Source organism: Hymenobacter sp. B81, from assembly GCF_044628455.1.
Taxonomy (GTDB): Bacteria; Bacteroidota; Bacteroidia; order Cytophagales; family Hymenobacteraceae; genus Solirubrum.
In genome coordinates this window covers 284,425-399,767 of the sequence record NZ_JBIYZW010000001.1, presented here as the reverse complement: position 1 = coordinate 399,767, position 115,343 = coordinate 284,425, and the positions used below count along the sequence as shown (strand labels likewise).

Below are 115,343 nucleotides of genomic sequence, written 5' to 3'. Positions count from 1 at the left end.
GCCTGGTGCTCCCCCAGCCGCTGGCTCAGGCTGCCCACTATCTCGTCGACCACCGGCTGCAGGGCTACTTCCTCGGTGGGCAGCTCCTCCAGCTGCCTTTGCTGCTGCACCACCTGCGTGAGCCCGTCAATGGTGCTCAGAATCTGCAGCAGCGCCTTCTCAAACATGGCCACCATGCCCTGCGCTTCGGGGTCGTGAAAGGTAGCCGAGCGCTTCAGCTCCTCAAAGATGCCCGCCATGTTGGTCACCGGCTGCTTCAAATCGTGCGAGGCCGTGTACACAAAGCTGTCCAGATCGGCATTGATGCGGGTGAGCTGCTCGTTGCGGGTAGTCAGCAGGGCGTTGGCGCGGCCCAGCTGCTCGCGCTGCTCTTCGGCCTGGGCACGGGCGCGCAGCAACTCCTGCTCGTACTTGCGCCGCTCGGTAATGTCAAACAAGGTCGCGCGCAGCAGCAGCGGCTGCCCGTCGGCGTCGCGCCGCAGCGTCGCGTTCAGCAGCACCGGCAGCGAGCTGCCGTCCCTGCGCCGCAGCAGGTAGCTTAGCTCACGCACCTCCCCGTGCAGCAGCAGCCGCGGCACGCAGTGCATTTCGTAGTGCAGGCGCCCGCCCATGGTCAGCAGCTGCTGCAGGCCCTGCCGCGCCACCAGTTCCTCGCGGGTATAGCCCAGCCAGTTCAGCAGGGTCTGGTTCAGCTTCACCAGCGTGCCGTCGGGCAGGCACGAGCAGTAGCCACAGGGCGCGCGCTCGTAGAGGTCCTCCAGGCTCTCTTCCGTCAGGCGCAGATCCAGCGCGGGCAGCTCTTCCGGCTCATCACTCATACCGCCACGGGTTCCAGCTCGGCCAGAAACGCCTCGATGGCCGCCGTGGTAGGCTGCGGCGCGCTCAGGTGCGGGCAGTGGCCCGAGGTGTCGAGCACCACCAGGCGGCTGCCCGGCAGCTGCCGGTGCAGGTACTGGCCCACCACGGGCGGCGCAATCACGTCCTGGGCGCACTGCAGAATCAGCGTGGGCGTGCGCACCGCCGCCAGGTCGCGGCGGTTGTCCGACAGAAAGGTGACCCGCGCGAAGTGCCGGGCAATCTTCGGGTCGGTACGGCAGAAGCTCTCGTTCAGCTCCTGGGCCAGCTCGGGCCGGTCGGGGTGCCCCATAATTACCGGCGCGATGTAGCCCGACCAGCCCTGGTAGTTGTCGTCCAGCGCCGCCAGCAGCTCCTCGATGTCGCCGGCCTCGAAGCCGCCGGTGTAGCCCTCGTCGTTGAGGTAGCGCGGTGAGGGACCCACCAGCACCAGCCCCGAAAAGCGCGCCGGCTCGCGCCCGGCGGCCAGCACGGCAATCATGCTGCTCACCGAGTGGCCCACCAGCACCACGTCCTGCAAGTTCATTGCCCGCAGCACCGCCAGCACGTCGTCGGCGTGGGCGGCCAGCGTGGCGTAGCGCGCGGGGTCGTAGGCCGTCAGGTCCGAGCCGCCGGCGCCCACCAAATCCAGCAGCACCACCCGGTAGCGGTCGGCAAAGGCGGGGGCCACCAGCCGCCACATGCGCTGGTCGCAGCCGAAGCCGTGCACAAACACCAGGGCCCGCTCGCCCTCCCCGTACACGGTCACGTTGTTGCGCGTCAAAGCATCCATAGGCGTAGTAAGCGAAGGGTGCCCGGCGGCCGGGCAGTCAGGAAAAAGCGGGCGGCTGGCTTACGACATGTGCTGCCCGCCGTTGATGGCGAAGTTCGAGCCGGTGATGAAGCCGCTTTTGTCGGAAATGAGGAAGGCCACGGCCTCGGCAATTTCCACCGGTCCTCCCAGGCGGCCCACCGGAATCTGGGCCACGATTTTCTCCCGGATGTTTTCGGGCACGGCCATCACCATGTCGGTGGCAATGTAACCCGGCGAGATGGTGTTCACCGTGATGCCGTAGCGGGCCACTTCCAGGGCCAGCGACTTGGTGAAGCCGTGCATACCGGCCTTGGCCGTGGAGTAGTTGGTTTGCCCGTACTGGCCCTTCTGCGCGTTAATCGACGAGATGTTGATGATGCGCCCGTAGCGCCGCTCCACCATGCCGTTGATGACGTGGCGGGTGCAGTTGAACACGCTGTTCAGGTTGGTGTTGAGCACCGCGTCCCAGTCGGCCTTGCTCATCTTCACAAACGAAGTGTCACGCGTGATGCCGGCGTTGTTGATCAGGATGTCAATCGGCCCGATGTGCTCCTCCACGTCGCGCACCATGGCCCCCACCGCCTCGAAGTCGGCCACGTCGCCGTGGGCCAGCTCAATGTCGTGGCCGTCGGCGGCCAGCTCGGCCTGCAGCTGCTGGGCTTTCTGCTGGTTGCGGAAGTTGCCCACCACGCGGTAGCCTTCTTCGCTGAGTTTGCGGCACAAGGCCGTGCCGATACCGCCCGTGCTGCCCGTGATGAGTGCAACCCGCTTGCTGTCCTGGTTCATTCAAGTAAAAAAGTATGGCGAAAAACGACGGCGCGTGGGGCAACTGCGGCGCCCCGGGAGCCGGGCCCCGGCCTGGTGTCCCTTGCGGCCCGGCCGACTACCGGCTGCGGGCAAATATAACCGCCCGGGGTTAGCGTCGCCGGGCCACGGCCCTCAGGCGGCTTCGTCGTGCCGCGCGGCCAGCCGGGCGGGCAGGGCCTCGGCGCGCGGGGCGTAGGTGAGCACGTGGGCGGGCGGCAGGTTCAGCAGCACGTGCGCGTGGCCCCGGGGCTGAAACAGCCGCTCGAACACGCGCTGGTTGCGCAGCGAGTACTGAAACAGAATCAGCTGGCCCTGGGGCCGCAGCAGCTGCCGGGTGTGCTCCAGAATGCGCCAGCCCAGCCGCCGCGGCAGCGACGAGAACGGCAGCCCGCACACCACGTAGTCCACCGTGCCCGTCAGCCCCAGCCGGGCGAGGTAGTCGGCGGTTTGGTCGGCCGAGCCGTGAATGACGTGCACCCGGGGCTGCCCGGCGTAGCGCTGCTGCAGCTGCCGGCAGAAGCGCCGGTTCACTTCAACGAGCACCAGCGCCGTGTCGGCCCGCCGGCGCTGCAGCAGCACGTCGGTGAAAACGCCCGTGCCCGGGCCGTACTCCACAATGCAGCGGGCGCGCGCGAAATCGATGGGCGCCATCACCTGCTCGGTCAGCTCGCGCGAGCTGGGCACCAACGACCCCACGACGCCGGGGTTGCGCAAAAACTCCTCGAGAAACGACGACATAGCTTGGTTGCGGGTGAACAAACAGCCCTGCGGCAGCAAGCCGACGGCCGCCCCTTCTACGGCCCGGCCCGGGCCGGGATGCCCGCCAGCTGGCCGCCGCACCCCGCCACTCACGGCAACGCCCGGCCTCGGCAAATGCCGAAGCCGGGCGCGGAACGCTTGCGGTGAGGTAGCCGGCTTAGTCGAGGCGCAGGCCCTGGGCGCTGGCGTAGTGCTCGTCGATGGCGCGCGTCATGGCTTCCTGGAAGCTGACCAGCAGCTTGTTGCGCTCCACGTCGGGCATGCTCTGCAGCGCCTGCTCCAGGGTTTGCCGGTACACGTGCGCCATGAAGCCCGAGCCGTAGGTGGCCATAAAGCCGTCGTGAATTTTATCAAAAGCCACCTTCTCGGCCGAGGAAATGGAAAGCGAAAGGGCCAGCCATTCTTTGGCGTTGTTGGCCAGGCTGGCCTGCAAATCTTGGTTCATGGAAACAGGAAACAGAGTGAGCGGAAATAGCGGCCCGCCGCCTAGCGGGCCCGGCGGTACGGGCGGAACACGTAGGGCTCGAACACCGGCAGCAGCTCGCCCGGGCCGCCGTGGGCGGCATAGAAAGCTTCGATAGCCGACTCCAGGCCCGGCCGGTCGTGCAGCGCCAGGTTGGCAAACACGTCGGGGGCGGCCAGCGGGGCCGGCAGGGCGCTCAGCCGGCAGCGGTCGACGCCCAGCGGGTGCTCAATAAACAGCGGCGTGCCGTCGTGGGCCGCGCGCTCGTGCTGGTAGCGCCAGGCCAGGTCGAAGGTGGGCTGGCTGGCGCTGTGCGCGGGGTGAGTCGAGGCAAAGCCCAGGCTTCGCAGGTATGCATCATTCATGACCGTAGGCAAAAAGAGGGAAGGAAATTCAGCGGGCAGCCAGCACTTCGGCGGGCCAGTTCACCTGCCGCAGCAGCACCCGAAACTCGGCCTCGGAAGCCACCCGGCCCTGAAAGCTGTAGAGCAGCTGCCCGTCGATGGCCTCCAGCAATGTCAGCTCGCCGTCGTCGTAGAGCACCAGGGTTTCCAGGCCGCACTCACTGGGGCGGCTGAAGCGGGTTTGGCCCGCGGGCGAGGCAAACCGGGCAAAGCCAAAGGCCAGCAGCAGCTCGGCCGATGGCTGGTAGTAGAACGCCATGGAGAAGGCCAGGGGAAAGCGCGCCCAGCGGGCCGCGCGTGGTAGGTAGGACAGGCCACGCGGGCGCGGCCCCAGTCACCAGTGTCGCTACCACTACTGCCGGTCATACAGGTCAAGCCTTCCCCGGCCGCTTAGGTTCATAGTTAGTTCACTATATTTTCCCGGGCGCGCCATGTAGCTCAGCAGCTGCGGGAAAACTTTCCGTTTCAGGGTCGTTGGCCGGGCTGAAACGCAAAACGCCCCAGCGGCCGTCTGCCGACTGGGGCGTTGCAACGTGGGCCGGTCGCCACGGATGGTCCCACACCTGAAACCATCCTAGTTGCCGCATCCGGCGCCGGACCCTGCTGGCTTAAACGAAGCTGCCCGCCCCCGGGAGGCGCCATAACTACGGGATTTAACCTGCGCGATACGCGGATTTTGTTTTGCGTAACCCGGCGGCGGCCCGGGATTAACCGCTGACAACGACCACCGCACCCAGGATTTATACCCACCAGCCGCTGCCGGGGGCCAGCCCCAGACGCACGGCGTCGCCGGCCACCAGCCCGGGCGCCGCGTGGCGCGCCACCACCTTCGTTGCGCGCAGGGCTACTTCCACCTCCGAGTAGGGCCCGAAAAAGCGCACCCGCGTCACCTGGCCGGGCAAGCCACCCGCGGCCGGGTTCAGCACCAGCTGCTCGGGGCGCACGAGCAGCTGACTGTCCTTGCCCGGTGCCGGGCCGGCCAGGGCGCGGGCCGCGGCTCCCGTCAACAGGCTGTAGCCGCCGAAGAGCGCCGCGACGTAGGCACTCACCGGCTGGCGGTACACCTGCTCGGGCGGCCCCTGCTGCACCAGGCGCCCGCGCTGCAGCACCAGGATTTCGTCGGCCCAGGACAGCGTGTCGAGCGGGTCGTGCGAGACCAGCAGGCAGGTGATGCCCAGCTGCTGGCCCAGGTCGTCGAGCACGGCTTTCAGCTCCGCCTTGTGCGTCATGTCCAGGTTGGAGAACGGCTCGTCGAGCAGCAGCAGCCGGGGCGCGCCCAGCAGCAGCCGGGCCAGGGCAATGCGCTGCCGCTCGCCGCCCGACAGCTCGTTGGTGGGGCGCGTGAGCAGGTGGTCGATGCGGCAGAGACGAAACAGCGCGGCGGCTTCGGCGGCCGACCGGCGGTTGGCGTAGCGCAGCACCTGCTCGACGCGCAAAAACTTGGGCAGCTCGAACTGCTGCGACAGGTAGGCAATGCCCGCGTGGCCCGGCACCAGCTTGTCGGCCGGCCCAATCACCTTGCGGCCATCGAAGCGCACCTCGCCGGCGGTGGGTTGAATCAGCCCGGCAACGGTTTGGAGCAGGCTGCTTTTGCCGGCCCCGGTTTCGCCGGCCAAGGCCAGCCGGCGGCCTGCCTGCTGGGTAAACGACACCTCGTGCAAAGCCAGGCTGCCGCGCTCCTGCAGGCTGATGCCCACCACTTCTAACAAGCTCATATCGGTCGGCGGCCCGCGGTATGCGCCGGGCCGGCTGGCAAAGGTCGGCAACCCGGGCCACCGACGAGCACCTGCCTTCGCAGGCTTCGAAGCGCGACAGGAGTTGCCGGCCTGGGGCGCTACTCTACCAGTTGGGCGTAGAGGCGGTTGAGGGTGGTTTCGGCGTCGGCGCAGAGGCCGGGGTGCACGGGCGAGGTTTGCACCACGGTGCTGCGCGTGGCCGTGAGCCAGCGAAACCGCTCGGCTAAGCCCAGCTGCCCGATGGGGCCGCCCTCACGCCGCCCCGCGCAGATGCGCTCGAAGGCCCGCAGCCGCGCCCGCAGCTCGTCGGCAGCAAGGCCCGCGCCGCCGAAGGCCCGCAGCCGGGCTTCGTCGACGGTGAAGCGGCACTGCAGAAAGCCCTGGTCGCGGCAGTACAGCACCACGCCCACGTTCAGGAACTCCTCCCGCTCGACGCGCGGTACTACCCGCAGCACGGCGTACTCAAACAAGTGCTTGTCGGGCATGGTCGGCTTCCTGAACAAAGGTTTCGGATGCGGCCAGGCGGGCCGTAAGGAACTGCACGTAGGCCTGGCGCTGCTCAGCGGCGGGCACTTCGGGCTCGGTCAGCCACGCATCGGGCACCAGGGCCACAATGGCGCGCAGCAGCTCGGGCGTGAGGCGCGCCCGGCTCTCGGCGTCGACGGCCGCCAACTCCGTGGCGCGCGGCAGCAGCACGTGGTCCTTGATCTGCGGAAACGGTCGCGGCCGGGGGGCGGCCCAGCCCGCCCCGGCGTGGTGCGCATACAGCGCCGCGCCGTGGTCGATCAGCCACAGCTCGCGGTGCCAGAGCAGCATGTTGGTGTTGCGGGCGGTGCGGTCCACGTTCAAGGTCAGCGCGTCGAGCCAGACGACCTGCGAGGCCAGGCGCGCGTCTACCACGCTCACCAGCGGGTCGTAGGTGCTGGCGCCCGAGAGGTAGTGCAGAGCCAGGTTCAGCCCCTCACTGGCCCGCAGCAAGTCCTGGATTTCCTCGTCGGGCTCGGTGCGGCCGAAGGCTTCGTCGAGCTGCACGAACACCAGCTCGGGCACGCGCAGCCCCAGGGCGCGGGCCAGCTCGCCCACCACCAGCTCGGCAATCAGGGCCTTGGCGCCCTGGCCCGCGCCGCGAAACTTGACCACGTACAGGAAGTCATCGTCGGCCTCAACCAGGGCCGGCAGGGAGCCGCCTTCGCGCAGCGGCGTGACGTAGCGCGTCACGTTGACGGTTCTCAGGGCGGGGACATCGGGCGGCATAGGCGCGCAGCTGGGTGGAAAACGGGCCCGCAAAGGACGCACAAAGCCGGCAGTTTCCATTATTGCTCCAGCTTGCCCGGAACCGGGCCCCTGCCTTACCGCCTAATCCCGCCTCCCCCATCCGCCGTAAAAGTCGGGTCGCCTTCACCCGGCACCTTTCCCCACGCTTTGGTTATGCATCGTCCTCAACGCCCGCCGCGGCTGGTGCCGCCCACCAAATCCAAATACGTCATCCTGACTTTGCTGGCCGCGCTGCTGCTGATCTGGCTGGCCGAAAAGTTTCTGTAGGCCGCCCGCCAAAGCAAAGCGTCCGGCCGAGCAGCAAGCCCGGCCGGACGCCTTGCGTGGCAAATGGCGGCGCGGCTAGCGCGTAACCACCAGCCGCTGCGTGGCCACGGCCGCGCCCGACTGAATGCGCACGAAGTAAGTGCCGCGCGCCCAGCGGCTGGTGTCGAGCAGGTGCCGGCGGCCGGCGAAGCGGGTGGTTTGCACCAGCCGGCCCTGCAGGTCGTACACGCGCAGCTCGCTGCGGGCTGCGCCGGTTTCCTGGGTCAGCTCCACGCTCACCTGGTCGGCGGCCGGGTTGGGGTACAGGTTCAGGGCCAGCAGCGGCTGACCGGGCCTGGTGGCCGTGGGGGCCTGGGGCGCCAGGCGCAGCAGCCAGGTTTCATCGGCGCCCAGGGCCGGCAGCGCCACGCTCCAGGCGCTGAATCCGCCCTGGCCGTTGAGGGTAACGGTGCCCGCAGCCTGGCCCGAGTACAGCTCCGTAACCTGGTACACGCCCGCCGGCAGCGACGACACGCTCAGCGTGAGGGCCGGGTTGCTCGCGGCGCCGGCCCCGAAGTTCGACACCATCACCACGGCTTCCTGCTGGTACACGCGGGCGTAGCTCAGCAGCGCGGCGTTCGAGGCCGTCACGGGCAGATAATAGCCCTTGCGCAGCGCCTCGTGGGTAGTGCGCAGGCGGATCAGCTGCTTGTAGTGGTTGAGCAGCGAGGCCGGGTCGGCCTGCATGGTAGCCACGTTGAACTGCGCGTAGTTGCCGTTGACGCCGCGCCAGGGCGTGCCGCTGGTAAAGCCGGCCTGGCTGCCCGCCGTCCACTGCATGGGCTTGCGCTTGTCTTCGTCGGGGCCGGTGCCGAGCATGCCCACTTCCTCGCCGTAGTACAGGAAGGGCACGCCGGGCAAGGTCAGGTACAGCGCCGCAGCCTGCTTCATCTGGGCCAGGTTGCCGCCCAACTCGCCCAGCACGCGGTTCTGGTCGTGGTTGGTGAGGAAGGTGGCGTACTGCAGCTTGGGGTAGCTTTGCTCCACCGTGTTGAGCTGGTTGCGCAGGCCCGTGGGGTTGCCCGAGCGCACGCCGTTGATGATAGCCGCGGCCAGGTCGAACTCAAAGCACACGTCGAGCCGATCGTTGAGCACGTAGGGCACCACAGCGGCGGTGTTCGACCAGGCCTCGCCCACGGTAAAGGCGTTGGGGTTCACAGCCTTCACCGAGTCGTGAAATTCTTCGAGCAGGGCAAAGGTCTCGGGCGTGTCTTCCAGGCGGGTGCCGTCCTCGTCGAGGTACTTGATGGCATCGAGGCGGTAGCCGTCGACGCCCTTCTGCAGCCAGAAGCGGCTCACGTCCCACATGGCGGCCTTCACGCTGGGGTTGCTCCAGTTCAAATCGGGCATGCCGTCGAAGAAGATGCCGTAGTAGTAGCTGCTGCTGCGGCGGTGCCACACCGTCTGGCCCCAGGGTCCCTGGAAGCCGGGGTTGGTGGCCGACCACACGTACCAGTTGCGGAAGGGGCTGGTCGAGCTGGTGGACTGCGTAAACCAGGGGTGCTGGCTGGAGGTGTGGTTGAGCACCAAATCCACAATCACCTTGATGCCGCGGGCGTGGGCGGCGGCCAGCAGGGCCTCGAAGTCGGCCATCGAGCCGTAGTCGGGCTCGGTGGCCTTGTAGTTGGTCACGTCGTAGCCGTGGTAGCTGGGCGACTCCATCATGGGCATCAGCCACAGGGCCGTCACGCCCAGGTCGGTGCTGGTGGTGGGGTTGCCGTCGTTGAGGTAGTCGAGCTTCTGCATCAGCCCGGCGAAGTCGCCGCGGCCGTCGCCGTTGCTGTCGTAGAAGCTGCGCACGAACACCTCGTAGAACACCGCGTCGTTCCACCAGTGGGTGGCGTAGTTGGTGAGCGAGGGGCCGCAGGGCGTGCAGGTGGCAAAGCACACCGCCGGCGGCGCGTTTACCGCGGCCGTGGCGTCGAGCACGCGCTGCCGGGTGCCGGTGCCGTCGTCGGTGCCGCAGGCGGCGGGCACCGGCTCGGCCCCGGCCAGGGTGTTGCCGTTCACGAAGCGGTACTGGAACACGGCCCCGGCGGGCAGCGAAATCTGTACTTCGTAGATCTGGTCGCCGTTGGCGTCGCTGAGCGGAATGGCCGTGGGGTTCCAGTTGCTGCCGTAGCCGGCCAGGGTCTGGAAGCTGCCTACCACGTGCACCCCGGCGCGCGAAACCGTCTGCCCGCGCATGTTCACGGCAAAGCGCACCTGGGGCGTGCAGCCGTTGAACACCGGGGCGGGCAGGCGCAGGTCGGTGGCGCCCAGGGTTACCTGCCGGTTCACGTTGCCCCCGCCGTCGGCCACGCCGCAGTCGGCCGGGGGCAGCTCGGCGCCGGGCCAGCCGTTGCCGTTCACAAACTTGTAGAGGTACGTGCCCGCCGGCACGGTCACCGTCACTTCGTAAATGCCGTCGTTGTCGGGGTCGGTCAGGGCCGTGGTGGCCGGGTTCCAGTCGGCCGGAAAGCCCGCCTCCGACTGAAAGCTGCCCGCCACGTGCACGCCGGCGGGACTCACCGTCTGCTGGCGCATGTCGACGCGAAAGGTGAGCTGGGCGGCGTGGCTGCGGAGCCCGCAGCCGATCAGCAGCAAGAGTAATAGTTGTTTCATGTTGAAGCCCTTGGGGCTGAAAGCCAAGGTTCAAAGGTAACTCGCGGCCGGCGCGCTTGTTGGTTGCCCGCCGAAAAAAACCAGGACCGGCGGGCCGGGCGCCGCCGGGGGCCGCGCCGAAATTTTCGCGGCCGGCAGGACACTACAGGGCGCTCCGGGCGCGGGGGAAGGCTAAGTTGCCGCGGCCTTCACGCCTTTTTCTTTCTTCTGCCCATGGCTGCTTCTGCTTTCCGCTGGCTGCTGGTCTGGCTGCTGGTGCAGGCGGCCGCGGCCGCCGCCCAGCCCCCCGCTCCCACCAAACAGGTGCAGTACCTCTCGGGCCGCGACAGCCGCCACCCCGCCACCTGGGACTTCTTCTGCACCGGGGGCCGCCGCAGCGGGGCCTGGACCACCATTCAGGTGCCCTCATGCTGGGAGCAGCAGGGCTTTGGCGCCTACAACTACGGCCGCGACTACAAAACCTACGGCAAGAACTTCCGCTTCGCCGACGAGCAGGGCCGCTACCGCCACGAGTTTCGCGTGCCCGCCGACTGGCGGGACCGGCGGGTGTTTATCGTCTTCGAAGGCTCGATGACCGATACCGAGGTCCGCATCAACGGGCAGTCGGCCGGAGCCATTCACCAGGGCGCCTTCTACCAGTTTCAGTACGACATCACCGACAAGCTCAAGCCCGCCGGGCAGGCCAACCTGCTCGAAGTCACGGTCAGCAAGATGTCGGCCGATGCCTCGGTAAACAACGCCGAGCGGCTGGCCGACTACTGGGTGTTCGGCGGCATCTTCCGGCCGGTGTATTTGGCGGCCTACCCGCGGCAGTTCAGCCCGCGCACCAGCATCGACGCCCGCGCCGACGGCTCGTTTGCTATGAACGTATTCGTGCAGGGCCTGCAGCAATCCACCCAGGTGCAGGCCGATATCGTGGACGCAGTCGGGCAGGTGGTGGGCACGGCCCGCGGCACCGCCCAGCCCGGCGACTCGCTGGTGCGGGTGCACACCACCGTGCGCCAGCCCCGGCTGTGGACCGCCGAAACCCCGCAGCTGTACCGCGTGCGCGTGCGCCTGCTGGCCGGCGGCCAGCCGCTGTACCAGACCACCGAGCGGTTTGGCTTCCGCACCATCGAAATCCGCCGCGGCCGGGGAATCTTCGTCAACGGCACCCAGGTCAAGCTCAAGGGCATCAACCGCCACAGCTGGTGGCCCGAAACCGGCCGCACCCTCAACGACTCCGTTCACCTGGCCGACGTGCGCCTCATCAAGGAGATGAACCTGAACGCGGTGCGCATGGCCCACTACCCGCCCGACCAACGCTTCCTGGAGCTGTGCGACTCGCTGGGCCTGTACGTGCTCGACGAGCTAGCCGGCTGGCAGAAGGCCTACTCGACCCGGGCCGGGGCGCCGCTGGTGCGCGAGATGGTGCGCCGCGACGCCAACCACCCCAGCATTTTGTTCTGGAGCAACGGTAATGAGGGCGGCACCAACCAGGAGCTGGACGCACACTTTCACCGCTACGATTTGTCGCGGCGGCCCGTGATTCACGCCCACCACCGGCCCGGCAAGCAGCACAATGGCATCGACACCAACCACTACGAGGACTACTACAGCACCCAGAAGCTGCTGGCCGACTCGCTGATTTACATGCCCACCGAGTTTCTGCACTGCCAGGACGATGGCGGCGGGGGCGCGGGCCTGGCCGACCTCTGGGAGCTGCACTGGCAAGCCCCGCGCTCGGGCGGCGGCTTTCTGTGGGCCCTGGTCGACGAGGGCCTGGTGCGCACCGACCAGCGCGGCATCATCGACGTGAACGGCGTGAACGCGCCCGACGGCGTGCTGGGGCCGCACCGCGAAAAAGAAGGCAGCTTCTACGCCATCCGGGAAATCTTCTCCCCCATCCGCATTGTCCAAGCTTTGCTGCCGGCCGGCTTCAAGGGAGTGCTCGAAGTCGAGAACCGCTACCACTTCACCAACCTCAGCCAGTGCTTTTTTCAGTGGGAGCTGGTGGATTTCCGCCGGCCCGGCGAGACGCTGAGCGGCTACGTGACCCGGCAGAAAAGCCGGGTGGCCAGTCCCCGCGTGGCCCCGCTGGCCACCGGCCGCCTGCAGCTCGGACTGCCCAAGGACTGGCAGCGCTACGACGCGCTGCTGCTCTCGGCCTACGACCCGCAGAAAAACCTGGTGTACAAGTGGAGCTGGCCAACGCGAGGCGCGGGGCTGCCGGCCGGCCTGGTCGACCTGCAGCCGGCGGGGGCCGTCACCACAACCGAAACCGACTCTACGCTGACGCTGCTGGCGGCCAACATCACGGTCACCTTCAGCAAGACTACCGGCCAGATCAGCGCGCTCAAGGGCAACAACGGCGACCGGCTCTCGTTTGGGCAGGGGCCGGTGCTGGTGGGCGCTGAGGCCCGCTTCAGCCAGCTCACCCACCGCTCGGAGCCCGACGGGGAAGTGGTGGAAGTGAGTTACCGGGGCGCGCTACAGCGGCTGCGCTGGAAGATGTACGGCTCGGGCTGGCTGCAGCTCGACTACGCCTACGCCATCGACGGCGACGTACCCTTCGCGGGGCTGAGCTTCACCTACCCTGAGAACTACGTGCTGGGCGCCAAGTGGCTGGGCAAAGGGCCGTACCGCGTCTGGAAAAACCGCCTGCAGGGCGTGACGACCAACGTGTGGGAAAACGCCTACAACAACACCCAGACCGGCGCCGCGCCCTGGATTTACCCCGAGTTCAAGGGTTACTTCGCCGACATTGGCTGGCTGGAGCTCAACACCGTGGAGGGTAAGTTGCTGGTGGCCACGCCCAACCCCGGCCTCTACGTGCGCCTGCTCGACTTCTACGGATTGTCGGGCGTGAAACCTTCGCCGGCCCTGCCCGCGGGCAACCTCTCGTTTCTCGACGCCATTCCCCCGCTGGGCACCAAGCTGGCCCTCAACATCGACCCCAATCCCCAGAACCTGGGGCCGACCAGCGAGCCGAACCACCTGCGCGGCTCCCGCACCCGCACGCTCTACTTTTTCTTCGGCCTGCCCAAAACCACCGCCCAGCCCCAGCCCTATACCGCCCCGCTTAAGGACGACCTGTTCTGATCAGCCAAGCCGGGACCTGCCGTCAGCAGGCCGCCCCGCCCGAGCCCGGCTTCCGTAGGGAAACCAGGCCCCGGCGGGGCGGCAGGCAATCGACCGGCAGCGGGCGTTAGCGCTTCAGGATGCGGTAGCCGTAGGCCGGCAGCGCCACTTGGCTGCCCAGCGTAACCGCGCCGCCCTGCAGGGCATCGGTCCAGGTGCTGCCATCCAGGGCCGGGGGCACGGTGTACTGCAGGGCGTTGCCGCGCACGTTCACCAGCACCAGGGCCTGCTCGGCGCCGGCGGTTTTGGTGAAGGCGCACACGTCGGCGCTGCTGTACGAGGTAGGCGCGCCGCGGCGCAGGGCCGTGCTACCGGCCCGGGCCGCCAGAATCTGCTTGTAGGCCTGCGTGACCAGGGGGCGCGTGTCCCAGCTGACTTTTACCGTGGTGAAGGGAAACGGAATGGCCGCCGTCATGCCGGCTTCCTGCCCGTTGTAAATCATGGGTACGCCCTTGTAGCAGGCGGCAATGACGAAGGCCGACAAGGCGCCCTGCTGCCCGCCGAACAGCGCCACCGGGGTGCCGTCGGAGCTGTTCACGTCGTGGTTGGTGGTGTAGCGCACCACCATCTGGGTGCCCGTGGCGCCGCTGTATTCGCTGGTATTGCGCGCGTCGAAGGCCGTGGCCGCGACGCCGCTGCGGTACACGTTTTTGAGCTGGTCGTAGAAGCCGAAGCCGAAGTTGTAGTCAAAGCCCGCGCCGAAATTGGCGCTGCGGCTGCCTTCGGAGAGCAGCAGCAGCTTGTGGGTGCGGATGCGCCGCAGCGTGTCCACGGCCTGCCGCCAGAAGTCCACGGGCGGGGCGTCGCTGTAGTCGAAGCGGAAACCGTCGACGTTGGCCTGAAACACCCACGACTTCATGGCCGCAATCATTTCCGCCCGCATGGGCGCGCTGCTGAAGTTCAGTTGAGCTACGTCGGTGTAGTTGGTGCCGGGCGGGCTCAGAATGGTGCCGCCCGCGTCGCGCAGGTACCACTCGGGGTGGGCCGTAATCCAGGCGTGGTCCCAGCTGGTGTGGTTGGCCACCCAGTCCAGCATCACGGCCATGCCGCGCGCGTGGGCCCCGTCGACCAGGGTGCGCAGGTCCTGCAGCGTGCCAAACTCGGGGTTCACGGCGCGGTAATCCTTCACGGCGTAGGGCGAGTTGACCCCGCGCAGCTGCCCAATGGGATTAATCGGCATCAGGTACACCACGTTCGCGCCCAGGGCCTTGATGGAGTCGAGCCGGGCCGTGACGCCGGCAAAGTTGCCCGGCTGGCTGAAGGCGCGCATATTGACCTGGTAAATGGTCGCGTCCTGGCGGTCGGGCACCCCGGCGAAGGGCGTGCCGTACTGGGCCGGGTCGGGCGTGGTAGTGGTGGGCGGCAAGGTGGGGGCCACCGGCCGCTCTTTTTCGCAGGAAGCCAGCAGCGCGGCCAGCAGCACCCAGCACAGGCTGGTTAGGCGCACAGTACCCAAAAAAGACATAGCAAACAGAAAAGAACTGGTTATTCGAAAAGGACAGTGGCGCGAACGGCTGGTGGCCGGGCAGTTGCTAAAGGCTGGCGGCGGCCAATGGGTTCAGTGCCCGGGCCGCGGCGCCGGAAATGAGGCGCGGCGGCCGGTTCAGCGCGCGGAAATGGGTTTGATGCTTATGGCCGCCCCGCCGCCGGGCGCCAGCTGCAGGTTCAGCACCGAGCGGTGGTCGACCTTCTGCTGCCGGATGCGGTAGCTTTCGGGGTTCTGCTGCCAGTGGGCATCCTTGCCGTCGGCGTAGATGGTGGCCAGGTACTGGGTGCCGGGCGAGAGGAAATCCAGCTTCAGCGGCTGGCGGCGGGCCTGCTCGTCGGTAATGGCGCCCACAAACCACTCGTTGCGGCCCTTGGCGCGGCGGGCAATGGTAACGTAGTCGCCGGGCTCGGCGGCCACGATGCGCGTCTCGTCCCAGTCCACGGCCACGTCCTTGATGAACTGGAAGGCGTCGAGGTGCTTTTCGTAGGCTTCGGGCAGGTCGGCGGCCATCTGCAGGGGCGAGTACAGCGTCACGTACAAAGCCAGCTGCTTGGCCAGGGTGGTGTGCACCTGCTTGCCCTGGTTGCGCGCCGGGTTCCAGCTTTCGAGCTTGATCCGGAAAATGCCGGGCGTGTAGTCCATGGGGCCGCCCATCAGGCGGGTGAAGGGCAGAATGGTTTCGTGCTCGGGCGGGTTGCCCTCGCTCCAGGCGTTGAACTCGTTGCCGCGGGCCGCCTCCGAGGCCAGCCAGTTGGGGTAGGTGCGGTGCAGGCCGGTGGGGCGCACGGCCTCGTGCATGTCCACCATGATGCGGCGCCGGGCCATCTGCTCGGCCGTGCGGGTGTAGTGGTTCACCATCCACTGCCCGTCGTGAAACTCGCCGCGGGGAATGATGCGGCCCACGTAGCCGGTTTTCACCGCCGCGTAGCCGTGCTGCTGCATGAAGCCCAGGGCCTGGTCGAGGCGGCGCTCGTAGTTGGTCACCGCCCCCGAAGTTTCGTGGTGCATGATGAGCTGGACGTTCCGGGCGGCCGCGTACTGCTGCAGCTCCGTCACGCTGAAATCCGGGTAGGGCGTCACGAAGTCGAACACCTCTTCCTTCCAGTTGCCGGCCCAGTCTTCCCAGCCCACGTTCCAGCCCTCCACCAGCACGCCCTCGATGCCGTGGCGGGCGGCAAAGTCGATGTAGCGCTTCACGTTCCGGGTATTGGCGCCGTGGCGGCCGTTGGGCTTCAGGCCCTGCCAGTTGGTGCCGGCCAGCTTGAGGTTGCTCGAGTCGGCGTAGTTCCAGGAGGCGCGGTTCACGTGCATTTCCCACCACACGCCCACAAACTTGTGCGGCTTGATCCAACTGGGGTCGGCGATTTTGCTGGGCTCGTTCAAATTCAGAATCAGCCGCGAGGCCAGCAGCTCGGGGGCTTTGTCGCTGACCACGATGGTGCGCCAGGGCGTGTGCTCGGGGGCCTGCAGGTAGGCTTTGTTGCCCACGGCGTCGGGCACCAGGTGGGCGCTCAGGCCGAAGGTCTGCGGGTTCACCTGCAGCATCAGGGCCGGGTAGTTGAGCAGGGCCGCCTCGTGCAAACTCACGTACAGGCCGTCGTCGGACTTGAGCAGCAGCGGCGTTTGCACGGTGGTGGGCGCGGCCTTGCGCTGAATGGGCGTAATGGCCGTGGTGTTCACCGCGCTCAGCCGCGTGGTCTGGTAGACGTACTCGTTGGAGTCGTAGTCGCCGGGAATCCAGAAGGCTTGGTGGTTGGCCGGCAGGTTGAACTCGGTCAGCTCGTCGGTCACGGTGAAGTACTGCAGCCGGGGTTGGGCGGGCCACTCGTAGCGGAAGCCCACGCCGTCGGCAAACACGCGGAACACCACGTCGAGCCGGCGGCCGTGGGCGGCGGGCTGGCGCAGGCGCACGGTGAGCTGCTGGTAGTGGTTGCGAATCTGCTTTTCCTCGCCCCACACCGGCTGCCAGGTTTCGTCCACGTTCTTGATTTCGCTGTCCACCAGCTCCAGCGGGCCGTCGAAGCCCTGCCCGTCGGCCAGCGCCACGCCCAGGCGCGAGGTATTGACCACCGGGCGCGTGCCGTGCTGCACGCGGTAGTTGGGCCGGCCGTCGGGCCCCAGGGCAAAGGTCAAACTCACGGCCCCGAGCCGGGCCGTCAGGGCCGGGGCCTGCTGCGCCCCCGCGCGCCAGCTGCCGAGCAGCAGCACAAGCAACATCAACTGTTTCATCAAGCGAAGTAAGGGCTGGCTTTGCAAACGGGCGCGCCTACCGGAAAGGTTATTGGCCGGCTGCTCCCGGCTGGTGGTGCAGAATCAGGTACTGGTAGGGCTGCAGCGTGAGCTGGCCCGGCAAGGCCGCGGGCTGGCCACTAAAGGCGTCGCGCCAGGCCGTGGCCGCGAGGGCCGCGGGCACCGGGTAGGTTACGGGTTGGTTGCGCAGGTTCACCAGCGTGAGCACCTGCTCGCGGCCCCGCACGTTGGTAAAGGCGCACACGTCGGCGCTGCTGTAGGTACGGAGCTGGCCCCGGCGCAGGGCCGCGCTGCGGTTGCGCAGCCCGATCAGCCGCTGGTACTCCGCGGTCAGCGCCGGGTTGGGCGTCCAGTCGATGGGCCGGCGCGGCCCCATAAACGGCACGCGCTCGGCGTGGCCCACTTCCTGGCCGTTGTAAATCAAAGGCACGGCGCGCATGTAGGCGGCCACCACGAAGGCGGCCATGGCGCCGCGCTGGTTGCCAAACAGCGTTTGCGGCACGCCCTCCCAGGCGTTGACGTCGTGGTTGGAGGTGTAGCGCAGCATGCGGGCCGCGGGCGGGGCGTCGCGGTACACGGCGGCGTTGAGCGAGTCGAGCAGCTGCACGCTTTTGCCGCCGGCAAAAATGTCGTGCTTGAGCAGGTTGATAAAGCCGAAGTCGTAGCAAAGCGGGAAGCCGGCCCGGAAGTAGTGCTTTTTCTTGTCGCCCTCGGCCAGCAGCAGCAATTTGTGCGTGCGGATGGACTTGAGGCTGCCCAGGGCTTCGGTGAAGAACTCGTAGCTGGGGCCGTCGGCGTAGTCGAAGCGGTAGCCGTCGATGTTGGCCTGAAACACCCAGTAGCGCATGGCCGCAATCATTTCCGCCCGCATGGGCGCACTCGCAAAGTTGAGCTGGGCAATGTCCTTCCACTCCGGAATGGGATTCACAATCTGGCCCTGGGCGTCGCGCACGTACCAGTCGGGGTGCTGCTTGATCCAGGGGTGGTCCCAGCTGGTGTGGTTGCCCACCCAGTCCAGCATCACGGCCAGGCCCCGCGCGTGCGCGGCGTCGACCAGGGTGCGCAGGTCCTGCAGGGTACCGAACTCGGGGTTTACGGCCGTGTAGTCGCGCACGGCAAAGGGCGAATCCACGGCTTTTTCCCGGCCAATGGGGTAAATCGGCATCAGGTACAGCACGTTCACGCCCAGGGCCCGGATGGAGTCGAGCCGGGCCGTGACGGCGGCGAAGGTACCCTGCTGGCTGAAGCCGCGCAGGTTGACCTGGTAAATGGCCGCGTCGGGCGCGTCGGGCACGCCCGCAAACGGCTTACCGTACTGCTGCGGGTCGGGGTAGGCCGGTGAGCGGGCCGACTTCTGGGCCCGTGCGAGCTGGAAAAAGCCGGTCAGCAGCGCCAGCAGCAGCGCGGCGGGAAAAAATCGGTTCATCGGTGGAAAGTGAGCACGGCAACCGCCATCAGGCGTGGGGCGCAGGCCGACCGGCTGCACCAGGCCGGGGTTAGTACCCGGGGTTCTGCACCAGCGTGGGGTTGGCCACGATGTCGCTGGAGGGCAGGGGAAACAGGTTGAAGTGGCTGCCCACGCCCTGCCCGGTTGCTACGCCGCCCTTCCAGGGCCAGCGGTAGGTGGCGCTGGTGAACTTGCCGAAGCGGATCAGGTCGGTGCGGCGGGTGGCTTCCCAGTACAGCTCGCGGCCGCGCTCGTCGAGGATGAAGTCGGGGGCGGTCAGTTCGGCCAGGGTGATGCGGCCATCGGTGCGGCCGCCGGTGTTGCCGAAGGCCCGGTCGCGCAGGGCATTCACGTAGGTGAGAGCCTGCCCCTCGCTGCCGCCCTGCCCGCCGCGCAGCACGGCCTCGGCGTACATCAGGTACACATCGGCCAGGCGGAACATCGGGAAGTCGGTATCGACGAAGGTGCCCGTGGGGTCGGAGCCGTTGCCCCCGGTGGATTTCTTGTTCGACCACTTCAGCACGCCGTAGCCCTGGGTGAACACGGTCAGGTCACTGATTTCCAGCGTTTGCCCCGCCGTGAAGAACATCGACCGGCTGTCGGTGCCGCTGGGCTGGGTGGGAAACAGCAGCGGCAGATTTTTGCGGGTGCGGTTGCCGGCCCAGCCGTTGGTAATGCCCAGGGCGCTGCCCAGCATGCGCCCGCCCACGGCCGCGTGCACCAGGTAGGTGGTGCCGCCGTAGGTCTGACTCACCAGCCCGTCGTTGAGGATGGGGAAGATGATTTCGGCGGCGGCCGTCACGTGGTTGTCGGCCATGAACAGCTGGGCGTACTGCGGGGCCAGGCCGTAGCCGGCGCCCAAAATCTTGTTGCAGTAAGTCAGGCAGTCGGTGTAGCGCGCCGTGCCGGTGTACACCTCGGCGTTGAGGTAGAGGCGGGCCAGCAGCGCCCAGGCCGCACCCTGGTCGGCCCGGCCGTAGGGCCCCTGGCGCGGGGCGGCCAGCAGCGGCTCAATGGCCTTCAGCTCCGACTCGAGGTAGGCGAACAGCGCGGGCCGCGAGGTTTGCCGGGGCAGGAACTTGCCGGGAATGTCGGTTTCCACCACAAAGGGCACGTTGCCGTACAGATCGAGGGCGTGGAAGTAGGCCAGAGCCCGCAGAAAGCGCGCCTCGGCCCGAAACCGGCGGGCGTTGTCGGCGTGGATGCCGCTGATGTTGCGGCTGCTGAGCTTCTCGTCGGTGGTTTCGCGGATAAAGTCGTTGCAGGCCGACACCTCGTAGAAAATGCGGGTGTAGCTGTTGCGGACCAAATCATTGCTCGACGACCAGGTAATCTTGTTCAGCTCCTGCAGCGGGCCGCTGCTCCAGGCCACGGCGGCCTGGTCGGTGGGCAGCTCCTGCAAATACCAGTAGGCCCGCATGTAGGAGGTTTCGCCCTCGTCGAGGCCCGAGCCGGCAAACACGTCGGGCGAGCCGGTGGTGCCCTGGCCCGAGAGGTTGAAGCCCGCGTAGAGCTTGGCCAGCACCATGATGTAGTTGGCCGGGTCGCGGTACACCGACTCCGTGTTCAGGTCGTAGAACGGGTAGCGGTCCAGGTCCTTGGTGCAGGAAGTCAGTCCGCCCGCGAGCAGGGTAGCGGCTACGGCCAGGGCGGCGGCGCCGCGGCGCAGGTGCTTATTCATGTCAGTTGTCGGTTGCTGGTGGTCAGTTGCGAGTTGCCAGTTATGAGTTGTCAGTTGCCAGAACGACCTGACAACTCACAACTGATGACTGTCTAGAATCCCACGTTCAGGCCCAGCGTGAAAGTGCGGGGCAGCGGGTAAAAGTTGTTGTCGATGCCGTTGCCGCGCTCGGGGTCGAGGCCGGTGTACTTGGTAAGCACCAGCACGTTCTGGGCGGCCAGGGTCAGGCGCAGGGTGGTGGCCTGCTTAATCAGGCTGCCCAGGTCGTAGCCCAGGGTGATGTTCTGCAGGCGCACGAAGGAGGCGTCCTGCAGGTAGTAGTCGCTGAAGGGCTGCGGCACCCGGAAGCCGGTGGCGTACACGTCGGGCACGGTGTTCATTACGAAGGGCAGGCCGGGGTTCAGGGCGGCGTAGTTGCCGCGGTCCGCGTCCACGTTGTTGTACACGTAGTTGCCCACGTTGGCGCGCACCGTAAAGTCGAGGCTAGCTTTGCCGTAGGTCAGGTTCGAGCTCAGGCCCAGTATGGCCTTGGGCGCGGGCGTCTTGCTGCGCACCAAGTCCCGCTCGTTGATCTGCCCGTCGCCGTTCTGGTCCACGTACTGGCCTTCCAGGGGCTTTCCGTTCTCGTACTTCTGCTGGTAGAGGAAGAAGGTGTTGGGCGCGTAGCCCACGGTGTTGATCTGCACGTTGCGGAAGTTGCCGATGCTGCCCACCGCCGTGCCCAGGTAAGTGGGGTCTTCCACCAGCAGCAGCTTGGTAATCTTGCTGCGGTTCACGGTGGTGTTGACGTTCAGCAGCCAGTTGAGCCGCTCGCCGCGCAGCACCTGGTAGTTCAGGTTCAGCTCCACGCCGCGGTTTTCCAGGCTGCCGATGTTGGTCAGCAGGTTGGGCGTGATGTTGCTGCCGATGGGCACGGGAATGACGGCCAGCAGGTCCCGGGTTTTGCGCAAATACACGTCGGCCGAGCCGCTGAGGCGGTTGTCGAAGAAGCCGAAGTCCAGGCCCACGTCGTAGGTAGCGGTCTGCTCCCACTTCAGGTTGGGGTCCTGTCCGCCCACGCGCAGGGTGCGGATGGTGTCGGTGCCGAAAATCTGCCGCACCGAGCCGCCGCCAATGCTGTAGGAGCGCAGGTAGGGGTAGTCGCCGGCCACGCCGGCCACGTCCTGCTGCCCCGTCAGGCCGTAGCTCAGGCGCAGCTTCAGGTCCGATACGGTGGAGTTGTCCACCAGAAAGCGTTCCTGGTTGATGCGCCAGGCCACCGAGGCCGCCGGGAAGTAGCCCCAGCGGTTGTCGGGGCTGAAGCGCGAGGAGGCATCGGCGCGCAGCGTGCCGGTGAGCAGGTAGCGGTCCTTGAAGGAATAGTTGAGGCGGCCGTAGAACGAGAGCAGGGTGTACTGGCTCTTGCCGGGGTTCTGGGGCAGGGTGTTGGGGTCGAGCAGGGTGCCGGCCGCCGTGCGCTCGAAGTAAAACGGGCTGTAGGTGTAGAAGTCCTGGTACGAGTGGCCGGCCAGGGCCTCGGCGCGGTGGTCGCCCAGCTCCTTGGTGTAGCGCAGGTAGGCCTCCAGCAGCTTGTTGTTTTTCTCCTGCCGGTAGCGCCGGCTCTGCCCCCGAATGTTATAGGCCAGCGACGATTCGGCGGGAATGAACACCGTGCCGGCGCTACGACTGATGTCGTAGCCTAGGTTCACGTTGGCGTGCAGATCGGGCAAAAAGTGCAGCTGGTAGTCGAGCTGCAGGTTGCCGATGCTGCGCTGCACCGTGCTCCGGTCGCGCTTGTCATTGAGCAGGGCCACGGGGTTGCGGTCGGTGAGCGAGTACGGGGTCACGCCGTCGGCCGGGTCCAGCCACTCGTAGTAGCCCCCGAACTTGTCGCCGCCGCTCTTGATGGGCACCGTGGGGTTGAAGCGGATGGCGCCGCCGATGGCGCCCTGGTCGGCAAAGCGCCAGTCGGCCCAGGTGCCCTTCACGTTCAGGTCGAGGCGAAGGTGGTTGTCGAGCAGCCGGGGCGAGAGGCCAATGGAGGCCGAGTTGCGCTTGAGGTTGCCGGTGCGCAGCGTGCCGTCCTGGTCGAGGTAGCCCACCGACACGCGGTAGGGCAGGCGGCCGGCGCTGCCGGTCACGCTCAGGTTGTTGTCGGTGGTCCAGGCCGTTTGGTAGATGGCGTCCTGCCAGTCGGTGCTGGCCGAGCCCACAAACGCGGCGCGGTCGTCCGGCACCAGGCCCTGGGCAATGGCGTAGCTCATCAGGTGGCGGTACTCATCGGCGCTCAGCACGTCGACCTTGCCGTAGTTCTGGGCGCGCGAGAGCTGCGAGCTGAAATTCACCCGCAGCTTCTCCCCTTCCACGCCTTTCTTGGTAGTGATGATGATGACCCCGTTGGAGGCCCGCGAGCCGTAAATAGCCGTGGCCGAGGCGTCCTTGAGCACCGTGAAGGTTTCGATGTCGTTGGGGTTGACCAGCGCAAGGGGGTTGCCGGCCCCGTTGATGCCGCTGTTTTCCACCGGCACGCCGTCGATGACGATGAGCGGGTCGTTGCTGGCGTTCAGCGACGAGCCGCCGCGCACGCGGATGGTGCTGACCTCGCCGGGGGCGCCGCCACCGGTGGTAATCTGCACGCCGGCCACCTTGCCCTGAATCAGCTGCTCGGGCGAGGTTACCTGGCCTTTCACAAACTCGCGCGCCGACACCGTGGCCACGGCGCCGGTCAGATCTTCGCGCCGGGTAGTGCCGTAGCCCACCACCACGGCCTCACCCAGCAGCGTGGTGTTTTCCTGCAGGGTGGCGTTCAGCGTAATGGCCTGGCCCGCGCCGGCCGTGAAGGGCAGGCGCACGGTCTGGTAGCCCACGAACGACACCACCAGCACCTGTGGGCCGTCGGGCACGCCGCCGATGCTGAACGCGCCGTCGGGTCCGGTGGAGCTGCCCAGCGAAGTGCCTTCCACCCGCACCGTCACGCCGGGCAGGCCCTGCCCCCGGGCGTCGACCACGCGGCCGGTGACGGTTGCGGCCATCAGCCGATGGGAAGCGGTCAGCAACTCAGCAGCCACCGGGGCCGCGGCCCGCGCCGGGCCGGCGCAGAGGCTGCCGAGGGCGGCCACCAGCAAGGCCCGGCGGCAGTTGGGGAGCTGGGAAAAGAAAGGTAGAGGTGCCGGCATATGCGGAGGGAAATAACGGGGCGGATGCAGGATGCGGAAGCTTCCGGTACTGGGGCAGGCGCCCCCGGCCAACTAGCCTGGCTCCGGAATCAAAGCAAATGAATCGCCTTCCACCCGCATGCCGAACTTATCAAGTCCCGATCAAGAAAATATTAACACCGCCACCAGCCAATGCATTAATTAACAATATCTTAATTCCCGAAACAGCAAATAAAATATAGATCCGATATGGCCGGTTTTAAGCTCATTTAGCCGTCCGGCCGGCCCACTTCCGGTGCTTAGCCCCCCGGTTTGCCGGTCCGGCGCCGCCGCTGAGTAACGACTCACTTTAGCTGGTGGCTTTGGCGACCAATGAGGACTCCGGCCCGGCCTAAGAAAGAGGCAGCAGCGTTCGGCAGCAAAGGAAGCCGGGCGGCCGGCTCACACGGCTTCGATGGCCTGGATGCGGGCTTCGAACTCGTCGTTGGGCACGAGTGAGCGGTTTTTGACGCGGGTCTTGTAGGTGTAAATCGTGTTGATGGAGTAGCCCAGCATGCGGCTGATCTGCTCGCTGTCGGCGATGCCCAGGCGGATGAGGGCGAAGATGCGCAGCTCGGTGGTCATGAGCTGGTCTTCGGGCAGCTGCACGTGGTCTTCGGGCCGGAACAGGGCGTTGAACTGGCTGATGAAGTGGGGAAACAGCCGCAGGAACACGGTGTCGAAGCCCTTGAACAGCTCGTTGCGCTCCTTCTTGATGTTGATGCCGTCGACCAGCCGCTGCACACCCGCCTGGTTTTTGCCGGCCAGCTGCGCGTCGAGGGCCTTTTTCAGCGCCTCGATCTTGTCGATGTACTGGGAGTTGTTGTGGAAGTAGTAGCCGATGTACTCCTCCTTGATGCGGTTGGCTTCGTTGAGGCCGCTGTTGAGCTGGTGCAGCTCCTCGTTTCGCTCGCGCAGCTCCTGGTTGGTGGCCGAAATCAGCCGGTCGGCCTTCTGCAGGCGGCGCAGCTGCTGAAAGATGATGACGGCGAAGGCCACCACGAACACCGCCAGCAGCGTCACCACGATGGCGTAGGTGCGCAGCGACTTGCGCTGCTGCTCGATGATGTTGATTTTCTGCCCCTCGATCAGGGAAGAAATGTGGCTCAGCTCGATCTGCCGCTGCCGGGCCTTGTAGAAGTCGGCCTGCTCGCGGGCTTCCCGGATGAAGACGTAGGCGTTTTCCAGGTCGCCGCGGCGGTAGCAGTAGTCGGAAAGCTGGAAGATGGCCACCGTTTCCTTGGTGGCCGACTGCACGTCGGCCGTGGCCGAGGTCAGCAGCAGCTCGTAGGCCCGGTCGTCCTGCCCGAGCAGGGAATAGATGTAGGCCGTGGTGCTGGCGCTGACGGCCAGCTGGTGCAGGGTGAGGCCGGGCAGGCGCCGGATCTGCTCGTAGAGCGCGGCTCCCTCGCGCACCCGGCCGGTTTTGATGGCCCGGAACTGCTGCATGGAAAGTTGCTCGTAGGAGCCGGGCCGGCTGAAGCGCAGGGCCGTATCGGCGTAGGCCAGGGCCTGGGCGTAGTAGCGGGGGCGGTACACCTGGTCGTGGTTGAAGTCGCCCAGGTCGTGGTAGGCCCGCGCCTGCAGAAAGTAGAAATCCAGCTGGTCGGCATCCGACAGCCGGGCCGGGTCGATCTGGTCGAGGGTTTCGAAGGTTTCCTTGAACATGCCCGACGAGAGCAGGATGAAGGCCAGCTTCAGCTCGGCCACTTCCAGCTTGGCGGGGCTGCCGAGCTGCCGGGCCACGCCGATCAGCTTCTGGCTGTACACGAAGGCCGAGTCGTACTTAAACGACTTGTACTCGTCGTAAATGCGCAGGCCCAGGTCGAAGCGCGCGTTGGCGTCCTGCTGGCTGGCAAAGGCGGCCGTGAGCACGGCAATGCGGTTCCAGCGCTGCTGGTCGTAGCGCTTCTTCTGCGCCAGCGCCTCGTTCAGCCGGGCCAGCAGGCTGTCGGCCCGGCTGGGGGCGGCCAGCCCCGGCAAGGCCAGCAGCAGCCCGCCAGCCAGCAGCAGGAGCTTCACCCAGGCCGGAGTAAGTCGCAGAAGCAGAGTAGTCAAAAGCAGGGCGTAAATGGGGCGGCAAGTTAGCCGGCAGCCGGCAAGATAAGCGCAGAAAATACCGCTTGCCGGCCCCGCGCCCGCGGGCCGCCAGTTGGCGGGCTTCCGCGCGCGGGGCTACCTTGCAGAATGAACTGGTTTGTCCGCCTGGGGCTGCTGCTCGCCTGCGTCTTACTGCTCCCCGATTCCGGGGCTGCCCGGCCCCTATCGGGCCTGGACAGCCTGCGGCAGCTGAGCCAGTGGCCGGTGCCGACGCAGCTGCGGCTGGCCCGCGCCCGCGTGACGCCGGCCTCCGCCCCCACCGTGCGGCAGCAGCTGCAGCGCCCCAACCTGCCGCGCACGGTGCGGGCCGAGCTGCTGGCCAACCTGGCGGGCCACTACCTGCACGAAAATCAGCCCAGCCTGGCCGTCATTCAGATGCTGCAAACCCGCCGCATGGCCCTCGACGACGGCGACTCGCTGCGCGCAGCCATTGCCTGCGAGTGGCTGTGCTACTCCTACTACCTGCTGCGCCAGCCCCAGCCCGGCATTGCCTACGGCCGCGAGGCCCTGCGCCTGGTGCCGCGCCGCACCGCCGCCGGCCGCCGGGAGCTGAGCGGCATCTACACCAACCTGGCCGACTGCGCCTCCCTGGCCCCCGACTACCGCCTGGCCACCGCCTGCTATGCCCAGGCCCTGCAGCTGGCGCGCGCCGACCGCGACACGGCTAACGTGGCGGTGCAGCTGGCCAACCTGGCGGCCATCAGCTTCCGGCAGCAGCAGGCCGCCCGCGCCAGCCAGCTGCTCGACTCGGCATACGCCGCCTATCCCCCGCCCCGCTACCCCAGCGTGCAGGTCCTGCTCGACGAGCTGCGGGGCCGGCTGGCGTACGCGCGGGGTCAGCACGCCGAGGCCGCCCGCATCCTCGAAGCCACCCGCCGCCGCAGCCACGCCGACCGCAACCTGCACGTGGAAATGAGCGCCACCGAAACCCTGGTGCCCGCCCTGGAAAAGCTCGGCCGCTACCGCAAGGCCCTGCGCCACCAGCGGCGCTATGCCGTGCTGCGCGACAGTTTGTTTGAGGAGTCGAGTGGCCGGCACGCCCGCGAGCTGCAGACGCTCTACCGCACCCAGCAGCAGGAGCAGCAGCTGGCCCGGCAGCGCCAGCACATTGCCGACCTGCAGGGGCGCACCCGCCTGCGCGAGGCCGAGCTCACGCGGCGCACCACGGTGTTTCTGGCCGTGCTGGCCGGGGCCGGACTTATGCTCGTGGTGGTGGTGGCGCGGCAGCGGGCCAAGCACCTGCTGGAACGCTCGGCCGCCGCCCTGCGCATGCGCAACCGCATTGCCGCCGACCTGCACGACGAAGTGGGCACGCTACTCACCCGCGTAAACCTGCAGGCCGAACTGCTGCGCCAGGGTCAGCCCGACCCGGCCCTCGACCGGCTGCTGACCAACAGCCGCGCTGCCGCCAGCACCATGCGCGACATCGTGTGGAGCATTGACGCGCAGGCCGACACAGTGGGCGCCCTGCTCGACCGCATGCGCGACCACCTCGACCAGACCGCGGCCGCCGCCGGCCTCGACACGGAGCTGACTACCAGCGGGCTGGCCGACCACGAGCCGCTGAGCCCGGAGCAGCGCCAGCACCTGTACCTGGTGTTCAAGGAAGCCGTAACCAACGCCGTGCGCCACGCCCGCCACGCCACCCGCCTGCACGTGACGCTGGCGCGCCAGCACGGCGAGCTATGCCTCACGGTGCAGGACAACGGCCGCCCCGGCGCCAGCACTACGCGCAGCGGCATGGGCCTGCGCAACATGCACCAGCGGGCCGCCGCCCTGCGCGGGCAGCTGGCCGCCGAGCCCCTGGCCGACCAGGGCTTCCGGGTGCAACTGACGGTGCCAGCCGGATAGAGCCAGAAAGGCCTGAATCTCAGAGCCGTCCCCGGGCGTGGCGGCTTACCAGCTCGGTGCGGCTGCCTACCTGCAGCTTTTTGTAGACGCGCTTGACGTAGGTGCGCACGGTTTCCACCGACAGCCCCAGCCGCGCCGCCACCTGCTTGTCGCCCAGCCCATCCACAATGGCTTCGACCACCTCCCGCTCGCGCTCCGAGAGTAGGTCGGGCTGCAGCGAGGGCGTGGGCTTGAAGTGGGCCAGCACCTTGCGCGCCACGGCCCGGCTCATGGGCGCCCCGCCGCGGTGTACTTCCAGCACGGCGGCCTTGTATTCTTCCAGCGGCATGTTCTTGAGCACGTAGCCGCTGGCCCCGGCGCACAGCGCCCGGTAAATGCGGTCGGCGTCGTCGAACACGGTTTGCATCACCACTTCGGTATCGGGCAGGCGCTGCTTGAGCAGGGGCAGCGCCTCCAGCCCGCTCATGCCGGGCAGGTGAATATCGAGCAGCAGCACCTGCGGCGGCTGCAGCAGGTCGGGCAGCTGCGCCAGAAAGCTTTCCACCGAATCGGCCACCAGCACGCACACCAGCTCGGGCTGCCGGCACAGGTAGCCCTCGAGCAGGGCCCGCACTTCGGCGTCGTCTTCTACCAGGGCCAGTCGAATCGGGGTCATGGCGCAAAGGACGCTTTCCTGCCCCCCGCAACCAAGCCCGGCCATACCCCCAAATGCGGTACACGCCCGGGTTGGAATAGGATTATGGGGGCGGCAAGTTTGTACCGGCAAACCTGCGCGGCGTCCGGTCGGACCAGCTGCGGGCCTGCCTTCCGCCTTTCCCGCTGATATGCACAAAGTTATACGGTACTCGCTGGCACTGGCCGCCGCGCTGGCTACGCAGATTCCCTCCCAGGCCCAGACCCCCGGCTCGGTGGGCATCGGCACGCCCGCGCCCGATGCCTCGGCCCTGCTCGATTTGACTTCCATCACCAAGGGCCTGCTCACCCCGCGCATGACGGCTCACCAGCGCGCAGCCATTCAGAACCCGGCCAAGGGGTTGATGGTGTTCCAGACCGATGCCTCGGTTGGCCTGTACTTCTTCGATGGAGTTAACTGGATTCAGCTGCCCAGTGGCCGGGTGCCCAATGCCCTTGGCATGGTGCCCCTGAGCGCGCCGCCGCAGTACGACAACAACGCCGTGGTGAGCACGGTGGCGGGTGCGCCGGCGGCGGGCTTCCAGGAGGGCACCGGGGCCGCGGCGCGCTTCAACCGCCCCCGGCACGTGGCCGTGGATGCGGCCGGCGTCGTGTACGTGGCCGATCAGGACAACCGGCGCATCCGCAAGATTCTGCCCAACGGCACCGTCAGCACCCTGGCCGGCTCGGGAGCCAACGGCAGCCAGGACGGCCCCGCGGCTTCGGCGGCGTTCAGCATTCCCTATGGGGTGGCCGTGGACGCCAACGGCGTGGTGTACGTGGCCGACATGGGCAACAGCAACATCCGCAAGATTTTGCCCAACGGCACCGTCAGCACCCTGGCCGGCTCCCTCAACCAGCCCATGGCCGTGGCCGTGGACGCCAACGGGGTAGTGTACGCGGCTACCAGTCATCAAATCGTGAAAATCCAGCCCAACGGCACCGCCAGCACCCTGGCCGGCTCGGGAACGGCCGGCTACCAAGACGGCACTGGCAGCGCCGCCCGGTTTGACACCCCCGTCGGCGTTGCCGTGGACGCGGCCGGCACCGTGTTCGTGGCCGACCTGCGCAACGAGCGCATCCGCAAGATTTTGCCCAACGGCACCGTCAGCACCCTGGCTGGCTCGGGCACGGCCGGCTACCAGGACGGCCCCGGCAGCACCGCCCGGTTCGATGCGCCCATGGGCGTGACGGTCGATGCATTCGGTGTCGTGTACGTGGGTGATGCCTCCAGCGGCCGCATCCGCAAAATCCAGCCCGACGGTACCGTAGGCACCCTAGCGGGGGCCGGTTACGGCTACCAGAATGGGCCCGCGGCTTCGGCGCAGTTCGGGTACGTATCGGGCGTGGCGGTGGCCTCCGATGGAGGAGTGCTTTACCTGAGCGACACGTACTCGTACGTTATCCGGAAGGTCGCCCGCGGGATGCTGGCCAACGCGGTGCCGGTTATCGGCAACCAGCAGCTGAGCTTAACGGGCCAGCAGCTAAGCCTGAGCGGCGCCAACTCCGTGACGCTGCCGTCCGGCGCCGACAACCTGGGCAACCACACCGCTACCCAGAACCTGAACCTGGCCGACAAGCAGCTGGTGGGCAACGGCGGCAGCACGGGCCTAAGCATCGGCAGCACGGGTAACGTGGGCATCGGCATCAGCGCGCCGACGCTCAAGCTTGACCTGGCCGGCTCCTTATCCTCGACCACTATCGGCACTGAGGGGCTGCTGCGCCTGACGCGGCCCACCGCCTCGGGTGTGAAGTACGCCAGCAGCGCCGAGTGGCGACTGGGCTCCTACGCCACCAACATCAGCGCCGCCTCGCGCCTCGACCTGGTGCTGGGCAACGGCAACACCAACGCCCCGGACGTGACGGTTCTCTCGGCACTGGGCAACGGCTCGGTGGGCATTGGCACCACGGCCCCCAACGCCAAGGCAGCCCTGGACGTGAGCAGCAGCACCCAGGGCTTTCTGCCCCCGCGCCTGAGCACCACCCAGCGCGACGCCCTGCAGCCCGCGGCCACCGAAAAGGGTCTGCTGGTGTACAACACCGACACCAACGTCCTGAACCTGTGGAACGGCGTGAACTGGAGCAATTACCTGCTCGACTCGACACCGGCCGGCGCTACCACACCTTCGCTGGCTCCCGTAACTTATACCAATGCCAACGCCGCTCATACCTACACGGTACCACCCGGCGTCAACCAGCTGGCGGTGGACATGACCGGCGGCAAGGGCGGTGGGGCTGATGGCGGCAACGGCGGCCGCGTGCAGGCCACGCTGACGGTAGTCCCGGGCCAGGTTCTGACCATTTACGTGGGCTCGGCGGGCAGCCTGCCCAGCCCCGGCTACAACATGGGCGACGCCGGCGGCGGCTTCAGCTTTGGCGGCAACGGGGCCCCGGTTGTCGATCAGGGTGGCGGCGGCGGGGCCAGCAGCGACATCCGCATCGGCGGCACCGCGCTCAGCAACCGTGTGCTGGTGGCTGGTGGCGGGGGCGGCCGCGGCTGGAGCAGTTCCCGCACGGCCGGCGGCGGCGCGGGCGGCGGCCTGACGGGCGGCGCCGGCGCGACCAACTGGTTTTACAGCGGCGGAGGCGGTGGCACCCAATCGGGCGGCGGGGCGACGCCTGCGGGGTCGAACGGCACAGCGGGCGTGCTGGGCGCAGGGGGTGCGGCGGGCAGCCGCGCCGGTGGCGGTGGCGGCGGCTACTACGGCGGCGGTGGCAGCGGCGGCGACGGGACCAACTTCAACGGCGGCGGCGGCGGCGGCGGCTCCTCGTACGCGGCGCCGGGCCTTACTTCCAACGTGGTGCACACCCAAGGCTTCCAGGCAGGCAACGGCTACGTAACCATCACGCCCCGGCTCGTGGCGCCCGTGCTCGACGGCTCAAACTTCGTGAATGTACCCGGCGACAACTTAGGCAACCACACCGCCACCCAGAACCTGAACCTGGGCACCAACGCGTTGGTGGGCAACGGCAGCAGCCAGGGGCTGGGCATCAGCAGCGGCGGCGGCGTGCTGCTGCCCGCGGGCGTGATTCAGCGCGGCGGCGCGGCCATTACCGGCACCACCGACCTGGGTTTGTACTCGCGGGTGAGCGGCAACTATATGCGCCTGGTGACCAACGCGGCTCCCATTCGCTTCTACTCCGACGACAACACCGGCACCACGCCCAACGTGAGCTTTGAAAGCAACGGCAACGTGGGCATTGGCACCGGCAACAACGCGCCCGACAACCGCCTCGACGTGCAGAGTGTGGGCCGCAGCGGCAGCCACGCCACCAGCCGCACGCTGTACGTCACCGGCGACTTCAACGAAGCCGGTGGCGGCCCGGAATTCCGCCACTCCAACGGCACCCAGGGCATCGGCCTCGGCTACAACTCGCTGTACGGCGCCGGCTCCAACCCCAATCAACACCTGAACCTGCTGCCCAAGGGCAACGGCGGCGTGGGCATCGGCACCACCACACCGGAGGCGCTGCTCGACGTGAACGGCAACCAGCGGGTGCGCGGCGCGCTGAGCTTCGGCAGCAGCACCCGGCAGATGCTCAACCTGTGGAACGAAGTCTATGGCATCGGGGTGCAGGACGGCACCCAGTACTTCCGCTCGGGCGAGTCCTTTGCCTGGTACGCAGGCGGCGGGCACAGCAACGCCCAGTTTGACGCCGGCGGCGGCACCCAGCAGATGGTGCTGACCAACGGCCGGCTGGGCATCGGCACGGGCTTCAGCAACGCGGCCCTGCCCAACGGCCCGTTGGAAATCCGCCAGCACAGCCCCTACCTGGTGCTGCACTCGCCCAACAATGCCTGGGCCGCCTTCGGCCTGGATGTCAACGACAGCTACAAGCTCAAACTCTCGGATGGCCCCAACGTCGGCGGCACCAACTACCTCACGTTTGGCCAAACCAGCACCAGCACCAACACCGGTGGTACCATCGGCTTGGTCGGCATCGGCACCACCAACCCCGCCTTCCCGCTCGACGTGCAGACGTCCGTTACGCCCGGCAACTTCGCCTACGGCTTTATCAACGGCAGCGGCTCGACGGGCTACACCGGCAGCAACACCGGCCCGGTGAGCATCCGGGCCGCGGGCCGGGTAGTGGCGACCGAGTTCAACGCCAACTCGGATGCGCGACTGAAAACCGTGGTTGGTCTTTCCGACCGCGCCGCCGACCTAAGCCTGCTGCGCCGCCTGCGCATCACCGACTACACCATGCGCGACCGGGTGCAGTACGGCACCCGCACCTTTAAGAAGGTTATTGCCCAGGAGGTCGAGCAGGTGTTTCCGCAGGCCGTGAGCCAGCAGGCCGGCTTCCTGCCCGACGTGTACGCCGTGGCCAGCGGCGTGGAAGCCCAGGGCGACTCGCTGCTGCGCCTGACCTTGCCAGCGCCCTCGCAGGCCCGGGCCGGGCAGCGCATCAAGCTCATCGGCCCGGCCGGTGAGGTCATTGGGGCCGTAAAGGCCGCCAGCGGCGCGACGCTGCTGGTACGGGGCGCCGCCAAGCTGGCCGGCCAGCAGGTGTTCGTATTCGGCCTGGAGCACCCCGACGTGCGCTCGGTCGACTACGAGGCGCTGGCCATGCTGGGCGTGTCGGCCACCCAGGAGCTGGCCCGGCAGCTGGAGCAGCTGCAGCAACAGAATGCCCTCCTGAAGCAGCAGGTCGGTGCGCTGCAGAACGCAGCTGCCGCCCAGCAGACGCAGACCAGTCAGCAGCTGCAGGTCCAAGCCGCCCAAACGGCCGAGCTGGCCCAGCGCCTGAAAGTGCTGGAAAGCCTGCTCACCACCCAGGCTTCGCTGAAATAATAAAGCAGCCTGCGGCCGCGGTTTCAAACCGGCGGAAATGAACAGTCCCAACCGAAACGGTGCCGCGGCCCTAGGTCACGGCACCGTTTCGATTCAGGGGCCGGGCATTCAACTCCCCGACAGCGGCGGCTAGTGCCAGGTTGCGGGGATTCGCCCCTTATTCCCCGCCCGTCAGAAACCGTTTCAGGTAGGGCGCGGTGCGGCTGGCGCGGCTGCGCGCTACTTCGGCGGGCGGACCGGCGGCCACTACCGCCCCGCCCTCGTCGCCCGCGCCGGGGCCCATGTCGATAACCCAGTCGCTGCCGGCCACCACGCGCATGTCGTGCTCCACCACGATGACGGTGTTGCCGGCATCCACCAGCCCGTCGAGCTGCACCAGCAGGCGCTCCACGTCGGCGGGGTGCAGGCCGGTGGTGGGCTCGTCGAGCACGTAGAGCGAGTGGCCCCGGCCCTGGCGCTGCAGCTCGGTGGCCAGCTTGATGCGCTGGGCCTCGCCCCCGCTCAGCTCGGTAGCGGGCTGGCCCAGGCGCAGGTAGCCCAAACCCACCTCGCGCAGCACCGTAAGGGCGCGGTGCACGGCGGGCTCGTCGGCAAAGAACTCCCAGGCCGCGTCCACCGTGAGGCCCAGCACCTCGGCGATATTCTTGCCCTGGTAGGTTATTTCCAGGGTTTTGGTGTTGTAGCGGGCGCCCTGGCACACCGGGCAGGGTGCGTACACCGAGGGCAGAAACAGCAGCTCCACCATCACGAACCCCTCGCCCTGGCAGTTTTCGCAGCGCCCCTTGGCCACGTTGAAGGAAAAGCGGCCCGCGTCGTAGCGGCGCTGCCGGGCCTGGGGCGTGGCCGCAAACAGCTTGCGCACGTGGTCGAACAGCCCGGTGTAGGTGGCCATGTTGGAGCGCGGCGTGCGCCCGATAGGCTTCTGATCGACCCGTACCAGGCGGCGGATGGTTTCCAGGCCGGCCACGATGCGCCCCCCGGTTTCGGCGGGCGCGGCCTGCTCCAGCGGGTCGGTTTCTTCTTCCTCGGCCGGCAGCGCGTGGCCCAGCTGGGCCGCCACCAGCTCCACCAGCACCTGGCTCACCAGGCTCGACTTGCCCGAGCCCGACACGCCGGTGACGGTGGTGAGCACGCCCAGCGGAAAGGCCACGTCGAGGCCCGTGAGGTTGTTGCGCCTGACGCCCGCCAACTTCAGCCAGCCGGCCGGCTCGCGCGGGGTGCGGGCCTCCTGCAGCGTCGGGTCGAACAGGTAGCGGCGCGTCTGCGAGGGCCCCACATCGGCCAGGCCGGCGGGCGGGCCGCTGTAGAGCACCTCGCCGCCCTGCTCGCCGGCGGCGGGCCCCACGTCCACCAGCCAGTCGGCGCGGCGCACCACGTCGAGGTTGTGCTCGACCACGAACAGGGAGTTGCCGGCGGCTTTCAGGCCCGCCAGAGCGTTGAGCAGGGCCTCGGTATCGGAGGGGTGCAGGCCCGCCGAGGGCTCGTCGAGCACGTACACCACCCCGAACAGGTGCGAGTACAGCTGGGTGGCCAGGCGCAGGCGCTGCAGCTCGCCGGGCGAGAGCGTGGGCGTGCTGCGCTCCAGCGAGAGGTAGCCCAAACCCAGGTCGAGCAGCACGGCCAGGCGGGCGCACAAGTCGGCCGCAATCCGCTGGGCCACTATCGCCTGCTCGGGGTGGGCCGCGTCGTGCCGCTGGCGCTTGGCGGTGCCCGCGGCGAAGGGGCGCAGCCGCTCGGCCACGCGCTTGAGCGGCAGGTGCCCCAGGTCGGCAATATCGAGCCCGGCGAAGGTGACCGAGAGGGACTCGGGCCGCAGGCGCTTGCCGTGGCACAGCGGGCACTCGGTGCTGAGCATGTACTGCAAAGCCCGCTTTTTCATCAGGGGGCTTTGGGTGTTGGCGAAGGTGTGCAGCACGTGGCGCCGCACGCTGGTGAAGGTGCCCATGTAGTTGGGCGGCTCCTTGCGCTTGAGGGCCCGCTGCGTTTCGGCGGGCGAGTAGCCCGGGTACACCGGCACCACCGGCTGCTCGTCGGTAAACAGAATCCAGTCGCGCTGCTTTTGGGGCAGGTCCTGCCAGGGAACGTCCACGTCGTAGCCCAGGGTCACCAGGATGTCGCGCTGGTTCTGCCCGCCCCAGGCCGGCGGCCAGGCGGCAATGGCCCGCTCGCGGATGGTGAGCGTGGGGTCGGGCACCATGCTCTGCTCGGTGACTTCGTAGATGCGGCCCAGGCCGTGGCAGCTGGGGCAGGCGCCCTCGGGGGTGTTGGGCGAAAACGCCTCGGCGTAGATGATGCCCTGCCCCGCGGGGTAGTCGCCGGCGCGCGAGTACAGCATGCGCACCAGGTTGGAAAGCGTGGTAACCGAGCCCACCGACGAGCGCGTGGTGGGCGTGCCGCGCTGCTGCTGCAAAGCCACGGCCGGCGGCAGCCCGTCGATGCTGTCGACCTCGGGCACGGCCATCTGGTGAAACAGGCGCCGCGCGTAGGGCGACACCGACTCGAGGTAGCGGCGCTGGGCCTCGGCGTAGAGCGTGCCGAAGGCCAGGCTGGACTTACCCGAGCCCGATACGCCGGTGAACACCACCAGCGCGTCGCGCGGAATCTGCAGGTCGACGTTCTTGAGGTTGTGCTCCCGGGCCCCGCGCACGCGCACGAAGCCGGTGAAATCGGAAGCGGGGGACGAAGCAGCGGGTTGCGCCATAATGCCGGGCCGGGAGGTTGATGAGGACGCGAAATAAACCGGCGTACGCAAGCCCGGCTTGCTTGGTCGGGCAAAAAGGCGGCAAGCTACCGCGCCTACGTCCCGAAGGCCGCGGCAGACTCATTCCTATCTTCGTCAAAGTCCAATACCCAGCTCCCTCTTTGTCGCCCTTGTCGTGTCTGATATCACCACCCGAGAACAACTGCTGCAGGCTTACCGCAGCGGCCAACGCTATTTCGAGGGCCTGGAACTAGAAATTACCGAAACCTTAACCGACGCGGTGCTCAGCGGAGCCGTATTCCGGCACTGTTGGCTGAACGTTGATTTTATCCGCGCCGACCTGACCAGCTGTCAATTCCTGGAGTGCAGCCTGAAAACGGCGGATTTCAGCCACTCCAACCTTACCAATGCCACCATCCAGGGCTGCACCGTCGAAGACACCCGATTTAGTCAGGCAATTGTAACGGGCTTCGTCTTTGAGCAAAACTCCGCTTACGGGCAGGATACCGGGCAGCAGGACTTCGACGACTTCATCTATTTTTTCTGAGCCGCACCAAACCCGGCAACACCCATCCTTGGCGGCCCCCTCCACTACCAACGCTGATTACACTTATGGCAACGCACATCACGGTTTATGAACTGGAAATCCTGTTCCGACAGGCTCTCACTTACCTCCGAGCCAACAGCCTTGACAGTCAGTTCAGCCTCGATACGGACTATTATGCCCTCTTGCCTACTGATAAGTGGGAGGACATGGAGAATCTGGCAAAGCCGGAAGTCGTTATCGGCTCCTTGGTGGATGATGTCACCGAATTGCAGCGAGTAGCAACGCAAACGATACCCTTCACCTCCGTCGATTTGGACCGGCTTGCTTCGGTTCTGCGGGCACTGAGTCAATCCATCAGCCCCATCTGATTACCACTCCGCCCGCTTCCCGCGGGTTCAACCGGCACCCAAGGAAACCGCCCGGCAACAGTTTCGTGGCTTAGCCCTCTCCTACCGCCTTTTCCAGCACCAGCAGCGTGAGCGTCTGCCGGGGCTGGCCGGCGCCGTGGTCGGCGTGCAGGGGGCGCACTTCGCCGGTGGGCTGGTAGCCGCGCCGGGCGTACCAGGCCAGCAGGTCGGGGCGCTCGGCCAGCACGGTCATCACCACGCTCCGGAGCCCTTGCTGCCGGGCGTGGTCCTCGGCCGCGGCCAGCAGCTGCCGCCCCAGGCCGCCGGCCTGCCGCTCGGGGTCCACGGCCAGCAAACCCAGATACAATTGCGGGGGCTGAGCGGCCAGATACACGCAGCCCAGCAGCCGGCGCTGCGCGTCGCGGGCGGTCAGGATGAGAGCCGCGGGCGTACTCAGCAGCTCCCGCAGGTCGGCGGTGCTGGCGCGCGGGCCGCTGAGCAGGTGGGCTTCGTGGGTCCAGCCCGGGGCCGCGTCGGTGCCGCGGTAGGCGCGGTTGACGAGTATTTCCAGCGCGGGTAGGTCGGCCGCGGTGGCCGGCTCCCAATGAGCAACAGGGTTCATAGCGCAAACGTACTGCCGCCGGACTACGAGCTGCACGAGAGCGTAGCGCTGCCGGGCTTGTCGCGGGCCCAGTCGGGGCGCTTGGCGGCCAGCTCGTCGTGCTCGGGCTGCTCGTCGTAGGGGTTCCTGAGCACCTCCATCAGCCGGTTCAGCTTCGACAGGTCGCCCACCTCGGCCGCCTCAATGGCCAGCTGGGCCAGGTAGTTGCGCAGCACGTACTTGGGGTTGGCGGCCAGCATGTCGGTGCGAATGGCCTCGGGCGCCCGGGTTTCGCGGCGCAGGCGCGGGGCGTACTGCGCCAGCCACTGCAACAGCACTGCTTCCTCGTCGGCCGTCATGGAATAGGCGGCCGCCGTGAGCACCTCCCGGAAACGGGCTTCCTGCTCGGCCGGGGCCGTGAGCAGCGCGGGCGCGGCCTGCGAGAGGTGGCGAAAGAACAACGTCATGTCGATTTCGGAGGCGGCCAGTGCTTCGTGCAGACTGTCAATCAGGGCCTGGTCTTCCTCGTCGGGGGCCAGGGCCGAGAGGCCGAGCTTGCGGCGCGTGAGCTGCAGCTGCTCGGCGGCCAGCATGCTGGTGTACAGGTCGAGGCCGGCGCGCAACTCCTGGGGGTCGGGCACCAGTGGCACCAGGGCGCGGGCCAGCTGCAGCAGGTTCCAGAGCGCCACCTGCGGCTGCTGCCCGTAGGCGTAGCGGCGGGTGCCGAAATCGGTGGTGTTGGGCGTCCAGTCGGGGTCGTAGGGCTCCAGCCAGCCGTAGGGACCGTAATCGATGGTGAGGCCCAGCACCGACATGTTGTCGGTGTTCATCACTCCGTGCACGAAGCCTACGGCCATCCAGCGGGCAATCATGCGGGCGGTGCGGCGGCTTACTTCCTCAAACCAGCGCACATATACTGCCGGCCCCGGCTCGCCCAGCTCGGCGAAGTGGTGGCGAATCACGTAGTCGGCCAGGGCGCGCAGGTTATCGATTTCGCCGCTAGCGGCCAGGATCTGGAAGTTGCCGAAGCGCACGAAAGTGGGCGCCACCCGCGCCACGATGGCCCCGGGCTCGGGCTGCGGATTGCCGTTGTAGAACATGTCGCGCACCACCACGTCGCCGGTGGCGACCAAGCTCAGGGCCCGGGTGGTGGGCACGCCCAGGTAGTGCATGGCCTCGCTGCACAGAAATTCCCGCAGCGAGGAGCGCAGCACGGCCCGGCCGTCGGCGCGGCGCGAGTAGGGCGTGGGGCCTGCGCCCTTAAGCTGAATTTCCCAGCTCGTGCCGTCGCGGGCCGTCAGCTCGCCCAGCGACATGGCGCGGCCGTCGCCGAGCTGCCCGGCCCAGTTGCCGAACTGGTGCCCGCCGTAGCGCGCCGCGAAGGGCTTCATGGTGTCGGTAACGCGGTTGCCGGCCAGCGCCTCCACGGCCGGACCCTGCTCGTCGGGGCGGGCCAGCCCCAGGAAATCGGCCAGCTCCTCGGACCAGGCCAGCAGCCGGGGCTGGCGCACGGGCGTGGGCTGCACGCGCGAGTAGTGCACGCCGGCCACCTGCCGGGGACGCAGGTCGAGGGAGTCTTCACCGCGCAGCTCGTCCACGAAGGAGTTGTGAAAGGCGGCCTGGTCGAATTGGGGAGGGTGCGTGTTCATCGGCTCAAAAGTAGAGTAGCTGCCGCCGGCTGCAGCGCGGTGGCGCTTCATTCAACCCGATTGGGGCGCGCAAGGTTGGCCCCGGCGGCGCCGCGCCCCGGGGCGGGCGTGTCTTTGCCCGGTGTTCCTGTCCTTTCCCGGTGCGCGGCAGGCGCTGGCCGGGAAAGGATTATTGGCACTATCCGGCCAGCACCTGCCGAGCAGCCAGCGGCTCCGTTCGACGCGGACGAGTAGGTACCGGCCTGAACGGCGCAGCATCGGCACAGGTGTGCTCCGACTGGCAGCCGAGCCGCATCCCGGGCGGGGCTGTCGGCGTAGAGGCAGCTCAACGGGAGCGGTGCCGACTGGGTCGGCGGCGGCTTCCGGCCTTCCTCCTCCCCTTTCTATGCAAAGCATTCCCCTGCCCCGCGTCAACGCCCTGCTGCTGCTGGCCCTGCTCACGGTAGCCCTGCTGCATTTCGGCCGGCTGTTTCTGGTGCCGCTGGCGTTTGCGGCGGTGCTGGCCATGCTGCTGGCGCCCCTGGGCAACCGCCTCGAACGCTGGGGCCTGGGTCGGGCCCTGGCGGCGCTGCTGTGTTTGGTGGTGGTGCTGCTGTTTGTGGGCGGCATGGGCTGGGCCATTGGGGCGCAGGTGGCCAACATCTCCGAACAGCTGCCCCAGATTCAGGAAAAATTCACCCAGCTGCTGGGCCAGGCCCAGCACTGGATTCAGCAGCAGTTTGGCGTGGCCCCGCAGCAGCAGATTCGCTTCGTGCAGGAGCAGATCGGCAAGCTGGCGCAGTCGGCCAACAAGTATTTCACGTCCTCGCTCAAGGGCGTGGCGGGCCTGCTCGGCGGCTTTGCCCTCACCCTGCTCTACCTATTTTTCCTGCTCTGGCAGCGCGGCAAGTTCCGCGAGTTTTTCCTGAAGCTGAGCGCCCCCGCCAACCGCGCCGAAACCGAGCGCATGCTGAACCAGATAACCAAGGTGGCGGGCCAGTACCTGGTGGGCCGGCTGCTGTCGGTGCTGTTTCTGACGGCTTTTTACGCGGTGGGCTTTTCCGTCATCGGCCTGAAGAATGCCCTGCTGCTAAGCCTTATTGCCGCCCTGCCCACGCTGGTACCCTACGTGGGCGCGTTCGTGGGCGGCTTTTTTCCGGTGGTCATGGCCATGGTGAGCGGCTCCACGGGTATGGTGCTGCCCACGGCGAGCGTCATCGTGGCGGCCCAGGTTATCGACAACAACCTCATCGAGCCGCTGGTCATGGGCGCGCAGCTCAACCTGAGTCCCTTCTTCACCATCGTGGCCGTGGTGCTGGGCGAGCTGCTGTGGGGCGTGCCGGGCATGATTCTGTTTGAGCCCCTGTTCGCTATCGTGCGCATCGTGTGCAGCCACATGCCCGTGCTGCACCCCTACGCCTTCCTGCTCGAAGACGAGGTGCGGGAGCCCGGCTGGCTGCGCAAGCTCAAGCGCCGCTTCGGCCGCTAAGGCCGTGTCCTACGCCAGCTGCAACGGCGCCAGGGCCAGCAGATGCGCCTCTACCGCCGTCGCGAACAGGGCCGCACCCCGGCTGTTGAGGTGCCCGCCGTCGATGGTCAGGTGCAGCCCGCGCTGCCGGCTCAGGGCATCGGCGCGCCCGAAAAAGCACTGCACCCGGTCGGCCCAGGCGGTGTTGAAAAAGCTGTTCATCAGGTAGTCGCGCCCGGGCGGCAGCTGAGCCAGCTCCTGGTCGAAGGCCGCGCCGGCGTCGGCTACCGCGCAGTTCAGCTCGGCCCCGGTGCGGCGGATGATGTCGTTGTAGCGGTTGCGCTGCCCGTTCAGGGGCGTAGCGAGTTGCTCGCCGAGGCAGCCCAGCGTCAGCAGCACTACCTGGGCGGAGCTGTGGCGGCGCAGGGAAGCCACTGTTTCGCGGTAGTGCCGGGCGAAGTCGACTTCGTCGGGCAGGGGCTGGTAGCCCTGGCGCCGGAGCTGCTGCCAGGCCTGCCGCCACCAGAAGCCGCGTGCCGGAAAGGTGGGCAGCAGCAGGTCGTTGGCCCCGGCCTCAAACACCACCGCGTCGTAGGCGGCGCCCGCCCGCAGGCGCTGGTGCAGGCGCCGGGCAATGCTCAGCAGCGGCTCGCCGTTGACGCCCGCGTTTTCGATCTGCCAGTGGGGGTGGCGCCGGGCCAGCTGGCGCACAAAGCTCACGCCTACCGTGCCGCGAATCAGGCTGTCGCCGATAAACAAGATCTTCATGATGAACCGGGCCTGCGACCTTTCCGGAGCTGCTTAAGCAGCAGTATGTCCCGAGTCGCAAACCGCGGCAATATCCGCCGTGGGCGGCGGCCGGCAAGGCCTATCACATGCTTATGCGAGGGCTGATGCGGCGTGACTTATGCTGGCAGCAGCCCACCGCCGGGCCATCATCACTATTCCAAGCTCGGCAATAACATTTCGGCTGAGCCTGCAGTAAATCCTTGCCTAAACCACAACCTAAACCTCATTTCCCGCCATGGCCAACTACAATCAGCACCCCGACGAAGACCGCGACTACCGCAGCCGCAACCAGAATTCCGACTACCAGAGCCGCAGCCGCAACCGCTACGGCGACGATGATGACCAGGATTACCGCCGCAGCCAGAATCAGTACGGCGGCCGCTACGACGACAGCTCCCGCTCCGAAAGCACCCGCGGCGTGAGCGGCAACGATGGCTACAGCCGCTCCTCCTCGTCCGACCAGGATAGCTACGGCCGCTCCTCGGGCATGGGCCGATCGGGCAGCATGGGCAGCTATGGTATGAGTGGCTCGCAGGGCATGAACCGCGGCCGCTCGTCGTACGAGCAGGACGACTACGGCCGCTCCGGCAGCTTGGGCCGCAGCGGGATGAGCAACTCGGGCATGAGCGGCTACGGCAGCTCGGGCCGTGGCAGCTACGAGCAGCGCGGCATGGGCAGCCAGCACGACCAGGACCGCTGGGGCGTCGACAGCAGCTCCAACTACAGTTCGCGTAACCAGGGCAGCTACGGCAGCTCGGGCATGGACCGCGGCTACGGCAACCAGGACCGCTATGGTTCCCAGGGCATGGGCCGCTCGTCGTACGAGCAGGACGACTACGGCCGCTCGGGTAGCATGGGTCGGGGCAACTGGGGCTCGTCGGGCAACTCGGGCATGAGCAACTACGGCAGCCAGAGCAACATGGACCGCGGCTACGGCAGCGGCCGCTCGGGCTACGGCAGCACCCCCGACTACGACGAAAACAGCCGCTACCGCCAGAGCCGCCGTTCCGAAGACCGCGACGATGACCGCCACGAAAACCGCGGCTTCTTCGACCGCATGGGTGAGCGAATCTCCAACTGGTTCGACGACGACGATGACCGCAACGACCGCGGCGGCCGCTGGCGCTAAGCCCCGGCACCCCATTGAGTAAGGCCAAGGCCCGGGCAATTGTCCGGGCCTTGGTGTTTTCGGGCGGGTTGGTGTAGGTGAAATATCACGCGGTTGAGTTGCTTAATCTTCGCCGCGGCATACTAAATAGTCATAAAATATATTTATATTATCAAATAAAATTCTGTTTTGGGCGCCTTCTGCTGTACTGCCATGAAAAACATCCTGGTTCCTACCGACTTCTCGCCGCAGGCCCACAATGCCTTCGAAGTGGCCCTGCAGCTGGCCCGCCGCACCGGCGGCCGCGTCACGCTGCTGCACGTGCTGGATTTGCCGCACGGTTCCCGCCTCTCCTCCACTGGTGGGCCGGTGGGCGGCAGCGGCCTCAACGACGTGTTCACCATCAAGCTGTTGCAGGTCACCAAGCAGCGCATGCACGCCCTCATGGCCGAAGCGGCCCACCTGGCCGAGGGCGTACCGGTAGAGGACATCGTGCAGGACGGCGCCATTGAAACCGCCATCCTGGAGGAAATCCGCGCCCGCAACATCGACCTGATGGTGCTCGGCTCGCACGAGCACGGCCCCGAAACGCACTTCTTTTCCGACTCCGACACCGAGCGGCTGGTGCGGCTGGCTTCCTGCCCGGTGCTCACCGTGAAGCACCCCACGCCCAATTTCGACGTGCACCACATCGTGTTTGCCTCCGATTTTTCGGCCGAGGCCGACCGGGTGGTGCCCGCCCTGCGCCAGATTCAGGCCACCTTTCCCGCCGCCCGGCTGCACCTGCTCGACGTGGTGACCAGCAGCAGCCAGCACGCGGCGGCCCTGGAGCGCATCCACGCCTTTGCCTACCGCCACCAGCTGGCCCACTACGAGCCCGACGTGTTTGCCGCGCCCAAAGCCAGCACCGGCATTCCGCGCTTTGCCGAGCAGGCCCACGCCGACCTGGTGGTGATGCTCACCCACGGCCGCACCGGCCTGAGCCACCTGCTGCAGGGCAGCGTGGCCGAAACGGTAGTGACCCACACGGCCTCACCGGTACTCACGGTGCACATCTAGCGCCGCTTAGCCAGCCTATCCTATCAGCGCAGCCCCGGCCCTCAGCCGGGGCTTTCCGTTTGCAGCACCCTTGGCTCCTGGGCCTGGGCGCCCGGCAGCAGCGGCAGACACCGCTCATTCCACAGCTGCAGGTGGTGGGCTTCGTGGCCAGACAGCATGTAGCTCAGGGCCCGCACGCTCACGGGCATGCCGCTGGCCGTACCCTGCCGCGCCAGTGCCTCGGGGCCGAATGAGTCGAGCAGGGCCAGGGTAGCGGCGCGCACGGCCTGGTACTCGCGCAGGATGTCGGCCAGCGGCCGGGCATCGGCTCCGGAATGCGCGGTAAACTGGTCCTGGTCGAAGCCGGGCAGGGGCTGAACTTCGCCGCGGGCAATACAGAAGGCGCGGTAGGCAAACACGCGCTCGGTATCGATGATGTGCACCAGGGTTTCCTTGATGCTCCACTTGCCGGGCGCGTAGCGGAACAGGGCCTGCTCGTTGCTAAGCCCGGCAATGGTGGCCTGCAGCGCGGCGGCCTGCGCGCGCAGCTGCTGGCGCGGGTCGTGGCCGGCGGGAATCTGCCGGATGTAACCTTCGTAGTAGGTGCCGTACTCGGCGGCGGTGGGGCGAATGGTGAAGTGGTTCATAGCGCCGCGAAGCTACGCGCGCCGGCCGATTTGACGCCGAACGCCGGGTTGTCGGCAACGACTGAACGGCGCAGCGCACTTTCCGCGCTACTCTGGGGTAGTCTCCTGCTTTGGCCCGCCCGAAGCGGCCAGGGCCGGGAATAGCCAAACATCGGCTGGCGGCCACAGCCCCGGATAACAGGCGTTGTGCGCCGGCGCGGCGCCCATTTCTTGCTCTGGCTCAGGACGGTGCAGGAGAGCTACGCCTGGTTCAGCAAATATCCTTGTCGGGTTACCGCACCGCTTATGCTGCCGGCTGCCGCCCGCGGTGGCCGGCGCCGCTTTGCTATTCTCTTAGCCTGCCCTTTCCCCGCGCTTCCATCAACCCCCGATTGCCATATGAAAACAACTACCCTTTTGATGAAGCACAGTCTGGCCCTGGGGGCCGCGCTGGCGCTGCACCTGCTGCCGCCCCCGCGGGCCGAGGCCCAGACCCTGGCCTTTCCCGGGGCCGGCGGCTTCGGCCGCTTTGCCACCGGGGCGCGCGGCGTGGCCAGTCCGCAGGTGTACGTGGTGCGCAACCTCAACGACAGCGGCCCCGGCTCGTTCCGCGACGCGGTGAGCCAGCCCGGCCGGGTGGTGGTGTTTGCCGTGGGCGGCGTCATCAACCTGCAAAGCAACGTGCAGGTGGCACCCAACGTGACCGTGGCCGGCCAGACGGCCCCCGGCGACGGTATCGTGCTCTTCAACAAGCGCGTCACGTTTACGGGCGCCAGCAACACCATCTGCCGCTACCTGCGCCTGCGCCTGGGCGCCACCGGCAACTCGGGCAACGACGCCTCGGGCCTGGCCAACGGCGCCAACATCATCCTCGACCACATGTCGTTTTCCTGGGGCATGGACGAGGTGTTCAGCATCAACTGGGACGGCAAGGGCACCGCGCCCGACAACATTACGGTGCAGAACTCCATCATCGGGCAGGGCCTGCACCGGGCCAACCACTCGGCGGGCGGGTTGATTCAGACGCCCGACGGCGGCAAGGTGAGTTTGGTGGGCAACCTCTACCTCAGCAACAAAACCCGCAACCCCAAAGTCAAGGGCGTCAACGAGTTCGTCAACAACGTGGTTTACAACTGGGGCAACGGCAACCGCCTGGGCGAGCAGCTGAACTACGGCTGGTCGGGTGACGCCTACATCATGGGTGGCTCGTCGGGCGTGTCGGAGGTGAATGTCATCAACAACTACTTCGTGGGCGGCCCGCTCACGCCGCCGAGCAAGACCACGCCCTTCTCGCGCGGCACCGGCACGTTCAACATTTACGGCGCCGGCAACTACTTCGACAACAACCGCAACGGCGTGCTCGACGGCGCGCTGGTGCCCTTCGACACGGTGGGCTACCCCGGCATTTCGGGCGCGGCGTTTCAGGCCCAGGCCTTTGCCTACCCCCACGCGGCCCCAGCCCTGAGCGCCGCGCAGGCCTACCAGCGCGTCATCGACAGTGTGGGAGCCAACTACCCGCGCCGCGACCAGGTCGACGAGCTGATGGTGGAGGAAGTTCGCTCGCGCGGCACCCGCGGCCACTACGTGTACACCGAGGCCGACCTGCCCCTCGGTAACGGCGGTTTGGGCGAGGTCTTCAACGCCCCGGCTCCGGCCGATGCCGACGCCGACGGCCTGCCCGACGCCTGGGAAGACGCTCACGGCCTGAACAAGCACAACCCGGCCGATGCCGTGGCCTACAGCCGCGCGCAGCCCGCCTACCTCAACATCGAGGCGTACGTGAACGCGCTGGTGAAAACGCCCGCGCCGGCCTTCGTGAAGCCGCCCTCGGGACTGGTGCTGAACGCCACTTCCGCTGAGCTGCCGGCCCCCGCCAGCCAGGTGGTACTGAGCTGGATCGACAACTCCGCCGCCGAAACCCACTTCGTGCTGGAGCGCTCGGCCGACGGCGTGACCTTCGCCGACATTGCCCACCCCGCCGCCGGCGCCACCAGCTACACCGACGCCGGCCTGCTGCCCAACAAAACCTACTACTACCGCCTCCAGGCCGTGGCCAGCGGGGCCGAGTCGTCGTTTAGCCCGGCCGCGGCAGTGAAAACCCCGGCCCTGCCCTCGGCCCCGGCCGGTGCCAGCAGCCCCTCGCCCGCCGACGGCTTTCAGTACGCCGACCTGAGCAACGGCGCCCTCACGCTGCGCTGGAGCGGCAGCGCCAACACCACGACCTACAGCGTGTACGCCGGCCCCAGCCCCGCAAGCCTGAGCAAGCGGGCCGACCTGCCCGCCAGCGCCGCGCCCACCTACCAGCTCAGCGGCCTGGCCGACAACACCACCTACTACTGGCGCATCGACGCCCACAACGACAAGGGCACGGCCGACGGCCCGCTGTGGTCGTTCCGCACGGCCAGCACCCTGCCGCCGCAGTTGGTGGGCCACTGGGGCTTCGACGAAACCGCGGCCGACGGCACCCAGATTACCGACCAGTCGGCCTACGCCAACCACGGCGTGTTGGGCCTCGACGATGATAACCAGAGCATTCGGGTGGCGGGCCGCGTGAACAACGCCCTGGACTTTGCCACCGCCGACCCCGCGATGTACGTGGTGAGCATTCCCCACCAGGACCAGCTCTACCTCGACCGCAGCTCGTTTGCGCTGGCTTTCTGGATGAAGGCCGACCCGGCCACGCTGCCGCAGACCAACAACCAGAGCGCCTACCTGCTCTGCAAGGGCTCCATCACCCGCAACGCCGCTACCGGTGCCACCGGCAAGCGCTTCGACATCGAGTTCAAGAACCGTCAGCTGCGCTTTGCCATCGACGACGACGCGAACAAGGATGAGCTGCAGGCCGACGGCACGCTGTTTTACACCGGCAGCTGGGTGCACGTGGTGGCCATGCGCGACGTGCCCGGCAAGAAGCTGCTGCTGTACCTAAACGGCACGCTGGTGAAGGAAATTACCACCAAAGCCAACGGCATCGGCGAAAACAGCGCCCTGATTGTGGGCAACATCGGCGAGCTGGAATTCCTGACCTCGGCCAACGCCCCGGCCCCCTACACCGGCGCCCTCGACGAGCTTAAGGTGTTTAACCACCTGCTCACGCCCCAGCAGATTGTGGAGCTGCGCCATTCCGGCCCGCTGCCCATGCAGGCCTACGCGCCCTCGGTGCCCAACGGCACGCTGCTGGAGGGCTACGGCGCGGTGAACCTGAGCTGGCAGGGCGGCTACCAGACCGAGGGCTACAAGCTCTACGCCGGCCCGAGCAGCAGCCAGCTGGCCTTCGTGGCCGACGTGCCGCTGCAAAGCCCGGCCTACTCGTTTCCGAATCTGCCCGCCAACGCCGCCTGGTTTTGGCGCGTCGACGCGGTGAGCAGCCTGGGCACCACACCCGGCGAAGTGTGGACGCTGCAAACCGGCAATCCGCGGGGGCTGGTGGCGCACTACCAGCTAAATGAAATCTCGGGCACCCAGGCCACCGACCGCAGCAACTACCGCCACCCGGCCACGCTCACGGGCCTGGCCACCAGCAGCTGGTCGGCCACCGACGGCCGCTTCGGGGGCAGCCTGCTGTTTGGCACGCCCGCCAGCACCGGCGCGGTGGTGGCCGCCGATGCGCCCCAGCTGCGCTTCGACCAGAACGCCTTTACCCTGTCGCTGTGGGTGAACATTCCGGCCAACACCTATACCTCGTCGGGCAGCAAGGATACCTACCTGCTGCACAAGGGCAGCTTCGAGGCCGGCACCGGCAAGTGGTACGGTCTGCAGCTGCGCGACGGGGCCCTGACCTTTTCCATCGACGACGGCTCGATTAAAACCGACGTGGCCGTGCGCGTGAACACCGCGCCCTACAACATCTTCGGTGGGCAGTGGCAGCACCTGGTGGCCGTGCGCGACGTGGATGCCAAGCAGCTGCGCCTGTACCTGAACGGCGCGCTGGTTTCCACCAAAGCCTACACCACCGGCAGCATCGGCAAGGCCGCCGCGCTGACCATTGGCAACTCGGCCGAGAACAAGCCCTACCGCGACCGGCTGGACGACGTGCGTCTGTACAACTACGCTTTGTCGGCCGCCGAAATCGGCGCCTTGCACGCCGGCTCGCCGCTGGTAGCCCAGGCCGCCAACCCCAGCCCGGCCCAGGGCACCGCCAATGTGGGTTACGGCCCGGTGCAATTGGGCTGGACTGGCGACGCGCAGACCTACAACGTGCTGCTGGGCCCCGACGCGGCCAGCCTGGTGCCCGTGGCCCAGGGCCTGACCGCGCCCGCCTTCCGGACCACCGACCTCACCGAGCTGCGTTCCTACTTCTGGCGCGTCGATGCCGTGCGCGACGGCGAAACCGCCGTGGGGGAAGTCTGGTCGTTTGCCGTGGTCGACACCGTGCGCCCGGTGGTGCGCACCCGCAACCTGACCCTCACGCTGGCAGGCGGCACCGCCACCCTCAGTCCCGCCGACGTGGACGCGGGCAGCACCGACGCCTACGGCCTGGCCTCGCGCACGCTGAGCCGCAGCAGCTTCGACTGCGCCGACCTGGGCCCGCAGGAAGTGGTGCTGACCGTAACCGACCCCAGCGGCAACCAGGCCTCGGCCCGGGCTACGGTAACGGTGGTGGGCGCCGTGCCGGCCCCGGCTATTGCCCTCAGCCGCCCCGACCAAACCCCCACCGGCGCCGATGCGGCAACGCTGTTCCTGGGCTACGGGGCGCAGTCGCTCACGCTGACGGCCACCAACCCGGGCGCCGATGGACCCAGCACCTTCCGCTGGAACTCCGCCCCCGGCCTGAGTGCCGCTGCCGGCGCGCAGGCAACGTTTACGCCCACCGCTGCGGGCCGCTACCTCCTCGAAGTAACGGCTACCAACCGCTTCGGGTGCGCGGCTACCACTTCGGTTACCATCACGGTGGTTGACGTGCGCAGCGGCCCCCACGGCGACAAGGTGACGCTCTGCCACCAAGGCCACGCGCTGAGTGTTGCGCGCAACGCCGTGCCGGCGCACCTGGCCCACGGCTGCACCCTGGGCGCCTGCGAGCAAGCCAGCCGCAGCGCCTCGGCCAGCGTAGCCGCCGAAAACGCCGCGACGGAAAGCCAGGCTTCGTTCCGCATCTACCCCACCGCCGTAGCCGACGGCCAGCTGCGCTACCAGGCTGCCACCCAGGAAGGCGGGCAGCTAGAGCTGCACACGCTGGCGGGTAAACCCCTGGGACGCTACGTGGTAGCGGGCGGCGCGGGCGTCGTGTCGGTAGCGCACCTGCGGCCGGGCACCTATCTGGCGCACTTCACCACTGCCCAAGGCCGCCTGGTTACCCGCTTCGTGATACCGTAAGCCGAAACCGGGCTCAATACCCCAACCGGGCTTCCGCAACTGGCGGGAGCCCGGTTTTTTTTGCGGTGGTTTTGACCGGGTTGCTTACTCGCTCAGAAAGGAAATGCCAGCTGCCGGCCCGCGGCTTCCTCGCCCGAGTCGAGGCTGGACAGGGCCACGCCCAGCAGGCGCACGCCCTTGGGCACGGGCAGCAGGCTGGTCAGCAGCTCGTGGCTGACGCGGGCAAGCAGCTCCCTGCTGGGCACCAGGCCCAGGAGCGTGCGGCTGCGGGTGAGCTGCTGAAAGTCGGCGTACTTCACCTTAACCGTCACGGTGCGGCCCAGCACGCCGGTGCGCTGGCAATGGTCCCACACGTCGTCGAGGCAGGGCTGCAGGCCGGCCAGCAGCTCTTCCTCCGTGCTCAGGTCGCGCTCGAAGGTGGTTTCCGAGCCCACCGACTTGCGCACCCGGTCGGCCTCCACGGGGCGGTGGTCGATGGCGCGGGCAATGGCGTGGTAGTAGCCACCGGCCTTGCCGAAGTGCTGGCGCAGCCAGGCCTCGGACTGCTCGCGCAGGTCGGCGCCGGTGAAGATGCCCAGCTCGTTCATTTTCGCGGCTGTTACCGGGCCAATGCCGTGAAAGTCGCCCACCCGCAGCCCGGCCACGAAGGCCGGGCCCTCGTGGGGCTGAATCACGAACAGGCCGTTGGGCTTGCGGTAATCGGAGGCCAGCTTGGCCAGGAACTTGTTGTACGACACGCCCGCCGAGGCCGTGAGCTGGGTTTGAGCCAGGATTTTCGCCCGGATTTCGCGGGCAATGCGCGTGGCCGAGCTGATTTGCGGCAGGTTGTGGGTCACGTCGAGGTAGGCCTCGTCGAGCGACACGGGCTCAATCAGCGGGGTGTACTCGGCAAAGATGGCCCGCACCTGCCGCGACACGTCCTTGTACACCTCGAAGCGGGGCTTGACGAACACCAGCTCGGGGCACTTGCGCAGGGCCGTAACCGAGGGCATGGCCGAGCGCACCCCGAACTGCCGGGCCTCGTAGCTGGCCGCGGCCACCACGCCCCGCTCCCGCGCGCCGCCTACCGCCACGGGCCGGCCGCGCAGTTCGGGATGGTCGCGCTGCTCTACCGAGGCGTAGAACGCGTCCATGTCGAGGTGTATGATTTTTCGTTGTGCTGCCTGCTCCACGCCGCGCCATTCGTTGGGCCTGCGAAGATAGTTTAGGCTTTAGGTATTAGGGCTTAGGTATCAGGTCGTGGAGCCGGTGCGCTGCCCTGCCCAGACGCCTGTCCGCTTACCCCGAACCACCAGCAGCGAACAACCAACAACCAGTAGCAAGCCACGAAAAACCAATACCGAAAAACGCTCTACGCCTCGTCGGCCAGCTCGCGCAGCACGGTTTCCAGGCGAATCAGGTGCCGGCCGTAGGAATGGTGCAGGTGCCAGCGCAGCAGGAAATGCGTAAGTACCACGCTCACCAGCGCCGTGCCGCCCAGCCACAGCCAGAATCGGCCGCTGGCCAGGGCGGGCCCGATCGCCTGCACGTGGCCGGCCACGCCCCAGAGCGTGAGGCCGATTACCACCAAGCCCAGCAGCAGGTTCAGGCGGTAGTAGGTATTCACCAGTCGGCGCAGCTCTCCCAGGGTGCGGGCGGCCTGCCCGCGCAGTGCGGCGTTCGGGTCGCTTGGGCCGGCCAGGGCGCGCAGCAGGCGCAGCTTGCGGAAGTAGTAGTAGCCCGAGGCGCCGGCAACGAGCAGCACGGCGGCCGTGAGCCAGGGCGAGGGCAGCCAGCCGAAGGCCAGCGCCGCCCCGGTAATGGGGCCGCCGATGAGCAGCCCCCCCAGCAGATCGGTCCAGGCATTGCGGCGCATCTGGGCTACGGGGCTGTGGTCGGGGCCGGCAAGCAGGGTTTGCAGCTCGGCGGCCGCGGTGGGGGCCGAAGAAACCGCGGTGGCTTGCTGCTGCCAGCGGCGGCTGAGGTCGTCGAAGTTCATGGCGCAATTCAGGTTAGGAGTTGACGGAGCTTGTGTTGGGCGCGGTGCATTTTCACCCGCACGTTGCCGATGCTGATGCCCAGGATGTCGGCTATTTCCTCGTCGGGGCGCTCTTCCAGGCGCAGCAGCACCAGGGCCTTTTCCACGTCGGAAAGGCGGGCAATGGCGGCGTAGAGCTGGCCGAGGTCGTCGGCGTCGGGCCCGGCGGGCGGCGGGGCGGGCACGTCCAGCGTGGCAGCCGACAGGCGGGCGGCAGGCGGGCGGCGGGTGTGGCGGCGCAGCGACGAAATGGCCACGTTCAGCGCCACGCGGTAAAGCCAGGTGCTGAGTTGGGCGCGGGCCTCGTAGCGCGGCCAGGCCTGCCAGAGCTGCAGCACGATTTCCTGGTAAAGGTCCTGCTGCTCGTCGGGCCCGGGGGCGTAGAGCCGGCACAGGCGCCGCAGCAAAGGATGGTACTGCGTGAGCGTTTCCAGGAAGTCGGGGGCGGCAACGAGCGGCATCGGCGGGAAGGTTTGGGCTATTAGTCGCCGCTGCGGCTTCAAGATTACAGGCTCCCGCAAAAAAAACCGGCCGGGCCGGAGCAGCAACTCCGGCCCGGCCTGCGGTTCCGTATCGGCGGCGGTAGCGGCTACTCGCCCGCGCAGGCTAGCCCCCGGGCTGAGCCCACTTGATGCGGGTGTAGGCAATGCGGAAGCCGTGCTTCTCGGCGTTGCGCTGCGACTGACTGCCCGGCCAGGCACCCATCATGGCCAGGGTAGCGCCCTGCCCGGCGGCGTAGCGCAGCCGCGCGGCCAGCAGGGCCTGCTGGCCGCCCCGGCGCCGGGCCGCGGGCACGGTGCTGGCCCCGGCCAGCAGGGCCGTGCCGTCGTGCACGAACAGCCCGCCGGCGGCAATGGCCTCCCCTTCCAGCTCGGCCAGAAACGGGCTCGTTCCCGCGCTCTGGGCGCTGATGCGGCCGAAGCCGAACACGAAGTCGGACAGCTCGGCCGACTCGGAGCTCCAGCCCGCGGCGCTGGTGCGCGCCCACAGCTCGGCTTCGTGGGGCTCAATCCGGCGGGTGCGCAGGGCCGGGTCGGCGGCGGGGGCGGCGGGTAAATCGGCCTCGCTCAGGGGCAGGTATAGCACGCTGGTGTACTCGATGGGCTGGTAGCCGCGGGCGGGCAGCAAAGCCAGCAGCTCGGGGTCGGCCAGGGGGCTGACCTCGTGCAGCACGGGCGCCTGCCGCGCGGCGAAGAAGGCTTCGATTTCCTCCAGTTCGGCCTTGCCCACCGGCCCGAACAAGCCCAGCCCGAACGTCTGCGTCAGCGGGGAGTCGGGGCCGTCGAACAGGGCGTAGGCGCCGGCAACTTCCGTCCAGGTCGCCCCGCTTTCGGGGTGCAAACGCGCCCGCGCTTCCACGAATCGGGCGTTGCTGGTGGCCTCGGTGCGTTCGAGGCGGCGGGCCAGTTCCAGGTCGACGTAGATCATAACGAAGCAAAGGTTGGAGCCGCCAAATGTAGAAAAACCAGGATATTCGCCCGGCCGGCGACTTTCCGCTCCGGCCCACCTGCTGCCCCACCCTGCCATGAACCGCTTCGACCGCATTACCGCGCTGCTGGTGCAGTTGCAGGCCAAGCGCGTGGTGCGCGGCCCCGAGCTGGCCGCCCGCTACGGGGTGAGTTTGCGCACCATCTACCGCGACCTGCGCACCCTCGAAGAAGCGGGCGTGCCCCTCTGCGGCGAGGCGGGCGTGGGCTACTCGCTGGCCGAGGGCTACCGCCTGCCGCCGGTGATGTTTACCCGCGACGAAGCCACGGCCTTGTTAATGGCCGAGCAGTTGGTGGCCCAGCTCACCGACCCGCACACGGCCCAGCTCAGCCGCGGGGCCATGGACAAGCTGCGGGCCGTGCTGCGCCGCGCCGACCGCGACTACGTGGAAGAGCTGGCTCCCCGCATTGCCGTACTGCCGCCCCGGCACCGCCGCGCCCCGGCCCAGCCCCCGGCTTCCAACACCCACCAGCTGCTGCTCGCCGCCATTGCCCGCCGGCAGGTGGTGGCCCTGGACTACCGCGCCGGCTACGCGGGCACGGCCAGCCAGCGCGACGTGGAGCCCATCGGCGTGTACTTCGGCCAGTACTGGCACCTGGTGGCGTATTGCCGCCTGCGCCGGGAGTTCCGCGACTTTCGCCTCGACCGCATTGCCGCCCTGCACCTGCGCGACGAGGAGTTTGCCCCCCGCCCCGATACCCTGCATACGTACTGGCAGGAGCAGGCCCGGCGGCGCCAGACCCACGCCGTGGTGGTGCGCTTTGCCCCGGCCGCGCTGCCGCACGTGCACGAAAACAAGCACCATTTCGGCTGGACCCACGAGCAGGCGGCCCCCGACGGATACGCCGAAATGACGTTCCTCACCGCCAACCTCGAGTACTTTGCCCGCTGGCTGCTGTTGTTCGCGGGGCTGGTACGCGTGGCCTCGCCGCCCGCGCTGCAGGAGCGGGTGGGCGAGCTGGCCCGCGAGGCCCAGCGTTTTTTTTGCGAGCAGGCACCGGGCTGCTGACATAGGGCTGTCACTACCCCCCGCGAGTTTTGGGCTATCATTCACCCTAAACCCCGCTGGTCATGGAAACCACGCTTGCCCGCCCCCTTGCCCAAACCCTGCTGCCCGAGCTGGCCCACGAAGTAAGCCTCACCCGCCGCATGCTCGAGCGCGTGCCCGAAACCCGGTTTGGCTGGCAGCCCCACGCCAAGTCGATGCCGCTGGGGCTGCTGGCGGCCCACACCGCCGATTTGATCGGGGGCATTGCCCACACCATGCAGTCCACTGAAATCGACCTGGCGGCCGGGAACAGCCTGCGGCCCACGGCGCCCGAGTCGACGGCCGAACTGCTGCGCCGCCTCGAAGCCAACGGCGAGGCCGCCGCCGACGCCCTGGCCCGGGCCGAGGCCGAGGACTTCGCCCAGACGTGGACGCTGCGCGCCGGCGAGCAAGTGTTTATGCGGCAAACCCGGGCCGAAGTGGTGCGCCACCTCATCAGCCACACGGTGCACCACCGGGCCCAGCTTGCGGTGTACCTGCGCCTGCTCGACGTGCCCGTGCCCAGCATCTACGGCCCCTCCGCCGACGAAGCCGCCCACTAGCTCCTAGCCATAGACCTCAAAGGAGTGTAGCAGGCGTCATACGCCGTTACAGCACATCCAAGTCGGTCATGGAGAAGCGGTAGAGTCCATCGAGTGTTTGATTGGTGTGAAAGGCGCATTGTAGGGTCAGGTCGCTTTCCTGCCCATCAAACCAAAGACGGACATCCACGAAGAGTATATGCTTGATGTCCGCATGCCTTATCACATCGATGCGGTAGGCTGTAGGGTCAGGGGCTACGGTTACCTCGCCACCGTATTCCCTTACTGCCTGCTTGATGTATCCGGAAGGTATTCTTACATACCCGGATGGCATGTCTTGGCCAAAATCAAGCTTTTCCAGCAAGCAGTAATTCCGGGCGGCCAAACAATCAACAATAAAAGATGCGGTGGCTCTGATTCTATTCTTTTTCATTCGAGTAAAAAACTGCATCCCGAAAACGTACCATTTGACTTCGCCACGGAACGGCAGAGAGGCTTCGGCTGCGCTCAGCAGGATGTTTTATCCAGCCAGTCTCCAGCCCAGCCCGTTGCCTACCCAGGAATACCCGAATAAAGCTTTGTTATTGCCCGGGCAGGTCCGTTGCAAGACATAGTATCGTCTGGGGCAAGACATACCGTTGTCTTACCTCAGACGATACTATGTCTTGTGGGTGGCGTACCGATGTAGAGCCCGTGACATCGGTACGCCACCCACAAGACATAGTATCGTCTGAGGTAAGACAACGGTATGTCTGGCCCCAGACGATACTATGTCTTGTGGGTGGCGTACCGATGTAGAGCCCGTGACATCGGTACGCCACCCACAAGGGCCGGTAGTCGGCGCGGCCGGCTCAGGCCTCGCGCCGGGAGTGCCGCTCCGGGAGGGCCAGGCGCTGCACGGTGTCTTTCTCGAAGTCGAACTCGATGAGCACGGCCGGCTCCGCGCCCACTACCCAGCCGTCGTGGCCGGGTTCGATGGCCACGGCCTGGGGGGCGCGGAACTCCTCTACGTCGCCGTTGGCGTACTGAATGTGAAATTCGCCCTGGGCCAGGAAGCCCACGTGCGCGTGCTGGCACAGCTCGGTGCCCACCACCGGCCGCAGGTGCTGCGACCAGCGGAAGCCGGGCGGGTACACCACCCGCTTGACGCGGGCCTCGCCCGTGCGGACGACATCGACCTGCACGCCGCCGATTTCGCGGCGCTCGGCGCCGGGTATGGGGCCTAATAGGGTAGCTGCTTGGTTCATGGTGCTGGGGTTGGGGGAAGATGAGGGGAACCCCGGCCGGGTCTCTCAGCTCGCGGCCGGGCTGGCTAAAGATAGCCGGCTTTGGCACTTGCCCAGACCTTTGGTCAGCGGGGCCGGCCCCGGCGGCCAGGCCCCGGGCAGGCTGGCCGGGAAGCCGCCCGCGCGCGGGGACCAGCCCGGTTAGGAGCCGCCTCAAACTTCATCACATAATGATGTGAACAGTAAGTGGTAGCCTGGCGGCGGCCGATATATTTGCCCTTACCGCGCCCGGGCTTTCGGCCCTTGGTTTGGCGGCGGTGCCCTCCCCCGTGCCATCCTTCACACCTAATCTCCCGCCCATGGGTACTATTTACCGCTTATGGCTGCTGTCGGCGCTGGCGCTGGTAGCCGTCGTTGCCCCGCCGGTTCAGGCCCAAACCCAGGCGCCCATCCGGCCGCGCACCATCAACCCGGCCGACACCGACCCGCAGTACGCGGCCCGCAAGCGGCGGCTGATTCGGGCCACGCCGCCGCAGCGCCCGGTGCAGCGCGCCCCGCAGCGTGGTGAGCAGCCCACCGGCGGCCGCTCGGCCCTGGCCCTGCCCGCCTGCTGGGTGCCGCTCGACACCACCGCCGGCAGCGGCTGGACCCAGCTGGCGCGCATCGACGACTCGTCGGAGGGTCCCATTCCCCTGGGCTTCGACTTCTCGCTCTACGGCACGGTGTACAACGAGGTATTCGTGAACACCAACGGCAACATCACCTTCGGCTCGGGCTTCACCAACTTCACCGCCTCGGGCTTTCCCATTGCCGTGCCCATGATTGCCCCCTTCTGGTCCGACGTGGATGCCGAACTCACTGACCCGCTCGTCGTCAACAGCGGCAACGTGTGGTACAAGGTATTCCCCGACCGGCTGGTGGTGACCTGGTACCGCGTGGGTTACTTCCAGCGGCGGGTCGATAAGAAAAACACCTTCCAGCTGGTCATCCGCGCCAACACCGCCCCCGGCTTCACCGGCGACGACGTGTTCTTCAACTACGGCGACATGCAGTGGACCACCGGCGAGGCCGACAACGGCGTGGGCGGTTTCGGCGGCGTGGAAGCTACCGTGGGCGTGAACCGCGGCACCAACGACGACTACATCCAGGTCGGCCGCTTCAACCTCGACGATGCTTCGCACCCCAACAACGTAACGGCCAGCGGCGTGCACTGGCTCGACAACCAGTGCCTCTCGTTCCGCGTGGGCCCCACCGGCAACGTGCCCCCGGCCGTGGCCCAGCTGCCCACCAGCATCAGCCTGCGGCCGGGCGAGACGATGACCGTGACGCCCCAGTTCTCGGGCCCCGAAGTCGACCAGACCGTGGTAGCTTCGGTGAACACCGGCGGGCTGTGCAACACCAACGTCGTGAATACCGGCGGCGCCAATCCCACCATCAGTTTGACCATCAGTGGGGCGGCCTGCAACGTGGGCACCCACACCGTCACCTTCACCGCTACCGACAACGGCACCCCGGTGGGCACGCAGACCTTCTCGATGACGGTGAACGTGCTGGCCGAGCGGCAGTGGACCGGCGCGGTAAGCACGGCCTACGAGAACCCGGCCAACTGGAGCGGCAACGCGGTGCCCACCGCCACCGAAGACGTGGTGATTCCGGCCGGCGTGCCGCGCATGCCGGTGCTGAGCACGGCTGCCACCGTGGCCAACCTCTCGATTGCGGCCGGCGCCAACCTTACCATTGCCGGCGCGGGGGCCTACACCCTCACCGGCGACCTGACCAACAACGGCCTGCTGCTGGGTTCGGGCCTGCTGCTGACCGCCGGCCCCGCCCCGCAAACCTTCGCCGGCAGCGGCGAGGTGAGCGTGTACTCGGCTACCATCGGCGCGGCCGGCGTGGTGCTCAACCAGCCCCTATTCCTCGACCGCCTGCTCACGCTCAATGGCAACCTGGCTTCCAACGGCAACCTCACGCTGCACTCCCGCTTCGACGGCTCGGAATCGGCCATGGTGGTGAACAACGGCGCCGCGGTGGTAAGCGGCCCGGCTACGGTGGAGCGCTCCATCGGCCCCGGCAGCGGCTACCGCCACCTGGCGGCCCCGGTCAGCAACACCACCTTCGCCGACCTGGCCACGGCCAGCTTTGCGCCCGTGGTGAACCCGGGCTACAACACCCAGGGCAATACCGTGACGCCCTTCCCCAACATCTTCGGCTACGACCAGACCCGGGCCACCAATGCGCCCGGCACCGCGGGCTTCGACGCGGGCTGGGTGTCGCCCGCCAGCCTGGCCGCGGCCCTGCGCCCCGGCGCGGGCTACACCGTGAACTTGACCGGCCGGCAGGTGCTCGATTTCGTGGGTACGCTGGGCAACGGCGACCTGACCATGAGCAACCTGGGCCACAACGGTAGCTTCCTTTGGGGCGGCTGGCACCTGCTGGGCAACCCCTACCCCGCGCCCATCGACTGGAACCAGCTCACCCGCTCGGGCCTGCACAATGCCCTGTACGTGTTCAAGCCCAGCGGCCAGTACTCGGGCTCCTACGCCGGCTACGTGAACGGGGTCAGCGTCAACGGGGGCAGCAACGTCATTCCCCTGGGCCAGGCCTTTTTCGTGCGCACCGCCGACTCGCTGACCACCGGCAGTCTGACCTTCCGCAACGCCGCCCGCCTGACCAGCTACCAGAACCCGACCATGAACCGCACCGCGGCCGATCTGCGCCCGCGCCTGCAGCTGGAGCTGCGCCGCGCCGACGGCGCCGCCGACCAGGCCGCCGTGTACTTTGAGGCCGGCGCCACCCCGGGCTTCGACCCGGCCTTCGACGCCTTCCGCCTCGGCAACGGCAACCCCGTGCAGCTGGGCTTGCCGGCCGGCGCGCAGGAGTTGGCCATCAGCGGCCTGCCCGCCCTGGCCGCCGCGCCGGTAACCGTGCCGCTGCGCGTGCGCGTGGCCCAGGCGGGCAGCTACACCCTGCGCGCCACCGAGCTGCTGAATTTGCCCGCCGGCTGGTCGGCCACCCTGCGCGACGCCCTCACCGGCCGCACCACCAACCTGCAGCAGACGCCCGAGTACGCCTGCACCCTGAGCCCGAGCCAGGCCACCGGCCGCTTTACCCTGGAGCTGACGCCGGCCCGGGTGCTGGCCAACGCCCCGGCCCAGCTGGCTGCCCAGGTTGCCCTGTTCCCCAACCCGGCCCGCAACCAGGTCTGGCTCAGCCTGCCCGCTACCAAACAGGTCGTGGCGGTAACCGTGCTGAACGCGCTGGGTCAGCCGGTAATGCAGGAAACCCTACCCGCCGGTCGCGGGGCCGAGGCCGCCGCGCTGCGCCTGCCCAAGCTGGCCAAGGGCGTGTACAGCGTCCGCCTCGCTTTGCCCGAAGGCATGGTTACCAAGCGGCTGGTCATCGAATAGCGTCTTTTTCTTTCCCCAACCGGGCCGCCGACGCAAAAGGCGGGCGGCCCGGGTACTTGTCTTTCTTATGGCTTTCTTCCTGAAAACGCTGCGCTTTGGTCTGTCCCTCGCGGCGGTATGCTTTATCGGCTTCTACGCTCCGCCTGCCCGGGCCCAGGGCAACCCCGGATCGGGCGGCCCGCAGCCCGGCCAGCCCACGGCCGTGCCCATCGACGGCGGCGCCTCGCTGCTGCTGGCGGCCGGCGCCACCTACGGCCTCAAGAAGCTGCGCGACGCCCGCCGCCGCTAGCTTGCCCAACTCTTTGCTGCCCCGCAACGGCCCGGCTGGTAACGGCTGGGCCGTTGTGTGAGCGGCCGGTAAACCGGCTGGGCAAGGCTCCACGGGCTTTTCCCCGACGGGCTTTGGCCGCAACGGCAAAAGCCCGGACCTTTGCAGCCTTGCTTTCACTTCATTTCCCTTCAGCCATGCTGAAACTTTCTCGCCGCGGCCTGCTGGCGGCGGCCCTGCTGCTCATCACTCCCTCGCTGCTGATGGCCTGGGGCACCTGGGGCCACCAGCGCATCAACCGCGCCGCCGTGCTGGCGCTGCCGGCCCCCATGCGCACCTTCTTCTACAACCACATCGACTTCATGGTGCAGGAGTCGGTAGTGCCCGACCTGCGCAAGTACACCCTCAACGACAAGGCCGAGGGCCCGCGCCACTTCCTCGATATGGAGCACTACGGCACCCGCAACGTGGCCGAGCTGCCACAGACGCCCGCCGAGGCCTACGCCAAGTACGATGCCGCGATGCTCGACAAGAGCGGCCGCCTGCCCTGGTACATCCAGGAAATGCTGGGCAAACTCACCCAGGCCATGAAAAACGGCCGTAAGGACGACATCCTGTTCATTGCCGCCGACCTGGGCCACTACCTCGGCGACGCCCACCAGCCCCTGCACACCTCGGCCAACCACGACGGGCAGCTCACCGGGCAGAAGGGCATTCACGCCTTCTACGAGGCCCAGCTGCCCGAGCAGTTCGGCCAGAACTATAACTTCAAGCTGGCCGAGCCGCGCCTGATTCAGGACCCCGCCGCGGAAACCTGGCGCATCATTGCCCAGAGCCACGCGGCCGCCGACACTTTGCTGGCCATCGAGAAAAAGCTGGCTGACGCGACTCCGCCGGCCAACATCTACGTGGTGGAGGCCGACGGGCAGGTCAAGAAAAACGTGTTCCGCAACCCGGTACATACTCCAGCCTACGCCGCCGCCTACCACCAGGCCCTCAACCACATGATCGAGCGGCAGCTGCGCGGGGCGGCCCAGGCTTCGGCCAACTTCTGGTACACGGCCTGGGTAAACGCCGGCAAGCCCGACCTGACCAAGCTCGACTCGGAGTACACCACCCGCAGCAACGCCAAAAACCTGAAGGCCGAACTCAAAGCCCTGCAGAAAGGCCGGCTCATCGACTTTTCCTCGTTCAGGGAGTTCTAGGTTGCTGAGACTCCGCTCCGGAAAAGAGCCCGTCGAACCGCTGGTTTGACGGGCTCTTCTGCTGCTAAACCACTGGCTCAGAAGAGCATTTACGGGTGACACAAAAATTATTACGAATAAATTCGTAGACAGGTGCAACGGCGGCTTGGCGGCGGCTGTCCCTTGGCGGTCAATTACCTCAAGCGTCACCTTTATCGTCGGCCCCATGAAGCCCGCCCCTACCCTGCTGCGCCGCCCCGGCTGCCTTCTGTTATTAGCTACTGCCCTGGCGGCGCGGCCCGCGCTGGCCCAGCAGTCGACGGCCCCGGCGGCGACAGTGAAGGGCAGCGGACGGCTGAGCGGCACCATCACCAACGCCAAGACCGGGCAGCCGGTGGAGTTTGCCAACGTGGGCTTGCTCGACGCGGCGGGCAAAATCGTCAACGGCGGGGCCTGCGACGATAAGGGGCAGTTTACGCTGGGCAACATCGGGGCCGGCAGCTACAAGCTGAGCGTGAGCTTCGTGGGCTTCCAGACCCGGGTGGTGGAGCCGGTGGTGTTTGCCGGCCCCGACGCCACGGTGAACCTGGGCGCGGTGGCCCTCACGCCCACGGCCCAGCAGCTGGGCGAAGTGAAGGTGGTGGGCGAGCGGGAGCTGGTGGAAAGCAAGGTCGACCGCCTGGTGTACAACGCCGACAAGGACCTGACCAACGCCGGCGGCTCGGCCGCCGACGTGCTGCAGAAAGTGCCGCTGCTGAGCGTGGACCTCGACGGCAACCTGCAGATGCGCGGCTCGGGCAACATCCGGGTGCTGGTGAACGGCAAGCCCTCGACGCTGCTGGCCAGCAACCTGGCCGAAGCCCTCAAGCAGATTCCGGCCGACCAGATCAAGAGCGTGGAGGTGATTACCTCGCCCTCGGCCAAGTACGACGCCGAGGGCACGGCCGGGGTGGTGAACATCATCCTGAAGAAAAACAACCTGGAAGGCTTCAACGGCTCCACCAACGCGGGCATCAGCAACCGCAACGCCTTCGTGAGCGGGTCGTTCAACCAGCGCCGCGACAAGCTGGGGCTGAACTTCAACCTGGGCACCAACCCCTTCTACAACCTGGCCCGCACCGTCAGCCGCCGCAGCGAGTTTCTCTCCGATACCACCCAGAGCCAGCTGCTGCAGCAGGGTCGCTTCACCAACCTGGGCATCGGCTTTTTTGCCCAGGCCGGTCTCGATTACGACCTCACGCCCAAGGATGCGCTGACGCTGGGCGTGCAGGGCAACGTGCGGGGCTTCAGCAACGACCGCACCCAGGCCACGTCCTACGACATCTTCGGCCAAAGCGCGGGCAGTTCGCGCCTGCTGCTGCGCGACGCCTTCGACCGCGACATTCTGACCAAAGACCGCAACCAGAACTTGGACGTGAACTTCGGCTACACCCGCACCCTGGGCAAGCCCAAGCAGGAGCTGAGCGTGCTGGCCCTCTACAGCGGCTTTCAGGGCAACAGCAACTACCGCCTCGACCAGCAGCGCGCCGAGCGGCTGGACTACCGCGAAGCCAGCTTCAACGACAACCATAACCGCGAGATTACGCTGCAGACCGACTACGTGCACCCCATCGACAGCACCCGCACGCTGGAAGCCGGCCTGAAAAGCATTCTGCGCTACGTCGACAGCGACTACCGCATCAGCGCCGACAGCCTCGACGGGCGCGGGCTGGTGACCGTGCCCGAGCGCTCCAACCGCTTCGGCTACGACCAGTACGTGTACGCCGGCTACGCCTCCTACGGCTTTCAAGTGGGCAAGAAGCTGAGCTTTAAGACCGGCGCGCGCCTGGAGCACACCCGCATCAACGGCAACTTCATCAGTACCGGCAGCAGCCTCGAAACCGACTACACCAACCTGGTGCCCAACCTGCAGGCCGCCTGGGACGTGACGCCCGACCACAAGCTCAAGCTCAGCTACACCCGGCGGGTGCAGCGGCCGGGCATCTTTTTCCTGAATCCCTACATCAACACCAGCGACCGGCGCAACATTTCCTCGGGCAACCCCGGCCTCGACCCCGAGCTGACCGACTCCTACGAACTGGGCTACAACACCTTCATCAAGAAAAGCTCGGTGACGGTATCGGCCTACTGGCGGCAAACCAACAACGCCATCGAGAGCCTGGCGCGGCTGGTGCCCGGCAACCAGCTGCTGCCCACCGACGACACCACGCGGGTGCTCTACACCACCTACCTAAACCTGGCCCGCAACGCCGTCTACGGCCTGAGTGCCTTCGGCTCGACCAAGCTCACGCCCAAGTGGAGCCTGAACGGCAACGTGAACTTCTACTACCGCTCGGTGCGCAGCGCGGCGCTGGACCTGGCCAACGGCGGCGGCATGTTCAACATGAACCTGAACTCGTCGTGGCAGTTCGAGAAGGGTTGGAGCGCGCAGTTTTTCGGCTTCTTCAACTCGCGCCGGGTGGAACTGCAGGGCCGCTCGTCGGGCTACCGCATCTACAGCCTGGGCGTGAAAAAAGACCTCATGGACAAGAAAGCCAGCCTCACGTTGATGGCCGTGAATCCCTTCAACGGGCAGCTGGCCTTCCGCAACGAGCTGGAAACCGAGCGGTTTGCCTACACCAACAACTCGTTCTTCTACAACCGCCAGCTGCGCCTGACCTTCAACTACCGCTTCGGCAAGCTCGACAACGGCCCGGCCCGCCCCAAAAAGAGCATCCGCAACGACGACCAGAAGCAGGGCGACGGCGGCGGCAACGGCTAAGCAACGCCCAACCCGGCTACTGCCCAGGCACAACAGCCCGACCCCGCCACGCAGCGGAGCCGGGCTGTTGCCCATTCTGGTAGCTGATGAAGCTTTTAAAGAAGCTCCACGCCCGCCGCGGCCAGCTCCTGGCGCACGGCCTCGGGCCAGATGCTCACCTGCACTTCGCCGATGTGGGCTTTGCGCAGCATGAACATGCACAGGCGCGACTGGCCGATGCCCCCGCCCACGCTCTGCGGCAGCTGATCGGTGAGCAGCAGCTGATGGAAGGCCAGCTGCGCCCGCTCGGGGCAGCCGCGCAGCGCCAGCTGCCGCCGCAGCGCCGCCTGGTCGACCCGAATGCCCATGGACGACACTTCGAAGGCCGCTTGCAGCACCGGGTGCCAGAGCACGATGTCGCCGTTGAGGCCGTAGCGGCCGGGCGCGGTTTCGCTGCTCCAGTCGTCGTAGTCGGGGGCGCGGCCGTCGTGGATTTCGCCGTGGCTCAGCGCCCCGCCAATACCGATGATAAACACCGCCCCGTACTCGCGGGCCGCCGCCGTTTCGCGCTCCTTCACCGTGAGCGAGGGGTAGCGCTGCAGCAGTTCCTCGGCGTGAATAAAAGTGATTTGCTCGGGCAGCACCGGCACGATGTCGGCGTACTCTTCGGCCACGCGCAGCTCGGTGGTGCGCAGCGCCTCGTAGATTTTTTCCACCGTCTGCTGCAGAAACGCCGGAGTGCGCTGCTCGGGCCCGATGTGCTGCTCCCAGTCCCACTGGTCGACGTAGATGGAATGAATGGGCGAATAGTCTTCGTCGGGGCGCAGGGCGCGCATATCCGTCAAAATGCCGCGGCCGGCCGGAATGCCCAGTTCGGCCAGGCGCAGGCGCTTCCACTTGGCCAGTGAATGCACCACCACGGCGCGGCGCTCGGCCAGGGCCTTGATGGGAAAGGCCACCGGCCGCTCGGTACCGTTCAGGTCGTCGTTGATGCCGGTGCCGTCGAGCACGGCAATGGGGGCCGACACCCGGGTCAGGTGCAGCTGCCGGGCCAGCTCGCGGGCAAAGGTGTCTTTCACGAAGCCCAGGGCTTCTTCGGTTTGTAGCAGCGCAGTGGTGCTCGGGGCAGGGGCCGTTTCCATGATTTGAGGGGTTGGAAGTGAAAAAGATGGTGCTGACTAGTGCGTTTCAGAAATTGTGGGCAAGGCTTCGCCCGGCCGAAAAAACGCGGTGTTTTTTCGGCAATTGCAGTGCGGGAAATGGCCTCTTAGGGGCGAAAAAAAAGCCTTCCGAAAAACGGAAGGCTTGGCAAATCAATTAATGATTTTGAGTCTGTCAATCAGACCAATAGCCTTCCAGCGTCGGAATAGATTATTCCGATTTTGATTATTAAGGCTGTTGGCGAAACGCAGCATTTGCGACGGATTTTGGCGTTGGTAACGCAACATAATCACCTCGAAATCGGCATCAAACAAAATTCCGAAAAATATTTATTCGGTGTCGCCGCAGCGGCGCCCCGAAATCGTTTGCGGTTTATTCGTTTGCGGCCGGCTCGTCTTCCTGCTCGGGCGGGGTGTGCCCCAGTTCCAGTACTACTTCGCGCACCGTCGGGCTGAGATACTCCGGTATCTTTTTGGGGTCGAGCAGGTGCAGCAGGCGCAGGTACTTGGCCCGCCCTTCTTCCAGCATTGCCGGCGGCACCTCAAACACGAACAGGTGGTAGGGCTCGACCTTCTGCACGCCCACCAGCAGAAACCGCTCGGCCCGCAGCGCGTCGGTGTAGAAGGCGGCCTGCCGGTCGTAGTCGTAGCCCGAGCACTGGCTCACGAAGTGGTGGTAGTCGCGGGCCACGGTGGTCTTGAAGTCGATGATGGTGTAAGGCTGGCCGGGCACGTCCACCACCAGGTCGGCGCGCAGCTTGCACATGGTGCCGGTGGTGGGCTCGGTAAACACGCAGCTGGGCTCGGCCACGCCCTGCTCGATCATGCCCCGCAAATCGTCGCGGATGCGCACGCCCTCCACCAGCCACCATACCAGCGTGTCGTTCACGGCCGGGTAGCTGGGCACGTACTGCTCGGGCTCGAGCAGGGCGGTGTGAAACGCGGTGCCGAAGCTCATGGCCGACGAGCCGCCGGTTTCGCGCCGCGGTCGGCCGTTGAGGGCGTCGCGCAGCTTCGAGAGGTCGGAGTTGGCAATGGCGGGCAGGGCGCGGTAGTCGTCGTAGGACAGGCGCAGCAGGTCGGGGCGGCGGAACGGGGCTGTAGACATAAGGCAACTGCAATGTACTGCTCCAAACCCCGGCAGGTTGTGCCCCGGCGGCGCAATCCCGGGTCGGCGCGCCCGCGCAGCTTAGTCTTCGGCGCCCCGGCAGGTACCGCCGTAGGGCGGGCCGCGGTTCGGGCCGTACTTTTGGGGCCGTATGATTCACCTGATAGGCCTGGCCGGCAAGCGCGGCAGCGGCAAAAACACCGTCGCCGAACTCATTCAGCAGTTGCAACCCGAGCGGCACTGGCAGGTGCGCGCCTACGGCGACGCCATCAAGGCCGTGGCCGCGGCGCTGGCCGCCGAGCCAGCCGCCCCATACTACTCGCAGACGGGCAAAACCGAACTGCTGTCCCACTTCGGGCTGACCCGGGGCGAAATGTTGCAGCAGGTGGGCGCCGCGCTGCGCGCCTGGAAGCCCGAGGTCTGGATTCAGGCCCTGCTGGCCAGCCTGGTGCCGGGCCAGCCCACCATCGTGGCCGATCTGCGCTTCCCCGACGAGGCCCAGGTGCTGCTGGAGCGCGGCGGCATTGTGCTGCGCGTGGAAGGCGACCCGCTGCGGCAGCGCGGTGACGGCACCCGCGACGACGCCCACCCCAGCGAAACCGCCCTCGACGACTATCCGCACTACGCGGCCGTGCTGCGCAACACCGGTTCACTCGCCGAATTGCAGGCGCAGGTAGCGCAGGTGCTGGCGCGCTGGTAAACCCGGCCGGTAACGCAACGCGCCCGGTCATCAGCCGCGTCGCCCGCAGGCGGCTTGAGGCTCCAGGCAGCTCCGCATGTTCGAGGTGAACATCACCGCCCCAGTGGCGCCGGGGTTGGCGAGGGGGTTGGATGCGGGGCTGAACCCCATACTTTGTTTTTTCCGCGGCCCCTATCCCCACCGAATTTTCCCATGGAGTTATTGATTATCCTGTTGCTGGTTCTGCTCAACGGCGTGTTTTCCATGTCGGAAATCGCGCTGATTTCCTCGCGCAAGTCCAAGCTGGAAACCCAGGCCCAACAGGGCAGCCGCACTGCCCAGGCCGCGCTGCAGCTGGCTCAGGAGCCCACCCGCTTCCTTTCCACCGTGCAGATCGGCATTACCCTGATCAGCATCCTGACCGGCGTGTTCAGCGGCGCGGGCCTGACCGCCCAGCTGCAGGCGTTCATTGCCCGCGTGCCCGGACTGGCCCAATTTGCCGACAGCATTGCCGTGGTGCTGATGGTCGTTTTCATTACCTACCTCTCGGTGGTGCTGGGCGAGCTGCTGCCCAAGCGCATTGGCCTGACCAACCCCGAGGCCATCATCAAGTTCATGGCCGCCCCCATGGCCCTGCTCTCGCGCCTGACGTCGCCCTTCATCTGGCTGCTGACCGTCTCGAGTGATGCCCTCATCCAGCTGCTGGGCATCAAAAACCAGGACAGCCCGGTGACGGAGGAGGAAATCAAGGCCATGGTGCGGGAGGGCGCCTCGGAAGGAACCATCCAGGAAATCGAGCACGACATTGTTAAGAACGTTTTCAGCCTGGGCGACCGGCGCGTGGGCTCGCTCATGACCAGCCGCCAGGACATTGTGTGGCTGGACCTCGACGACGACCTGGCCGCGCTCAAGCGCACCGTGCTCACGCGCAAGCAGTCGGCCTATCCCCTCTGCCGGGGCAGCCTCGACCAGGTGCAGGGCATGGTGTACCTAAAAGACCTGATCGACGACCACATTGACCAGCAGCTCGAACGCCTGGAAGCGCTGCAGCGCGAGCCGCTGTTTCTGCCCGCCTCCAGCAAGGCCTACCACGCCCTGGAGCTGTTCCGGCAGCGGCGCGTGCACCAGGGCATTGTGGTCGACGAGTTCGGCGGCGTGGTGGGCCTGGTCTCGATTGACGACATCCTCGACGCGCTGGTGGGCGACGTCTCCCCCGATTCCGACGAGTACCCGGCCATCGTGGAGCGCGGCGACGGCTCGTTCCTGATTGACGCGCAGTTGCCCTTTGCCGAGTTTGCCGAACGCTTCCACATTCCCGCGGAACAGCGCCGCGGCCTGGGCGGCTTCCACAGCCTGGGGGGCTTTGCCCTGCACATCCTGAGCGTGCTGCCGCGCGCCGGGGAGCATTTTACCTGGGAAGGGCACTACTTCGAAATCGTGGACGTGGACCGCAGTCACATCGATAAAATTCTGTTCCGCCCCAAAGCCAGCTAACGGCGGCTTTCCGGCCCTAGGCAACCCGGCGGCGCGGGCTCGCAGTCCGGCCTGGGCCGGAGCGGCGGCTACGCCCTGGCATAGGCCGGCTCCGGTCGGGCGGCGGGCACGGGTGCCCCGCCTTTGCCGTGCCCGCGGTAGGCCCGCTCAAAAATCAGCGGGAAGATGAACAGCGTGAGCAGGGTGCCGGTGATGAGCCCCCCGATGACCACGATGGCCAGGGGTTTGGAGGTTTCGGAGCCGATGCCGGTGCTGAGGGCAGCCGGCAGCAGCCCGATGGTAGCCATCATGGCCGTCATCACGACCGGGCGCACCCGGGTGCGGACGCCGTCGAGGAGGCTGTCATCCAGGCTCATGCGGCGCTGCATGTTCTGCTTGAAGACCGAGATAAGAATCACGCCGTTCTGAATGCAGATGCCGAACAGGGCGATAAAGCCGATGCCGGCCGAAATGGAGAAGTTGGTGTGGGTGATGAGCAGCGCCGCAATGCCGCCCACGATGGCGAACGGCACGTTGAGCAGCACCAGACCGGCATCCTTCAGGTTGCCGAAGAGAATGAACAGGATGAAGAAAATCAGCCCGAGCGACACCGGCACCACCTGGGCAAGGCGCTGGGTGGCGCGCCGCTGGTTTTCGAAGTCGCCGGTCCACTTCAGGGAGTAGCCGGCGGGCAGCTTTACCGCCTGGTTTACCTGCTGCTGGGCTTCCTCGATGGTCGAGCCCATGTCGCGGCCACGGATGCTGAACTTGACGGCTGCAAACCGCTTGCTGTCGTCGCGGTAGATGAGTGAGGGGCCGGTTACGGGGTAGATGCGCGCAATTTCCGCCATGGGAAGCATGCCGCCCGCCTGGGTGGGCACCATGAGGCGACTGATGTCGGCGGGCGTCTGGCGGTAGGGCTTTTCGTAGCGCACGCGCACCGGAAATTTCCGCTCGCCCTCGTAGAGCTGGGTGGCCTGCTTGCCGCCCACGGCCATTTCCAGCACGGCGTTGGCGTCGGCCTTGCTCACGCCGTGGCTGGCCATCAGCCGCTCGTCGAGTTCTACGTGCAGCTCGGGCTGGCCGATGTTGCGCAGCAAACCCAGGTCGTCGATGCCGGGAATGGTTTTCAGCACGGCGTAGACCTCACCCGCCTTGCTTTCCATCAGGGGTAGGTCGGTGCCGTAAATCTTCACCGCAATGGAGCCTTTCACGCCCGAGGCGGCTTCCTCCACGTTGTCCATGATGGGCTGCGAGAAGTTGAAGTTCACGCCGGGAAAGCGCGCCAGCTCCCGCTTCATGTCGGCAATGAGCTGCTCGCGGTAGGCGGCGTGCTTCATCCGGTTCTGCACTTCCTTGGTGTGCTTGATCTGCACCAGGAACTCGTTGTTGTAGAAGCCCGTCGGATCGGTGCCGTCGTTGGGGCGGCCGGTCTGGCTCACCACGTCCGACACTTCGGGGTAGGCCAGAAACACCCGCCGCATCTCGTTGCTGAGCTTGTTCGACTCGTCGAGCCCGATGCTCAGCGGCAGCTGGGCCCGCACGTAAATCGAGCCCTCGTTCAGCTCGGGCAGAAACTCCGAGCCCAGCAGCCGGAAGGCGCCCAGGCCGCCAACGACCACCACCGTTGCCACCAGCAGGCTCAGCGTCTTGTGGCCGTAGGTCAGGCGGAAAAACCGCTGGGCACCGCGGTTGACGGCGCGCACGAAGAAGTTTTCCTTTTCCACCACGTTGCGGCGCAGCAGGATGCTGGTGAGCACCGGCACCAGCGTGAGGGTGAAAATCAGGGCGCCGAGCAAGGCAAAGCCCAGCGTCCAGGCCAGGGGCGAAAACATCTTGCCCTCCACCTTCTCGAAAGCGAAAATGGGCAGCAGCGCGGTGATGATGATGGCCTTGGAAAAGAAAATGGCCTTGCCCATGTCGCGGCCGGTGCGCTTGATCAGTCCCAGCTTGGCCAGGCGGTTGAAGCGGGGCATGCCCACCTTGTGGGCTTTGTGGTCGAGGGCCACGAACAGCCCTTCCACCATCACCACGGCCCCGTCGATGATGATGCCGAAGTCGATGGCGCCCATGCTCAGCAGGTTGGCCGACATGCCCTTCAGGCGCAGGCAGATAAAGGCAAACAGCAGCGCCAGCGGAATAATGACCGACACGATAACGGTGGTGCGCCAGTCGGCCATGAACAGGAACACGATGACGGTGACGAATACCATGCCTTCGAGCAGGTTGTGAATCACCGTGTCGGTGGAGAAGTCGATGAGCTGCTGCCGGTCGTAGAACGTTTTGATGTGCACACCCCGGGGCAGCACCTGCTCGTTGAGCTCCTGCACTTTCTGCTGCAGGCGGGCAATAACTACCGAGGGGTTTTCGCCCTTGCGCATCACCACGATGCCCTCCACCTTGTCGTCGTCCAGCCCGCGGCCCACCTTGCCCAGCCGCGACAGGGCCGACTCCTGCACCTGGGCCACGCTGCTGACCAGAATCGGCACGCCGTTCACGTTCTTGATGACCGTGCGGCGGATGTCGTCGATGCTGTTGAGCAGGCCCAGGCCGCGCACCACGAAGTTTTGCTGGCCCTGGTTAATCACGTCGCCGCCCACGTTGATGTTGGAGTGCTGCACGGCCTCGTACACGTCGAGCGGCGTGAGGCCGTAGCTCTGGAGCTTGGCCGGGTCCACGCTGATTTCGTAGCTCTTGACCTCGCCGCCGAAGGAGTTCACGTCGGCCACGCCGGGCACGGCCTTGAGGTTGCGCTCCACCACCCAGTCCTGAATAGTTTTCAGCTCGCGCACCGACTGGCCCTTGCCCTCCAGCGTGTAGCGGTAGATTTCGCCGGTGGGGCCGTAAGGTGGCTGTACTTCCGGGTCGATGCCGTCGGGCAAATCCACGCCGGCCAGCAGGTTGTTGACCTGCTGCCGGGCGTAGAAGTCCTCCACGCCGTCGTCGAAAATCACCTTAACCACCGACAGCCCGAACAAGGACGTGGAGCGCACGTCCGTTTTCTGCTGCACCGGGTTCAGCCCGATTTCAATCGGGGCCGTCACGAACTTCTCAATCTCCTCGGCCGAGCGGCCGGGCCACTGGGTGATGATGGTAATTTCCGTGTTGGTGACGTCGGGAAACGCCTCGATGGGCGTGTTGCGGTAGCTTATTATCCCGGCCACAACGGTCAGCGCGGTCAGCAGGAAAACGAAGCCCCGGTTGTGCAGGGAAAACCCGATAATGCCTTGGATGAACTTGTTCATGTCTGGGAGTTGATAGAAGCCCGGAGTTAGAATGGAGTGGCCCGGAGCGGTGTGGGCAAAGCCGGGAAGCAACAGGGTTCAACTGCCCTTCCAGCTTTTTGCCCCTGGCTGCCAACTCCTTGCTAGCAGGTGCTTATCAATTATTTAGCTGATTGTAAATCAGCAGGTGGTTGGTGGCGATGATGACCTCACCCGCCTGCACGCCGGTGGCCAGGAAGCTTTGCTCGCCCACGGTCTGGGCCACCTGCACCTGGCGCGTTTCCACCTGGGTGGGGCCCTTGTACACCATCACGTAGCTGCGGTCCTTGTCGAAGATGACGGCCTGCGCGGGCACAGCCGGCAGGGCGTGGCTCCCGACGGCCCGCACCTTGATTTGGGCGTGCATCTGGGGCTTGAGGCGGTAGCCGGGGTTGGGCAGGCGGATGCGCACTTTCAGCACCCGGCTTTCGGGGTCGAGCACGTTGAAGACCTTGTCGATTTTGCCGGTGAAGTGCTCATTGGGGTACGAGAGCGTGGTCACGTCGGCTGCGTAGCCCTCCTTCACCCGGGCAATGTCCGACTCGAATACGTTGGCCATAATCCACACGTCGTCCAGGTCGGCGATGGTAAAGAAGTGGGCCACGTTGGAGTCGTTGTACTGCATGTTCTCGGTCACGTTCTTTTCCGTGATAAAGCCCGAAACGGGCGCCCGCAGGGCGTATTTGCCATCGGCCGTGACGCCGTACACGCCCAGCTGCTGGCGGCTTTTGCCGGCGTTGCTCACCGCTTTTTCCAGCTCTTTGCGGGCCAGCACCAAGTCGCGCTCCGAGGCCAGGCCCGCGGTAAACTGGTCTTCGAGCACCTGCAGGTTTTTGCGGGCAATGGCCAGGTCGGTGTCGGCGGTGGCGTGCTCGTTTTGCAGGCTGGCTATTTCGCCGCTGCGAATCACGGCCAGCACCTGCCCCTTGGTGACCCGGTCGCCGAGCTCCACGCGCAGGTCCTCCACCAAGCCGCCCACCAGCGGAAACACCCGGGCCGTGCGGTCGTTGTTTGAGGTTACCAGCCCCGACAGGGTTAGTTCGCTGCGCACCGGCACGCTGCGCACGGTATCCAACCGCAGCTGGCGCAACATGGCCGCGGAAAGGCGGAAGGTCTGGGGCGCAGGCGCGTCCTCGGCTTGGTCGCGGGAACAGCCGCCAAGCAGCAGTGCCAGCGGAAGCAGCCAGCGAAGGGAAATCAGGTTCATAAAGCGAAGGGAAAGGCTGCAGGCAGCCGTCAGAAAATGCATCGAAAAGCCCGGTACAGGACGACTTATTCGGCCTGGAACAAGGGCTGCCCTACGGCCAGGTTGAGTTGCTCAAACGCCCGCACGCGGGTGGCCCGCAGCTGGTTGAGCTGCACCACGTTGTTCTTGTAGCTCTCGTAGAAATCCAGGAACTCCACCACCGTGAGGTTGCGCCGGGCGAAGCTCTGCTCGATGCCGGCCCGCAGGCGCTCCAGGGCTTCCGTGTCGCGGTCGGTGCGCTGGTAGAGGCGGTCGGCCTGGGAGGCCACTTCGTAGGCCTGGGCTACCTCGCTGCGCACCAGCAGCCGCTGCTGCTCGAACTGGGCCTGGCTGCCCTGGGCCTGGGCGCGGGCCGTGCGAATGTTGCCCTGGTTGCGGTTGAACAGCGGCAGGGCCACGCCCAGCGTAACGGCGTTGTAATTCTGGATGTAGTTGCCGGCGCGGTCGAACGAATAGCCCAGGGCCAGGTCGGGGGTGGCCAAGGCGCGCTGCAGCCGGATGTTCTGGGCCTGCTGCTCTACCTGCGCCTGCTGCGCCTTCAGATCGGCGCGCCGCACCACGGCCGAGTCGGCGAGCTGCGCGGCGGTATAGGAGCCTAGCGAAAGGGTGCGCAGGGCGGCCTCGCTCACCTCGGGCTGGTACACCGGGGCCGCCTCGTCGCCCAGCAGCACCCGCAAATCGGCCTGCGCGGCCGCCAGCTCCGCCCGCAGGCCCTGGCGCTCATTCTCGAGCTGAAACAGAAAGGCGTTCAGGCGAATCACCTCTTTCAGCGCCAGGTTGCCCTTGGCGTGCTGCTGCTGAAACTGCTCCACGGTGCGCTGCAACGACCCGATTTCCTCGTCGTAGAGCTGCAGGGTGCGCTGCTGGTAGTAGAGGCCGTAGAAGGTGGCGCGCAACTGGTAGCGCAGCGTGCGCAGCAGGTCTTCGAAGGTAAACTGCTCCACCAGCGTCTGTTGCCGGGCCACATCAGCCGCCGCCCGGCGACGCCCGGCCAGGGCAAACAGCTGCTGCACCTGCACGATGGAGTTGCCCGAGGCCGTCACGTCGAGCACCCGGCCGGTGTGCGGGTTGTAGGCGTTCTGCTCGAGAAACACCGTGGGATTGTCCCACAGCCGGGCCTGCAGGATCTGGGCCTCGGCGGCCGATACCTGGTAGCGCTGGGCCAGCAGGCTCAGGTTGCGCTCCAGGAAGCGTTGCTCGGCCTCCGGCAGGCGCAGGCGCAGCGTGTCGGCCGCCGCGCGGGCCAGCCCGCTTTGAAGAACGAGTAAGAAACCAAGCCAAAAAATCCGTCTCATGTTGGGGTAGTAGCGAAATCAGACGCAAGACTACCCGCCGGGCATTAGAACCAGATTAGAAACGCATGAGAGCGGGATTAGAAGGCCAAATGCTGCCTGCTTTAGGCCGTAGGCAACACTACTACGGCCTCGGTGCCGCGGCCCAGCGCCGAGGCCAGGTGCAGCTCGCCGCCGTGCTGCTCGATGATCTTGCGGGCCAGCGGCAGGCCCACCCCGTGTCCGGTTACGCCCCGGGCGTTGTCGGCGCGGTAGAAGGGCTGAAACACGCGCGCCAGCTCTTCTTCGGGAATGCCCGTTCCCTGGTCGCAGATGCGGATGCGGACCTGCCCGGGCTCGTAGGCCAGGTCGACCGCCACGGGATGCGGGGCCGAATACTTCAGGGCGTTTTCGAGCAGGTTGCCCAGGGCCCGCCGCAACAGGGCCCGGTTGCCGCTCAGCTCCAGCTGCTCCGGCTCGTGGGGCAGCGGCCCCGTCTGCAGCTTCAGGCGCGCCTGTAATTCCGGCGGCACGCCCGCGCACGCCTCGCTCAGCAGCTCGTCTACCCGCAGGCCCTCCTCCTGCTCGGGCAGGCGCACTTCCGCCTGGGCCAGCTCCAGCAGGTGGGTAATCAGGGTGCTGAACTGGCTGAGGTCGGCCAGCAACTCGCGGAACGCCGCCCGGTAGGCCGCCGGCTCCCGCTCGCGGGCCAGGGCCAGCTGCACTTCCCCGATGCAGGCGGCCAGGGGCGTCCGCAGCTCATGCGAGGCGTTGCTCACGAACGCCCGCTGCGCGGCGAAGCTGCTTTCCAAGCGGTCGAGCAGGCGGTTGAAGGTGCGGGCCAGGCGCGCAATTTCGTCCTGCTGGCTGCCCGACAGGCCGGGGTCTACCCGGCGGTGCAGGTCGTTGGCGCTGATGCGCTCCATCTCGTCGCTGAGGGCGGCAATGGGGGCCAGAGCGCGACCCGCGAACAGGCGCCCCACCCCGTAAATCACCAGCAGGCTCCCGACAAACAACGCGGTCAGAATCGTGGCCAAGTACCGTACCCGCGCCTGGCCCGATACGTTTTCGGCGCCGGCCACTACCACAAACGTGCCCTGGTTGTCGCGGTTAAGTATGCCCACGGCCAGGCGCAGGCCGTCTTCAAAGTACACTTCCTCGCCCTTGAGGATGCGAACCAGTACCCCGGGGGGAACCTCCAGGCGCCGGTCTTTGCGCAGAAAGCGGGGCCGTCCCTGGGAATCATAAATCTGGATGATTTCCTCCGTCAAGGTCCGTTGATACCGCTTCTGAAACTCGCGGAAGGTGTCGGTGCGCAGTTCGTCCCTCTCCAGAAAGATAAAGCCGGCTACCTCGGCCCGGTCGCGCAGGCGCTGGCGAAATTCGCGCTGGCCGTAGCGATACTGCAACAGAAAGGAAGTGCTCAGCACCGTGAGCAGAATAAGGGCCACCACGCCCACGAAAAGCCAGGTTAGGCGGTTGCGAATGGTCATGGGCAGGAACTACGGAAGCCGATTCGGGACAAAAAGCGCGGGCGGGGTGGGCAGCTTGAAAACCCCAGACGACAGGGTGGGCAACCGGGTACTAGGGCTCCAAGCTGCTTGCTATTGCTGCTCCCGCAGCACGTAGCCCGCCCCTACCACGGTATGAATCAACTTGGTGGGAAAGTCTTTGTCGATCTTTTTGCGCAGGTAATTCACGTAGACGTCGATGACGTTGGAGCCGGCCTCAAATGCCTCCTCCCAGGCACGTTCGGCAATTTCGCTGCGGGTAAGCACGCGACCGGGATGCCGCAGCAGCATTTCCAGCAAAGCAAACTCGCGGGTGGTCAGGCGTATGGGCCGGCCGGCGCGTGTTACCTCGCGCGCCTCCACGTCCAGCGTCAGGTCGGCGAAGCTCAGCCGGGTGCCTTTGGCCTGGGCGCTGCCCCTGCGGGTGAGGGCGCGCACCCGCGCCACGAGCTCGGCAAAGTCGAAGGGCTTCACCAAGTAGTCGTCGGCGCCGCCCCCGAAGCCCAGCAGCTTGTCGGTGGTGGTGCCCAGGGCCGTGAGCAGCAGCACTGGCACCTGCGCATCCTGCGCCCGAATGGCCGCCAGCACTTCCAGCCCGCTGCGGTACGGCAGGATCACGTCCAGAATAATCAGGTCGTAGGCCTCCGCCAGGGCCAGTTGCTGCCCGAAGCGCCCGTCGTAAGCGACGGTCACCGTCATCTGCTCTTCTTCCAGCCCCCTGCGGATGAGGGCTGAGAGCCGGGGGTCGTCTTCGACCAGTAAAATATTCATAGCCAACAGAAAAGAAGCACGGGCCTGCTACCGTGGGTGGGGTATGCGGACGGCGGCTGCGGGGCCGCCCCTCACGCGAGCCGCCGCGGCCGCGCCTGCAAGAAACGATACGCAGCTTGCTTACGGGCCATTGGGGCCGCCCGGCCGTGGCCGGGCTGGCCGGCCTTCAGGCGGGTGCCCTTTTCCCTCACTTATGTTACCACCTGCTTCGCGGGCTGGCCTGGGGTGTCGTTGCTTGGGCGTATTGCCGCGCCGAAAAGGACCAGGGGCTAACTTTTTTTGGCAGGGCGCCGAGTTCTTGCCATAGGGCTGTCGCAGGACGACGCTAGGTTTGGCCGTTCACCAATCCATTCACCCTGCTTCTGCTCAAAATCCATGACCCACCCCCTGCAAAACAAAGTAGCCTTGGTAGCCGGCGCCACGCGCGGCGCCGGCCGCGGCATTGCCCTCGAACTAGCCGCCGCCGGCGCCACGGTGTACGTGACCGGGCGCAGCACCCAAGGCCGCCGTTCGGAGTACAACCGCCCCGAAACCATTGAGGAAACCGCCGCGCTGATAGAATCGGCGGGGGGCCGGGCTGTGCCCGTAGTCGTCGACCATCTGGAGGCGGAACAGGTGCGGGCCCTGGTCGGGCGCATTGAGCGCGAAGCCGGCCGGCTCGATGTGCTGGTCAACGACATCTGGGGCGGCGAGCACCTGACCGAATGGAACAAGCCCATCTGGGAGCATTCCCTGGAGAAAGGGCTGCGGTTGCTGCGCCTGGCCCTCGACACGCACCTCATTACCAGCCACTACGCCCTGCCGCTGCTCATCCGCCAACCCGGCGGACTGCTGGTGGAAATGACCGACGGCACTGCCGAATACAACGCCACGCACTACCGCCTGTCAGCCTTCTACGACCTGGCCAAAAATGCCGTAACCCGCCTGGCTTGGGCCCAATCGCAGGAGCTGCACCCCCACCGCGCCACAGCCGTGGCTATGACGCCGGGCTGGCTGCGTTCGGAAATGATGCTGGACTTGTTTGGGGTGCAGGAGGCCAATTGGCGCGACGCCACCGCCCGGGAGCCGCACTTCGTTATATCGGAAACGCCACGCTTCGTAGGCCGGGCCGTGGCTGCGCTAGCGGCCGACCCCGATCGGGCCCGCTGGAACGGTCAGTCCTTGTCGAGCGTGCAATTAGCCCAGTTCTATGGATTTACCGACCTCGACGGTTCCTGCCCCGACGCCTGGCGCTACCTGCGCGAGGTAGAAGAGCCTGGCAAGCCCGCCGATGCAACTGGCTACCGATAGGTTCAAGCGACGTGCGCGGCCGGGTTTGGATCAGTTCCCGACCCGGTTGCCGTCGGCCCGGCATGGTGGCGCCAGGCGGTGGCAGCCATGTCGCACACCAATTCCCGCAGTTCGGCTGGCTCAACAACGCTCACCTGCGCCCCGAAGTACAGCAGCCAGTGGGCCAGCGGGCGGAGTGCGGGCAACAACAGCGTCATTTCTACTCCTTCGGGTCGGGCCTGCTCTTCCACCCAGCCAAAGTAGTACTTGTCGTCGCGCACCAGCGGCCAGCCCGCGGCGCTGAAGCGCAGGACCACCCGGTGCCGGAACTGTTGCTGCTGCTCCCAGTAGCTCTGCAGGGTTTCGGGGCGGGGGGCAAACGTCTCCGAAAGCAAACGAGCGTCGGCAATGCGGTCGAGGCGGAAGTTGCGCAGGGCCCGACGCAGGCGGCAGTAAGCCACCACGTGCCAGTGCAAGTCGAAGTACAGACCGATGGGCTCTATCACGCGTTGGCTGGGGGTTGCTCCGAAGCCGGCCCGGTAGTCGAGGGCCACAGCCTGCTGACTGGATACGCCGCCGAGCAGCACTTGCCGCACATCCGCTTCCGAACCTACCCCAACGCCGGGCGCTACTTCGAGGCCGCGGTGGCGCACGGCAATGTGGGGGCTCAGATCCTGCGCGTAGTCGCGGTCGGCATGGCGCAGCACGGCGCGCACCTTGTCCATGGCTGCGCGCATGCGCTGGGCGGTAGGCACGTCGGTGAACTGTTCGGCAAGCTTTTCCGCCGTAATCAGCGCCGTGACTTCCTCCCGGCTAAACATCACCGGCGGGAGTCGGTAGCCCTCGGCCAGCGAAAATCCCACTCCTGGGGTGCCCAGCAAAGGCACCCCCGCTTCCTCCAGGGTGCGCAGGTCGCGGTAGATGGTGCGGGCGCTGACCTCGTAGCGTTTGGCCAGGTCTCCTGCTCGCACCGAGCGGCGCGTCTGCAGCTGCAGGAGAAGAGCGGTGAGGCGGTCGAGGCGGTTCATGGTAACAGCGGCTTTGCGACAACAAATATGGCCCTACTGCCCGGCCCACAAGACTCCGGGATTGAAAGTGTTTCTGACGACAGCTAAGTGGGCAATGCCTGCCTCAAGCCGACCGCGGACCAGTTCGAGGTAGAGCGGCTCGATGCCGTCTTAATCAAGCTCATTACCGGGTATGCGTACACGACCAACTGCCAGGCGCCCAGCGTCCGCACTGCATTCGGCCACCGTCCCGGATACGGTGCCGGCCAATCCCCCGGCCCGAAAAAGGGAAGGCGTGAAAGTGCTACCCCAATCCGACCTTCGATGTCCTGCACGTGGAACTGAAAAGCAGAATTAGGGAGCTGTTTATCACCGATGTGACCGGCAAACTCGTGCTTCGGTCCACGCCCGCACACCGTAAGGTTACTCTCCAGTTGGGGCACATTCCCACGGGTATCTACTTTCTGACCTTCTATACCGGGCAAAAATGAGAGAAAGCCCGGTTCCTCATCAGCAGGTAGCCGCCTGGGGTGGAAACGCAGAATGCGGGGTATTTACCGGGTAAACGGCCGGCACCAGCTGGCAGCCCCAGGCGTCGTGGGAAACCTGGAATCGATCCGCCGCTCAACGGCGGGGAATGTTCCGCACACTCGCCGCTGCTGGAGCAGCAAAGGGTTGTACCTTTGAGGCTTTGCATTACAAACCAAGGAATAACTGCACTACCCCTGTAAGCCAGGTTTATAACGACAGGGCGCCTGCTGTTTTTGGACCTGGTTTTCAGCCTCGGTTCTCTGGCAATAACAGAGGCCGCCTTCCAGCAGATGGGCTCCGAATCTCATCATGTTCTGTTGGCTACGTTAGGCCGGGTAGGCCGTTCAGGGGCGCACTCGGACGACCAAACGGCAGTTGTGCGCCGTACCTTGTCTGCCCACGCCGCTTACTCACCTGCCCGCTTGAACATTCCGCCTTCCTCCGCCCACGATCCGTGTGCCCGCATGCCGGAGCCGGAAATGCTCCATCAGGTGTTCGAGCAAACGCCCGCGGCCATTTGCCTGCTGCACGGGCCGGAGCACCGCTTGGTCTACTACAACCAGGCCTATCAAGCCCTGTTTGCAGGGCGCGACATGCTCGGACGCCCGCTTGCCGAGGTGCAGCCGGAGGCGGCAGACCAAGGCTTTGTCGCGCTGCTTGACCACGTGTTCCGCACCGGAGAAACCCACGTTGGAGAGCAAATGCGCCTGGTTATTGATGCGCGGGAAGGCCAGGTGCCCCAGGAGAAATTCTTCGATTTTACGTACCAGGCCTACCGCGAACACGGTCGCATTACCGGCGTTTCCGTCTTTGCGTACGACGTGACCGAGCAGGTAAACAGCCGGCAAGAAGCCGAGCACCAGGGCCAGTTGTTGCAGCAGCTCTACCAGGAAGTGCCGGCCGCCATCTGCATCGTCGGAGGGCCGGATCACGTGTACGAGCTCGTCAATCCCAGCTACCAGCAGATGTTTCCCGGCCGCGCTCTGCTGGGCAAGCCCTTGCGCGAAGCACTGCCGGAACTGATGCACCTGGACGCTTACCACACCTTGCGCCGGGTGTACGAAACAGGGCGGGCGCACCGCGAGCTGGGCATGCGCATTCCGCTGCCCCGCACTGTGGGCGGGGCCGTGGAAGACCGGTACTTCGACTACGTGCAGCACCCGCGCCGCGACGCCCGCGGCCAAGTCGACGGCGTGCTGGTGTTCTGCTTCGACGTCACGGAGCAGGTGCGCGCCCGGCAGCAAGCGGAGCAAAGCGAGGCGCGCTTCCGTCGCCTGGCAGAGGCCACTCCCCTGGTCGTGTGGGAAGCCGACGCGCAGGGCAACACAACCTACCTGAGTCCGCACTGGGCGCAGTTTGATTCTGGCGGGGTTGGCCTAGGGGCGAGTTGGCTGCAGGCCGTGCACCCCGACGACCAGCAGCCGACCCTGCAGGCCTGGCGGGCGGCCGTGCAGAGCGGGGAGCCGTTCCAGGTCGAGCTGCGCCTGCGCGTGGCGGCCACCAGCGCGTACCGCTGGCACCAGGGCCGGGCCGTAGCCATGCGCGACGCGGCCGGGCAGGTGCAGTGGGTGGGCGCCGCCAGCGACATCCACGAACTCAAGCGCCTGCAGCACAGCTTGCTTGAAAGCGAGCAGTACTTCCGTAGCATGGCCGACCACGTGCCGGCCATCCTATGGGTCACCAATCCGGCCGGCGACTGCACCTACCTGAACCGGCCCTGGTACGACTACACCGGCCAAACCGAAGCCGACGCCCTGGGCTTTGGCTGGCTGGACGCGGTGCACCCGGACGAAGCGCCCGCCGCCGGAGCTGCCTTCCGCAATGCCAACGCCCGACAGGGGCCGTTCCGGGTCGTATACCGGCTGCGGCGCGCCGACGGGCAGTACCGCTGGGCCATCGACGCAGCCACGCCGCGCTTCGACGCCGCGGGCAGCTACGCCGGCTTGGTAGGCGTGGTACTCGACGTGCACGAGCAGCAGGTAGCCGAGCAGGCTTTGCAGCAGCTCACCTCGCAGCTGCAGGCCACCAACCAACAGCTCGTGCGCACCAACCTGGACCTGGACAATTTCGTATACGCCGCCTCGCACGACTTGAAGCAGCCCGTGCAGAACTTGGGCGGGCTGCTCGACGAGCTGTTGCGCAGCGTTCCTGGGGTTGACTCCGGGGAGGAGCAGGTGTTGTTGCCCCACATTCGGCACGCGCTGCAGCAGCTCAACGGCACCATCGACGACCTGGCGGCCCTGGGCCACGCCCAGCAAGCCGGCTCCGCGCCGGCCGAAACCGTGGCCCTGGCCGAGCTGACGGCCGAGGTGCTCCGCACCTTGGGACCACAGGCGCACGCGACCCGGGCCCGCATCACCACCGATTTCGCCGCCCGGCCCACGTTGTCCTTTCCCCGCGCCAACTTGCGGACCGTGCTGCTGAACCTGGTGAGCAACGCCCTGAAGTACGCCGATCCGAACCGCCCCGCGCGCATCCACCTGGCCGTACACGTGGCCGACGACCAAGTCGTCCTGGCGGTGCAAGACAACGGCTTGGGCTTCGACGCGCAGAAATACGGACAGGAATTGTTTCACCTGTTCCGCCGTCTGCACGGGCACACGCCCGGGTCAGGCGTGGGGCTCTACCTGGTCAACCGCATCGTGCAAGCCAACGGGGGCCGCATTGAGGTGGAAAGTCGGGAAGGCGCAGGGGCGACCTTTCGGGTCTGGCTGGGGCGGGTGTAGAATCGGACCACGGCCTCCCGAGCCAAGCGGGGTAGTGCTGAATAAGCCGACGGTTTAGAGCAGCTATACCGCATAAATTGAAGTGGGCAGCACCGGAAAGGCGTACCCGTGCCCGTAACCGATGCAGCTCTGCCGGTTATGGACTAGACGCTGCGCCGTTTCCTGCAGCGTCATAGGGGCGTCCATCGGTTTTCGGGCGCCGCTGATCGATAAAACGCCGGTTGTGATGGACGGGCACTGGTTCCTGCACAATGGCCCCTTACTATTGTAGCTACATCCACCGCTAACTGGACTCCGTGCAGATGCAGGTTCCCTTTTCTCGTTTGAGGTCCCAAGCGGTGCCGCTGCTGGGCGCGCTGCTGCTGGCCAGTCTGCCGGTGCTGCCGCCCCTGCTCGACGGCCTGGAACCCCTGGCCAACGTGCTCCCGCGCCTGGCAGTCCTGCTGGCGTGCTTGGTAATAGCGTATTACTTCAACACCGGATGGGGCGCACCGCGGCTGCTGTTGCGCGGCCGGCGCCTGGGCTACGGGCTATTTGTGGGGGCCTTGCTGCTCGCCACAACGGGGGCGGCCGCATTGCTGTGCCCGCCGCCCCGGGCCGGTGGGCCAGGTTTCCGCCCGCCGCGGCGCCCCTCCGCAGGGGCAATGTTTCCTCATCCGCCGGGCTTTGCCTTGGTCATCTTCATCTCCGCCGTGCTGGTGGTAGGCATGGGTACCCAACTGACCGTGGCGCGGCACGGACAGCAGCAGCAACTGCGGAGCCAGCGCCTGGAGCAGGAAAAGCAGCAGGTCGAACTCTCGTACCTCCAGCAGCAACTCAGCCCGCACTTCTTCTTCAACACGCTCAACAACATCTACGCCCTGACGGAGGTGGACGTGCCCCAGGCGCAACGGGCGCTCTATCAACTCTCCCGCCTGATGCGCTACGTGCTCTACCAAGCGCAGGCGCCCACCGTGCTACTCAGTCAGGAAGTGACCTTTTTGCAGGATTACGCCAGCCTGATGCAGCTGCGCCTGATGGCCAACATGCGGCTCGACCTGCGCGTACCGGCCAACCTCGACGACCGTACTATGGCGCCGCTGCTCTTGCTGCCTTTCCTGGAAAACGCATTCAAGTACGGGGTGAGCACGGCCGAGCCCGCCACCATCTTTCTGGCCCTGACCCAGGCCGGGTCGGAGCTGACGCTGGAAGTGCGCAACTGCGTGTTTGCCCCCCACCGCACCGTGCTGGCGGAGGGCAGCGGCATCGGGCTGGCCAACACGCGCCGCCGCTTGGCGCTGCTCTACCCCGGCCGGCACACGCTGCACATCACGGAACGCACGCCCGCGGGCGAATTTGCCGTGCACCTGACCCTGCAACTAGCTGCCTGATGGAGTTAACCTGCGTGGCCGTCGACGACGAGCCGCTGGCTTTGAACCGGGTGTGCGCCCACATCGAGCAAACGCCCTTCCTGCGCCTGGTGGGCCGCTACGCCAACGCCCTGGACGCGCTGCGCGCCATCGGGCAGCAGCGCGTGGACCTGCTGTTTCTCGACATTGAAATGCCCGAGCTCAACGGCTTGGAGCTGGCCCGCCTGCTGCACCGCACGGGAGGAGCCGGGCCGCGCGTGGTGTTTACCACGGCCTATACCCAGTTCGCGCTGGAAAGCTACCGGGTCGATGCGCTCGACTACCTGCTTAAGCCGTTTGTCTACGACGACTTCCTGCAGGTCGCCCGCAAGGCCCTGGCGTACTACGAACGCACGCAGGCCCCGCCCGCTCCTCCGGCCGAACCCGAGAGCATGGTCTTCAAGGTGGATTACCAGTACGTCAAGGTGCCGTTGGCCGACATCCTTTACATCGAAGGCCTGAAGGATTACGTGCAGGTGCAGCGGGTGGGGCCGCTGAAGCCCTTGCTGGTGCTCACCAGCCTGCGGGCCCTGGAGGACAAGCTGCCCGCGAGCCAGTTTCTGCGCCTGCACCGCTCCTACATCGTGAACCTGGCGCGCGTCGAGGCCGTCACGCGTACGGCTGTGCAGGTGGGCGGGCTGCAGGTGCCGGTGAGCCCGCAGTACAAGGAGGCCTTTGCTGCTTTTCTGCAACGCTGGCTTGGCTCCTGAACTGGACAACGCCCTGGTCCGGCCGGGGAAGGAAGCAAGCGCCCACGCGAAAAAGAGGCTAGAACGGTCGGTTTTGGGCTGCTTTTCATCGATTCCGAAGCTCAGCAGCTGGCTTGAACTCTATATTGCAGGAGCCATAGTACCAGGTTGATGCTATGGGTTTTCTTTTCTCTGCATGCAACACTTCTCCTGTGCTCTGGCGCGAACGGTCCGGCACGTGGCCTTCCTCGGCCTGCTGCTGACCCAGCCGGCTCTGGCCCAAACGCCCGCCATCACCAGTTTCAGCCCGGCCAGCGGGACGCCGGGCAGCACCGTAGCCGTGACGGGCACGGACCTCACCGGCGTCACCGGCGTGCGCTTCGGCGAGGTGCCCGCGGCTTTCAGCGTCGCCTCGGCCACGCAGTTGAACGTGACCGTACCGCGCGGGGCCAGCACCCACCAGTTGCTGGTGACCACGGGCGGGGGCACGGCCCTGAGCACGGTGGCCTTCGGGGTCGACAGGGCCGATAGCTACATTTTTCCCGAGGTAACGGATTACTTCAACGCCATTGATGTGCACCAAGGATCGGCCCCGGCCTTCACGGACCTGGACGGAGACGGGCTGCTCGATCTGATCATCGGCAATGCCCAAGGCTATCTGCACCACTACGAGCAAACGGTGGCCAACGCCACCGCTTTTGCCCTGGTCACCACCCGTTTCAACGGTATCGACGTCGGGAACTATGCCATGCCGACCTTCACGGATCTGGACGCGGATGGGCTGCTGGATATGATCGTGGGCGAGGGTTCCGGCAACCTGAACCACTACGAGCAGGCAGCGGCTCGCTCAGCTACCTTTGCTATGGTCACCTCCAGCTTTAGTGGCATCAGCGTAGGCTCCGATTCGGCCCCGGCCTTCACGGACCTGGACGGGGACGGGCTGCTCGATCTGGTCGTAGGAATGATCGGCGGTACGCTGCGGCACTACGAACAGGCAGCGCCGAACGCGGCCAGCTTTCCGCTGGTCACCACCAGCTTCAACGGCCTGGACGTGGGCGCTTACGCAACCCCGGCCTTTGTGGACCTGGACGGGGATGGCCTATTGGACCTGCTCGTCGGCGAGCAGGACGGCAACCTGAACCACTACGAGCAGGCGGCAGCCAACGCGGGTACGTTTACCCTGGTCGCCGACCGATTCAACGGCATTTACTTCTTCTACCAATACACCTGCCCCGCTTTCACGGACCTGAACGGGGACGGGCTGCTGGATGCCTTTACGGGCAGGCAGGGCGGCACCTTGAACCATTTCGAGCAGGCGCCGGTGCCCACCCTCGCGGCGCTCGGCTCCGACGCCGAGCTGCCGGGCATGCCGGTCGTGCTTACCGGCGCGGGTTTCACGCATGGCAGCACGGTCACTTTCGGCGGGGTGGGCGCCGACGGCGTGACCTACGCCTCCTCGACCCGATTGACGGCCGTCGTGCCGGTGGGTGCCCCGGCCGGCGCTAGTGTCGTGGCCGTTACGACCCCTGGCGGCACGGCCACCTTATCGTCGAGTGCATTTGAGGTGCTGCAGGTATATCGTGGCACGGCCGCCAGCGGCTGCCTGAGCACGGCCCCTGTGGTTCTGAGCGGTAGTGGCGGGGCCGACAGCTGGCGCTACCTGCGCCTGCCCGCCGCCCAAGGCGGGGCCGTGGTGGCCGCCATCGAAGACACGCGTAACCTGGGGACCGTCACAGCCGGCATCCAAGCCCTGGGCACGGCTACCCGTGCCGCCGTGCGCCGGGACGGCGGCCACTACCTGGACCGCAACTTCTACCTGGATGCAACCAACGCTGCCTTCCCGGGCCAGAGCGTACGGGTGCGCTTCTTTGGCCTGAGCAGCGAACTGACCCGCCTGCAGGCCGTGGACGCCAACGCCACGCTACACGGGTTGAGCGTGTCGCAGTACCAGGGGGCCAACGAGAACTGCGAGCTGAGCGACAACAGCCAAACGGGCGAACGACGTCTATTAGCCGCTCCGGCCGCGGTGCTTCCCGGCGCCGACTGGTTCACAGCCGAATGCACCGTCACCGACCACTTCTCCGAGTTTTACCTGACCGGAACCCGCCAACCGCTGCCGGTGGAGTTGACGCAATTTTCGGCCGTGTCCCAGGGCCCGGCGGCCGTGCGCTTGGACTGGGCCACGGCCAGCGAACGGAACAGCCAGTCCTTCGAAGTCGAACGCAGCCTAGACGGCCGCGCGTTTGCGGCCATCGGCTCGGTGACGGCGGCGGGCAGCAGCACGGCTGTGCGCAGCTATAGCCTGGTGGATACCCGGGTGCCTACTGGCGCCCGCCTGCTGTACTACCGGCTGCGGCAGGGGGACAAAGACGGCACGTTCAGCCACTCGCCCGTGCGGGTGGTGGCGCAGAGCCAAGCGGCCGGGCTGACGCTCGCGCCTAACCCGGCGCGCGCAGCGGCGGTGCTGACAGGTACCGGGCCGGGCGCAACGGTGCAGGTGCACGACACCCAAGGCCGTCTCGTGCTTACAACTATGGCCGACACGGCGGGCACAGCCTGGCTTGCGCTGCCACCCCGCTTGCCCATGGGTATGTACCTAGTCCTAAGCGGAGGGCGCTGGGTGCGCTTGTTGGTGGAGTAGCGGTACATAAGGCCACGCCTACTCGACCGGTTCCTGATTACTCACGCCATCACCACACCCGCACCCTAAGCGCGCTATCCACGCTCGACGATATGCGTCAACTGTACTTCGCACTCTTCTCAGCAGCGGCCCCGTGCTGGCTGCTGCCCAAACGACCGGCTCGGTGGGCATTGGCACCGCCACGCCCAATGACTCGGCTTTGCTGGAGCTAAGCGCTACCAACAAGGGCTTACTGCTGCCCCGCCTTACCAACGCGCAGATGCAGGCCGTTCCCAGTCCGGAGCCTGCTGGTGTGCAACACCACCCATAAGCAGTGTGGGTGTTGCAAAAGGCAACCACTAACGGGTGTTGGGGTTGTTAGCTCATGCTAGGCTTTCACCCGATTCAGCCGGCGCTGGTGAAGCTGGAGCCGGCGCCCCACTTTTACCAACACCTGCTGCAGGCAGTTGATTTCAGCTTTGTTCGGCCGCTGCTCGCGCCATTCTACAGCCTCACGGGCCGTCCTTCGCTCGACCCGGTGGTGTTCCTGAAGCTGCTGTTGGTCGGGCACCTGGAGAACATCACCTCCGAGCGGAAGCTGCTGGAGCTGGCGCAGCTGCACCTAAGCATCCGCGCCTTCCTGGGGTATGCCCTGGAGGAGCCCCTACCTTGGCACAGCGCCCTCTCGCGCACGCGACAGCGCATCCCGGTGGCGACTTTCGAGGCCTGCTTCACTCACCTAGTGGGCTTGTGCATCAAGCAGGGCTTGATGAGCGGGCACACCCAGGTGATCAACTCGGCCTACATCAAAGCCAACGCCTCCATGAGCCGGCTGCAGCCCGAACTTCCCACAGGACCGGCCGCTCCGGCGAACCCCTTCCGCCCGGCCAGCGCCTCGCGCATCACCGCCTCCCCGCAGCGCTTGCGCCACATCCAGCGCTTCCACGAAGTCATCGATCAGGCCCGGCACCAAAAAACCGGCCAGCTCGTCAGCAACCTGACCCACTACAGCCCGGCCGACCCCGAGGCGCGGATCACCTATAAAACGGGCAAGCCCCGCCGCTGGTGTACACGGTCAGCGTGAGCGTGAACGCGGCCCGGCACATGATCACCCACATCCAGGCCGACCTGGCCGACTGGCGCGACAGCCGCTACCTGCTGGGCATCGTCGACGCGACCCGGCACCGCCTGCTCGGGTGGCGCCTGGTCCTGCAGAACGTCGTGGCCGACGCGGGCTACGGCTCCGGCGAGAACTACGCGCAGCTGGAACCCCGGGGCCTGACCGGCTACATTCCGTCCCACGGCAAGTACCAAGCAGAGCGGGCCGGCTTCACCTACGACGCCGGCAGCGACAGCTACGTCTGTCGCCAGGGCAAACGCTTGGCCTTCGACCGGGTGGTGGTCGACGCGCAAGGCAACGCTAAGAAGCGGTACATGGGCAAGACCTCAGATTGCCGGACCTGCCCGCTCGCGGCGCAGTGCAAGGGACAGCAGTCGAAGTAAAAGAAGCTGCATCACACCGTGTACAAGGCCCACTACGAACGCATGACCGCCCGTTTAACTGCCCGTCTGGGCAAGCACATGCGGCGGCTGCGGGCGGCCACGGTCGAGCCCGTATTAGGCAGCTTAGTCAACTACTACGGCTTGCGCCACATGAGCAAGAAAGGCCGGGAAGAGGCTGCGAAGGTGATGTACGTAGCGGCCATGGCCTACAACCTGAAGAAGTACCTGCACCAGCACCCACTCCAATCAGCAGGAATGGTACTAGCGCATCCCAACCAGCTTTGCTTGATCTTTATTCGTTTTGCAACAGCCACCCTTACTATGTAAAGTGCGGTCATCTGCGCAAACCACCCACTACTATTTCTTCAAAACGGTGATTGCTCTTAGGCAGGGGCGCACGACCATAGTCGGTTTGCGGACAGTCCAGGAGTCAGGGGGCCAGCGGCCAAGAAAAGGAGCGCGTCACAAGGGCGCGAGTGGGTCGGTCCCAGGCCAAAATTTCAGGATGCCTCACTCTGGGTTTTCCCGCCGCTCCCGTCCCTGACCCGCCACAATTGGGGTGAAGTTACCCTCTGGTTTCCGCTCTCCTGTTGCCCCCGTTCCAGCATAGGAATTTGCGGGGCGTGAATCTTTGCCAGAGTATAGCCGTAGGGCGGGAAACGTATGAGCGACATTACTCTAGTCTCCGAGACCTACGGGGCCGTTTATTTGGCCCCGGAGGTGCCGTGCATCATCATTCAGTGGACTGGCTTCGCCAACAGCGCCCAGCTGCGCTACCTCATGAGCCAAGCCCAAGCCCACTACATCGCTGAGGCTCCGCGTCACCCCGGCCCGCTGGGCTGGATCGCCGATTCACGCGGGCTGGGCGCCATCCGCTCCGCCGATCAGGAATGGCTGCACACCGACTGGAATCCGCGCACCTATCAGGCGGGGGTGCGCTATATCGCTATCGTCGAAGCCGAAACCGTCTTCGGCAAGATTGCGGCGCAGCAGTACGTGACCAACGTCACGCGCAGCGAGCACTACACTTTTCACACCCGCACCCTGCCTACGCTGGATGCCGCCAAGCAGTGGCTGCAGCAAGTATTGCCCCTTACCCCCGAGCAGTAGGCCATGCGACAGGAATTGAAAAGCGCGCTTGGACGCACCTATCTCATCGTCGAACCCAATCCGATCGACCGCTGGATTGATGTGGTCTGGATGGGCTACCTAACCGGCGACAACATCCGGACCGGCGCGGCGGCCTATACTGCCGCCCTGGCCGCGTCTGGGTACCACGCCGTGCTCAACGACACGCGCGCCGTGCTGGGCCCGTGGGAGCATTCACTTGACTGGGTGGTCAACACCTGGGCTCCCCAGGCGGCGGCCGCGGGCCTAACGCATTTTGCCATGGTTACCACCCGCGAGACGATGGCCGACGCCACAGCCGTAAGCTTTTACCAGCAGCTCACCGCTTTTCAAGCCGAATTGTTTGCCGACCCAGAAGAAGCCCGGCGGTGGCTGCGGCAGTTCTCCCTGGTCCGCCCCAAAGAACAGTAGAAACTTTGGGAATGGCACTTAGGTCAGGAACGCGTACGCATCCGGGTCCTGGTGACGGAATGCGAAGGAATGGAACGGGTAGATGCCGCTTATTCAAGCGACGTTTTAAAACACATCGTCTTGAAAAGCAATTACCTCCAAACAACCATTACCTGTGACGGTTGGGTTTTACGCTGTTCGGTAGCTTAAGCACCGCTTTCAGAGCTGCGCACGCTTGCGGTCAGGCAGCGGGGCGGTGCTCCAAGTGCTGTAGCCAGGCGTCAATTTCGGCCGCATACGCGTCAATCTGCTCCAGTCCGGCTCGGGCGTCTTCAATTTGCCCTCGTTGATACATGGTCACCAGTTCCTGACCGTAACGCAGCATCAGCTGCAACACGCGCTCGATGCTGCGCACTTCGGCGGTACGGCCAAAGCGCGGCGCTAGCGTCGAGGCTATCCACTGGCCTAACGGGTTCTCGCGGACCAAAAACAGGAACGGGTCGGGCTCCCGCACGCCCGCCGGGCCCGAAAATGCGACGCTGGTAGTAATACGGCTGGCCGGTGGCCGCGGCCTCGTCGAGCACCTGCCGGACCACGGGAACGTCGTCGGGGTGGGAGCGGGCGTCAATAAAGGCCAGGCTCGGCGCAAACGACTGCGGCGCTTCTCCGAACAAACGAAACAGCCCGTCGGAAAAACGAAAGGTCATGGTCACTAGGTCGCATTCGTAGCTACCGGTGCGGGCCACGTCCTCCAGGGCACACAACAGGTCGGGGCTCGGGCCGGACCGACCGTGGAACGGGAAGCCAAAGGAGGTGGCAGGGTCGTGCGGAGCTGCTGTATGCGCGTCAGGGATAGACATGGAAGCCGAGAAATGAGACTCGCCGAGGCAGGTGGAGCCTTCAGCAAAGAAGAGTCAAGGGACAGTGGCAAGCCTGTCTCCCAAGAGTGCGGCAACATTACCGTAAAGTTAAGCGGCCGCCGCCTCTCAGCAGGTGGAGCGGCCCACCCGCTCAGGCAGCAGCGAATCGGGCGCTGGGGCGCGTAGCTGTATCAAAAGAAGGCCGCTGCGCTACAAAAGCACCCATGAAAATACCGGGCCGACTCTTGCGGGTTCCAGCCAATGGCCGGGCCGGATGCCCCAAGGCAATCGAATAGAGGCGCCGCCTACGTAGCCGGCAGTTCCCGGTGAAAGTGCGTACGCAGCAGCTCGCCGACCTTCTCCGGGCTCAACGGCTTGTTCAGGAAGCCATGTACGCCCAGCTCCTGGACCTGTTCCACGTCGCGCGGGTGCAGGGAGGTGGTCAGCATCACGGTCGCATGTCGTTGCGCGGCAGGTAGCAGCCGGTAGTGTTGCAGAAATTCAATGCCGTTCATGCCCGGCATGTTCACGTCCATCAGGATGAGCGCCGGACAATCGGGCGTCGGGGCAGTGCGGTCCTGCTGCACCAACTCCAGCGCCTGCTGCCCGTCAAGGGCCACGTGGATGCGCTCGGCTACGCCTAGTCGTGCGAGCAAGGCTTGGTTGAGAAAGTTGGTGGTTTTATCGTCATCCACCAGCAGCACACTGGTCAGCTTTTCCATGCAGATTCGGGGAAGGCCGCACCCGTTTTCCGGGCGAGTTGCCGAGCCTATACGAACGTACTCGGCCGTGGTACACGCAAGGGCAGATTTTCGCATTGAGCCGAGCAAGCATGCAACTGACCGCGAACGAGCCTTAACCCTCGTTTGTAGCTTCCCCCCTTCATCATTTTCCGCGAAGCTTCCATAAAACGCCCTGTTTTTTATACTTTATCTATCAATGGATAGAATACTAGCCAAGGATCGTGTTGCCCGATGGACGTCGGCGGGAAGTCCGCGGGGCCAGGCCGTGCACACCACCCACGATTCGTTCGGCGCGGTGGTGGCCGACTACACGTTTTTTCCCGGCCCGCAGGTGCTCTACGTCCGCTGGCACGGCCACGTGACGGGCGACGAGCTGGTGCGCGCGGCGCACACTGGGCTGCTACTCAACCAACACTGGCAACCCCGGGGCCTATTCCACGACTTGCGCGATTCGAGTGGGGAGTGGGGCGAGGCCGGGCCCTGGCTGGAGCACGAGTGGGTGCCGGGCATCCATGCCCAATGCCCGCAGCTGCGTAGCCTGGCGGTGCTGCTTGCCCCAGCCACGCCCCTGCCGTATCTCAACACCCAGGTGCTGGCCCGCTTAAACGAGCACTTCGACTTCCAGGTCTTCTACTCTCTACTGGCCGCGTGGCGGTGGCTGAACCAGCGTACAGTGCCCCTGGAACAACAGCAGGATCGGTAGCGGACGTTGCGGCACGGCCGGAGCGGGTACCGACGCGAGGACGGACATTTTGTGCGGCAGGTCGGCAGCTTGTGGATGGGCGGCCTTGGCCAGCACCCCCACTGCACGGAAGCATAATAAGCGCAAATTGGATCTTCCAATGGCCTGCGGGCAGCATCATCTCTGCTACCGACTGACAACACATGACCAACACCTCATCGGGGTGGCGTCCTGAGGAGGTGGGCGGGCGCCTGCCGGCGACGGGCTACGCCTGCTCGCGCTGGAGGCGTCGGCGGATGCGGCTCAACGATTCGGGTTGGATGCCCAGGTAGCTGGCCAGGTGGTACTGGGGCACGCGCCGCACCAGCTCGGGGCGGGTTTGCAGCAGCTGCAGGTAGCGCTGCTGCGGCGACAGGTTCCGGTAGCTGTCCAGCGTGGTTTGCGTCTCGGCCAGCAGCGCGCTGCTGATCAACCGGCCCAGGGTCTCCAACCGGGGGTAGCGCTCGAACAGCGCCTGGTTGCCTGCGGGGCTGCCGCTCAGCAGCCAGCAGTCCTCTGCGCAGACCAGGTAGTGCGCCGCGGGCTGCTGCGTGGTGTAGCTCACCGTCAGCAGGGGCTGGCCTTCCGTGTAAAACGCCGCGGTTTTCTCTTGGCCCTCCAGCAGAAAATAGCTCCGCACGCAGCCCTGCAGCACCAGGTAGCACGCCCGGGCGACGGCGCCCTCGCGCAGCAGCACGGTGCCTGCGGGCATGTGCTGGATCAGCCCGTGCGCCACCACGGCGTCCGCCTCCGCGGCCGTGAGCGGCAGGTACTGGGCGAGCAGGTGCAGGACGTGGTCGGTCATGGGCGCGAGCGGCAGGTGGGTGGCGGGGGCCGTCGCCCTGCCGGCAGGGGCCAGGGCCCGCTCCGGGGGCGCGGCCAAAGGTAACGCTTGCCGCCGGCTCGCCCGGCGGTCGTTTCTTAACCCAAGTCAACGAACGCGGGCGGGGGCGCCCCGAGCTTTGGCCCTCTCCCGAAGCCCACGCCCCGCCCGATGAACGCAGTCATCTGCCCCCGATACGGCCCGCCGGACGTCCTGCAGCTGACGCAGGTGCCCCGTCCCACGCCCCGGCCCGACGAACTCCTGATCCGCATCCGCGCCACCACCGTCACGGCGGCCGATTGCCGGGTCCGCGGCTTCCGCGTCCCGCGGGCCTACTGGCTGCCCGCCCGCCTGGCGCTGGGCTGGCGCAAGCCGCGCCAGCCCATTCTGGGCGTGGAGCTGGCGGGCGAAATCGAGGCCGTCGGTGCCGAGGTGCGCGGGTTCCGGCCGGGCGAGCGGGTCTTCGCGGCGGCGTTGCGCAGTTTCGGCGCCTACGCCGACTACATCTGCTTGCCGGCGCACGCGGCCATCAGCCCCATGCCGGTCGGCAGCACGTTCGAAGAGGCCGCGGCCCTGCCGATCGGTGCCCGAACCGCCCTGCACTACTTGCGCCGGGCAGCGGTCGGCCCGGGGCAGCGGGTGCTGGTTTGCGGGGCCGCGGGCAGCGTGGGCTCGTACGCGGTGCAGCTCGCCCGCTATTTCGGGGCGCAGGTCACGGCCCTGTGCCGCGGCGCCGACGCGGCGTGGGTGCGCGCCTTGGGGGCCGCCACCATCGTCGATTACACCGCGGCCGGGTACGCCCAGCAGCTGCAGACCTACGACGTGGTCTTCGTGGCGGTCGAGGGCTACTCGTTCGCCTTCGGCGCCCGGCTGCTGCGCCCCAGGGGCGCGTACGTCGACGTGACGGCGCCGCTCAAAAGCCTGCCGATGCACTGGGCCCGGCTGCGGGGCCGGCTCCGCCTGGTGGTGGGGGAGCCGGTGCCCGAATCCGCCCCGGATTTGCGCTGGGTGAAAGAGTTGGTGGAAGCCGGGGCGCTCCGGCCGGTGCTGGACCGGTGCTACCCGTTGGCGGACATCGTCGCGGCGCATCGGTACGTGGAGCAGGGGCACAAGAAGGGCAACGTCGCCATTGCCATCGGGTAGCGGGGCCCGGCCGTGTCCCGCCACGAGGCCCCTGGCCCACCGACAACCCGTGTGTTGAGTGGATAACCGGCACCGGTGCCGGTGGGCGCCTGTCCATCGGCACCCCACCTTAGTCCGTAAACGAAAACCACCGTGTTCTGGAACTGGTATAGTGCCGTTGAACTCGTACGCAAAACAGCAGTATGGATGGCGGTATCCGAATTCCATCTGGAAATTGACCTGCCCGATGGTCGGTCGGTTTATCGTTAGACCACACTGTTAGCCAAGGCCGCGAGTGGGTAATGCGGCAAGCTGTTTGTAAAACCCTCTCACGCGCAGTATATCCGTGGGATTACCAGATCAACAATGACTGTGTTCACCTTTCATCTTGCAAAACTTGCCGTTACATCTTCCATTAAAGCCTTATGGAGTCCTCCCAAGCCTGAAAATGTTCCGGGGCTGATCCATGCTGAATGCATGACGTCGATGACGCTGGGTTCGGCTATTTTCTCGCCCTCCCGAATGCTCATCCGGCACATGGCCGTGTTTGCCCAATGGGTGGATGAAGCAGCGGTTGACCGGTTTTTGCAACAAGATGACTTCGGTAAAACGCTGGCCAAAGGATGGCATACCCGATTGGGGTACTTGCGGCAGTGGGGAGCCATTGATGGGTTTGTCGTTCCCAAACACAGCAATGAGGTGGACGAACCGACTGCACCGGTGGTTGCCGTCACGATTGCCAGGATGAGGCTTTTTCAGGTGCCCAGGTTTATTCGTTGGGGAAGACCCGTTGAAACGTTGGTTCGCGACCATCCGGGTGCGTCTTTTGCCTTGGCTGCAATAAGGCTTCCCCGAACCGTGTCAACGTTCTCCGTCTGGAAGTCTCAAAAGGAAATGGTCGCCATGGTTCACGGCCACAGTGCGGTTCCGCAGCCCAAGCGCCATGCCCACGCGATGAAAGAAAGGGAAAGAAAAGATTTTCACTTTCAGTTTACCACGCTACGCTTCAAACCAATTGCGGAATACGGTGCATGGGAAGGCCGAACCAACATGATTCCGGGCTTGGCACAAGACCACTAAAATGAGCTTCGCTTCTCCCAGGCAGAAATTTCAGGATTGGTTTACGCAGCAATGGGCCATTTTCTGGGGCAGACGAATCGAACCCCTGGCCGTGCCGTGGTTGACGGGGCCTTTGGGAAGCGTCGGGGTTATAGCCGATAGTTTTGTTGATAAGCTTGCCGAACAAGAAGGGTTGGTGGTCGAAAGAAACGCTGCTGGCCGGGGTCTACTTCCTTCCATAATGGAGTTGCAGCTGTCGGAGGCCGAAGTAGCCCGCCTTTCGCCGGCAATCATCGATTTTTACGAAAAAACCAGCCGTTACCGCTTGACATTTCTGGTGCAGTGGAATCCATGGTTTAAGATTTTGGGGAAACTGGTTAACTCCTTGTTCAGCCACCGAATCGGGCAATTAAACATCCCGTCAAATCGGGTAGAAGATTCGGAGCGGATAAACAGTGAACTCATCACGCTTACCGACCCTGGAACCGGGAAGGTGAAATATACCGTCTGGTACCGGACCGTTAAATCCACCGGACAGGTGCTGTATTCCGGCGTGTATTCGACCTGTACACTGCCATCCGGGCAGGTATGCGTGAAAGCGGTGTTTCCGCTGCCAAATGGAAATGCAACGGTTCTATTGTCGCCGAGTATAGGGCCCGATGGCGGGCTTCGCCTGGCTTCTTCGGGAAGGCAATTTGGTGACCCGGGGTTCTATTTCGTGCTTCAAGACGCCCACGGGACGCTTTGGTCCCAGTACCTACGCTCGTTTCGTGACCAGTTGGACGTCCGCTGCCACGAAGGCAACCTGATGGCGGACCAAACCCTAACGCTATGGCACTGGCGCATTCTTCGGTTTCAGTATACAATACACATGCTTAGACAAGAGGCGGCCGGTAGTACTTCCCCAAAGGCGGACCGTTAAGGCCGTGGATAAAAACCGTAAGACCAGGCCGGGAGGTTGACTCCTCCAACGGGGTGTCCTCCGACCTGCGGCAAGGCAACCATCTACCCACCCAAAGCCCGGATTTCCTTGAACATCAGTTCAAACAAACGGCCTTTTAACTGAACACCATAAGGCACGACGGTAAACTCGTCCGTACATCTGTCCCTACGCCATGTGAGGTGGTCCAGGTAAGCCGGACACTATTCGGACGTTGTTTGGAGATGGGTTTCGAAGTGGTTGGGTGAGTGATAAGCGAGGGCAGAGTGGGGTCTGGAGCGGTGGGGCGCGGCTGGCCCAGCAAGCGGTTGGGCGCCACGCGCCGGCCGTGGGCCGAGTCGGTGGTGCGCGGCACAAACGAGCGCGGCTGCTGGGCCTGCAAGCCGTGCGCCTGCAGCACGCGCCGGATGCGCCAGCGGCCCACGCGGTGACCTTCGGCTTGCAGCTCGGCGCGTAGTCGCCGCGTGCCGTAGCGCCGCCCGTGCCGCTGAAACGCGCGCACGACGGCTCGCTCCCAGCCCGTAACTGGCTGCTGGCGCCGCGTGCGCCAGGTGTAGCAACTGCTTGGGGCCACCCGCAGCACCGTGCACAACTCCCGCACCGGCACCCCGCGGCGGTGGCGGTCAATAAAGCGGTAGCGGCTCACGGCGTCTCGCGGCTGAAGATGGCCAAGGCTTTTTTAAGATGTCCCGCTCGCGTTGCACCCGCTGCAGCTCGACGCGCAGCGCACGCACTTCCGGGTCGCGGGCCAGCTCGGCGCTGCCTAGCTCGGCGGCGGCTTGTTGCTGCTGCCAGCGGTAGAGCAGCTTCTCGTTGATGCCCAGTTGCCGAGCCGCGGCCCGGGTCGAGCGACTTTCGCAGGCCAGGCGCAGCGCTTCGGCCTTGAACGCGTCGTCGTATTTGCGCCGCTTATCCGGCTTCTGTTCGGGTAGAGTCGTTGCCATGACGGAAGGAAAATACGTCCCAATTCCATCCGGCCTCGCTAGACCACCTCAGTTTTGGGCACGATGCTCCGGCCGGGAAACAGGCGGGTAAACAGCACGTCGCGAAACTCGCGGATGACGGCCCGGATCTGGTTCGGGTTCGTCACGGAGCGGTCGAGCTGGGTGGCGGCATAGGGCAGGTCGTCATCGAGGGCTTCCCAGCGCTTCTTGCGGGTGAGCCGCTCCACGTGCTGAACCGGCAGGCCCTTTTCCACCGTGGCCCCCTGCTGCGACACCACGGTGCTGAGCAGGTAGATATCGGAGCCCACGTTGACGCCATCCACCACGACGCGCTCGTGACTGTACTCCATCACTAGGTTGCGGTTGAAGAAGCCAAAGGTTTGCTTGGCGGGCGTGGCGGTGAGGCCGATGAGGTGGGCATCGAAGTACTCCAGCACCTGCTGCCACACGTTGTAGATGAAGCGGTGGCACTCGTCAATCACCACGAAGTCGTAGGTCTCGGGCGGAATGGCGGGGTTATAAGCTACTTCCTTGGGCCGCACCGTAGCCAGGGCCGCTTCCGCCTCGAAACCGGAGCCTTCCTCGTTGCCGGCCTCAAACTCGGCCTCGCCCCGCAGCATGGAGTACAGGCGCTGAATGGTAGTGATGGTGACCTTGCTGACCGAGTCGAGGCGGTTGGAGGTCAGGTTCTGGACGTTGTAGAGGTCGGTGAACTTGCGGCCATCGTCGGGCGTCACGTACTGCTGAAACTCGGTGAGCGTCTGCCGGCCCAGGTTGCCGCGGTCTACTAGAAACAGGATGCGCTTGGCCCCGGCAAACTTGATGAGGCGGTAGATGAACGATACAGCGGTGAAGGTCTTGCCCGAGCCGGTCGCCATCTGAATCAGGGCCCGGGGCCGGTCGCGTGCTTAAACGACTCTTCCAGGTTGCGGATGGCTTCCACCTGGCAGTCGCGCAGGCCAGCGGTAGTAAGCACCGGCAGGCTCTGGAGGCGGTGGCGTAGAGTAAAGTCACCGTCGGCCAGCCAGGTGCGCAGGGTTTCGGGCCGGTGGAAGCTGAATACGTTGCGGGAGCGGGGCAAAGGGTCGCGCCAGTCGCAGAAGCGCACCTCGTCGCCGTTGGCCTCGTAGCCGAAGGGCAGCTGGTCGGCGGCCCGCTGCAGAAACTTGGTGGTGCTGGTCAGGTAGCGCACCGTCTGCTCGGCCACGGCCGTGCGGGAAGTTCCCTCGGGCTTGGCCTCGATAATGCCGACCAGCTTACGGTCCACGAACAGGGCGTAGTCGGCCGGGCCGGTACTGGTCTGGAACTCCCGAATGGCGACGCCCATACCCGCGCTGAAGTTCTGCTTGCCACTGTCGAATATGTGCCAGCCCGCGGCTTGGAGCTGCTCATCAATAATCTGCCGGGCTTTCTGTTCGGGCGTAAGCATAAAGTCAATAACCGGGGTAGACGGTCGGCCAAGGAGGTGCGCCTAGTTAACAAACTTAAGCAACCTGGGCAGTTCTAGCACCTGCACGGCAGGGCATTTTTTGCTAGACAGAACAAGAAGAAGCATCCTGCCGGCAGGCATGCTAATCAGACCAGCTACTCCTGTGGTTAGGTCTTTTCCTGGCTATACCCCTCCCCCAACCCGCATCCGCCGCTAAGCTTACAAATAGCGTAGCAAGTAATTCATGCACGCATTCCTAAATGCAACCGTTGGCAATTACGTTGGCAGAAAATAAAAAACCCTCTCAGCGCATTGCTAAGAGGGTTTTAGTGATTCCGCTGGGATTCGAACCCAGGACCCGTACATTAAAAGTGTACTGCTCTACCAGCTGAGCTACAGAATCATTTTCTTTGCAGGCTCGCCGGCCCGCGGGCCATTGATTTGCGGGTACAAAAGTAGTTGCGGGTGCCGTTGATGCCAAACTTTCGCCGAAAAAAACTCTGGTTTCTCGTATTCCCGCTGACACTTTGCTGGCAAGCACTTCTCGCTCAGTCCCCTACTCTGCTCCTGCAGCGGGCCGATTCGCTGACGGCAGCGGGGCAGCTGGAAAACGCCTATCTACTGCACCGCCAGGTGCTGCGTAGTGGTCAGGCCAGTCCGCGGCTGCTGCTGCAACTGGCGGCCCTGCAGGAAAGCCGGGGCCGCTACGCCGCCGCCCTATATTACCTCAACCTGTATCAGGTGCACTATCCCAGCCGGGCGGTGTGGGTAAAAATGACGGAGCTGGCCCAGACCTACCGACTCACTGGCTACCCCGACACTTGGCAGCAGCAGCTACGCATTACCCTGCGGCGGTACTACCCGCTGTTGCTGCAGGGTTTACTAAGCGTGGCCGTAGCCGCGGGCATGCTGCTGGCCCTGCGCCACCACCGGGTGCAGCGCGGCTGGTGGGTGGCCTACGCGGGCTACATAATAGTGGTGCTGGCCATTATGGAAGTGCTGGCCCCGCCCAAGGTGGGGCTGGTGTGCCGCCCCCACGCCGCTTTGATGACGGCACCCAGCGCCGCCGCCAACTGGCTGACTACCGCCGCGGCCGGCGACCGGCTGCTGGTGCGCGGTCAGCACGACATCTGGTTCCAGGTAGTGTGGCGGGGGCAGATGGCCTACATCCGCCAGCACGACCTGCTGCTGGTCCAATAGCAACTCCTCGCGACTTCGGCAGCCTGCTTCATCCGAAGCCGGTGCCGCTCCCCGGGCGGGCTAAACCGGCGAGTCTTTTTCCTTGCGGAACTCCTTGAGCACGAGCCGGTCCATCAGGCCCGCGGGCAGCCACTTGTTGAGGAACACCGTGAGCTTGCCCTTGCCGGTGAGTACCAGCGTGGGCCGACGCGCCCGCACCGCCCGCAGCAGGTGCTGGGCCACTTCCTCGCTGCTCATCATCTGCGCCTCGTTGCGCGGCGACTCGCCCTGCTGGGAGCCGTCGGCGGCCAGGGCCGTGTTGCGGATGTTGGAGGCAGTGAAGCCCGGGCAGGCCGTGAGCACGTGCACGCCCTGGGGCTGCAGCTCGGTGCGCAGGGCTTCGAGGAAACCCTGCATGGCAAACTTGGAGGCCGAATAGCCCGTGCGCCCTGGCAGGCCCCGGTAGCCGGCAATGCTCGATACGCCCACCACGCTGCCGCGGCTGGCCAGCAGGTGGGGCAAGGCAAACTTGGTGGTGTACACCGTGCCGAAAAAGTTGGTTTGCATCAGCCGCTCGATAACTGCCAAGTCGGCGTCCTGAAACATGGCCCGCATGGAAATGCCCGCGTTGTTGATCAGCACGTCGAGGCGGCCGAACTGCTGCACGGTTTCGTCCACCGCCCGACGGCAGTCGGCCTCGCTGGCCACGTCGGCGCGAATGGCGTGGGCGGCAATGCCCAGGGCGCGCAGCTGCTCGGTGGTTTGCTGGAGGCGGGCGGCGTCGCGGCCGGTGAAGGCGACGCGGGCCCCGGCCCGGCCAAAGGCTACGGCGCAGGCCTGGCCGATGCCCGAGGTGGCGCCCGTAATCAGTACTACTTTTCCTTGCATGAGGGATACGCTGAAACCGCCGGGGCAGCGGCGGAACGGCAAATCTACGGCCTTTTGCCCCGGCCCAGGCAACCGATTGGCGCGGCCCGGCCGAGCGTAGATTTAAACCGCCGCGGGGTTGCATTGTCGGTATGGCCGATTGGATTTAGTCGCTACCTTTAACGACCCGAAATTCCCGCTCTCATTTGGGCCGCGTATGCCACAACTTCTACCCTCCCGGCGCTGGGCGCCGGCCTTCCTGCTGCCTCTTTTCAGCTTGCTGACTGCCGGCGCGCAGGCCCAGTGCCCGGCCACGGCGGCCACGTGCACCCCCGGCGGAGCGCCGGCGGCCAATTACCCCTTCAACATGGGGATTATGAACGTGACGCTGAGCACGCTCAGCAACCCCACCGGCGGCGTGCGCGACGGCTACCAGGACTACAGCTGCTCGCTGGGCACCACGCTCACCATTGGCCAGGACTACCCGCTGACGGTGACCACCAATACCGGAGCCGACGAGAACGTGCGCGTGTGGCTGGATTTGAACAACGACGGGCAGTTCAACCCCTCCACGGAGCTGCTGATGAGCAGCAGCGGCCGCGGCAACCAGACGCGCACCGTGCGCGTGCCGGCCGGCGCCGTAACCGGCGTGGCCCTGCGCCTGCGCATCGCCGCCGACTACGTCAACGCCCCGGTGCCCACGCCCTGCTCCACCCCGCAGTACTCGCAGACCGAGGACTACCGCGTGACCCTGCAGGCGGCCTCGCAGCCGCCGGTGGCCGCCTTCGTGGCCGACCAGACGCTCACTTGCTCGGGCTGCGTGCAGTTCACCGACCAAAGCCAGAACGCGCCCACCTCCTGGGCCTGGACCTTCGGCGACGGGGGCAGCAGCTCGCAGCAGAACCCGCGCCACTGCTACACCGCGCCCGGCACCTATACCGTGACGCTGACGGCCACCAACGCCGCCGGCCCGCACACGGTCACGCGCACCAACTACATCGTGTACGACAACCAGGTGCCCGTCGCCACCAGCTGCGCCGCGCCCACCGTCAACTTCTGCTGCGGCTACGGCATCACCCAGCTCACGCTCGGCTCGCTCACCTATAACTCGGCCAACGCCTCGGCCGGCTACCAGGACTTTACCTGCAACGGCCGGGTGAGTTTGGTGGAAGGCACCCCGCACAACATCACCATTCAGACCGGCAACACCAACGCGCAGGACACCCGCGCCTGGCTGGACCTGAACAACGACGGCACCTTCACCAGCAACGAGCTGCTGCTCACGGCCCTGAACCGCACCAGCACCTTCACCTCGACCCTGCTGATTCCGGCCACCGCCGTCAAGAATACACCGCTGCGCCTGCGCCTGATTACCGACTTTGCCGGGGCTACCGTGACGCCCTGCGGCAACGTGCAGTTTGGCCAGGCCGAAGACTACACCGTAACGGTGCTGCCCAACACCCAGCCGCCGGTAGCAAACTTCACCTCCAACTACACCTCTACCTGCTCGAACCCGGTGCAGTTTACCGACCAGAGCCTGAACGCGCCCACCAGCTGGGAGTGGGACTTCGGCGACGGCGCCACCAGCACCCAGCAGAATCCGGTACACACTTACACAGCTTCGGGCGTGTACAACGTGAGTTTGACGGCGCGCAACGCCTTCGGCCCGAACACCGTGGTGAAAACCGCCCACGTGGCCGTAACGGTGCCCTGCCTGACCTACTGTCCCTCGAACGGCACCACGCCCAACACCTGGATCAACACCGTCACCGTGTCGGGCGGCTCCCTCGCCACGCCGTTTACCAACGTCTCGACTGCCGACGGCTACGGCAACTTCACCAACAAGGTCATTTCGCTGCGGCAGGGCGAGAGTTACACCCTCTCGGTGGCCAGCGGCACCAACTTCATCCGCAGCACTACCGCCTGGATCGACTACAACCGCAACGGTGTGTTTGAAACCACCGAAATCATTGCCAACGGCCAGTCCAACCTGTTCTTCAACGCCAACTTCACCATCCCCGGCCAGGTCGGCGTGGCGGGCTTCACCCGGATGCGGGTGCTCTCGCGCCTGAACAACAACGTGCCCAACCCCTGCCTGACCAACCAGTTCAACTCCGAAACCGAGGACTACTCGGTCAACATCAGCCCCGTGCTGGCCTCGCGCGAAGCCCAGGGCCGGTCGGCGCTGCACGTGTACCCCAACCCCACGGCCGATGGCTTGCTGCGCCTGAGCCTGACTACCGCCCAGCCGCCCGCTACCTACGCCCTGACGGTGGAAAACGCCCTGGGCGCCGTGGTGCACCGCCAGAGCCTGCGCCTGCTGCCGGGCAGCCCCACCGAGTTGAACCTGAGCGCCCTGCCCCGGGGCCTGTACGTGCTGCGCCTGCTGGGGGCCGACGGCCAGCTGCTGCTGCGGCGCGTGGTGCGTGATTAATTGAGCCTGCAAGGCGGGCTGCCCGGCTTCGGCAGGGCGGCCCGCCTGTTTTTCTGATTTCTCTTTCCCTGCTATATGCGAACACCTGTACTCCGGCATCTGCTTTTGCTGCTGGCTCTGCTAAGCCTGCCCCTCAGCCGGGCCATGGCCACTCACCTGATGGGCGGCGAAATGACCTACCGCTACCTCGACGCCAACGGCCCCGCCGCGGCCCCCTTCCGCTACGAGCTGCTGGTGACCATCTACACCGACGAGGCCGGCGTGGACCCGCGCTTCGTGGCCGACGTGGGCATTTACAACAAGTCGCTGGGCGGCGCCAAGATATTTATGACGGCCGTGAACGGCCCCATTGCCGGCGGCATGTTCGGCCCGGGCAACCTGGCCATTCCGCGCATCAGCTCGGTGCTCATTACCCCGCCCACGCCCGGCGGCTGCTCGGTGCCCGGCGGCAACGTGAACGTGTTTCTGAATAAGTACCGCGCCACCATCAACCTGCCCGTGTCGTTCGACGGCTACTACGCCGTGTTCACCGATAATGCCCGCAACAACGACGTGAACAACATCGCCAACGCGGGCGGCACCAACATGACGCTGTACACGGACATTGCCCCGCCGCTGATTCCCAACCAGTCGCCGCAGTTCTCCGACACCGCCGTGGCCGTTATCTGCCAGGGCGACACCAGCATCGTGCTCAACAACGCCTTCGACGCCGACGGCGACCGGCTGATTTACTCGTTTGGTACTCCCTCCGGCGGCGGCATTCCCAACGGCTCGTTTGCGCCCCCGCCCACCCCGGTAACCTACGCGCCCACCTACAGCCTGGCCCAGCCCTTCGGCCCCGGCGCCGGCTCCTACGCGGCGCTGAACGCCAGCACCGGCCTCTCCATGTACTCGGCGCCCACCATCGGCAAGTTCGTGGTGGCCGTGGACGTGCGCGAGTACCGCAACATCAACGGCAACGAGGTGCTGGTGGGCGTCACCCGCCGCGACGTGCAGCTGGTGTCGCGGGTGTGTAATCCCAACCAGGCGCCCAAGTTCACGGCCGGCACGCTGGCCCAGCGCAGCTTTACCCTCGAAGAAGGCCAGACAGTGAGCTTCACCCTGGCTTCGACCGATGCCGACGGCAACCCCATCAACCTAAAAGCCACCAGCGTGCTGCTCGACGGGGCAGGCGGTTTCAACGCCACCTTCGGCGGGCAGCCCGGCACCGTGCCCGTGGGCGGCGGCATCGGCAGCACCACCCTCAACGGTCCGGCCGGCAGCGTGAGCGGGCAGTTCCGCTTCACGGCCCGCTGCGGCGACGGCCGCGCCACGCCCTACGACGTGGCCGTGACGGCCACCGACGTGACCTGCGGCGCCAAGAGTGTGGCCGAGGTGTTCCAGATTTTCGTGACCAAGGCCCCCGCGCCCACCGGCATCGTGGGCGACACGACCGTGTGCGACCTGGCCGGCGCCCGCAGCTACACCGCTACCGGCCCCGCCCCCTCGGGTGGCTACAACTGGCGCGTGAGCGGCGGCACCATTCAGGGCCCGGCCACCGGCAACAGCATTCAGGTGCTGTGGGGCAGCAGCGGCCAGGGTCGCGTGACGCTGCGCAACGTGTCGGCCTTCGACTGCCTGAGCGACTCGGTCAGCAAGAATATCACCATCCGGCCAGCTATTCCGCTGGTGGTGAGCCCGGCCGTGAGCATCTGCCCCGGCCAGTCGACCACGCTCACGGCCAGCGGCGGCACCACCTACACCTGGACCGGCGGCCCGCAGCCGCTCAGCGGCGCCAGCATTACCGTGTCGCCCACCCAAACCACAACTTACACCGTGACCAGCGGCGACGGTGTGTGCTCGGTTAGCCGCCAGGTAACGGTGACCGTGAATGCCGCCGTGGCCCAGGCGGGCGCCGACCGCGCCCTGTGCTCCGACGCCTCGGTGCAGCTGGGCGCCGCCGCGCTGCCGGGCTACACCTACCAGTGGAGCCCCGCCGCGAACCTAAGCAGCGCCACCGCGGCCCAGCCCACTTTCAGCCTGACGCTGGCCCCCGGCTCGCCCCCGCAAACCATTACCTACACCCTCACGGCCACTTCGCCGCAGGGCTGCACCGCCACCGACCAGGTAACGGTGACCTTGAACGCCGCCGCCGTGGCCCAGGCCGGCGTCGACCGCGTACTGTGCTCGGGCCTGACGGCTCAGCTAGGCGCCGCCCCCGTGGCCGGCCTCAGCTACCAGTGGAGCCCGGCTACCGGCCTGAGCAGCGCCACTGTGGCTCAACCCACCTTCAACCTGACCAACCCCGGCACCACGGCGCAGACCTTCACGTACACGGTTACGGCCACGACGGCCGAGGGCTGCACCAGCACCGACCAGGTGACCGTGACCCTGAACCCGGCCGCCGTGTCCAACGCCGGAGCCAACCGCGCCCTGTGCTCGGGCCTGACCTCGCAGCTGGGTACGGCGGCATTGCCGGGCTACACCTACCAGTGGCTGCCGGCCACTGGCCTGAGCGACGCCACGGCGGCCCAGCCCACCTTTAACCTGACCACGGGCGGCACCCCGCAGACGTTTACCTACAGCCTGGTTGCCACCAACGCCCAGGGCTGCTCGGCCACCAGCACCGTGCAGGTCACGGTGAACCCGGCCGCTATTGCCCAGGCCGGTGCCGACCGCCTGTTCTGCTCGGGGGCCTCGGCCCAGTTGGGCGGCAGCCCCCAGGCGGGCCACAGCTACCAGTGGAGCCCGGCTACGGGAATCAGTGATGCCACCGCCCCCCAGCCCACCGTAACGCTGACCAACTCCGGTACCACGCCGCTGGTGCAGACCTACACCCTGACCACGACCACGGCCGAAGGCTGCACGGCTACCGACCAGGTAACCGTAACGGTGAATCCGGCCGCCGTGGCTCAGGCTGGCATCGACCGCGCCCTGTGTTCGGGCCAGAGCGTGCAATTGGGCTCGGCGGCCCTCACGGGCTACACCTACCAGTGGAGCCCCGCCGCGAACCTGAGCAGCGCTACCTCCGCCCAGCCCACGTTTAGCCTGACCAACCCCGGCACCACTCCCCAAACCTTCACGTACACCGTTACGGCCACCACGGCTGAGGGCTGCACCAATACCGACCAGGTAACGGTAACGCTGAACCCGGTAGCCGTAGCCAATGCCGGCACCGACCGCACGCTCTGCTCGGGCACCACGGCCCAGCTGGGCACGGCGGCCCTAACCGGCTACTCGTATCAGTGGAGCCCGGCCACCGGCCTGAGCGATGCTTCGGCCGCCCAGCCCACGTTTAGCCTGACCAACCCCGGCACCACGGCGCAGACCTTCACGTACACGGTCACGGCTACGACGGCCGAGGGCTGCACCAGCACCGACCAGGTGACCGTGACCCTGAACCCGGCCGCCGTAGCCAACGCCGGCCTCGACCGCACGCTCTGCTCGGGCGCTTCAGCCCAGCTGGGCTCGGCGGCCCTCACGGGCTACACCTACCAGTGGAGCCCGGCCACCGGGTTGAGCAGCACCAGCGCCGCCCAGCCTACCGTGACCTTGACCAATACCGGCACCGCAGCGCAAACCATTACCTACACCGTTACGGCTACTACCGCCGAGGGCTGCGTGGGCACCGACCAGGTGGTGGTAGTGGTGAACCCGGTAGCTGTAGCCAATGCAGGCACCGACCGCACCCTGTGCTCGGGCACCACGGCCCAATTAGGCTCGGCGGCCCTCACGGGCTACACCTACCAGTGGAGCCCGGCTACGGGACTCAGTGATGCCAGCGCCGCCCAGCCGACTTTCAACCTGACCAACCCCGGCACCACGGCGCAGACCTTCACGTACACCGTTACGGCTACCACGGCTGAGGGCTGCACCAATACCGACCAGGTAACGGTAACGCTGAACCCGGCCGCCGTGGCCAACGCGGGTGCCGACGTGGCGTTCTGCTCGGGGGCTTCGGCCCAGATCGGCTCGGCCGCCCTGCCGGGCTACACCTACCAATGGCTGCCGGCCACCGACCTCAATAACCCCACCGCGGCTCAGCCCACGGTTTCGCTCGTCAACACCGGCCGGGTGCCGATGACCATTGCCTACAACGTGTTCGTGACCACGCCCGAGGGCTGCACCAGCGCCGACCAGGTAGAGGTAACCATCAACCCGGTAGCCATTGCCCAGGCCGGCGCCGACCGCACCTTGTGCTCGGGCGAGACGGCCCAGCTCGGCTCGATTGCGCTGGCCGGCTACACGTATCAGTGGGCCCCCGCCACCGGCCTGAGCGACGCCACCGCCGCCGAGCCGACCTTCAGCCTGACCAATACCGGCACCACGGCGCAGACGTTTACCTACACCGTAACCGTGACCACGCCCGAGGGCTGCACCAACACCGACCAGGTAACCATCACGCTGAACCCGGCGGCCGTGGCCAATGCCGGTGCCGACGTGGCTTTGTGCTCGGAGCGTAGCACGGTGATTGGCACGCCGGCCCTGCCGGGTAGCACTTACCAGTGGACGGCCGCCCAAGGTCTGAGCAACCCCACCGCGGCTCAGCCCACGGTAACGGTGCTCAACCCCGGCGCGACCCCGCTTATCGTTCCCTACTACCTCACCGTCACCAACACCCAGGGCTGCGTGGCCCGCGACACGGTATTGGTCACCTTTAACCCGCGCCCGGCCCTCGATAGCATTCAGGGCTCGGCCTCGGTGTGCCCGCAGGTAACGGGCGTGGCCTACAGCATCCGCAACCCGCGCGCCACGGCCTACCAGTGGCGCGTGACGGGCGGCAATATCGTCAGCGGGCAGGGCACGCCGGCCATTACCGTCGACTGGCTGGGCGCCAGCAGCACGGCCAAGGTCGAGGCCTTCCAGCTCAACGGCTTCCTGTGCTCGTCCGACACGGTGGTGTTCCCGGTGCAGATCAACCAGATTCTGGCCACCGAAAAGCCCCGCGGCGCGCTCAGCGTGTGCCAGCAGGACGGCACCCAAACTTACTCCACCCAGTACACCAACGGCTCTATCTACGCCTGGGAGATTATCGGCGGCACGCAGGTGAGCACCTCGCAGGCCAGCGTGACGGTGCGCTGGACCACGCCCGGCACCGGCAAGATTGTGGTGACGGAAACGAGCCAGCCCGCGGGCGGCACGGTGCGCTGCCTGGGCACCTCCGATACGCTTTACGTAACGGTGCGCCCCACCCCCACCCTGCTGGCCATTGCCGGCCCGGCGCGGGTGTGCACCGGCAACCCGGTGAGCTTCTCGCTGCCCGGCGCCCCCGGTAGCACCTACCAGTGGCTGCTGAATGGCGGCCCGGTCACCGGCACCAGCACCCTTACGCTGCCCGGCCTGGCGGCGGGGGCCTACACCCTCACGGTGCGCGAAACCAACGCCCAGGGCTGCCAGGGCCCCGAAGCCAGCCTGCCCTTCGTGGTTGACCCCACACCCGCGGCGGTGGCCATCAGCGGCCCGGCGAGCGTGTGCTCCGACGTGGCCACCGGCCTGAACAACGTGCCCTTCTCGGTGCCCGCCACCACCGGCAGCACCTACCAGTGGACGGTAACCGGCGGCACCCTCACCGCTGGGGCCGGCACCAACAGCGTGGAAGTGAGCTTTACGCCCGGCGCGGCGGTGCGCACGGTGTCGGTGGTGGAAACTTCGGCGGCCGGCTGCCCCGGCCCGGCGGCTACCTTCACCGTAGCCCTCGATGCGTCTTCCGTGGCCCTGAACACGGCCTCGGTTGACCTCGCCGACGACCGCCGCATTGGCCTCGCAGTGGCCGTGCCCAACAACGCGGGCACCGGCAACCAGCTCATCATCAAGCGCCGCGTGGCCGGCACGGGGGCATTCACTCAGGTGGGAACGGCCCCCAACACGGCTACCTCGTACACCGACGCCACGGCCGATGCCGACGCCACGGCCTACGACTACCGCGTGGAGCTGACCAACGCCTGCGGCCGGGTGCTGAGCAGCACCGAGCACACCACCATGCGCGTGGCCGTGCAGGCCCAGCAGCCCGGTGGGGGCCGCCAGGAAGGCACCGTGAAGCTGGCCTGGAACGCCTACCAGGGCTTTGGGGTGGCCCGCTACGAGGTGTACCGCCAGCTGCCGGGCGGCCAGCCCGAGCTGCTGACCACGGTGCCCGCCACCGCCGCCACCAGCTACACCACCGACCTGACGACCGCACGCGCCGGCTTCAACCAGGCCTTCCGCATCAAGGCCGTGGGCACCGACGCGCAGCTGGTGGCCTGGTCGAACGCCACCGACGCCCAGTTTGAGAACAAGCTCGCCTTCTACAACATCATCACCCCCAACGGCGACAACCTCAACGACACGTTCTGGATCGACAACGTGGAGCTGTACCCCGGCAACACGCTTACCATCCTCAACCGCTGGGGCCGCGAGGTGTACAAAACCAGCAACTACCGCAACACCTGGAACGCGGCCGACCAGTCGGCCGGCACCTACTACTTCCTCTTCAAGCAAGCCAACGGCACCGTGACCCGCGGCGCGTTCGAGGTGGTGAAGTAAGTCCCAGGATTCGTTTAAGCTGAAAAAAGGCCGCCCGGAGCTTCCGGGCGGCCTTTTTTGGTGGCTTCGCCGCCGGCTCGGCCGGCCTGCAAGCAGGTTGCGGCCGCTTCTAAGTCGGCCGGCGGCGGTGAAACCGGCTTAGAAGCGACCGAAACCTTCTTAGAAGCGACTGAAACCTTCTTAGAAGCGACCGAAACGGACGTAGAAGCGACAAAACCGTCTTAGAAGCAACCGAAACGGACTTAGAAACGATCGAAACGGACTTAGAAGCGACTGGAATGGACTTAGAAGCGACCGAAACGGTCTTAGAAGCAGCAAAGTCTTCTTAGAAGCAGTCGGAACGGACTTAGAAGCGACAAAATCTTCTTAGAAGCAACCCGGGCGAACGTAGAAGCAGCCGGAACGAACGTAGAAGTGCGCCGCCGGACGCAGAAGCCCGGCGGGGCTGCTTGGTGACTACGCCTGCAGATGAAGCGGCGGCGCCAAAGCGCGGCGACCGGGCCTCTGCACGCTGGTGCAACGGCCCCGGCGCCGTACCTTTGCCCGCGTGAATTCCGTGATGCCCAACCCGAAGAAAATCCCCGCGGAGGACCTCCGCGAAGTGGTCATTCAAGACATGGTGGCCGAAGGCAAGTGCCTGGTGCGCCACAACAACCTGGTTATTTTCGTCTCGGGCGTGGCCCCCGGCGACGTGGTGGACCTGCGCGTGACCAAATCGAAGAAGACCTACCTCGAAGCCGAGCCGGTGTTTTTCCACAAGTACTCGGAGCTGCGCGTGCAGCCCTTCTGCCAGCACTTTGGCGTGTGCGGGGGCTGCAAGTGGCAGCACCTGGGCTACGAAACCCAGCTCATGTACAAGCAGCAGCAGGTGAATGATACCCTGCAGCGCATCGGCAAGGTTGAGCTGCCCGAGATTCAGCCCATCATGGGCTCGAAGGAAACCACCTACTACCGCAACAAGCTGGAGTACACCTTCAGCTACCAGGGCTGGCTTACCTCGGAGCAGATCAAGGACGAAACCAAGCAGTACGACCGCCGCGTGCTGGGCTACCACCTGCCCGGGCGCTTTGATAAGATCATCGACATCGAGCACTGCTGGCTGCAGCCCGACCCCAGCAACCAGATTCGCCTGGCCTTCCGCGACTACGCCCGCGAAAACCAGCTGCGTTTCGGCAACGTGCACAAGCATACCGGGCTGCTGCGCACGCTCACCATCCGCACCGCCAAAAGCACCGGCGAAGTGATGGTGGTGGCCATGTTTTACCGCCAGCACCAGCTGATTCCGGTGATTCTGGACTACCTGCTGGAGCAGTTCCCCCAAGTGACGTCGATGAACTACGTGCTCAACGACAAGGGCAACGACTCGCTCGACGGCCTGGAGGTGGTATGCTACCGGGGGCTGCCCTACATCCACGAAGAAATGGAGGGCCTGCGCTTCCGGGTGGGGCCGAAGTCGTTTTACCAGACCAACTCCGAGCAGGCCTACGAGCTGTACAAAGTAGCCCGCGAGTTTGCCGGCCTCACCGGCACGGAACTGGTATACGACCTCTACACCGGCGCCGGCACCATTGCCAACTTCGTGGCCCGGCAGGCCCGCGAGGTCATCGGCGTGGAGTACGTGGAGCAGGCCATTGAAGACGCCAAGCTGAACTCCGAAATCAACGGCGTGACGAACACCCGGTTCTACGCCGGCGACATGAAGGACGTGCTCACCCAGGACTTCACCGACCAGCACGGCCGCCCCGACGTCATCATCACCGACCCGCCCCGCGCCGGCATGCACCCCGACGTGGTGCAGCGCCTCGTGGAGCTGCGCGCCCCGCGCGTGGTGTACGTGAGCTGCAACCCCGCCACCCAGGCCCGCGACCTGGAGCTGCTGGCCGACACCTACCGCGTGACGCGCGTGCAGCCGGTGGACATGTTCCCGCATACCCACCACGTAGAAAACGTGGTGTTGCTGGAGCTGAAGTAGGCTCGTTTTTCGTTGTTGGTGGTTGGGTTTTCGCCCCAGGGTTTCGCCAGCGTTTGGCCCCTACCCAGCAACCGAACTGCCCTAGTATCTTCGTAAGCAGCCGGCCCCGCAACGGCTCATGCTTTGCCCCCATAGCGCACGGCCCGGCTACGTTGTAGTAGTCGGGCCGTGCGCTTTCTGAATACGAGCGAGTTCGAGAAGTAACTCCAGGCCACTGCCGTACTGGACACTTCGAGAATGACAGTAGTGCTGCGGCCGGGGCGCGGACAGGCGGGCGGACGCTGCTACTCCGGTTGGGCTAGCCGGCAATGCGCGACTCGATGACGACCTGTCGCGTCAGCCACTGCCGGGCTTCGACTTCATCGTCGAAGGTCACGTACTGCGGCCCTTCCGGGGGCACCTGCTGCTGCAGGGCGGCAATGATCAGGCGGCCGGCGGGCTCGCGCGGCTGCACGGCGGCAGCGTAGTGGAAATGGCCCTGCACCACGGCCCGCGGTAGCCAGTGGCCCACAATCCAGGCTTGCTCCTGCTCGGTGAGCGGAGCCATGTCGCGCTGATCGATAAATGCTTTCCCCGTGCCCTGCTGCCGAATCAGGCGCAGCAGCGCTTCCATGGCCGCCTGGAAGTCGGTCAGGTGCCGGGGGCCGGGCCGCCAGTACAAGCCGGCCACTCCCTTCGGCTCGGGCCACAGCTCGGCGGCGGCGTTGGCAAACACCACGACCCGGGCAACAGGCGGCGCGGGCACAGGCAGAGGCAGTTGACGATGGGCTTTCATGGGCAAAAGTCAGGTGAACGCGCACTCAGAAGGAAACCAGCCCGCCCCGACAGCAGCTCTTGCGGGAATTGCGGTGGCCGCTGGGCAGTTGATCATTCGTAGTAAAATAACACGTTAATGTATAATTAACGTGTGTCAAACCATATTAAATATTCTATATGTATGCATCCGCTAGGCAACGTCATCAGTAGCCTGCTCAACTAGAAGCACTACCCGCTCCGACGGGCCGGCCGAATGCCCTTGGCCCTCCGCTGTTGCCGGCACTAATTGACTGTGGCTTGATTGCAGCGGTTTCCCGAACGGTGTAGAGACGCATATTTGCGTCTCGTCGTTGAGTCGTCTAGTCGTTGAGTAGCACCCGGCGCGAATGAAAAGACGCGAATCCGCGTCTTTACAGGCCCAATACACCGTTCAGGAAGCCGCTATAGGAACGCCTCCTGAGCCCGCTCACCCGGAAGGGCGCCCACATTTCCCGCCACTGCCGCAAGCACAACCGCTGCTGCAAGGTAGCCGGGCCGGTTGTTATGAAGCAGGCTCAGGCCACCGCTGGAATGGGCACTTCGAGGATGACGGTGGTGCCGCGGCCGGGGGCGGCATCGAAGTAGGCGTGGCCGCCGAGGTAGGCGAGCCGGGTTTGCACGTTGCGCAGGCCAATGCCGGCCTCGGGCGCCAGCGAAGCCGGGTCGAAGCCCCGGCCGTTGTCCTCGATGACCACCGTCAGCTCGTCGTCGGCCTGCACGAACTGCAGCCGCAACTGGGTAGCGCGGGCGTGCTTGACGATGTTCTGCACCAGCTCCTGAATGACGCGGAACAGCACGCCCTCCACCGTGGGATTGAGGCGCGGGCCCAGGCCCGAGGCCTCCACCTCCACGTGCAGGCCGTTGTTGGCGGGCAGCTTGGCGAGAAAGTCGCGCACGGCCTGGGCCAGGCCGCGCTTAAGCAGGGCGTTGGGCATCAGGTTGTGGGAAATGCTGCGCACCTCCCGAAACGACTCGTCGACGATTTCCACGGCGTTATCAAGCAGGATCTGGTGGCCGTTGAGCTGCCCGTTCAGGTCGCGGTGCAGCCGGTGGTTGAGCGCGTGCAGGTTGAGCTTGACGGCGGTGAGCAGCTGGCCGATGCCGTCGTGCAGGTCGGAGCCGATGCGCCGCCGCTCGTTTTCCTCGGCCTCCAGCACCGCCGCGGCCCGCTGCCGCTCCAGCCGCTCCCGCTCCCGGGAAAACTCCACTTCGCGGCGCAGCTGGCGGCGGCTCAGCAGCAGGTAAAACAGTCCGGCCAGCATGCCCATCAGCCCCAGGGCCAGCAGCAGAACCTTTTGCCGGCGGTCGGCTGCGGCGCGCAGGCGCTGCTCGGCCAGCTCCTGCTGGCGCATCTGCTCGCCAAAAGCCAGGGCCTGCAGCTGGGCCACTTTGCGCTGGCTGAACAAAGTGTCGCGGGTGGCTACGGCCGCCTTCAGGAATCGGTAGGCCGCGGCAGTGTTGCCGCGGGCGGCGTGCACCTCGGCCAAATAGCCGCTGGCCTCGGAAATGCCCTTGGCGTAGTGTCCGCGCTGACTGGCCTGCAGCGCCAGCTGGGCGTTGCGCAGGGCCTCATCGTGCCGGCCGGCGGCGTTGGCCAGCCGGGCCAGGCCCAGGTGCGAGCGGCACAGCGCGTAGGAAACCGGCATGGCCTCGGCCCGCTCAATCGACTGCTCGTAGTAGCAGCGGGCTTCGGCGAGGTTGCCGCGCCGGGCCTCCACTTCGCCCAGCAGCGACAGGTCGCCGATTTCGCTGTGCAGGTCACGGTGGCGCAGGTCGTAGGCATAGCCCAGGCGGGTGTAGTACAGCGCCGAATCGGTTTGCCCGGCCATCAGGTAGGCCTGGCCGATATTGCCCAGGATGGGCGTCAGCAGCACGTCGTCGCGTTTTTGCTCGGCCAGCTTTTTGGCTTCGTAGTAGTAGCGCAGGGCCGCGTGGTGGTTGCCCTGCTCGGCGTAGGCGTAGCCGATGGCGTTGTCGGCGTGGATAAGGCCGCCGGCGAAATGGGCGCGCTCGGCCAGCTGCCGGGCCTGCAGTTGGGTGTGCACGGCCGTGGGGTAGTCGCCGGCACGCATGAAGGCCCAGCCCAGCATCAGCAGCGAGCGGCACTCCCCGCGGGCGTGCTGCAGCTGCCGGGCCAAGCGCAGGCTTTGCTGCCCGTAGCCGATGGCCGCCAGCGGGCTGTCGTCGGTGCGTGCCCAGGCCAGCTGAATCAGCAGTTCCACGCGGGTGGTGTCGGGCCGGCTCACCCGCAGCAGACGCTGCAGGCTGTCGGCCTTGGCATTATGGCCCCGCGCCCAGCCGGTTCCGGCCGTACCCATCAGCAGCGCTACCAGAACCACAGCGCCCAGCCGCCGGCACCGCCGATAGTAAAGCAGGGAAAAAGGCGCAGGGCGGGTTGGTCGCGGCGGAAACATCTGCGCAATGTACTGCTAATCCAACTATTACTCCTTTTTTTCCTGCTGCCCTCCAACCTTGCCGGCCGCGGAAATCAGGCGAGTCCTGCTACTCTACCACCAGCCGCTGCGTGGCCGTGCCGGCCGCGGCTTCGGCCCGCACCAGGTAGCTGCCGGCCGGCAGCCCGGCCAGGTCGAGCGTAAGCGTAGCCGTGGTGGCCGGGAGCTGCCGCACGGGGCGGCCCAGCAGGTCGGAGATGGTAACCAGGGCGCGGGTTACGGGCAGCTGCAGGGTGGCCTGCTGCCGGGCGGGGTTGGGCCAGAGGCTGAAGCGGAAGGCGGCGACCGGCGGCGCGGCTTTCAGGAAGGCGCGGTTTTCGAGCACCACCACGCGGTCGACGCCGTTGGCGGCGCTGCCGTTGCTGTTGCTGGTGCCCACGTACACCCTGCCCTGCGGCGACACGCACAGCGCCCGCAGCCGCCCGGCCGAGCCATTCAGGAAGTACGCGGGGCTGCTAATGCTGGTCGCAGTCAGGGGCAATTGCACCAGCTGGCTGCCTTTGAGGGTGGCCAGCAGCAAACTGCCGCGCCAGCCCGGAATGGCGGGGTGGTCGTAATACTTGAGGGCGGCCGGGGCAATGGTGGGCGTCCAGGCAATCAGCGGCTCGCGCACGTTGTTCTGCAGGCAGAAGGTTTGCTCGGCGGGCAGGTTGCAGAAGCCCTCCACGTTGGGCCAGCCGTAGTTGCGCCCGGCCTCAATCATGTTGATTTCGTCGTCGTTGCTGGGACCGTGCTCCGAGCTGTAGAGGCGGCCGTCGGGCAGCTGCACCAGGCCCTGCGGGTTGCGGTGCCCGCGGCTGTACACCAGGCTGCCCGGGGTGGGGTTGTTAGCCGGCACGCTGCCGTCGAGGTTCAGGCGCAGGGTTTTGCCCGCCAGGCTAGCCGGGTTCTGGGCGTTGGCTGGCACCAGCGCGTCGCCGGTGGTCATCAGCAGGGTGTTGTCGGGCAGAATCACGAGGCGGGAGCCGTCGTGGTACACCGCGCCGGGAATGTTGTCGACCAGCACCAGCGGACTGCCGAGCGAGTTGGTGGTGACCGAATAGGTATAGCGCACCAGCTTCTCGAGCAGCGCCCCGCCGCTGCTGTAGTTGTAGACCACGTACACGTAGGGTGAGGTGGCAAACTGCGGGTGCAGCACCATGCCCAGCAGCCCGCCTTCACCGGTCAGGTCTACGTCGGCGATGGTGAGCAGGGGCAGCACCTGCCCGGTGGCGGGGTTGATGCGGCTGATGCGGCCGTAGCGCTCCGTCATCCATAGAAAGTCGTCGGGTCCCCATACCAGCTCCCACACGATGCTGAGTCCGCTGCTAAGCTGGCTGGCCGTGACGGTGGTGCTGCCAACCGAAAACGTGCTCAGCACCGGCCCCTGGGCCTGCGCAGCGGAAATCAGGCCGCACCCCAGCAGCGTGAGCAGGCCCTTGCGTAAAGTTTTCTTCATGAGACGTTGCGCTGGAAATAAGGAATGACAGAAGCCGAGGCAACTTACACCAACCGCCGCAAAAGCCCTCGGCCGCGGCCTGGTTGCAGGTACGTAGCGCAGCGAGTCGGCGGTTTCTGATTCCTGCCGCATCTTTGCCGGCCCCAAGCATCTTCTGAATTCCTGCTTGCCATGCACTGCGCCAACGACCCCGGACTGCAATTTGACTATCATTTTTGGTGCTGGAAACCTAAGCTGAATGCGGTGCTTAAAATGCTTTCGTTGCTCAGTGACTTCCGCTATAATGTCGCCGATGAACCCCTGGTTCTTGCAGGCTTGCGCGGCACCGATGACGAGCGAGGCTGGTGGTTTCCGTACGACCTGAGTTGCAACGGTACGCTTAGTGTAACCCTGGCCTACGATGCTGCCGACTCGGATATCGTTCATGTAGCCGTGCTAGCTGATCCATCGATGGCCGGGAGCATCCGCTTGATTGACCAGATTCAGTGCGTGTTGAAACAAGTAGAAGTGGCCGACGAATCTTAATCCTCTTAACTGACACCCATGGAATACGCCAACGACCCCGAGCTGAGCGGCAAATACCTCGGCACCATCACCCGGGACTTCGCCCTGGTATCGGATACGCTCAAGGAAGCGTCCTACCAGGTGCGCAAGCGCGGTATCTCCAAGCATCCCATCTTCGTG

86 protein-coding genes, 1 tRNA gene and 2 pseudogenes (2 of these 89 only partly in view) are annotated in these 115,343 nt (G+C 66.2%); 39 read left to right on the top strand and 50 right to left on the bottom strand.

Annotation, left to right across the window (positions count from 1 at the left end; genetic code table 11):
- From ACE191_RS01655 to ACE191_RS01605, 11 genes are all read right to left on the bottom strand, one after another.
- On the bottom strand, positions 1 to 818 hold the 5' portion of the coding sequence (locus tag ACE191_RS01655; RefSeq protein ID WP_400190437.1) for an ATP-binding protein. Its footprint begins 433 nt before the window's first position; the window shows 818 of its 1,251 coding nt (coding positions 1–818); the start codon lies at positions 816 to 818; its stop codon lies off the left edge, out of view.
- Positions 815 to 1,627: an alpha/beta fold hydrolase gene (locus ACE191_RS01650; RefSeq protein ID WP_400190436.1), complete on the bottom strand. Its 813-nt coding sequence runs from the start codon at positions 1,625 to 1,627 to the stop codon at positions 815 to 817. The genes ACE191_RS01655 and ACE191_RS01650 overlap by 4 nt, the downstream gene beginning before the upstream one ends.
- A gap of 60 nt (positions 1,628 to 1,687) precedes the next feature.
- The gene (gene phbB / locus ACE191_RS01645; RefSeq protein WP_400190435.1) at positions 1,688 to 2,434 is read right to left on the bottom strand and encodes an acetoacetyl-CoA reductase; all 747 of its coding nucleotides are present in this window, start codon (positions 2,432 to 2,434) and stop codon (positions 1,688 to 1,690) included.
- A gap of 153 nt (positions 2,435 to 2,587) precedes the next feature.
- Positions 2,588 to 3,193: a class I SAM-dependent methyltransferase gene (locus ACE191_RS01640; RefSeq protein WP_400190434.1), complete on the bottom strand. Its 606-nt coding sequence runs from the start codon at positions 3,191 to 3,193 to the stop codon at positions 2,588 to 2,590.
- 178 nt (positions 3,194 to 3,371) lie between these two features.
- A complete protein-coding gene (locus ACE191_RS01635) occupies positions 3,372 to 3,659 on the bottom strand; it encodes a hypothetical protein (protein WP_400190433.1) in 288 nt (95 codons plus the stop codon).
- Between the two features lie 41 nt (positions 3,660 to 3,700).
- Positions 3,701 to 4,042 carry a hypothetical protein gene (locus tag ACE191_RS01630; RefSeq protein WP_400190432.1) on the bottom strand — a complete coding sequence of 114 codons (342 nt, stop codon included), beginning with the start codon at positions 4,040 to 4,042 and terminating at the stop codon, positions 3,701 to 3,703.
- Between the two features lie 28 nt (positions 4,043 to 4,070).
- Positions 4,071 to 4,340 (bottom strand): hypothetical protein, encoded by a 270-nt coding sequence (locus ACE191_RS01625; RefSeq protein WP_400190431.1) that lies wholly within the window; start codon positions 4,338 to 4,340, stop codon positions 4,071 to 4,073.
- A gap of 481 nt (positions 4,341 to 4,821) precedes the next feature.
- A complete protein-coding gene (locus ACE191_RS01620) occupies positions 4,822 to 5,796 on the bottom strand; it encodes an ABC transporter ATP-binding protein (protein WP_400190430.1) in 975 nt (324 codons plus the stop codon).
- A 119-nt stretch (positions 5,797 to 5,915) separates the two neighbouring features.
- A complete protein-coding gene (locus tag ACE191_RS01615; RefSeq protein WP_400190429.1) occupies positions 5,916 to 6,302 on the bottom strand; it encodes a DUF3037 domain-containing protein in 387 nt (128 codons plus the stop codon).
- Positions 6,280 to 7,071, bottom strand: coding sequence for a HipA family kinase (locus ACE191_RS01610; RefSeq protein WP_400190428.1), 792 nt, complete (start codon positions 7,069 to 7,071; stop codon positions 6,280 to 6,282). Before ACE191_RS01610 ends, ACE191_RS01615 begins: the two co-directional genes overlap by 23 nt.
- A gap of 363 nt (positions 7,072 to 7,434) precedes the next feature.
- Positions 7,435 to 10,002, bottom strand: coding sequence for an alpha-amylase family glycosyl hydrolase (locus ACE191_RS01605; RefSeq protein WP_400190427.1), 2,568 nt, complete (start codon positions 10,000 to 10,002; stop codon positions 7,435 to 7,437).
- A 213-nt stretch (positions 10,003 to 10,215) separates the two neighbouring features.
- Between ACE191_RS01605 and ACE191_RS01600 the strand changes: the two genes are divergently transcribed.
- A complete protein-coding gene (locus ACE191_RS01600) occupies positions 10,216 to 13,083 on the top strand; it encodes a glycoside hydrolase family 2 TIM barrel-domain containing protein (RefSeq protein WP_400190426.1) in 2,868 nt (955 codons plus the stop codon).
- 106 nt (positions 13,084 to 13,189) lie between these two features.
- Here the strand turns inward: ACE191_RS01600 and ACE191_RS01595 are convergent, their stop codons facing one another.
- From ACE191_RS01595 to ACE191_RS01570, 6 genes are all read right to left on the bottom strand, one after another.
- Complete coding sequence (locus tag ACE191_RS01595) at positions 13,190 to 14,587, bottom strand: alpha-amylase family glycosyl hydrolase (protein ID WP_400190425.1); 1,398 nt, start codon at positions 14,585 to 14,587, stop codon at positions 13,190 to 13,192.
- 138 nt (positions 14,588 to 14,725) lie between these two features.
- Complete coding sequence (locus tag ACE191_RS01590) at positions 14,726 to 16,840, bottom strand: glycoside hydrolase family 97 protein (RefSeq protein WP_400190424.1); 2,115 nt, start codon at positions 16,838 to 16,840, stop codon at positions 14,726 to 14,728.
- A 49-nt stretch (positions 16,841 to 16,889) separates the two neighbouring features.
- Positions 16,890 to 18,287 (bottom strand): alpha-amylase family glycosyl hydrolase, encoded by a 1,398-nt coding sequence (locus tag ACE191_RS01585; protein WP_400190423.1) that lies wholly within the window; start codon positions 18,285 to 18,287, stop codon positions 16,890 to 16,892.
- Positions 18,288 to 18,357: 70 nt separating this feature from the next.
- On the bottom strand, positions 18,358 to 19,989 hold the full coding sequence (locus ACE191_RS01580; protein WP_400190422.1) for a RagB/SusD family nutrient uptake outer membrane protein: 1,632 nt from the start codon (positions 19,987 to 19,989) through the stop codon (positions 18,358 to 18,360).
- Between the two features lie 92 nt (positions 19,990 to 20,081).
- On the bottom strand, positions 20,082 to 23,144 hold the full coding sequence (locus ACE191_RS01575; protein WP_400190421.1) for a SusC/RagA family TonB-linked outer membrane protein: 3,063 nt from the start codon (positions 23,142 to 23,144) through the stop codon (positions 20,082 to 20,084).
- A gap of 420 nt (positions 23,145 to 23,564) precedes the next feature.
- Complete coding sequence (locus ACE191_RS01570; RefSeq protein WP_400190420.1) at positions 23,565 to 25,220, bottom strand: DUF6377 domain-containing protein; 1,656 nt, start codon at positions 25,218 to 25,220, stop codon at positions 23,565 to 23,567.
- Between the two features lie 129 nt (positions 25,221 to 25,349).
- Between ACE191_RS01570 and ACE191_RS01565 the strand changes: the two genes are divergently transcribed.
- On the top strand, positions 25,350 to 27,113 hold the full coding sequence (locus ACE191_RS01565; protein ID WP_400190419.1) for an ATP-binding protein: 1,764 nt from the start codon (positions 25,350 to 25,352) through the stop codon (positions 27,111 to 27,113).
- Between the two features lie 19 nt (positions 27,114 to 27,132).
- Here the strand turns inward: ACE191_RS01565 and ACE191_RS01560 are convergent, their stop codons facing one another.
- A complete protein-coding gene (locus ACE191_RS01560) occupies positions 27,133 to 27,768 on the bottom strand; it encodes a response regulator (protein ID WP_400190418.1) in 636 nt (211 codons plus the stop codon).
- A 169-nt stretch (positions 27,769 to 27,937) separates the two neighbouring features.
- On the opposite strand from ACE191_RS01560, the gene ACE191_RS01555 reads away from it, so the two are divergent.
- Positions 27,938 to 32,581 carry a glycine-rich protein gene (locus ACE191_RS01555; protein ID WP_400190417.1) on the top strand — a complete coding sequence of 1,548 codons (4,644 nt, stop codon included), beginning with the start codon at positions 27,938 to 27,940 and terminating at the stop codon, positions 32,579 to 32,581.
- Between the two features lie 157 nt (positions 32,582 to 32,738).
- Here ACE191_RS01555 and ACE191_RS01550 read toward each other — a convergent pair whose 3' ends face one another.
- Positions 32,739 to 35,282, bottom strand: a complete 2,544-nt coding sequence (locus ACE191_RS01550) for an excinuclease ABC subunit A (protein ID WP_400190416.1) — start codon at positions 35,280 to 35,282, stop codon at positions 32,739 to 32,741.
- Positions 35,283 to 35,457: 175 nt separating this feature from the next.
- Here ACE191_RS01550 and ACE191_RS01545 point away from each other — a divergent pair, with 175 nt between their 5' ends.
- Positions 35,458 to 35,829, top strand: a complete 372-nt coding sequence (locus tag ACE191_RS01545) for a pentapeptide repeat-containing protein (protein ID WP_400190415.1) — start codon at positions 35,458 to 35,460, stop codon at positions 35,827 to 35,829.
- A 65-nt stretch (positions 35,830 to 35,894) separates the two neighbouring features.
- Positions 35,895 to 36,197, top strand: a complete 303-nt coding sequence (locus ACE191_RS01540; RefSeq protein WP_400190414.1) for a hypothetical protein — start codon at positions 35,895 to 35,897, stop codon at positions 36,195 to 36,197.
- Positions 36,198 to 36,267: 70 nt separating this feature from the next.
- Here the strand turns inward: ACE191_RS01540 and ACE191_RS01535 are convergent, their stop codons facing one another.
- The gene (locus ACE191_RS01535; protein ID WP_400190413.1) at positions 36,268 to 36,798 is read right to left on the bottom strand and encodes a GNAT family N-acetyltransferase; all 531 of its coding nucleotides are present in this window, start codon (positions 36,796 to 36,798) and stop codon (positions 36,268 to 36,270) included.
- A gap of 23 nt (positions 36,799 to 36,821) precedes the next feature.
- On the bottom strand, positions 36,822 to 38,426 hold the full coding sequence (locus ACE191_RS01530) for a YdiU family protein (RefSeq protein ID WP_400190412.1): 1,605 nt from the start codon (positions 38,424 to 38,426) through the stop codon (positions 36,822 to 36,824).
- A 385-nt stretch (positions 38,427 to 38,811) separates the two neighbouring features.
- Between ACE191_RS01530 and ACE191_RS01525 the strand changes: the two genes are divergently transcribed.
- Positions 38,812 to 39,894 carry an AI-2E family transporter gene (locus ACE191_RS01525; protein WP_400190411.1) on the top strand — a complete coding sequence of 361 codons (1,083 nt, stop codon included), beginning with the start codon at positions 38,812 to 38,814 and terminating at the stop codon, positions 39,892 to 39,894.
- A gap of 9 nt (positions 39,895 to 39,903) precedes the next feature.
- Here ACE191_RS01525 and ACE191_RS01520 read toward each other — a convergent pair whose 3' ends face one another.
- On the bottom strand, positions 39,904 to 40,641 hold the full coding sequence (locus ACE191_RS01520; RefSeq protein ID WP_400190410.1) for an SGNH/GDSL hydrolase family protein: 738 nt from the start codon (positions 40,639 to 40,641) through the stop codon (positions 39,904 to 39,906).
- Between the two features lie 256 nt (positions 40,642 to 40,897).
- Between ACE191_RS01520 and ACE191_RS01515 the strand changes: the two genes are divergently transcribed.
- Both ACE191_RS01515 and ACE191_RS01510 read left to right on the top strand, forming a co-directional pair.
- The gene (locus ACE191_RS01515; protein ID WP_400190409.1) at positions 40,898 to 41,791 is read left to right on the top strand and encodes a hypothetical protein; all 894 of its coding nucleotides are present in this window, start codon (positions 40,898 to 40,900) and stop codon (positions 41,789 to 41,791) included.
- A 192-nt stretch (positions 41,792 to 41,983) separates the two neighbouring features.
- Positions 41,984 to 42,829 carry a universal stress protein gene (locus ACE191_RS01510; RefSeq protein WP_400190408.1) on the top strand — a complete coding sequence of 282 codons (846 nt, stop codon included), beginning with the start codon at positions 41,984 to 41,986 and terminating at the stop codon, positions 42,827 to 42,829.
- A gap of 41 nt (positions 42,830 to 42,870) precedes the next feature.
- On the opposite strand, the gene ACE191_RS01505 is transcribed toward ACE191_RS01510, so the two are convergent.
- A complete protein-coding gene (locus tag ACE191_RS01505; RefSeq protein WP_400190407.1) occupies positions 42,871 to 43,455 on the bottom strand; it encodes a DinB family protein in 585 nt (194 codons plus the stop codon).
- Between the two features lie 378 nt (positions 43,456 to 43,833).
- On the opposite strand from ACE191_RS01505, the gene ACE191_RS01500 reads away from it, so the two are divergent.
- Complete coding sequence (locus tag ACE191_RS01500) at positions 43,834 to 48,747, top strand: LamG-like jellyroll fold domain-containing protein (RefSeq protein WP_400190406.1); 4,914 nt, start codon at positions 43,834 to 43,836, stop codon at positions 48,745 to 48,747.
- Positions 48,748 to 48,839: 92 nt separating this feature from the next.
- Here the strand turns inward: ACE191_RS01500 and dinB are convergent, their stop codons facing one another.
- From dinB to ACE191_RS01480, 4 genes are all read right to left on the bottom strand, one after another.
- On the bottom strand, positions 48,840 to 49,919 hold the full coding sequence (dinB, locus tag ACE191_RS01495; protein WP_400190405.1) for a DNA polymerase IV: 1,080 nt from the start codon (positions 49,917 to 49,919) through the stop codon (positions 48,840 to 48,842).
- A gap of 179 nt (positions 49,920 to 50,098) precedes the next feature.
- Entirely contained in the window at positions 50,099 to 50,725 is a 627-nt protein-coding gene (locus ACE191_RS01490) for a hypothetical protein (protein ID WP_400190404.1), read from the bottom strand.
- An 8-nt stretch (positions 50,726 to 50,733) separates the two neighbouring features.
- Positions 50,734 to 51,225: an RNA polymerase sigma factor gene (locus tag ACE191_RS01485; RefSeq protein WP_400190403.1), complete on the bottom strand. Its 492-nt coding sequence runs from the start codon at positions 51,223 to 51,225 to the stop codon at positions 50,734 to 50,736.
- 145 nt (positions 51,226 to 51,370) lie between these two features.
- A complete protein-coding gene (locus tag ACE191_RS01480; RefSeq protein ID WP_400190402.1) occupies positions 51,371 to 52,192 on the bottom strand; it encodes a hypothetical protein in 822 nt (273 codons plus the stop codon).
- A gap of 97 nt (positions 52,193 to 52,289) precedes the next feature.
- Here ACE191_RS01480 and ACE191_RS01475 point away from each other — a divergent pair, with 97 nt between their 5' ends.
- Together ACE191_RS01475 and ACE191_RS01470 are read left to right on the top strand one after the other, a co-directional pair.
- Positions 52,290 to 53,261, top strand: a complete 972-nt coding sequence (locus tag ACE191_RS01475) for a helix-turn-helix transcriptional regulator (protein WP_400190401.1) — start codon at positions 52,290 to 52,292, stop codon at positions 53,259 to 53,261.
- Between the two features lie 62 nt (positions 53,262 to 53,323).
- Positions 53,324 to 53,842 carry a DinB family protein gene (locus ACE191_RS01470; protein WP_400190400.1) on the top strand — a complete coding sequence of 173 codons (519 nt, stop codon included), beginning with the start codon at positions 53,324 to 53,326 and terminating at the stop codon, positions 53,840 to 53,842.
- Between the two features lie 46 nt (positions 53,843 to 53,888).
- Here the strand turns inward: ACE191_RS01470 and ACE191_RS01465 are convergent, their stop codons facing one another.
- On the bottom strand, positions 53,889 to 54,254 hold the full coding sequence (locus ACE191_RS01465) for a hypothetical protein (protein ID WP_400190399.1): 366 nt from the start codon (positions 54,252 to 54,254) through the stop codon (positions 53,889 to 53,891).
- Positions 54,255 to 54,672: 418 nt separating this feature from the next.
- Positions 54,673 to 55,068 (bottom strand): hypothetical protein, encoded by a 396-nt coding sequence (locus ACE191_RS01460; protein ID WP_400190398.1) that lies wholly within the window; start codon positions 55,066 to 55,068, stop codon positions 54,673 to 54,675.
- A 338-nt stretch (positions 55,069 to 55,406) separates the two neighbouring features.
- Between ACE191_RS01460 and ACE191_RS01455 the strand changes: the two genes are divergently transcribed.
- The 4 genes from ACE191_RS01455 to ACE191_RS01440 all read left to right on the top strand — a co-directional run bounded on the left by ACE191_RS01455 (position 55,407) and on the right by ACE191_RS01440 (position 62,667).
- Complete coding sequence (locus ACE191_RS01455; protein ID WP_400190397.1) at positions 55,407 to 58,454, top strand: nidogen-like domain-containing protein; 3,048 nt, start codon at positions 55,407 to 55,409, stop codon at positions 58,452 to 58,454.
- Between the two features lie 67 nt (positions 58,455 to 58,521).
- The gene (locus tag ACE191_RS01450) at positions 58,522 to 58,743 is read left to right on the top strand and encodes a PID-CTERM protein-sorting domain-containing protein (protein ID WP_400190396.1); all 222 of its coding nucleotides are present in this window, start codon (positions 58,522 to 58,524) and stop codon (positions 58,741 to 58,743) included.
- A gap of 176 nt (positions 58,744 to 58,919) precedes the next feature.
- Positions 58,920 to 59,927 (top strand): zinc dependent phospholipase C family protein, encoded by a 1,008-nt coding sequence (locus ACE191_RS01445; protein ID WP_400190395.1) that lies wholly within the window; start codon positions 58,920 to 58,922, stop codon positions 59,925 to 59,927.
- 205 nt (positions 59,928 to 60,132) lie between these two features.
- Complete coding sequence (locus ACE191_RS01440; protein ID WP_400190394.1) at positions 60,133 to 62,667, top strand: TonB-dependent receptor domain-containing protein; 2,535 nt, start codon at positions 60,133 to 60,135, stop codon at positions 62,665 to 62,667.
- Between the two features lie 95 nt (positions 62,668 to 62,762).
- On the opposite strand, the gene asnA is transcribed toward ACE191_RS01440, so the two are convergent.
- Complete coding sequence (asnA, locus tag ACE191_RS01435; RefSeq protein ID WP_400190393.1) at positions 62,763 to 63,788, bottom strand: aspartate--ammonia ligase; 1,026 nt, start codon at positions 63,786 to 63,788, stop codon at positions 62,763 to 62,765.
- A 391-nt stretch (positions 63,789 to 64,179) separates the two neighbouring features.
- On the bottom strand, positions 64,180 to 64,914 hold the full coding sequence (locus tag ACE191_RS01430) for a PD-(D/E)XK nuclease-like domain-containing protein (protein ID WP_400190392.1): 735 nt from the start codon (positions 64,912 to 64,914) through the stop codon (positions 64,180 to 64,182).
- A gap of 151 nt (positions 64,915 to 65,065) precedes the next feature.
- Here ACE191_RS01430 and ACE191_RS01425 point away from each other — a divergent pair, with 151 nt between their 5' ends.
- Together ACE191_RS01425 and ACE191_RS01420 are read left to right on the top strand one after the other, a co-directional pair.
- The gene (locus ACE191_RS01425; protein ID WP_400190391.1) at positions 65,066 to 65,614 is read left to right on the top strand and encodes a hypothetical protein; all 549 of its coding nucleotides are present in this window, start codon (positions 65,066 to 65,068) and stop codon (positions 65,612 to 65,614) included.
- Between the two features lie 192 nt (positions 65,615 to 65,806).
- Entirely contained in the window at positions 65,807 to 67,087 is a 1,281-nt protein-coding gene (locus ACE191_RS01420; protein WP_400190390.1) for a hemolysin family protein, read from the top strand.
- Positions 67,088 to 67,155: 68 nt separating this feature from the next.
- Here the strand turns inward: ACE191_RS01420 and ACE191_RS01415 are convergent, their stop codons facing one another.
- The 5 genes from ACE191_RS01415 to ACE191_RS01395 form a co-directional block, all read right to left on the bottom strand.
- The gene (locus tag ACE191_RS01415; RefSeq protein WP_400190389.1) at positions 67,156 to 70,311 is read right to left on the bottom strand and encodes an efflux RND transporter permease subunit; all 3,156 of its coding nucleotides are present in this window, start codon (positions 70,309 to 70,311) and stop codon (positions 67,156 to 67,158) included.
- Between the two features lie 136 nt (positions 70,312 to 70,447).
- Complete coding sequence (locus tag ACE191_RS01410) at positions 70,448 to 71,536, bottom strand: efflux RND transporter periplasmic adaptor subunit (protein ID WP_400190388.1); 1,089 nt, start codon at positions 71,534 to 71,536, stop codon at positions 70,448 to 70,450.
- Between the two features lie 65 nt (positions 71,537 to 71,601).
- The gene (locus ACE191_RS01405) at positions 71,602 to 72,870 is read right to left on the bottom strand and encodes a TolC family protein (RefSeq protein WP_400190387.1); all 1,269 of its coding nucleotides are present in this window, start codon (positions 72,868 to 72,870) and stop codon (positions 71,602 to 71,604) included.
- A 101-nt stretch (positions 72,871 to 72,971) separates the two neighbouring features.
- Positions 72,972 to 74,339: a sensor histidine kinase gene (locus ACE191_RS01400; RefSeq protein ID WP_400190386.1), complete on the bottom strand. Its 1,368-nt coding sequence runs from the start codon at positions 74,337 to 74,339 to the stop codon at positions 72,972 to 72,974.
- Positions 74,340 to 74,450: 111 nt separating this feature from the next.
- The gene (locus tag ACE191_RS01395; RefSeq protein WP_400190385.1) at positions 74,451 to 75,128 is read right to left on the bottom strand and encodes a winged helix-turn-helix domain-containing protein; all 678 of its coding nucleotides are present in this window, start codon (positions 75,126 to 75,128) and stop codon (positions 74,451 to 74,453) included.
- A 375-nt stretch (positions 75,129 to 75,503) separates the two neighbouring features.
- Between ACE191_RS01395 and ACE191_RS01390 the strand changes: the two genes are divergently transcribed.
- Complete coding sequence (locus ACE191_RS01390) at positions 75,504 to 76,418, top strand: SDR family oxidoreductase (protein ID WP_400190384.1); 915 nt, start codon at positions 75,504 to 75,506, stop codon at positions 76,416 to 76,418.
- 2 nt (positions 76,419 to 76,420) lie between these two features.
- Here the strand turns inward: ACE191_RS01390 and ACE191_RS01385 are convergent, their stop codons facing one another.
- Entirely contained in the window at positions 76,421 to 77,425 is a 1,005-nt protein-coding gene (locus ACE191_RS01385) for a helix-turn-helix transcriptional regulator (protein ID WP_400190383.1), read from the bottom strand.
- A 296-nt stretch (positions 77,426 to 77,721) separates the two neighbouring features.
- Here ACE191_RS01385 and ACE191_RS01380 point away from each other — a divergent pair.
- The 11 genes and pseudogenes from ACE191_RS01380 to ACE191_RS01330 form a co-directional block, all read left to right on the top strand.
- Positions 77,722 to 77,895, top strand: a pseudogene (locus tag ACE191_RS01380) (T9SS type A sorting domain-containing protein); the annotation flags it as partial.
- A 462-nt stretch (positions 77,896 to 78,357) separates the two neighbouring features.
- Positions 78,358 to 80,661: a PAS domain-containing protein gene (locus ACE191_RS01375; RefSeq protein ID WP_400190382.1), complete on the top strand. Its 2,304-nt coding sequence runs from the start codon at positions 78,358 to 78,360 to the stop codon at positions 80,659 to 80,661.
- Positions 80,662 to 80,984: 323 nt separating this feature from the next.
- Positions 80,985 to 82,031 (top strand): sensor histidine kinase, encoded by a 1,047-nt coding sequence (locus ACE191_RS01370; protein WP_400190381.1) that lies wholly within the window; start codon positions 80,985 to 80,987, stop codon positions 82,029 to 82,031.
- On the top strand, positions 82,031 to 82,759 hold the full coding sequence (locus ACE191_RS01365) for a LytR/AlgR family response regulator transcription factor (RefSeq protein WP_400190380.1): 729 nt from the start codon (positions 82,031 to 82,033) through the stop codon (positions 82,757 to 82,759). The genes ACE191_RS01370 and ACE191_RS01365 overlap by 1 nt, the downstream gene beginning before the upstream one ends.
- A 175-nt stretch (positions 82,760 to 82,934) precedes the next feature.
- Entirely contained in the window at positions 82,935 to 85,379 is a 2,445-nt protein-coding gene (locus tag ACE191_RS01360) for an FG-GAP-like repeat-containing protein (protein WP_400190379.1), read from the top strand.
- 133 nt (positions 85,380 to 85,512) lie between these two features.
- A complete protein-coding gene (locus ACE191_RS01355) occupies positions 85,513 to 85,689 on the top strand; it encodes a hypothetical protein (RefSeq protein WP_400190378.1) in 177 nt (58 codons plus the stop codon).
- A 54-nt stretch (positions 85,690 to 85,743) separates the two neighbouring features.
- Positions 85,744 to 86,442, top strand: coding sequence for a transposase (locus ACE191_RS01350; protein WP_400190377.1), 699 nt, complete (start codon positions 85,744 to 85,746; stop codon positions 86,440 to 86,442).
- Positions 86,443 to 86,462: 20 nt separating this feature from the next.
- Entirely contained in the window at positions 86,463 to 86,861 is a 399-nt protein-coding gene (locus tag ACE191_RS01345) for a hypothetical protein (RefSeq protein WP_400190376.1), read from the top strand.
- 42 nt (positions 86,862 to 86,903) lie between these two features.
- A complete protein-coding gene (locus ACE191_RS01340; RefSeq protein ID WP_400190375.1) occupies positions 86,904 to 87,188 on the top strand; it encodes a transposase in 285 nt (94 codons plus the stop codon).
- Between the two features lie 336 nt (positions 87,189 to 87,524).
- Positions 87,525 to 87,971, top strand: a complete 447-nt coding sequence (locus ACE191_RS01335) for a hypothetical protein (protein ID WP_400190374.1) — start codon at positions 87,525 to 87,527, stop codon at positions 87,969 to 87,971.
- Between the two features lie 3 nt (positions 87,972 to 87,974).
- The gene (locus ACE191_RS01330) at positions 87,975 to 88,400 is read left to right on the top strand and encodes an STAS/SEC14 domain-containing protein (protein ID WP_400190373.1); all 426 of its coding nucleotides are present in this window, start codon (positions 87,975 to 87,977) and stop codon (positions 88,398 to 88,400) included.
- Positions 88,401 to 88,620: 220 nt separating this feature from the next.
- Here the strand turns inward: ACE191_RS01330 and ACE191_RS01325 are convergent, their stop codons facing one another.
- The 3 genes and pseudogenes from ACE191_RS01325 to ACE191_RS01315 form a co-directional block, all read right to left on the bottom strand.
- Positions 88,621 to 88,866, bottom strand: coding sequence for a hypothetical protein (locus tag ACE191_RS01325; protein WP_400192305.1), 246 nt, complete (start codon positions 88,864 to 88,866; stop codon positions 88,621 to 88,623).
- Positions 88,867 to 88,906: 40 nt separating this feature from the next.
- Positions 88,907 to 89,086 (bottom strand): annotated as a pseudogene (locus ACE191_RS01320) (PAS domain-containing protein); the annotation flags it as partial.
- 458 nt (positions 89,087 to 89,544) lie between these two features.
- Positions 89,545 to 89,961, bottom strand: a complete 417-nt coding sequence (locus ACE191_RS01315) for a response regulator (RefSeq protein WP_400190372.1) — start codon at positions 89,959 to 89,961, stop codon at positions 89,545 to 89,547.
- A 217-nt stretch (positions 89,962 to 90,178) separates the two neighbouring features.
- Between ACE191_RS01315 and ACE191_RS01310 the strand changes: the two genes are divergently transcribed.
- Positions 90,179 to 90,685 (top strand): hypothetical protein, encoded by a 507-nt coding sequence (locus tag ACE191_RS01310; protein ID WP_400190371.1) that lies wholly within the window; start codon positions 90,179 to 90,181, stop codon positions 90,683 to 90,685.
- Between the two features lie 244 nt (positions 90,686 to 90,929).
- Here the strand turns inward: ACE191_RS01310 and ACE191_RS01305 are convergent, their stop codons facing one another.
- Positions 90,930 to 91,508 (bottom strand): Crp/Fnr family transcriptional regulator, encoded by a 579-nt coding sequence (locus tag ACE191_RS01305; protein WP_400190370.1) that lies wholly within the window; start codon positions 91,506 to 91,508, stop codon positions 90,930 to 90,932.
- 189 nt (positions 91,509 to 91,697) lie between these two features.
- On the opposite strand from ACE191_RS01305, the gene ACE191_RS01300 reads away from it, so the two are divergent.
- The 3 genes from ACE191_RS01300 (at position 91,698) to ACE191_RS01290 (ending at position 94,629) form a co-directional block, all read left to right on the top strand.
- A complete protein-coding gene (locus tag ACE191_RS01300) occupies positions 91,698 to 92,669 on the top strand; it encodes an NAD(P)-dependent alcohol dehydrogenase (protein WP_400190369.1) in 972 nt (323 codons plus the stop codon).
- A gap of 345 nt (positions 92,670 to 93,014) precedes the next feature.
- Positions 93,015 to 93,728, top strand: a complete 714-nt coding sequence (locus ACE191_RS01295) for a hypothetical protein (protein ID WP_400190368.1) — start codon at positions 93,015 to 93,017, stop codon at positions 93,726 to 93,728.
- Position 93,729: 1 nt separating this feature from the next.
- Positions 93,730 to 94,629 (top strand): hypothetical protein, encoded by a 900-nt coding sequence (locus tag ACE191_RS01290; protein WP_400190367.1) that lies wholly within the window; start codon positions 93,730 to 93,732, stop codon positions 94,627 to 94,629.
- Between the two features lie 136 nt (positions 94,630 to 94,765).
- Here ACE191_RS01290 and ACE191_RS01285 read toward each other — a convergent pair whose 3' ends face one another.
- The 5 genes from ACE191_RS01285 to ACE191_RS01265 all read right to left on the bottom strand — a co-directional run bounded on the left by ACE191_RS01285 (position 94,766) and on the right by ACE191_RS01265 (position 97,423).
- On the bottom strand, positions 94,766 to 95,293 hold the full coding sequence (locus ACE191_RS01285; RefSeq protein ID WP_400190366.1) for an IS3 family transposase: 528 nt from the start codon (positions 95,291 to 95,293) through the stop codon (positions 94,766 to 94,768).
- Positions 95,271 to 95,591, bottom strand: coding sequence for a transposase (locus tag ACE191_RS01280; protein ID WP_400190365.1), 321 nt, complete (start codon positions 95,589 to 95,591; stop codon positions 95,271 to 95,273). Before ACE191_RS01280 ends, ACE191_RS01285 begins: the two co-directional genes overlap by 23 nt.
- 38 nt (positions 95,592 to 95,629) lie before the next feature.
- A complete protein-coding gene (locus ACE191_RS01275; protein ID WP_400190364.1) occupies positions 95,630 to 96,469 on the bottom strand; it encodes a DEAD/DEAH box helicase family protein in 840 nt (279 codons plus the stop codon).
- Between the two features lie 5 nt (positions 96,470 to 96,474).
- Complete coding sequence (locus tag ACE191_RS01270) at positions 96,475 to 97,020, bottom strand: type I restriction endonuclease (RefSeq protein WP_400190363.1); 546 nt, start codon at positions 97,018 to 97,020, stop codon at positions 96,475 to 96,477.
- 330 nt (positions 97,021 to 97,350) lie between these two features.
- Positions 97,351 to 97,423 (bottom strand) — tRNA-Lys (locus ACE191_RS01265).
- Between the two features lie 71 nt (positions 97,424 to 97,494).
- Between ACE191_RS01265 and ACE191_RS01260 the strand changes: the two genes are divergently transcribed.
- Positions 97,495 to 98,220: a hypothetical protein gene (locus tag ACE191_RS01260; RefSeq protein WP_400190362.1), complete on the top strand. Its 726-nt coding sequence runs from the start codon at positions 97,495 to 97,497 to the stop codon at positions 98,218 to 98,220.
- A 60-nt stretch (positions 98,221 to 98,280) separates the two neighbouring features.
- Here the strand turns inward: ACE191_RS01260 and ACE191_RS01255 are convergent, their stop codons facing one another.
- Positions 98,281 to 99,087: an SDR family oxidoreductase gene (locus ACE191_RS01255; protein WP_400190361.1), complete on the bottom strand. Its 807-nt coding sequence runs from the start codon at positions 99,085 to 99,087 to the stop codon at positions 98,281 to 98,283.
- Between the two features lie 196 nt (positions 99,088 to 99,283).
- Here ACE191_RS01255 and ACE191_RS01250 point away from each other — a divergent pair, with 196 nt between their 5' ends.
- The 3 genes from ACE191_RS01250 to rlmD all read left to right on the top strand — a co-directional run bounded on the left by ACE191_RS01250 (position 99,284) and on the right by rlmD (position 109,973).
- The gene (locus tag ACE191_RS01250) at positions 99,284 to 101,500 is read left to right on the top strand and encodes a GEVED domain-containing protein (RefSeq protein WP_400190360.1); all 2,217 of its coding nucleotides are present in this window, start codon (positions 99,284 to 99,286) and stop codon (positions 101,498 to 101,500) included.
- Positions 101,501 to 101,575: 75 nt separating this feature from the next.
- Complete coding sequence (locus tag ACE191_RS01245; RefSeq protein ID WP_400190359.1) at positions 101,576 to 108,001, top strand: PKD-like domain-containing protein; 6,426 nt, start codon at positions 101,576 to 101,578, stop codon at positions 107,999 to 108,001.
- 559 nt (positions 108,002 to 108,560) lie between these two features.
- A complete protein-coding gene (gene rlmD, locus ACE191_RS01240) occupies positions 108,561 to 109,973 on the top strand; it encodes a 23S rRNA (uracil(1939)-C(5))-methyltransferase RlmD (protein WP_400192290.1) in 1,413 nt (470 codons plus the stop codon).
- 298 nt (positions 109,974 to 110,271) lie between these two features.
- Here the strand turns inward: rlmD and ACE191_RS01235 are convergent, their stop codons facing one another.
- From ACE191_RS01235 to ACE191_RS01225, 3 genes are all read right to left on the bottom strand, one after another.
- Complete coding sequence (locus ACE191_RS01235) at positions 110,272 to 110,748, bottom strand: hypothetical protein (RefSeq protein ID WP_400190358.1); 477 nt, start codon at positions 110,746 to 110,748, stop codon at positions 110,272 to 110,274.
- 535 nt (positions 110,749 to 111,283) lie between these two features.
- Entirely contained in the window at positions 111,284 to 113,086 is a 1,803-nt protein-coding gene (locus ACE191_RS01230; protein ID WP_400190357.1) for a tetratricopeptide repeat protein, read from the bottom strand.
- A gap of 184 nt (positions 113,087 to 113,270) precedes the next feature.
- Positions 113,271 to 114,659, bottom strand: coding sequence for a PQQ-dependent sugar dehydrogenase (locus tag ACE191_RS01225; protein WP_400190356.1), 1,389 nt, complete (start codon positions 114,657 to 114,659; stop codon positions 113,271 to 113,273).
- A 171-nt stretch (positions 114,660 to 114,830) separates the two neighbouring features.
- On the opposite strand from ACE191_RS01225, the gene ACE191_RS01220 reads away from it, so the two are divergent.
- Together ACE191_RS01220 and ACE191_RS01215 are read left to right on the top strand one after the other, a co-directional pair.
- Positions 114,831 to 115,184, top strand: a complete 354-nt coding sequence (locus ACE191_RS01220) for a hypothetical protein (protein ID WP_400190355.1) — start codon at positions 114,831 to 114,833, stop codon at positions 115,182 to 115,184.
- Between the two features lie 18 nt (positions 115,185 to 115,202).
- Positions 115,203 to 115,343: the 5' portion of a hypothetical protein gene (locus ACE191_RS01215; RefSeq protein ID WP_400190354.1), read on the top strand. The gene runs 234 nt beyond the window's last position; the window shows 141 of its 375 coding nt (coding positions 1–141); it begins with the start codon at positions 115,203 to 115,205; the stop codon falls past the right edge of the window.

Bases quoted from the DNA above. Each gene is read 5' to 3' on its own strand.
- ACE191_RS01650 (WP_400190436.1), bottom strand. From the start codon at position 1,627: ATGGATGCTTTGACGCGCAACAACGTGACCGTGTACGGGGAGGGCGAG.
- phbB (WP_400190435.1), bottom strand. From the start codon at position 2,434: ATGAACCAGGACAGCAAGCGGGTTGCACTCATCACGGGCAGCACGGGC.
- ACE191_RS01640 (WP_400190434.1), bottom strand. From the start codon at position 3,193: ATGTCGTCGTTTCTCGAGGAGTTTTTGCGCAACCCCGGCGTCGTGGGG.
- ACE191_RS01635 (WP_400190433.1), bottom strand. From the start codon at position 3,659: ATGAACCAAGATTTGCAGGCCAGCCTGGCCAACAACGCCAAAGAATGG.
- ACE191_RS01630 (WP_400190432.1), bottom strand. From the start codon at position 4,042: ATGAATGATGCATACCTGCGAAGCCTGGGCTTTGCCTCGACTCACCCC.
- ACE191_RS01625 (WP_400190431.1), bottom strand. From the start codon at position 4,340: ATGGCGTTCTACTACCAGCCATCGGCCGAGCTGCTGCTGGCCTTTGGC.
- ACE191_RS01620 (WP_400190430.1), bottom strand. From the start codon at position 5,796: ATGAGCTTGTTAGAAGTGGTGGGCATCAGCCTGCAGGAGCGCGGCAGC.
- ACE191_RS01615 (WP_400190429.1), bottom strand. From the start codon at position 6,302: ATGCCCGACAAGCACTTGTTTGAGTACGCCGTGCTGCGGGTAGTACCG.
- ACE191_RS01610 (WP_400190428.1), bottom strand. From the start codon at position 7,071: ATGCCGCCCGATGTCCCCGCCCTGAGAACCGTCAACGTGACGCGCTAC.
- ACE191_RS01605 (WP_400190427.1), bottom strand. From the start codon at position 10,002: ATGAAACAACTATTACTCTTGCTGCTGATCGGCTGCGGGCTCCGCAGC.
- ACE191_RS01600 (WP_400190426.1), top strand. From the start codon at position 10,216: ATGGCTGCTTCTGCTTTCCGCTGGCTGCTGGTCTGGCTGCTGGTGCAG.
- ACE191_RS01595 (WP_400190425.1), bottom strand. From the start codon at position 14,587: ATGTCTTTTTTGGGTACTGTGCGCCTAACCAGCCTGTGCTGGGTGCTG.
- ACE191_RS01590 (WP_400190424.1), bottom strand. From the start codon at position 16,840: ATGAAACAGTTGATGTTGCTTGTGCTGCTGCTCGGCAGCTGGCGCGCG.
- ACE191_RS01585 (WP_400190423.1), bottom strand. From the start codon at position 18,287: ATGAACCGATTTTTTCCCGCCGCGCTGCTGCTGGCGCTGCTGACCGGC.
- ACE191_RS01580 (WP_400190422.1), bottom strand. From the start codon at position 19,989: ATGAATAAGCACCTGCGCCGCGGCGCCGCCGCCCTGGCCGTAGCCGCT.
- ACE191_RS01575 (WP_400190421.1), bottom strand. From the start codon at position 23,144: ATGCCGGCACCTCTACCTTTCTTTTCCCAGCTCCCCAACTGCCGCCGG.
- ACE191_RS01565 (WP_400190419.1), top strand. From the start codon at position 25,350: ATGAACTGGTTTGTCCGCCTGGGGCTGCTGCTCGCCTGCGTCTTACTG.
- ACE191_RS01560 (WP_400190418.1), bottom strand. From the start codon at position 27,768: ATGACCCCGATTCGACTGGCCCTGGTAGAAGACGACGCCGAAGTGCGG.
- ACE191_RS01555 (WP_400190417.1), top strand. From the start codon at position 27,938: ATGCACAAAGTTATACGGTACTCGCTGGCACTGGCCGCCGCGCTGGCT.
- ACE191_RS01550 (WP_400190416.1), bottom strand. From the start codon at position 35,282: ATGGCGCAACCCGCTGCTTCGTCCCCCGCTTCCGATTTCACCGGCTTC.
- ACE191_RS01540 (WP_400190414.1), top strand. From the start codon at position 35,895: ATGGCAACGCACATCACGGTTTATGAACTGGAAATCCTGTTCCGACAG.
- ACE191_RS01535 (WP_400190413.1), bottom strand. From the start codon at position 36,798: ATGAACCCTGTTGCTCATTGGGAGCCGGCCACCGCGGCCGACCTACCC.
- ACE191_RS01530 (WP_400190412.1), bottom strand. From the start codon at position 38,426: ATGAACACGCACCCTCCCCAATTCGACCAGGCCGCCTTTCACAACTCC.
- ACE191_RS01525 (WP_400190411.1), top strand. From the start codon at position 38,812: ATGCAAAGCATTCCCCTGCCCCGCGTCAACGCCCTGCTGCTGCTGGCC.
- ACE191_RS01520 (WP_400190410.1), bottom strand. From the start codon at position 40,641: ATGAAGATCTTGTTTATCGGCGACAGCCTGATTCGCGGCACGGTAGGC.
- ACE191_RS01515 (WP_400190409.1), top strand. From the start codon at position 40,898: ATGGCCAACTACAATCAGCACCCCGACGAAGACCGCGACTACCGCAGC.
- ACE191_RS01510 (WP_400190408.1), top strand. From the start codon at position 41,984: ATGAAAAACATCCTGGTTCCTACCGACTTCTCGCCGCAGGCCCACAAT.
- ACE191_RS01505 (WP_400190407.1), bottom strand. From the start codon at position 43,455: ATGAACCACTTCACCATTCGCCCCACCGCCGCCGAGTACGGCACCTAC.
- ACE191_RS01500 (WP_400190406.1), top strand. From the start codon at position 43,834: ATGAAAACAACTACCCTTTTGATGAAGCACAGTCTGGCCCTGGGGGCC.
- ACE191_RS01490 (WP_400190404.1), bottom strand. From the start codon at position 50,725: ATGAACTTCGACGACCTCAGCCGCCGCTGGCAGCAGCAAGCCACCGCG.
- ACE191_RS01485 (WP_400190403.1), bottom strand. From the start codon at position 51,225: ATGCCGCTCGTTGCCGCCCCCGACTTCCTGGAAACGCTCACGCAGTAC.
- ACE191_RS01480 (WP_400190402.1), bottom strand. From the start codon at position 52,192: ATGATCTACGTCGACCTGGAACTGGCCCGCCGCCTCGAACGCACCGAG.
- ACE191_RS01475 (WP_400190401.1), top strand. From the start codon at position 52,290: ATGAACCGCTTCGACCGCATTACCGCGCTGCTGGTGCAGTTGCAGGCC.
- ACE191_RS01470 (WP_400190400.1), top strand. From the start codon at position 53,324: ATGGAAACCACGCTTGCCCGCCCCCTTGCCCAAACCCTGCTGCCCGAG.
- ACE191_RS01465 (WP_400190399.1), bottom strand. From the start codon at position 54,254: ATGAAAAAGAATAGAATCAGAGCCACCGCATCTTTTATTGTTGATTGT.
- ACE191_RS01460 (WP_400190398.1), bottom strand. From the start codon at position 55,068: ATGAACCAAGCAGCTACCCTATTAGGCCCCATACCCGGCGCCGAGCGC.
- ACE191_RS01455 (WP_400190397.1), top strand. From the start codon at position 55,407: ATGGGTACTATTTACCGCTTATGGCTGCTGTCGGCGCTGGCGCTGGTA.
- ACE191_RS01450 (WP_400190396.1), top strand. From the start codon at position 58,522: ATGGCTTTCTTCCTGAAAACGCTGCGCTTTGGTCTGTCCCTCGCGGCG.
- ACE191_RS01445 (WP_400190395.1), top strand. From the start codon at position 58,920: ATGCTGAAACTTTCTCGCCGCGGCCTGCTGGCGGCGGCCCTGCTGCTC.
- ACE191_RS01440 (WP_400190394.1), top strand. From the start codon at position 60,133: ATGAAGCCCGCCCCTACCCTGCTGCGCCGCCCCGGCTGCCTTCTGTTA.
- asnA (WP_400190393.1), bottom strand. From the start codon at position 63,788: ATGGAAACGGCCCCTGCCCCGAGCACCACTGCGCTGCTACAAACCGAA.
- ACE191_RS01430 (WP_400190392.1), bottom strand. From the start codon at position 64,914: ATGTCTACAGCCCCGTTCCGCCGCCCCGACCTGCTGCGCCTGTCCTAC.
- ACE191_RS01425 (WP_400190391.1), top strand. From the start codon at position 65,066: ATGATTCACCTGATAGGCCTGGCCGGCAAGCGCGGCAGCGGCAAAAAC.
- ACE191_RS01420 (WP_400190390.1), top strand. From the start codon at position 65,807: ATGGAGTTATTGATTATCCTGTTGCTGGTTCTGCTCAACGGCGTGTTT.
- ACE191_RS01415 (WP_400190389.1), bottom strand. From the start codon at position 70,311: ATGAACAAGTTCATCCAAGGCATTATCGGGTTTTCCCTGCACAACCGG.
- ACE191_RS01410 (WP_400190388.1), bottom strand. From the start codon at position 71,536: ATGAACCTGATTTCCCTTCGCTGGCTGCTTCCGCTGGCACTGCTGCTT.
- ACE191_RS01405 (WP_400190387.1), bottom strand. From the start codon at position 72,870: ATGAGACGGATTTTTTGGCTTGGTTTCTTACTCGTTCTTCAAAGCGGG.
- ACE191_RS01400 (WP_400190386.1), bottom strand. From the start codon at position 74,339: ATGACCATTCGCAACCGCCTAACCTGGCTTTTCGTGGGCGTGGTGGCC.
- ACE191_RS01395 (WP_400190385.1), bottom strand. From the start codon at position 75,128: ATGAATATTTTACTGGTCGAAGACGACCCCCGGCTCTCAGCCCTCATC.
- ACE191_RS01390 (WP_400190384.1), top strand. From the start codon at position 75,504: ATGACCCACCCCCTGCAAAACAAAGTAGCCTTGGTAGCCGGCGCCACG.
- ACE191_RS01385 (WP_400190383.1), bottom strand. From the start codon at position 77,425: ATGAACCGCCTCGACCGCCTCACCGCTCTTCTCCTGCAGCTGCAGACG.
- ACE191_RS01365 (WP_400190380.1), top strand. From the start codon at position 82,031: ATGGAGTTAACCTGCGTGGCCGTCGACGACGAGCCGCTGGCTTTGAAC.
- ACE191_RS01360 (WP_400190379.1), top strand. From the start codon at position 82,935: ATGCAACACTTCTCCTGTGCTCTGGCGCGAACGGTCCGGCACGTGGCC.
- ACE191_RS01350 (WP_400190377.1), top strand. From the start codon at position 85,744: ATGCTAGGCTTTCACCCGATTCAGCCGGCGCTGGTGAAGCTGGAGCCG.
- ACE191_RS01345 (WP_400190376.1), top strand. From the start codon at position 86,463: ATGATCACCCACATCCAGGCCGACCTGGCCGACTGGCGCGACAGCCGC.
- ACE191_RS01340 (WP_400190375.1), top strand. From the start codon at position 86,904: ATGACCGCCCGTTTAACTGCCCGTCTGGGCAAGCACATGCGGCGGCTG.
- ACE191_RS01335 (WP_400190374.1), top strand. From the start codon at position 87,525: ATGAGCGACATTACTCTAGTCTCCGAGACCTACGGGGCCGTTTATTTG.
- ACE191_RS01330 (WP_400190373.1), top strand. From the start codon at position 87,975: ATGCGACAGGAATTGAAAAGCGCGCTTGGACGCACCTATCTCATCGTC.
- ACE191_RS01315 (WP_400190372.1), bottom strand. From the start codon at position 89,961: ATGGAAAAGCTGACCAGTGTGCTGCTGGTGGATGACGATAAAACCACC.
- ACE191_RS01310 (WP_400190371.1), top strand. From the start codon at position 90,179: ATGGATAGAATACTAGCCAAGGATCGTGTTGCCCGATGGACGTCGGCG.
- ACE191_RS01305 (WP_400190370.1), bottom strand. From the start codon at position 91,508: ATGACCGACCACGTCCTGCACCTGCTCGCCCAGTACCTGCCGCTCACG.
- ACE191_RS01300 (WP_400190369.1), top strand. From the start codon at position 91,698: ATGAACGCAGTCATCTGCCCCCGATACGGCCCGCCGGACGTCCTGCAG.
- ACE191_RS01295 (WP_400190368.1), top strand. From the start codon at position 93,015: ATGACTGTGTTCACCTTTCATCTTGCAAAACTTGCCGTTACATCTTCC.
- ACE191_RS01290 (WP_400190367.1), top strand. From the start codon at position 93,730: ATGAGCTTCGCTTCTCCCAGGCAGAAATTTCAGGATTGGTTTACGCAG.
- ACE191_RS01280 (WP_400190365.1), bottom strand. From the start codon at position 95,591: ATGGCAACGACTCTACCCGAACAGAAGCCGGATAAGCGGCGCAAATAC.
- ACE191_RS01275 (WP_400190364.1), bottom strand. From the start codon at position 96,469: ATGGCGACCGGCTCGGGCAAGACCTTCACCGCTGTATCGTTCATCTAC.
- ACE191_RS01270 (WP_400190363.1), bottom strand. From the start codon at position 97,020: ATGCTTACGCCCGAACAGAAAGCCCGGCAGATTATTGATGAGCAGCTC.
- ACE191_RS01260 (WP_400190362.1), top strand. From the start codon at position 97,495: ATGCCAAACTTTCGCCGAAAAAAACTCTGGTTTCTCGTATTCCCGCTG.
- ACE191_RS01255 (WP_400190361.1), bottom strand. From the start codon at position 99,087: ATGCAAGGAAAAGTAGTACTGATTACGGGCGCCACCTCGGGCATCGGC.
- ACE191_RS01250 (WP_400190360.1), top strand. From the start codon at position 99,284: ATGCCACAACTTCTACCCTCCCGGCGCTGGGCGCCGGCCTTCCTGCTG.
- ACE191_RS01245 (WP_400190359.1), top strand. From the start codon at position 101,576: ATGCGAACACCTGTACTCCGGCATCTGCTTTTGCTGCTGGCTCTGCTA.
- rlmD (WP_400192290.1), top strand. From the start codon at position 108,561: ATGCCCAACCCGAAGAAAATCCCCGCGGAGGACCTCCGCGAAGTGGTC.
- ACE191_RS01235 (WP_400190358.1), bottom strand. From the start codon at position 110,748: ATGAAAGCCCATCGTCAACTGCCTCTGCCTGTGCCCGCGCCGCCTGTT.
- ACE191_RS01230 (WP_400190357.1), bottom strand. From the start codon at position 113,086: ATGGGTACGGCCGGAACCGGCTGGGCGCGGGGCCATAATGCCAAGGCC.
- ACE191_RS01225 (WP_400190356.1), bottom strand. From the start codon at position 114,659: ATGAAGAAAACTTTACGCAAGGGCCTGCTCACGCTGCTGGGGTGCGGC.
- ACE191_RS01220 (WP_400190355.1), top strand. From the start codon at position 114,831: ATGCACTGCGCCAACGACCCCGGACTGCAATTTGACTATCATTTTTGG.